This is a genomic window from Glutamicibacter halophytocola (assembly GCF_001302565.1).
Lineage (GTDB): Bacteria > Actinomycetota > Actinomycetes > Actinomycetales > Micrococcaceae > Glutamicibacter > Glutamicibacter halophytocola.
Genome location: NZ_CP012750.1, coordinates 1,717,728 through 1,831,544, shown reverse-complemented (window position 1 = coordinate 1,831,544; position 113,817 = coordinate 1,717,728). Strand labels below are relative to the sequence as shown.

General features: G+C 58.5%; 109 protein-coding genes, 5 tRNA genes and 1 other RNA gene (2 of these 115 running past the window's edge). 43 read left to right on the top strand and 72 right to left on the bottom strand.

The features are described from left to right. A protein-coding gene (locus tag AOZ07_RS08420; protein ID WP_060701587.1) for a site-2 protease family protein crosses the window boundary here: on the bottom strand, positions 1-875 show its 5' portion. The gene continues 253 nt to the left of window position 1, outside the view; only the first 875 of its 1,128 coding nucleotides appear in the window; the start codon lies at positions 873-875; the stop codon falls past the left edge of the window. Next, positions 872-1,585, bottom strand: coding sequence for an HAD family hydrolase (locus tag AOZ07_RS08415; protein WP_060701586.1), 714 nt, complete (start codon positions 1,583-1,585; stop codon positions 872-874). The genes AOZ07_RS08420 and AOZ07_RS08415 overlap by 4 nt, the downstream gene beginning before the upstream one ends. Before the next feature lie 82 nt (positions 1,586-1,667). Here AOZ07_RS08415 and AOZ07_RS08410 point away from each other — a divergent pair, with 82 nt between their 5' ends. After that, the gene (locus AOZ07_RS08410; protein WP_060701585.1) at positions 1,668-2,576 is read left to right on the top strand and encodes a proteasome assembly chaperone family protein; all 909 of its coding nucleotides are present in this window, start codon (positions 1,668-1,670) and stop codon (positions 2,574-2,576) included. Positions 2,577-2,624: 48 nt separating this feature from the next. Here AOZ07_RS08410 and mshC read toward each other — a convergent pair whose 3' ends face one another. The 3 genes from mshC to AOZ07_RS08395 form a co-directional block, all read right to left on the bottom strand. Next, positions 2,625-3,887, bottom strand: a complete 1,263-nt coding sequence (mshC, locus tag AOZ07_RS08405) for a cysteine--1-D-myo-inosityl 2-amino-2-deoxy-alpha-D-glucopyranoside ligase (protein ID WP_060701584.1) — start codon at positions 3,885-3,887, stop codon at positions 2,625-2,627. Positions 3,888-4,015: 128 nt separating this feature from the next. Beyond that, the gene (locus tag AOZ07_RS08400; RefSeq protein ID WP_060701583.1) at positions 4,016-4,840 is read right to left on the bottom strand and encodes an undecaprenyl-diphosphate phosphatase; all 825 of its coding nucleotides are present in this window, start codon (positions 4,838-4,840) and stop codon (positions 4,016-4,018) included. A 78-nt stretch (positions 4,841-4,918) separates the two neighbouring features. Beyond that, positions 4,919-5,128, bottom strand: coding sequence for a hypothetical protein (locus tag AOZ07_RS08395; protein ID WP_060701582.1), 210 nt, complete (start codon positions 5,126-5,128; stop codon positions 4,919-4,921). A 44-nt stretch (positions 5,129-5,172) separates the two neighbouring features. Here AOZ07_RS08395 and AOZ07_RS18170 point away from each other — a divergent pair, with 44 nt between their 5' ends. Then, positions 5,173-5,412, top strand: a complete 240-nt coding sequence (locus tag AOZ07_RS18170) for a DUF5703 family protein (RefSeq protein WP_075972456.1) — start codon at positions 5,173-5,175, stop codon at positions 5,410-5,412. 11 nt (positions 5,413-5,423) lie between these two features. Here the strand turns inward: AOZ07_RS18170 and AOZ07_RS08390 are convergent, their stop codons facing one another. From AOZ07_RS08390 to AOZ07_RS08370, 5 genes are all read right to left on the bottom strand, one after another. Beyond that, positions 5,424-6,563, bottom strand: a complete 1,140-nt coding sequence (locus tag AOZ07_RS08390; protein WP_060703383.1) for an acyl-CoA dehydrogenase family protein — start codon at positions 6,561-6,563, stop codon at positions 5,424-5,426. A 41-nt stretch (positions 6,564-6,604) separates the two neighbouring features. Continuing rightward, the gene (locus tag AOZ07_RS08385; protein ID WP_060703382.1) at positions 6,605-7,915 is read right to left on the bottom strand and encodes a M20/M25/M40 family metallo-hydrolase; all 1,311 of its coding nucleotides are present in this window, start codon (positions 7,913-7,915) and stop codon (positions 6,605-6,607) included. 88 nt (positions 7,916-8,003) lie between these two features. Continuing rightward, a complete protein-coding gene (locus AOZ07_RS08380) occupies positions 8,004-8,978 on the bottom strand; it encodes a TAXI family TRAP transporter solute-binding subunit (RefSeq protein ID WP_060701581.1) in 975 nt (324 codons plus the stop codon). Continuing rightward, positions 8,971-10,332: a sensor histidine kinase gene (locus AOZ07_RS08375; protein WP_194943844.1), complete on the bottom strand. Its 1,362-nt coding sequence runs from the start codon at positions 10,330-10,332 to the stop codon at positions 8,971-8,973. Before AOZ07_RS08375 ends, AOZ07_RS08380 begins: the two co-directional genes overlap by 8 nt. Positions 10,333-10,400: 68 nt before the next feature. Beyond that, the gene (locus AOZ07_RS08370) at positions 10,401-11,069 is read right to left on the bottom strand and encodes a response regulator transcription factor (RefSeq protein WP_060701579.1); all 669 of its coding nucleotides are present in this window, start codon (positions 11,067-11,069) and stop codon (positions 10,401-10,403) included. 240 nt (positions 11,070-11,309) lie between these two features. Between AOZ07_RS08370 and AOZ07_RS08365 the strand changes: the two genes are divergently transcribed. The 5 genes from AOZ07_RS08365 to AOZ07_RS08345 all read left to right on the top strand — a co-directional run bounded on the left by AOZ07_RS08365 (position 11,310) and on the right by AOZ07_RS08345 (position 15,971). Beyond that, positions 11,310-12,593 carry an Nramp family divalent metal transporter gene (locus AOZ07_RS08365; protein WP_060701578.1) on the top strand — a complete coding sequence of 428 codons (1,284 nt, stop codon included), beginning with the start codon at positions 11,310-11,312 and terminating at the stop codon, positions 12,591-12,593. A gap of 81 nt (positions 12,594-12,674) precedes the next feature. Then, complete coding sequence (locus AOZ07_RS08360) at positions 12,675-13,322, top strand: NADPH-dependent F420 reductase (RefSeq protein ID WP_060701577.1); 648 nt, start codon at positions 12,675-12,677, stop codon at positions 13,320-13,322. Between the two features lie 230 nt (positions 13,323-13,552). Further along, a tRNA-Leu gene (locus AOZ07_RS08355) sits at positions 13,553-13,636 on the top strand. 100 nt (positions 13,637-13,736) lie between these two features. Next, positions 13,737-14,714 carry an alpha/beta fold hydrolase gene (locus tag AOZ07_RS08350; RefSeq protein WP_060701576.1) on the top strand — a complete coding sequence of 326 codons (978 nt, stop codon included), beginning with the start codon at positions 13,737-13,739 and terminating at the stop codon, positions 14,712-14,714. Between the two features lie 102 nt (positions 14,715-14,816). Further along, complete coding sequence (locus AOZ07_RS08345) at positions 14,817-15,971, top strand: glycosyltransferase (RefSeq protein ID WP_194943843.1); 1,155 nt, start codon at positions 14,817-14,819, stop codon at positions 15,969-15,971. Positions 15,972-16,023: 52 nt separating this feature from the next. On the opposite strand, the gene AOZ07_RS08340 is transcribed toward AOZ07_RS08345, so the two are convergent. Genes AOZ07_RS08340 through AOZ07_RS08330 form a run of 3 tightly spaced genes read right to left on the bottom strand, consistent with a single transcriptional unit; the run spans position 16,024 to position 19,517 of the window. Further along, positions 16,024-16,884: a MaoC family dehydratase gene (locus AOZ07_RS08340; protein WP_060701574.1), complete on the bottom strand. Its 861-nt coding sequence runs from the start codon at positions 16,882-16,884 to the stop codon at positions 16,024-16,026. Next, positions 16,885-18,222 carry a 3-oxoacyl-ACP reductase gene (locus tag AOZ07_RS08335; RefSeq protein ID WP_060701573.1) on the bottom strand — a complete coding sequence of 446 codons (1,338 nt, stop codon included), beginning with the start codon at positions 18,220-18,222 and terminating at the stop codon, positions 16,885-16,887. Beyond that, entirely contained in the window at positions 18,222-19,517 is a 1,296-nt protein-coding gene (locus AOZ07_RS08330) for an acetyl-CoA C-acetyltransferase (RefSeq protein ID WP_075972592.1), read from the bottom strand. Before AOZ07_RS08330 ends, AOZ07_RS08335 begins: the two co-directional genes overlap by 1 nt. Positions 19,518-19,589: 72 nt before the next feature. Between AOZ07_RS08330 and AOZ07_RS08325 the strand changes: the two genes are divergently transcribed. Next, complete coding sequence (locus AOZ07_RS08325; RefSeq protein ID WP_060701571.1) at positions 19,590-20,249, top strand: TetR/AcrR family transcriptional regulator; 660 nt, start codon at positions 19,590-19,592, stop codon at positions 20,247-20,249. A 47-nt stretch (positions 20,250-20,296) separates the two neighbouring features. After that, positions 20,297-22,312: an acyl-CoA dehydrogenase family protein gene (locus tag AOZ07_RS08320; RefSeq protein WP_075972454.1), complete on the top strand. Its 2,016-nt coding sequence runs from the start codon at positions 20,297-20,299 to the stop codon at positions 22,310-22,312. Between the two features lie 66 nt (positions 22,313-22,378). Here AOZ07_RS08320 and AOZ07_RS08315 read toward each other — a convergent pair whose 3' ends face one another. From AOZ07_RS08315 to AOZ07_RS08305, 3 genes are all read right to left on the bottom strand, one after another. After that, the gene (locus AOZ07_RS08315; RefSeq protein ID WP_060701569.1) at positions 22,379-22,819 is read right to left on the bottom strand and encodes a VOC family protein; all 441 of its coding nucleotides are present in this window, start codon (positions 22,817-22,819) and stop codon (positions 22,379-22,381) included. A gap of 142 nt (positions 22,820-22,961) precedes the next feature. Then, the gene (locus AOZ07_RS08310) at positions 22,962-23,897 is read right to left on the bottom strand and encodes a dihydrodipicolinate synthase family protein (protein WP_060701568.1); all 936 of its coding nucleotides are present in this window, start codon (positions 23,895-23,897) and stop codon (positions 22,962-22,964) included. 49 nt (positions 23,898-23,946) lie between these two features. Beyond that, positions 23,947-24,912 carry a DMT family transporter gene (locus tag AOZ07_RS08305; RefSeq protein WP_060701567.1) on the bottom strand — a complete coding sequence of 322 codons (966 nt, stop codon included), beginning with the start codon at positions 24,910-24,912 and terminating at the stop codon, positions 23,947-23,949. Between AOZ07_RS08305 and AOZ07_RS08300 the strand changes: the two genes are divergently transcribed. Continuing rightward, positions 24,911-26,323, top strand: coding sequence for an aminotransferase-like domain-containing protein (locus AOZ07_RS08300; protein WP_060701566.1), 1,413 nt, complete (start codon positions 24,911-24,913; stop codon positions 26,321-26,323). The two genes, AOZ07_RS08305 and AOZ07_RS08300, sit on opposite strands and share 2 nt — an antisense overlap. On the opposite strand, the gene AOZ07_RS08295 is transcribed toward AOZ07_RS08300, so the two are convergent. After that, positions 26,320-26,883, bottom strand: coding sequence for a hypothetical protein (locus AOZ07_RS08295; protein ID WP_060701565.1), 564 nt, complete (start codon positions 26,881-26,883; stop codon positions 26,320-26,322). The two genes, AOZ07_RS08300 and AOZ07_RS08295, sit on opposite strands and share 4 nt — an antisense overlap. Before the next feature lie 310 nt (positions 26,884-27,193). On the opposite strand from AOZ07_RS08295, the gene pepN reads away from it, so the two are divergent. Beyond that, positions 27,194-29,839, top strand: a complete 2,646-nt coding sequence (pepN, locus tag AOZ07_RS08290) for an aminopeptidase N (RefSeq protein WP_084793187.1) — start codon at positions 27,194-27,196, stop codon at positions 29,837-29,839. Between the two features lie 78 nt (positions 29,840-29,917). On the opposite strand, the gene AOZ07_RS08285 is transcribed toward pepN, so the two are convergent. The 3 genes from AOZ07_RS08285 to AOZ07_RS08275 form a co-directional block, all read right to left on the bottom strand. Continuing rightward, positions 29,918-30,973, bottom strand: a complete 1,056-nt coding sequence (locus AOZ07_RS08285) for a lipoate--protein ligase family protein (protein WP_060701563.1) — start codon at positions 30,971-30,973, stop codon at positions 29,918-29,920. 134 nt (positions 30,974-31,107) lie between these two features. Next, the gene (locus tag AOZ07_RS08280) at positions 31,108-31,365 is read right to left on the bottom strand and encodes a type B 50S ribosomal protein L31 (RefSeq protein WP_047119068.1); all 258 of its coding nucleotides are present in this window, start codon (positions 31,363-31,365) and stop codon (positions 31,108-31,110) included. Between the two features lie 146 nt (positions 31,366-31,511). Continuing rightward, positions 31,512-31,943, bottom strand: a complete 432-nt coding sequence (locus AOZ07_RS08275) for a TrmH family RNA methyltransferase (RefSeq protein WP_084793186.1) — start codon at positions 31,941-31,943, stop codon at positions 31,512-31,514. A gap of 201 nt (positions 31,944-32,144) precedes the next feature. Between AOZ07_RS08275 and AOZ07_RS18165 the strand changes: the two genes are divergently transcribed. Together AOZ07_RS18165 and AOZ07_RS08265 are read left to right on the top strand one after the other, a co-directional pair. Then, positions 32,145-32,549 (top strand): recombinase family protein, encoded by a 405-nt coding sequence (locus tag AOZ07_RS18165; RefSeq protein ID WP_084793185.1) that lies wholly within the window; start codon positions 32,145-32,147, stop codon positions 32,547-32,549. 453 nt (positions 32,550-33,002) lie between these two features. Continuing rightward, the gene (locus tag AOZ07_RS08265; RefSeq protein WP_060701561.1) at positions 33,003-33,740 is read left to right on the top strand and encodes a hypothetical protein; all 738 of its coding nucleotides are present in this window, start codon (positions 33,003-33,005) and stop codon (positions 33,738-33,740) included. Positions 33,741-33,868: 128 nt separating this feature from the next. Here the strand turns inward: AOZ07_RS08265 and AOZ07_RS08260 are convergent, their stop codons facing one another. The 6 genes from AOZ07_RS08260 to AOZ07_RS08235 form a co-directional block, all read right to left on the bottom strand. Then, complete coding sequence (locus AOZ07_RS08260) at positions 33,869-35,557, bottom strand: restriction endonuclease (protein WP_084793184.1); 1,689 nt, start codon at positions 35,555-35,557, stop codon at positions 33,869-33,871. A 254-nt stretch (positions 35,558-35,811) separates the two neighbouring features. Then, positions 35,812-36,414 (bottom strand): hypothetical protein, encoded by a 603-nt coding sequence (locus tag AOZ07_RS08255; protein ID WP_060701559.1) that lies wholly within the window; start codon positions 36,412-36,414, stop codon positions 35,812-35,814. 114 nt (positions 36,415-36,528) lie between these two features. Next, entirely contained in the window at positions 36,529-37,119 is a 591-nt protein-coding gene (locus AOZ07_RS08250; protein WP_060701558.1) for a hypothetical protein, read from the bottom strand. Positions 37,120-37,133: 14 nt separating this feature from the next. Beyond that, the gene (locus tag AOZ07_RS08245) at positions 37,134-38,039 is read right to left on the bottom strand and encodes a TrmH family RNA methyltransferase (RefSeq protein WP_236995299.1); all 906 of its coding nucleotides are present in this window, start codon (positions 38,037-38,039) and stop codon (positions 37,134-37,136) included. 4 nt (positions 38,040-38,043) lie between these two features. Next, on the bottom strand, positions 38,044-38,841 hold the full coding sequence (locus AOZ07_RS08240) for a sulfite exporter TauE/SafE family protein (protein ID WP_060701557.1): 798 nt from the start codon (positions 38,839-38,841) through the stop codon (positions 38,044-38,046). A gap of 28 nt (positions 38,842-38,869) precedes the next feature. Further along, the gene (locus AOZ07_RS08235) at positions 38,870-39,655 is read right to left on the bottom strand and encodes an ABC transporter ATP-binding protein (RefSeq protein ID WP_060701556.1); all 786 of its coding nucleotides are present in this window, start codon (positions 39,653-39,655) and stop codon (positions 38,870-38,872) included. Positions 39,656-39,778: 123 nt separating this feature from the next. Here AOZ07_RS08235 and serB point away from each other — a divergent pair, with 123 nt between their 5' ends. Both serB and AOZ07_RS08225 read left to right on the top strand, forming a co-directional pair. Next, positions 39,779-40,699, top strand: coding sequence for a phosphoserine phosphatase SerB (serB, locus tag AOZ07_RS08230; protein ID WP_060701555.1), 921 nt, complete (start codon positions 39,779-39,781; stop codon positions 40,697-40,699). Positions 40,700-40,862: 163 nt separating this feature from the next. After that, on the top strand, positions 40,863-42,605 hold the full coding sequence (locus tag AOZ07_RS08225) for a VanW family protein (RefSeq protein ID WP_060701554.1): 1,743 nt from the start codon (positions 40,863-40,865) through the stop codon (positions 42,603-42,605). A 162-nt stretch (positions 42,606-42,767) separates the two neighbouring features. On the opposite strand, the gene AOZ07_RS08220 is transcribed toward AOZ07_RS08225, so the two are convergent. Together AOZ07_RS08220 and fabG are read right to left on the bottom strand one after the other, a co-directional pair. Next, on the bottom strand, positions 42,768-43,517 hold the full coding sequence (locus AOZ07_RS08220) for an SDR family oxidoreductase (RefSeq protein ID WP_060701553.1): 750 nt from the start codon (positions 43,515-43,517) through the stop codon (positions 42,768-42,770). Between the two features lie 70 nt (positions 43,518-43,587). After that, positions 43,588-44,310 (bottom strand): beta-ketoacyl-ACP reductase, encoded by a 723-nt coding sequence (gene fabG, locus AOZ07_RS08215; protein WP_060701552.1) that lies wholly within the window; start codon positions 44,308-44,310, stop codon positions 43,588-43,590. A gap of 175 nt (positions 44,311-44,485) precedes the next feature. Here fabG and AOZ07_RS08210 point away from each other — a divergent pair, with 175 nt between their 5' ends. The 3 genes from AOZ07_RS08210 to AOZ07_RS08200 are packed head-to-tail and all read left to right on the top strand — an operon-like array spanning position 44,486 to position 46,074. Further along, positions 44,486-44,923: a DUF3099 domain-containing protein gene (locus AOZ07_RS08210; protein WP_060701551.1), complete on the top strand. Its 438-nt coding sequence runs from the start codon at positions 44,486-44,488 to the stop codon at positions 44,921-44,923. Beyond that, positions 44,923-45,168 (top strand): hypothetical protein, encoded by a 246-nt coding sequence (locus AOZ07_RS08205; RefSeq protein WP_060701550.1) that lies wholly within the window; start codon positions 44,923-44,925, stop codon positions 45,166-45,168. The genes AOZ07_RS08210 and AOZ07_RS08205 overlap by 1 nt, the downstream gene beginning before the upstream one ends. Next, positions 45,169-46,074: an SURF1 family cytochrome oxidase biogenesis protein gene (locus AOZ07_RS08200; protein ID WP_060701549.1), complete on the top strand. Its 906-nt coding sequence runs from the start codon at positions 45,169-45,171 to the stop codon at positions 46,072-46,074. 20 nt (positions 46,075-46,094) lie between these two features. Here AOZ07_RS08200 and AOZ07_RS08195 read toward each other — a convergent pair whose 3' ends face one another. From AOZ07_RS08195 to mptB (AOZ07_RS08165), 7 genes are all read right to left on the bottom strand, one after another. Beyond that, positions 46,095-46,532, bottom strand: a complete 438-nt coding sequence (locus AOZ07_RS08195; protein WP_194943842.1) for a hypothetical protein — start codon at positions 46,530-46,532, stop codon at positions 46,095-46,097. A gap of 67 nt (positions 46,533-46,599) precedes the next feature. Continuing rightward, positions 46,600-48,201 (bottom strand): ABC-F family ATP-binding cassette domain-containing protein, encoded by a 1,602-nt coding sequence (locus AOZ07_RS08190; RefSeq protein WP_060701547.1) that lies wholly within the window; start codon positions 48,199-48,201, stop codon positions 46,600-46,602. A gap of 133 nt (positions 48,202-48,334) precedes the next feature. Continuing rightward, positions 48,335-49,432 carry a GTP pyrophosphokinase gene (locus tag AOZ07_RS08185; RefSeq protein WP_060701546.1) on the bottom strand — a complete coding sequence of 366 codons (1,098 nt, stop codon included), beginning with the start codon at positions 49,430-49,432 and terminating at the stop codon, positions 48,335-48,337. Between the two features lie 84 nt (positions 49,433-49,516). Next, complete coding sequence (locus tag AOZ07_RS08180) at positions 49,517-50,296, bottom strand: DUF2637 domain-containing protein (RefSeq protein ID WP_060701545.1); 780 nt, start codon at positions 50,294-50,296, stop codon at positions 49,517-49,519. A 116-nt stretch (positions 50,297-50,412) separates the two neighbouring features. Next, the gene (locus AOZ07_RS08175; protein ID WP_084793183.1) at positions 50,413-51,531 is read right to left on the bottom strand and encodes a VanZ family protein; all 1,119 of its coding nucleotides are present in this window, start codon (positions 51,529-51,531) and stop codon (positions 50,413-50,415) included. Between the two features lie 57 nt (positions 51,532-51,588). Beyond that, positions 51,589-53,103 (bottom strand): polyprenol phosphomannose-dependent alpha 1,6 mannosyltransferase MptB, encoded by a 1,515-nt coding sequence (gene mptB, locus AOZ07_RS08170; protein WP_060701543.1) that lies wholly within the window; start codon positions 53,101-53,103, stop codon positions 51,589-51,591. After that, positions 53,103-54,629: a polyprenol phosphomannose-dependent alpha 1,6 mannosyltransferase MptB gene (mptB, locus tag AOZ07_RS08165; protein WP_060701542.1), complete on the bottom strand. Its 1,527-nt coding sequence runs from the start codon at positions 54,627-54,629 to the stop codon at positions 53,103-53,105. Before mptB (AOZ07_RS08165) ends, mptB (AOZ07_RS08170) begins: the two co-directional genes overlap by 1 nt. A 212-nt stretch (positions 54,630-54,841) precedes the next feature. On the opposite strand from mptB (AOZ07_RS08165), the gene orn reads away from it, so the two are divergent. The 3 genes from orn to AOZ07_RS08150 all read left to right on the top strand — a co-directional run bounded on the left by orn (position 54,842) and on the right by AOZ07_RS08150 (position 56,166). Continuing rightward, a complete protein-coding gene (gene orn / locus AOZ07_RS08160; protein WP_075972452.1) occupies positions 54,842-55,450 on the top strand; it encodes an oligoribonuclease in 609 nt (202 codons plus the stop codon). A 162-nt stretch (positions 55,451-55,612) separates the two neighbouring features. Beyond that, positions 55,613-55,688, top strand: a tRNA-His gene (locus tag AOZ07_RS08155). Between the two features lie 402 nt (positions 55,689-56,090). After that, positions 56,091-56,166 (top strand) — tRNA-His (locus AOZ07_RS08150). A gap of 85 nt (positions 56,167-56,251) precedes the next feature. On the opposite strand, the gene AOZ07_RS18775 is transcribed toward AOZ07_RS08150, so the two are convergent. Then, positions 56,252-56,755, bottom strand: a complete 504-nt coding sequence (locus AOZ07_RS18775) for a DUF2306 domain-containing protein (protein ID WP_075972589.1) — start codon at positions 56,753-56,755, stop codon at positions 56,252-56,254. Positions 56,756-57,455: 700 nt separating this feature from the next. Between AOZ07_RS18775 and AOZ07_RS08140 the strand changes: the two genes are divergently transcribed. Both AOZ07_RS08140 and def read left to right on the top strand, forming a co-directional pair. After that, positions 57,456-58,604 carry an acyl-CoA dehydrogenase family protein gene (locus AOZ07_RS08140; RefSeq protein ID WP_060701539.1) on the top strand — a complete coding sequence of 383 codons (1,149 nt, stop codon included), beginning with the start codon at positions 57,456-57,458 and terminating at the stop codon, positions 58,602-58,604. A gap of 24 nt (positions 58,605-58,628) precedes the next feature. Further along, complete coding sequence (def, locus tag AOZ07_RS08135; protein ID WP_060701538.1) at positions 58,629-59,201, top strand: peptide deformylase; 573 nt, start codon at positions 58,629-58,631, stop codon at positions 59,199-59,201. Between the two features lie 12 nt (positions 59,202-59,213). Here the strand turns inward: def and AOZ07_RS08130 are convergent, their stop codons facing one another. The 3 genes from AOZ07_RS08130 to rnpB form a co-directional block, all read right to left on the bottom strand. Then, complete coding sequence (locus tag AOZ07_RS08130) at positions 59,214-60,260, bottom strand: winged helix DNA-binding domain-containing protein (protein WP_194943841.1); 1,047 nt, start codon at positions 60,258-60,260, stop codon at positions 59,214-59,216. Positions 60,261-60,427: 167 nt separating this feature from the next. Next, positions 60,428-61,885 (bottom strand): glyceraldehyde-3-phosphate dehydrogenase, encoded by a 1,458-nt coding sequence (locus AOZ07_RS08125; RefSeq protein ID WP_075972451.1) that lies wholly within the window; start codon positions 61,883-61,885, stop codon positions 60,428-60,430. A gap of 198 nt (positions 61,886-62,083) precedes the next feature. Next, positions 62,084-62,438, bottom strand: an RNA gene (gene rnpB, locus AOZ07_RS08120) — RNase P RNA component class A. A 102-nt stretch (positions 62,439-62,540) separates the two neighbouring features. Between rnpB and AOZ07_RS08115 the strand changes: the two genes are divergently transcribed. Continuing rightward, positions 62,541-63,374, top strand: coding sequence for a YaaA family protein (locus AOZ07_RS08115; protein WP_075972450.1), 834 nt, complete (start codon positions 62,541-62,543; stop codon positions 63,372-63,374). Positions 63,375-63,417: 43 nt separating this feature from the next. Here the strand turns inward: AOZ07_RS08115 and AOZ07_RS08110 are convergent, their stop codons facing one another. Both AOZ07_RS08110 and AOZ07_RS08105 read right to left on the bottom strand, forming a co-directional pair. Next, a complete protein-coding gene (locus AOZ07_RS08110; RefSeq protein ID WP_236995298.1) occupies positions 63,418-63,804 on the bottom strand; it encodes a VOC family protein in 387 nt (128 codons plus the stop codon). Positions 63,805-64,400: 596 nt separating this feature from the next. Further along, on the bottom strand, positions 64,401-65,261 hold the full coding sequence (locus tag AOZ07_RS08105) for a Nif3-like dinuclear metal center hexameric protein (protein WP_060703378.1): 861 nt from the start codon (positions 65,259-65,261) through the stop codon (positions 64,401-64,403). A gap of 225 nt (positions 65,262-65,486) precedes the next feature. On the opposite strand from AOZ07_RS08105, the gene msrA reads away from it, so the two are divergent. From msrA to epsC, 3 genes are all read left to right on the top strand, one after another. Beyond that, positions 65,487-66,014, top strand: coding sequence for a peptide-methionine (S)-S-oxide reductase MsrA (gene msrA / locus AOZ07_RS08100; protein WP_075972588.1), 528 nt, complete (start codon positions 65,487-65,489; stop codon positions 66,012-66,014). A 127-nt stretch (positions 66,015-66,141) separates the two neighbouring features. Beyond that, the gene (gene cysK, locus AOZ07_RS08095; protein WP_060701535.1) at positions 66,142-67,077 is read left to right on the top strand and encodes a cysteine synthase A; all 936 of its coding nucleotides are present in this window, start codon (positions 66,142-66,144) and stop codon (positions 67,075-67,077) included. Between the two features lie 143 nt (positions 67,078-67,220). Continuing rightward, positions 67,221-67,805, top strand: a complete 585-nt coding sequence (epsC, locus tag AOZ07_RS08090) for a serine O-acetyltransferase EpsC (protein WP_060701534.1) — start codon at positions 67,221-67,223, stop codon at positions 67,803-67,805. A gap of 75 nt (positions 67,806-67,880) precedes the next feature. On the opposite strand, the gene AOZ07_RS08085 is transcribed toward epsC, so the two are convergent. Then, on the bottom strand, positions 67,881-69,164 hold the full coding sequence (locus AOZ07_RS08085) for a dicarboxylate/amino acid:cation symporter (RefSeq protein WP_060701533.1): 1,284 nt from the start codon (positions 69,162-69,164) through the stop codon (positions 67,881-67,883). Between the two features lie 421 nt (positions 69,165-69,585). Between AOZ07_RS08085 and AOZ07_RS08080 the strand changes: the two genes are divergently transcribed. Both AOZ07_RS08080 and AOZ07_RS08075 read left to right on the top strand, forming a co-directional pair. Continuing rightward, complete coding sequence (locus AOZ07_RS08080) at positions 69,586-71,853, top strand: ATP-binding cassette domain-containing protein (RefSeq protein ID WP_060701532.1); 2,268 nt, start codon at positions 69,586-69,588, stop codon at positions 71,851-71,853. Continuing rightward, complete coding sequence (locus AOZ07_RS08075) at positions 71,850-72,365, top strand: GNAT family N-acetyltransferase (RefSeq protein ID WP_060701531.1); 516 nt, start codon at positions 71,850-71,852, stop codon at positions 72,363-72,365. Before AOZ07_RS08080 ends, AOZ07_RS08075 begins: the two co-directional genes overlap by 4 nt. A gap of 101 nt (positions 72,366-72,466) precedes the next feature. On the opposite strand, the gene AOZ07_RS08070 is transcribed toward AOZ07_RS08075, so the two are convergent. Next, positions 72,467-73,477 carry an NADP-dependent oxidoreductase gene (locus AOZ07_RS08070; protein ID WP_060701530.1) on the bottom strand — a complete coding sequence of 337 codons (1,011 nt, stop codon included), beginning with the start codon at positions 73,475-73,477 and terminating at the stop codon, positions 72,467-72,469. Positions 73,478-73,523: 46 nt separating this feature from the next. Next, a complete protein-coding gene (locus tag AOZ07_RS08065) occupies positions 73,524-73,910 on the bottom strand; it encodes a DUF1304 domain-containing protein (RefSeq protein ID WP_060703376.1) in 387 nt (128 codons plus the stop codon). A gap of 98 nt (positions 73,911-74,008) precedes the next feature. On the opposite strand from AOZ07_RS08065, the gene AOZ07_RS08060 reads away from it, so the two are divergent. After that, positions 74,009-74,593 (top strand): TetR/AcrR family transcriptional regulator, encoded by a 585-nt coding sequence (locus AOZ07_RS08060; protein WP_060701529.1) that lies wholly within the window; start codon positions 74,009-74,011, stop codon positions 74,591-74,593. Positions 74,594-74,693: 100 nt separating this feature from the next. Here AOZ07_RS08060 and AOZ07_RS08055 read toward each other — a convergent pair whose 3' ends face one another. The 4 genes from AOZ07_RS08055 to gndA all read right to left on the bottom strand — a co-directional run bounded on the left by AOZ07_RS08055 (position 74,694) and on the right by gndA (position 80,116). Further along, positions 74,694-76,313: a carbohydrate-binding domain-containing protein gene (locus tag AOZ07_RS08055; protein ID WP_060703375.1), complete on the bottom strand. Its 1,620-nt coding sequence runs from the start codon at positions 76,311-76,313 to the stop codon at positions 74,694-74,696. 67 nt (positions 76,314-76,380) lie between these two features. Continuing rightward, positions 76,381-77,478 carry a bifunctional glycosyltransferase family 2/GtrA family protein gene (locus tag AOZ07_RS08050; protein WP_060701528.1) on the bottom strand — a complete coding sequence of 366 codons (1,098 nt, stop codon included), beginning with the start codon at positions 77,476-77,478 and terminating at the stop codon, positions 76,381-76,383. Next, positions 77,475-78,479: a phosphodiester glycosidase family protein gene (locus tag AOZ07_RS08045; protein WP_084793179.1), complete on the bottom strand. Its 1,005-nt coding sequence runs from the start codon at positions 78,477-78,479 to the stop codon at positions 77,475-77,477. The genes AOZ07_RS08050 and AOZ07_RS08045 overlap by 4 nt, the downstream gene beginning before the upstream one ends. Positions 78,480-78,676: 197 nt before the next feature. Continuing rightward, a complete protein-coding gene (gndA, locus tag AOZ07_RS08040) occupies positions 78,677-80,116 on the bottom strand; it encodes an NADP-dependent phosphogluconate dehydrogenase (protein WP_060701527.1) in 1,440 nt (479 codons plus the stop codon). A gap of 206 nt (positions 80,117-80,322) precedes the next feature. Here gndA and AOZ07_RS08035 point away from each other — a divergent pair, with 206 nt between their 5' ends. After that, positions 80,323-81,057, top strand: a complete 735-nt coding sequence (locus AOZ07_RS08035; RefSeq protein ID WP_060701526.1) for a FadR/GntR family transcriptional regulator — start codon at positions 80,323-80,325, stop codon at positions 81,055-81,057. A gap of 99 nt (positions 81,058-81,156) precedes the next feature. Here AOZ07_RS08035 and AOZ07_RS08030 read toward each other — a convergent pair whose 3' ends face one another. Continuing rightward, entirely contained in the window at positions 81,157-82,572 is a 1,416-nt protein-coding gene (locus AOZ07_RS08030; protein WP_060701525.1) for a GntP family permease, read from the bottom strand. A 47-nt stretch (positions 82,573-82,619) separates the two neighbouring features. Next, positions 82,620-83,141 (bottom strand): gluconokinase, encoded by a 522-nt coding sequence (locus AOZ07_RS08025; RefSeq protein ID WP_060701524.1) that lies wholly within the window; start codon positions 83,139-83,141, stop codon positions 82,620-82,622. A 319-nt stretch (positions 83,142-83,460) separates the two neighbouring features. Between AOZ07_RS08025 and AOZ07_RS08020 the strand changes: the two genes are divergently transcribed. Beyond that, complete coding sequence (locus tag AOZ07_RS08020; RefSeq protein WP_060701523.1) at positions 83,461-83,721, top strand: GlsB/YeaQ/YmgE family stress response membrane protein; 261 nt, start codon at positions 83,461-83,463, stop codon at positions 83,719-83,721. Positions 83,722-83,889: 168 nt separating this feature from the next. Continuing rightward, positions 83,890-84,579 (top strand): PAQR family membrane homeostasis protein TrhA, encoded by a 690-nt coding sequence (gene trhA, locus AOZ07_RS08015; protein WP_194943840.1) that lies wholly within the window; start codon positions 83,890-83,892, stop codon positions 84,577-84,579. Positions 84,580-84,650: 71 nt separating this feature from the next. Here trhA and AOZ07_RS08010 read toward each other — a convergent pair whose 3' ends face one another. The 8 genes from AOZ07_RS08010 to AOZ07_RS07975 form a co-directional block, all read right to left on the bottom strand. After that, positions 84,651-85,925 carry an MFS transporter gene (locus AOZ07_RS08010; RefSeq protein ID WP_060701522.1) on the bottom strand — a complete coding sequence of 425 codons (1,275 nt, stop codon included), beginning with the start codon at positions 85,923-85,925 and terminating at the stop codon, positions 84,651-84,653. Continuing rightward, complete coding sequence (argE, locus tag AOZ07_RS08005; RefSeq protein ID WP_060701521.1) at positions 85,922-87,091, bottom strand: acetylornithine deacetylase; 1,170 nt, start codon at positions 87,089-87,091, stop codon at positions 85,922-85,924. The genes AOZ07_RS08010 and argE overlap by 4 nt, the downstream gene beginning before the upstream one ends. 180 nt (positions 87,092-87,271) lie before the next feature. After that, complete coding sequence (locus tag AOZ07_RS08000; RefSeq protein ID WP_060701520.1) at positions 87,272-87,466, bottom strand: CsbD family protein; 195 nt, start codon at positions 87,464-87,466, stop codon at positions 87,272-87,274. Between the two features lie 174 nt (positions 87,467-87,640). After that, entirely contained in the window at positions 87,641-88,249 is a 609-nt protein-coding gene (locus AOZ07_RS07995; protein ID WP_060703372.1) for a class I SAM-dependent methyltransferase, read from the bottom strand. A gap of 141 nt (positions 88,250-88,390) precedes the next feature. Continuing rightward, positions 88,391-88,738 (bottom strand): TfoX/Sxy family protein, encoded by a 348-nt coding sequence (locus AOZ07_RS07990; protein WP_084793178.1) that lies wholly within the window; start codon positions 88,736-88,738, stop codon positions 88,391-88,393. A 13-nt stretch (positions 88,739-88,751) separates the two neighbouring features. After that, entirely contained in the window at positions 88,752-89,111 is a 360-nt protein-coding gene (locus AOZ07_RS07985; protein WP_060701518.1) for a nuclear transport factor 2 family protein, read from the bottom strand. Then, entirely contained in the window at positions 89,108-89,542 is a 435-nt protein-coding gene (locus AOZ07_RS07980) for an ArsR/SmtB family transcription factor (RefSeq protein ID WP_075972449.1), read from the bottom strand. The genes AOZ07_RS07985 and AOZ07_RS07980 overlap by 4 nt, the downstream gene beginning before the upstream one ends. Positions 89,543-89,940: 398 nt before the next feature. Then, positions 89,941-90,016 (bottom strand) — tRNA-Val (locus AOZ07_RS07975). 234 nt (positions 90,017-90,250) lie between these two features. On the opposite strand from AOZ07_RS07975, the gene AOZ07_RS07970 reads away from it, so the two are divergent. Beyond that, positions 90,251-90,718, top strand: a complete 468-nt coding sequence (locus AOZ07_RS07970; protein ID WP_060701517.1) for a hypothetical protein — start codon at positions 90,251-90,253, stop codon at positions 90,716-90,718. Positions 90,719-90,812: 94 nt separating this feature from the next. On the opposite strand, the gene AOZ07_RS07965 is transcribed toward AOZ07_RS07970, so the two are convergent. From AOZ07_RS07965 to AOZ07_RS07955, 3 genes are all read right to left on the bottom strand, one after another. Further along, positions 90,813-90,888 (bottom strand) — tRNA-Val (locus AOZ07_RS07965). 116 nt (positions 90,889-91,004) lie between these two features. Further along, positions 91,005-91,454: a redoxin domain-containing protein gene (locus AOZ07_RS07960; protein ID WP_060701516.1), complete on the bottom strand. Its 450-nt coding sequence runs from the start codon at positions 91,452-91,454 to the stop codon at positions 91,005-91,007. Further along, positions 91,454-91,828 carry a DUF3052 domain-containing protein gene (locus tag AOZ07_RS07955; protein WP_098945548.1) on the bottom strand — a complete coding sequence of 125 codons (375 nt, stop codon included), beginning with the start codon at positions 91,826-91,828 and terminating at the stop codon, positions 91,454-91,456. The genes AOZ07_RS07960 and AOZ07_RS07955 overlap by 1 nt, the downstream gene beginning before the upstream one ends. 404 nt (positions 91,829-92,232) lie before the next feature. Here AOZ07_RS07955 and aceE point away from each other — a divergent pair, with 404 nt between their 5' ends. From aceE to AOZ07_RS07925, 6 genes are all read left to right on the top strand, one after another. Then, positions 92,233-94,977, top strand: a complete 2,745-nt coding sequence (gene aceE / locus AOZ07_RS07950) for a pyruvate dehydrogenase (acetyl-transferring), homodimeric type (RefSeq protein ID WP_060703371.1) — start codon at positions 92,233-92,235, stop codon at positions 94,975-94,977. A 131-nt stretch (positions 94,978-95,108) separates the two neighbouring features. Then, entirely contained in the window at positions 95,109-96,317 is a 1,209-nt protein-coding gene (locus tag AOZ07_RS07945; protein WP_060701514.1) for a PucR family transcriptional regulator, read from the top strand. Positions 96,318-96,493: 176 nt separating this feature from the next. Further along, the gene (locus AOZ07_RS07940; protein WP_060701513.1) at positions 96,494-97,417 is read left to right on the top strand and encodes an ACP S-malonyltransferase; all 924 of its coding nucleotides are present in this window, start codon (positions 96,494-96,496) and stop codon (positions 97,415-97,417) included. A gap of 213 nt (positions 97,418-97,630) precedes the next feature. Continuing rightward, positions 97,631-97,876 carry an acyl carrier protein gene (locus AOZ07_RS07935; RefSeq protein WP_060701512.1) on the top strand — a complete coding sequence of 82 codons (246 nt, stop codon included), beginning with the start codon at positions 97,631-97,633 and terminating at the stop codon, positions 97,874-97,876. Positions 97,877-97,983: 107 nt separating this feature from the next. Further along, complete coding sequence (locus AOZ07_RS07930; RefSeq protein ID WP_060701511.1) at positions 97,984-99,231, top strand: beta-ketoacyl-[acyl-carrier-protein] synthase family protein; 1,248 nt, start codon at positions 97,984-97,986, stop codon at positions 99,229-99,231. 191 nt (positions 99,232-99,422) lie between these two features. Beyond that, positions 99,423-99,998, top strand: coding sequence for a dihydrofolate reductase family protein (locus AOZ07_RS07925; RefSeq protein WP_060701510.1), 576 nt, complete (start codon positions 99,423-99,425; stop codon positions 99,996-99,998). A 2-nt stretch (positions 99,999-100,000) separates the two neighbouring features. Here AOZ07_RS07925 and AOZ07_RS07920 read toward each other — a convergent pair whose 3' ends face one another. The 6 genes from AOZ07_RS07920 to AOZ07_RS07895 all read right to left on the bottom strand — a co-directional run bounded on the left by AOZ07_RS07920 (position 100,001) and on the right by AOZ07_RS07895 (position 105,511). Beyond that, complete coding sequence (locus AOZ07_RS07920) at positions 100,001-100,381, bottom strand: VOC family protein (RefSeq protein ID WP_060701509.1); 381 nt, start codon at positions 100,379-100,381, stop codon at positions 100,001-100,003. 294 nt (positions 100,382-100,675) lie between these two features. Then, on the bottom strand, positions 100,676-101,179 hold the full coding sequence (locus tag AOZ07_RS07915; protein ID WP_060701508.1) for a DUF3145 domain-containing protein: 504 nt from the start codon (positions 101,177-101,179) through the stop codon (positions 100,676-100,678). A gap of 142 nt (positions 101,180-101,321) precedes the next feature. After that, a complete protein-coding gene (locus AOZ07_RS07910; protein ID WP_335334230.1) occupies positions 101,322-102,320 on the bottom strand; it encodes a tyrosine recombinase XerC in 999 nt (332 codons plus the stop codon). 25 nt (positions 102,321-102,345) lie between these two features. Beyond that, complete coding sequence (dprA, locus tag AOZ07_RS07905; protein ID WP_194943839.1) at positions 102,346-103,563, bottom strand: DNA-processing protein DprA; 1,218 nt, start codon at positions 103,561-103,563, stop codon at positions 102,346-102,348. Between the two features lie 35 nt (positions 103,564-103,598). After that, positions 103,599-105,152 (bottom strand): YifB family Mg chelatase-like AAA ATPase, encoded by a 1,554-nt coding sequence (locus tag AOZ07_RS07900; RefSeq protein ID WP_060701506.1) that lies wholly within the window; start codon positions 105,150-105,152, stop codon positions 103,599-103,601. Further along, positions 105,149-105,511: a YraN family protein gene (locus tag AOZ07_RS07895; protein WP_060701505.1), complete on the bottom strand. Its 363-nt coding sequence runs from the start codon at positions 105,509-105,511 to the stop codon at positions 105,149-105,151. Before AOZ07_RS07895 ends, AOZ07_RS07900 begins: the two co-directional genes overlap by 4 nt. A 596-nt stretch (positions 105,512-106,107) precedes the next feature. Here AOZ07_RS07895 and AOZ07_RS07890 point away from each other — a divergent pair. The 3 genes from AOZ07_RS07890 to AOZ07_RS07880 all read left to right on the top strand — a co-directional run bounded on the left by AOZ07_RS07890 (position 106,108) and on the right by AOZ07_RS07880 (position 109,274). Beyond that, the gene (locus tag AOZ07_RS07890) at positions 106,108-107,376 is read left to right on the top strand and encodes a quaternary amine ABC transporter ATP-binding protein (RefSeq protein WP_060703370.1); all 1,269 of its coding nucleotides are present in this window, start codon (positions 106,108-106,110) and stop codon (positions 107,374-107,376) included. Next, the gene (locus AOZ07_RS07885) at positions 107,376-108,272 is read left to right on the top strand and encodes an ABC transporter permease (protein ID WP_060701504.1); all 897 of its coding nucleotides are present in this window, start codon (positions 107,376-107,378) and stop codon (positions 108,270-108,272) included. Before AOZ07_RS07890 ends, AOZ07_RS07885 begins: the two co-directional genes overlap by 1 nt. A gap of 108 nt (positions 108,273-108,380) precedes the next feature. Beyond that, on the top strand, positions 108,381-109,274 hold the full coding sequence (locus AOZ07_RS07880) for a glycine betaine ABC transporter substrate-binding protein (RefSeq protein WP_060701503.1): 894 nt from the start codon (positions 108,381-108,383) through the stop codon (positions 109,272-109,274). A gap of 93 nt (positions 109,275-109,367) precedes the next feature. Here the strand turns inward: AOZ07_RS07880 and AOZ07_RS07875 are convergent, their stop codons facing one another. The 5 genes from AOZ07_RS07875 to AOZ07_RS18540 all read right to left on the bottom strand — a co-directional run. After that, entirely contained in the window at positions 109,368-109,688 is a 321-nt protein-coding gene (locus AOZ07_RS07875; RefSeq protein ID WP_060701502.1) for a DUF2469 domain-containing protein, read from the bottom strand. Beyond that, a complete protein-coding gene (locus tag AOZ07_RS07870) occupies positions 109,688-110,413 on the bottom strand; it encodes a ribonuclease HII (protein WP_060701501.1) in 726 nt (241 codons plus the stop codon). The genes AOZ07_RS07875 and AOZ07_RS07870 overlap by 1 nt, the downstream gene beginning before the upstream one ends. A gap of 13 nt (positions 110,414-110,426) precedes the next feature. Next, positions 110,427-111,131, bottom strand: coding sequence for a signal peptidase I (lepB, locus tag AOZ07_RS07865; protein WP_060701500.1), 705 nt, complete (start codon positions 111,129-111,131; stop codon positions 110,427-110,429). A gap of 185 nt (positions 111,132-111,316) precedes the next feature. After that, a complete protein-coding gene (locus tag AOZ07_RS07860) occupies positions 111,317-111,901 on the bottom strand; it encodes a hypothetical protein (RefSeq protein WP_194943838.1) in 585 nt (194 codons plus the stop codon). Positions 111,902-112,072: 171 nt separating this feature from the next. After that, positions 112,073-113,817: the 3' portion of an LPXTG cell wall anchor domain-containing protein gene (locus AOZ07_RS18540; protein ID WP_060701498.1), read on the bottom strand. The gene runs 541 nt beyond the window's last position; the window shows 1,745 of its 2,286 coding nt (coding positions 542-2,286); the start codon falls outside the window, past its right edge — the gene reads right to left on this strand; the stop codon is at positions 112,073-112,075.

The following is a 113,817-nucleotide window of genomic DNA, read 5'->3' as shown; positions in this document are numbered from 1 at the left end:
GGCATGCCCTTGCCATCGACAAGGATTATTTCCCCTCCGCGTTGGTTCTGCCGCACATAAACGTCGGCAACTGTCACTTGGGACAGCATGGCGGAAGCGGGCTTCATCAAATCCGAGGCAATCACGCTAGGGAGGTTGAGCATCATCTTCGAATGCGCAATCAGCCCGGTGGTTGCCTGCCACATGAACATCGCCACCATGAGGCCAACGACGGCGGTGATAATTTGAATTTCTTCGCCGCGCAGATATGGGTAGGCGACGAAGTAGAAGACTACGCCAATCGCAATGACGCGGCCTACCCAGCTCGATGCGATGGTGCCCTTGAACTGTGATCCGGTCGCTTTCCAAACGATCGATTCAATCAGCCGACCGCCATCTAATGGAAGCCCCGGCAAAGCGTTGAATGCCCCGAGCAGCAGGTTGGCGTAAATAAAGAAGTCCAGGAGCAACTTCGAGTAGATATCTGGTTCAAGGTTCTGGAGAATCAGCCAGCCCAGCCCGGCGAGAACAAAGTTGGAAACCGGCCCTGAGAGCGCAACCCACAGCGAAGCACCCGGTTTTGCCTTGAAGGAACCGAACTGCGTGTGTCCGCCCATCAGCGTCAGGACAATGTGCGCATCTGGCCATTTAAATGCCCGGGCCATCATGGCATGGGCCACTTCGTGAACCAATACCGCAACCGCAATCACCGCAGCGCAGGCAAAACCCATGAGATAGGCGTTGAGCGCCGGAATCCATTGGCTGCGTGAAAGCTGCATCCCCACTGAGACAGTGATGACCGCCGCGATGATGAACCACGAGCTTGAAAGGTAGACCGGAACTCCGCCAATGCGCCCTAGCTTTATTCCGGGGGCTTTTTCTGAAGTATCGCTCACGCGCTAACCTGCACCAACCATCGAGTCATTTCTTTCACGTCTACCCCGTCCAAGCTTTCTATTCGACGCCACTTCCCGTCACCGGGATCAGTGGCATTGGGCACCAGCACTGCATGCAATCCCGCGGACGATGCTGAGGCAATGCCCGGAACCGAATCTTCAAATCCAATGCACTTTTCAGCGATCAGTTCGTGGCCCACCTCGTCTTGCAGCAATTGCAATCCGGTCAGATAAGGTTCTGGATGCGGTTTGCCATGGCCCACTTCTTCGCCCGTGACCGATGCCTGGAAAGTTCCTTCTGGCAATTGATCCAGAAGCTCATTGACGATGCTGCGCTCAGACATCGTCACCAGGGCCTGCGGAATATTGGCCTCGTGGCAGGCAGCGAGCAGCTCGCGGGCTCCTGGCCTCCACGGGATTTCCTTTCGAATCCCGGCAACAACCTGGGCGCTGAGCAGGTCGATGATCTCACGTGCCGACAGCTTGACGCCGGCTTCCTGCAGGATCCGCGCTGAATTGGGAAGCGCGCTGCCGACGAGCGAAAGGGCCTGCTCCTCAGTCCAGGTTCCGCCATGTGCTGCGACCAGTTCTGACTCGGCAACGATCCAATAAGGCTCGGTGTCGATCAAGGTGCCGTCCATGTCCCACAGGACCGCTTGCGGCGTTCGGGGGTCGGATGCGGAATTAAAGTCAAAACTGGTGCTTGGCATGAGTCCATTCTAGATGGAAGAGTGGGGCTAAGCCGCTTCGGCAAGCCACGCCAACGGCCAGAATGCTGCATAGGAGTTTTCATTGAACAAGGATTTCCACACCCCAACGCTGAATACCTATATCGCCCAGGCCGAGCATGAGATTCGCCCCACTATCGTCGTGGCCGCGTTCGAAGGGTGGAATGACGCTGGCTCAGCGGCAACGGATGCAGTGCGCCTGCTGCTGGAGGAAAACGCCTATGAGCATATTGCCACCATCGGCGAAGACGACTTCTACGACTACCAGTTCTCCCGGCCGAAAACGCGTCGCACCGCCCAGGGACGAATGGTGGACTGGCCCCGCACCGAAATCTACAAGATGGAACTGCCGCTGGCGGCCGCGGATTTGCTGGTGATCCTCGGAGTAGAGCCAACCTTCAAATGGCAGAGCTTCTGCGCCCGGATCATCGAGGTGGCCCAGGCGCACAACGCGCACGCGGTACTGACCTTGGGAGCGCTATTGGCCGATGTGCCGCATACGCGTCCCGTGCCCACGTCATTATCGAGCGACGATGCCAGGCTCCAGGAACACTTCAATATCGAGGCTTCGAATTACGAGGGGCCTTCAGGCATCCCTTCGATCCTCGGCATCGAATTTGAACGCCGGGGCATCCCCACCATGTCGCTTTGGGCCCAGCTTTCGCACTACGTTGCCCAGTCGCCGAGCCCACGGGTCCAGCTGGCCTTCGTCGAGATGCTTGAAGAGCTGCTGCCCATCACCATCTCCGATCAGCAACTGCGCGATGACGCTTTGGCATGGAAGCATGGAGTCGACGAATTAGCGGCCGGCGACCCAGACGTAGCCAAGTATGTGCAGCAACTCGAAGAGGCAACGGATACCAGCGATTTGCCGGAGGCTAGCGGCGAATCCATTGCCCGCGAATTTGAACGCTACCTGCGCCGGCGGGGAAAATTCCGCCCGGACGGCTCAGGGACCGACTTCGAAATTTGACGTCGGCCCCTGATGGCTTCACCGGTTCACCGGGGTGGAAGGCAGAACTCAGAGCTTGAGGCCCAAGAGCGCGTCGAAGCCGTCACGCAGCAATTGCGTGCCGTCGCCGCTGCCTTCAGCTGGCTGCGCGGCCCACTGGTCGATGGCCGCCAAGGCGCCCGGAGCGTCAAGATCATTGGCCATATGCGAACGGATGCGGGCTAGCAGCGCGGTGGCCTCGGCAAGGCCAGTGCCTTCCAGGCGCTCTCGCCACAGGGCAATGCGCTGCTGTGCGGCATCGAGCAGGTCATCAGTCCAGAACCAGTTGGTGCGGTAATGCTGGGAAAGCAATACGGCACGAATGGCCACGGGCTCGACTCCAGCAGCGCGCAGCTTGGAAACCAGGACCAGGTTGCCCAGCGACTTGCTCATCTTTTCACCGTCTAGGCCCACCATGCCGGTGTGCACGTAGGCCTGGGCAAGCTCATGGTGGTCGCTGGCGGCCGCATGCGCAGCCGAGAATTCATGGTGCGGGAAGATCAAATCGGATCCGCCGCCTTGGACGGTAAAAGGCGCCGGCAAGGTCTTGCGGGCGATCACCGAACATTCAATGTGCCATCCCGGGCGACCGGTGCCCAGCTTGCCGCCCTCCCACGACGGTTCACCCTCGCGGGCTGCCCGCCACAACAAGGGATCCAAGGCGTCGCGCTTGCCTTCGCGCTGCGGATCGCCGCCGCGCTCCGCAAAAAAGCCCAGCATGGTATCCCGGTCGTAGTTTGACACTGCGCCCAGCTTCCACGCGTCGTTCTCGGCGGCATAGGTGTCGAAGTAGATATCGCCTTCAACCCCATCGGCGCCGGCTGGAACACGGTACGCCAAATCCGCTTCGAGAAGCTGCTCCACCACGGGAACGAGCCACTCGATGGATTCGACGGCACCGATATAGTGCTGAGGTGGAATCACGTTGAGCGCTTCCATATCGTCGCGGAACAGCTGTACCTGCTGCTCAGCGAGGTCCCGCCAATCCACGCCGGTGGCTTCTGCACGCTCAAGGAGCGGGTCATCGACGTCGGTGATATTTTGCGAGTACGCAACGGGGCGCCCGTTGTCCAGCCACGTGCGATGCACGAGGTCAAAGGTGACGTAGGTGGATGCATGTCCCATATGGGTTGCGTCGTACGGGGTAATCCCGCAGACATACATGCTGGCGGCGTCATTTGCCGCATCCGCAGGTGCGGTGGCCTGCAGGTTACCGGTGGCGGTATTGAAGAGTTCCAAAATTGGTGCTGAACCAGCCACCTGAGGTACCTCAGGGTTTTTCCACGCGTGCACTGATGAACATCCTTTCGCAGATGCGACGATTTTCTTCCTCTAAGTCCAAGTGAAGCAGGACGAGGTTTATTCCCGTTAACGCCGAGATGTCCGTGAAACGCTCCACGGACATCTCGATGAAGATCAAACTATGGGTTCATCAGGCCGAAGCCCAACGCCACGAAAAGCACGAGACCCAACAAAATGCGGTACCAAACGAAGAACCGATACGAGTGGGTGGAAACGAACTTCAGGAACCAGCCGACAATCAAGAATCCGACCACAAAGGCGATCGCGGTCGCCACGCCGGTCTGTGCCAGGGTGTACACCCCGGGCTCATCAAAGGACTTGGCCAATTTGTACAGGCCGGAGGCATAGACAGCGGGGATGGCGAGCAGGAAGGAGTAGCGCGCGGCGGCTTCACGGGTGTATCCCATGAGCAGGCCTGCGGTGATCGTACCGCCGGAACGCGAAACGCCAGGAATCAAAGCCATGGCCTGGGCCAGGCCATAAACGACGCCGTGCTTGACGGTGAGCTTGTCCAGGCTGCGCTGCTGCTTGCCGTAATGATCAGCCAGGGCGAGGAACAGGCCGAAGACCACCAGGGTGGTCGCCACGATCCACAGGGATCGGAAGTTCGAATCGATGTAGTCCTCTAGCAACAGGCCCAGGATAGCGATCGGAATCGAGCCGACAATAATCAGCCAACCCATTTTTGCGTCGGGATCCGAGTGCGGGATCTTGCCGGCAAGGGCTTTGCCCCAGGCTCCGATTATTCTCACGATGTCACGCCAGAAGAACACGATCACCGCGGTCTCTGTTCCGAGCTGGGTGATGGCCGTAAAGGCCGCTCCGGGGTCCTGGGCATTCGGCAAAAGTTCGCCGACAATACGCAGGTGGGCCGAGGACGAGATCGGGAGGAACTCGGTCAGGCCCTGGATCAATCCAAGGAAAGCTGCTTCAAACCAATTCACCCCTCGACATTACTTCACCGCCAGCAAGGAACGAGGCTCAAAAACACGATTGGGCCAAAAATCACCCCGTGGTCGTACTCACGCGTCATCTGCAGGTATGGTGAAAGGCAAAAGTTCCGAATACTGGTCGTACAGCGCGTCTTCGTAGTCTTCGAAGGCATCTGCCAGGGCTCCAAATGCGGCGTCCACCGATGCCTCGGCAGCACCGCGGCTTTGCGAAACAACGGCCAGGTGCTGTTCGAGCCGGGCAATCAAAGATTGCAGTGCAAAACTTGGATCAGTACTCATGGTCTTAAGCTACAACGCATAGGGTTCATTAGATAGGGGGCAGGATGCTTCAAGAAAGAATTAAACCGCCGCTGCATCACTCCGATGAACAGCGCTTCGAATATTTGGTGATCACCGCCTTCCCCAGCGAGCCCGTTCATCTTGCCCGCACCGCCCTGCGTGAACATGCTGACAACGGCAAATGGGAACTGATGCGTACCTGCAGATATGAAGGCGGCGTCTACAAATATTGGCTACGGCGACGCGTCATGAGAATCCGCAGCACCCTTCCGCTAACTGACTAGGCAAGCAGCCTCTAAGTATCCAATGGCCCAACAAGCCAGGATGCGACGGTGTTTGCTGCCGAGGCAGCGTTTGAGGGGTGGTACCAGCTGGCCTGCACGTCGCGATACAGCCTCTCGAATTCGGAGCCGCGGAAGTATCCGCTACCACCCAATAGCTGCCCGAGCACCTGGATATTCTCCCGGGCCGCATCCCCGGCCAGAGTACGCAGGGTGACTAGTTTCGGGAACCACGCTTCGCGGTGATCCACTGCGGCATCTATATCCGCGGCCACCGACCGCTGGAGAGCGTCCAGCGAAATGAGCCTCATCGCGGCCTCGGCTAGAAGCCCCCTGGCACGGATATCCTGGGAGTACTTGGTCCCGTCGTGATGCACCTTCTTATTGAGCGCCTCTTGGCCCAAGACCACGGCCCGATCCGCGATGCCCACATAGACGCTGGCAGTCAGGGTCAGGAAGGAAGCGAAAATCCCGAAAATCAGCAGATCCGCGTTTGGACCTGCTGGCAGCCGGCTGTGCACCCACTCGCGCGGGGCAACTGCATTAACGAGTTTGGTCGTGTGCGACTGGCTGGCCCGCATGCCCAGGGTGTTCCAGTCCCCCATCGACTCGAGGCCTTGGCCCTTGGCTACGAACCCGTGAACCAGTTCACCGGTAGTTTCGTCTTTCCCGAAAACGCCGAGTCGAGTGAATGCCGGCGACAGCGAGGTAAAAATCTTTACCCCGTTAAAAGTCACGGATCCATCTGGCGCCGTGCTGGCCGAAGTTTTTGAATCAAAAAGCACCGAATCATTGCCTGGCTCCGAAATTCCGAAGGCCATGACCTCGCCCTGGGAAATCCAGTCGCTGACCATTTGCAGACGATGATCGCCTCGCGCTTGCAACACGTTGGCGACCGAAGCCCAGACGTGATGCATATTCACCGCCAGCGCCGTGGCTGGGGCTGCCGTGGCCAGGCGCCGTTGGGCCAACGCCAGTTGTTCCAGGCTCCAGCCCAGCCCGCCTTGACCTACAGGGATCAGAGCTTTCAGATATCCCAACGACACCAGCGCATCAAAGTCCTCTGTCGCGAAGGAATTGTCCACATCATATTGCGCAGCACGTTCACGGAATTGCTCTAGAAGTCGATCTGAGAGCACTGACTCGATAGACACTTTTTGCTCCTGCATATTTGAGGCCTCGTTCCAGCCAGCCGCTAGTAGCTGCGCATGAGGTTTTCGAGGACTTTTACCCCGAATTTAATAGCATCCACCGGGACACGCTCGTCCACGCCGTGGAACATGCCGGTGAAGTCGAGCTCAGCCGGCAATTGCAGCGGCGCAAAACCATATCCGGTGATGCCAATGGTGGCCAGCCATTTGTTGTCGGTGCCGCCAGAGAGCATATAAGGCAAGACAATCGCGTCTGGATCCTCATCCAGCAGCGACTTGACCATGGTGTCGACCAGCGCTCCGGCAAAAGGCACTTCCAGCGAATCCTGCTCGTGGACCATGGAAAGCTCAACGCCTTCTCCGGCCAGTTCAGCTAGTTTCTCCAAGGTTGCTTCGTGCTCATCGGGCAGCGTGCGGCAATCGATGAGCGCCTCCGCCTGCCCCGGAATGACGTTGTGCTTGTAGCCGGCCTGCAAGGCCGAGGGGTTAGCGGTGTTCTGCAGGGTTGCTCCGACAAAACGCGAAACATTTCCCATGGCTTCAAGTAGCGGCTGCGGGTTCTGCTGGTCAAATTCCAACCCCGTCAACTCGGCAACCTGTTCCAGGAGGGACAGCGTGGTTTTGGTATAGGACAAAGGCCACTGGTATTCGCCGATGCGGTGTACGGCACCGGCCAGCGTGGTGACAGCGTTATCAGAGTTAATTTGGGATCCGTGCCCAGCCATTCCTTGCGCGGTGAGCTTCAGCCACGCGATCCCCTTCTCAGCGGTTTGCAGCATATAGGCCCGGCGCCCGTTGATGTCCACGGAGAATCCGCCGACTTCGCTGATCGCTTCTTCGGCGCCGGCAAAGACCTCGGGATGATTTTGCACCATCCAGCCAGAGCCGTAATCGCCGCCAGCTTCTTCGTCAGCGAAGAAAGCAATAATCAAGTCACGCCGTGGCGAGATCTTCTCACGGTGAAGATGCCGGATAGCAGCGATAATCATCGCATCCATATTCTTCATATCCACCGCGCCGCGGCCCCAGATCATGCCATCGATGACTTCGGCGCCGAACGGGTCAACGCTCCAGTCCTCTGCAATGGCTGGAACCACGTCAAGATGCCCATGCACGATAAGCGCCGGCAAGGATGGGTCTGAACCCGGAATTCGCAAGACCACATTGGCACGCCCGGGCGCTGACTCATAGATCTGCGCGTCCAGGCCAACCTCGTCAAACAGCTCGGCAACATAGCGTGCGGCTTCTAGTTCGCCCGCCCCCTTATTGCCGCCAAAATTCGTCGTATCAATTCGGATCAGCCCGCGGCAAATTTCAACGGCGTCTTTTTCCATGCGTTCAATGGCGGTGGTCATCAGGGAAATACCTTTCGCAGTGGTGGTCTTGAGTTCCACCCTAGTAGGCAACGGGCGATTCGTCGCTTGCTCTGGCGGCTTTTGGCAGCTAGCCGTGCAACTCGAGGAAGGCAGCGCGAGCGCCGGGATGCAGCGGCTGCCCGGCGGTGCTGATGAGCGTTTCAGGTGTCAAATGCTGGATTCCGGCGCTGGATTCGGGAACAAGCTGTTGTGCTTTGGTCGCGAGAAGCAGCACGATCTCCTTCGCAGTTCTATCCGGCAAATCAGCGCGGGCCATCAACAAATTGCTGACACCAATCGTGTCAACGCCAGATATTCCTGGATACGTGTTGCCTGGAATGACCACGCGATCATAAAGACCGGGGTAGGCATCGCGCAGTTGAGGCAGCACCTTGGAGATATCCAAGAGATTCAAGTCCAGTTTTTGGGCCAGCTCGGTCAGGGGCTTTACCGGCATCCCGCCAAATAGGAAGAGCGCATCAATGCGGCCCTGGCTGAGCGCGTGAAGTCCTGCCGTGTACCCAAGTTTCCGTTCCTCCGGCGGCTGGCTATGCTCCTTGAGTCCAGCAACCTGCAGTATCCGCTGTCCTGTAGCCCACGTTCCCGAACCGGCCGCGCCCGTGCCGATAATGCGGCCAGGGAAATCGGCGAGGGATCGGATGCCGCTGCCGGCTCGGACAATGCAATGAAAATAATTCTGGTAGACCCTCCCCAACGCCCGTATGCCACTGTGGTCCTTGTTTTCTGAACGAAATTCAGCGACTGTATCGGCAAGGGCTAAGGCCAAATGGGCGCCGCCTTGGACAAGCAGTTCAAGATTCTGCGCACTTGCCTGGGTTTTCAGGGCGCTTGACTGCTCGGCAATTCCTTCGTTGACCAAGGCCGAGGAAAGCAGTTGCGCAAACTCGAAGTACATTCCGCCTTCTTCACCTGAAGCAATGTCAAGACGCGATTCCGTGGCGCGGCTGCTGCATGCGCTCAGGACAGGCATCGACAAAACCACGGGGGCAGCCATCAGGAATTTTAGGATCGTGCGGCGCTCGGGTGGATTTTTCTCAGCCATCGCTCTTCTCCGTGAGTGATGGAGCGCGGGGCAAGCTGATAATGGCCGCGAGCCCGGCCTGTGGGTTAGCCGTCACGAGCAGCCGGCCTGAGTTGGCCCGTGCCAGCCGATCTACAATCGCTAATCCCAGTCCCGTGCCCGCAGTGCCTCGGACGCTTTCCGCTCGCCAAAAACGTTCTCCCGCACGTCCGATTTCAGTCTTGTTCATCCCTGGGCCTTGATCGCAGATCATGACTTCAACCATTGTCGGAGAACTTTTTACGGACAACGTGATTTGGGTGGCGGGAGCATATTTGATCGCGTTTTCCAAAAGCTCGGCAACCATTTGCTGCAGGTCGAAGAGATTGCACCAAACCGACACGTCTTGTGTTGATTCCGCCGCTCCGTCCAGAATCAATGTATTTCCTGCTGCCTGTGCGGTAGCCGACTGGCGTTCAAACTCTTCGGCGAGGACCTGGAGAACATTTATGGATTCTTTCCCAGCAGATGAATCAGCAACGCCTTCCTCCGAGTTTTGCTCGGTTAAACGGTGCTCTGCACTAGCCAAGCGCAAAACTCCGTCCAACAGCATTTCCACTCGTGCCAGCTCATTTTCAACAGAACGCAATCCTTCCGCACTCGACCGATCGGGAAGCCTCATTTTCAACAAATCCACCCGAAGCCTCAACGCGGCCACTGGATTGCGCAGTTGATGTGAGGTTTCTGCAATGAGCTCTTGTTGCTGTTGAAGACTTGTCGCCATGGTTTGGGCCATGGAGCTGACCGAGCGCGACAACGCGCGCAGTTCTGGCGGGCCCTGCTCAACGAGCGGGATGGGACGCTGCGTTTGAGTCAGCAACCGAACTGAGTCATCGAGGCGATGCAAGGGGCGCAAAACCCAGGTTGCCAACCGGTTAGCCAATAACAGGAAGACTGCACCGACTGTGAGGGTCGCGAGAATGACCATGCTCGATGCTTGAAGAACCTTCATGCGCGCTGGTTCCAGGTTCACTTTCATGGTGACCGAGCCCAGCACCTGGCCAGTATTCCCGAACGGACGCGCAATCAAGGCCCCGGAGTCAAGGAATGGGTTCACCGACGGAATGTCCGTGCGTTCGAGGTTTAGCGCGGCTGCACGCAGCGTATCGGCCACATCAGGGTCATGTGCACTGATGTTCCCGGAAACAAGCTGGTGTCCGTCGGCAACTATCAGCAGCCCTTCGTCATAGAGGCCGGAATACGTATCCATCTCGATTTGAAGCATTTCCAAGTCATCGTCGCTCGCGACATGCGACGCGAGCTGGACGAATCGATTCAGTGCCGAGAGCCGGTTTGAGAGAATCTCAGCCGCGGCATCACGGCTGACCCCCTGCATCAGAACCGTGCTGACGAGAACTACGATTGCCAGCAGCGAGGAGCCAAGCACCCCCAAGACCCGGACTCTCACGACGACGGAGCCTCAAGGCGATAGCCGACACCGCGAACGTTGACGATCATCCCAGAGCGGGCAAGCTTCGAGCGAAGCCCGGTCAGGTGCACGTCGAGCGAACGGGACACTGCAAGGAAAGCATCGCCCCATAGCTGATCGAGGATCTGTTCACGGGTCACCACGGATCCTGCATGCCGGGCAAGCAAAGTGAGCAGTTCGAATTCCTTGGCGGTCAGGGCAAGATCCCTGCCCGCCAGGACCGCTTCATGCTTATCCAGATTAATCACCAGGGATCCGGCGCTGATCTGGTTTCTGTCTGCCCCGGTGTTCACGTTGGACCGGCGTGCTACTGCATCAATCCTAGCCAGCAAGACGGTGAGCCCGATGGGCTTCACCAGATAGTCGTCAGCGCCTTGGCGCAGACCACGAACCACGCTGCGCTCATCATTCCTGGCGCTCAGGATGATCACTGGCACGTCGCTCACTTGCCTGAGCTTGCGAAGGACTTCCAACCCGTCCATGTCCGGCAGGCCAAGATCCAACAAGATCAACTCGGCGTCATGGTGGCGCAGCAAGGCATCGGATCCCCTGCCAGCCTGCGAGGCCTCGTGGCCAGCAGCGCTAACAGCATCAATAAGCGCATCGGCAACTGCCTGGTCGTCCTCGACGATCAAAAGCCGCACAACACCATCCTTGGTGATTGAATTTGGGCGCCCGGCCCGCGATAACTAGGCAATTCTAGCAATTTTCCAGACACCAAGCGTTGGCGCCGGCTCGTTGTCCTAAGAAAGTGTTAGTACTTTCAACTCAAATTGCAAGTAATCTGAATCACTACCAATATTGATTACGATCTCGCACGCTTGTGGCCCTCATCACCGACGATGAAGACCGCAGCGAACCGCACTGTGACAAAGGAATGACTCATGAGTGAAAGCACCCAGGCGCCCGATGCCGGCCTAGAGTCCGGCGGGCCACCGCGCTGGAAAATTATCGGCCCCGGATTGGTTGTCGCCGCTACAGGCGTTGGCGCCGCAGATATGGTGGCAACCCTCGTAGCCGGCAGCCAATATGGCTATGCCCTGCTCTGGGCAGTCATCTTGGGCGTCATCCTGAAAATCGTCCTCGTTGAAGGCGCCGGCCGCTATACCCTGGCCACAGGCCAGACGATCTTCGAAGGCTGGAAGTCCCTGGGCAAGTGGACCACTTGGTACTTTGGCCCCTACATCATCATCTGGGGCTTCGTCTACGGTGCGACGGCAATGAGTTCAGCGGCATTGCCCCTGGCAGCATTGATCCCTGGCGTGGACCTGAAGATCTGGGCCATCATCATGGGCCTTTTGGGCTTTGTCATGGTCTGGTTTGGCCGCTACCACTTCTTCGAAAAGGTCACTGCGGTGCTGGTGGGCATCATGTTCATCACCGTGGTGGGCCTGGCAGTGATCGCAGTGCCCAATGTCCCAGAAATGCTCAAGGGCCTGATCCCGATGATCCCCAAGGGCGGCGTGATCTACACCCTGGCCTTGGCGGGCGGCGTGGGCGGCACCATCACCCTGGCAGCCTACGGCTACTGGCTGCGCGAAAAGGGCTGGTACACCCCCAAGTGGATGCGGGTTATGCGCATCGATAATTCCATGGCCTACGTCATGACCGGCATCTTCGTGATCGCCATGCTGATCGTCGGCGCCGAGGTAGTCCGTGCCGCCGGCGTGTCCATCTCCGGTGGCGACAAGGGACTGCTGGAACTGGGCGATGTGCTCAAGGCGGAATACGGCGTGGTGGTCGGCAACGGCTTCCTGATCGGCTTCTGGGCAGCTTCCTTCTCCTCGATCATCGGCGTATGGAACGGTGTTTCGCTGATGTTCGCAGACTTCTGGGGCCACATGCGCAAGCGCCCAGCAAATCACCCGGACACCATGACCGGTGGCAAATACTTCAAGTTCTATGTCCTGTGGCTGACCTTCCCGCCAATGGTTCTGTTCTTGCTGGACAAGCCAATCGCGCTGATCCTGGCCTATGGAGTGCTTGGAGCGCTGTTCATGCCGTTCCTTGCAGTCACCTTGCTGGGCCTGCTCAACGGCAAGCGAATCCCGAAGCAGTGGGCCAACCGCTGGCACACCAACACTGCCCTGGCCATTACCGCAATCCTCTTCATCATTCTTGGCCTACAGCAGCTCTACAAGGCTCTCTCCCCCCTATGGGCCGGATAGAACTTGGCTAGTTGATTCGAGGCCGCCGGCATCTGTGCAGTTTGCGCAGATGGCGGCGGCCTCGGCGTTTAAGCTGGTTTCATGAGCATCGACAAAATCGGCATTCTCGGGGCAGGCCGCGCCGGAACCGCGTTGGCTAGAGCGGCAGCCTCCAGTGGCATTCACGTGAAGATTGCAGGCTCCAGGCCAGCGCGGCTCATGAAATATCATGTGGCGCAGTATGCGCCACAGGCCACCGCCGTGGACGCCACCGACATCGCCAAAGACGTACAGCTAGTAGCCCTCATGGTTCCGCAGGAAGACTTGGATGACATCGACAGCGAATCGCTTGCCGGTTCACTGCTGATCGACGCAACAAACCGTTGGAACGACGAACCGCTGCCGCACTGGCTGCTAAGTGCAATTGATCGAGGCCTTTCAAGTTCAGAGGCGCTCGCTGAACACTTCAGCCAATCCCGCGTGGCCAAGGCCTTGAACCACATCAGCCACTGGGATCTCGATGCGGATCGAGCCTCCAAATCCGCGGCCCGGCGCGCCTTGGGAATCGCGACTGACAGTCCCCAAGATGCCGCATTGGTCGCGTCATTGGTTCGCCAATTGGGTTTCACCCCGGTTCAGCTTCCCGATTTGGCCGCCGGCATAGCGCTGGAACCCACGGGGCAAATCTTCAATGAGGTACTTGGCGCAGAAGAATTCATCCGAAGGATTGGCAGCGAAAATCAACCATGAGTGCCGGCTAAACCTGTGCTTCACTAGGACAATCACACAAGTTTCATGTGACCCTTGCCACTGATCGAGGGATTTTTTCCCTTAAATCACTACTCAACCCTGAATTTACCGCGAAATTACGGGAGTTTTTCGGCATAGGGGCCGAGAACCGCCCGATTGGAATTCACTCGAAAGGGATGGTAAAGTTTTACTTCGTTGCCAGCGATAACAACGCGAACAACGAGTAACCTGCGCGGGTGGCGGAATAGGTAGACGCGCTAGCTTGAGGTGCTAGTCCTCGCAAGAGGGTAGGGGTTCAAGTCCCCTTTCGCGCACAGGTGAAATTCCCGGTTGACTTAGGTCAACCGGGAATTTCTTTTTATGCGCTCGACGCAGATGCCCTTCGCTTCGCTCTTCCTCGCATAAGGTTCAGCTATGGATTCCACAGGTCACCTCAATAGCCCCGGCGAGCATGGATTTCTTCCCGTCAGTGATGGGCATCGCCTGTTCTGGGAGGAATCAGGCCATCCCCAAGGCGTCCCGGCCTTGCATCTTCATGGCGGCCCCGGTGGGACCCTGGGGAATTCAGGTTACCGGCATCGCTGGGATCTGGCTCGCACCCGCCTTATCGGGTTCGAGCAACGCGGTTGCGGGCGCTCGACACCATCGGCTGCCGATCTCAATATCCCTGCAGATCAATTCACGACCCAGAAACTGATCGAGGATATCGAGGCCTTGAGAATCGATCGAGGAATCGACAAGTGGATTTTGAATGGAGTGTCCTGGGGGTCAACATTGGCGCTGGCGTACGCCCAAGCTCACCCAAGCAGGGTGCTCGGCCTCGTTCTCTTTGCCGTCACGACGACAAGTCGCGAAGAAGTCCAGTGGATAACTGAAACAGTCGGGGCCTTCTTTCCCGAAGCTTGGGACCGGTTGTCAAAATTTGCCCGGACGCACATCCCTGGTTATGAATCAGGTCGAATGTCTTTGGTCGAGGCCTACGCCCAGATGCATTCCTCCCCTGTTTCCGATCTTCGAGATGCCGCATCGATCGAATGGGCGCTTTGGGAAGATACCCATATTTCTCTCGGCAGCGAACGGGTCCTTCGCGATCCACGCTGGAAGGAGAAACAATTCCGCCACGCCATGACCCGCCTAACCACGCATTTCTGGTCTCACTCCGGATTCTGCCAGCCGCCGATTCTGGACCAGGTCGAGCTCATCAATCATCTTCCGGCAATATTCATCCATGGAAGGAACGACGTTTCCAGTCCTGCGGCAACTGCTTGGAAACTACATCGGTCATGGCCAGGTTCTGAGCTGCAGATCTGTGAAGGGGATGCACACGGCGGGGCATCAATGGTGGAGCACTGGACAGCAGCAAACTTGAAAATGCTGGACCTCGCTTCTTGATAGCATCAACTCTGGGCATTCAGCCACAGCAGCCCGTCTCCCCCGAATATTCCTGGAGCCATCAACATGCGCATTGCCATGCTTTCCCTGCACACTTCGCCCATGCAGCAACCGGGTTCAGGTGATGCCGGCGGCATGAATGTCTACATCCAGAACTTGTCCTTTGCGCTGGGCGCCCTGGGCCATGAAGTGCACATGATTACTCGCACCGCGGCTGAATCCCAATCGCTTCAGGTTGGCGAAGGCGTTTGGATGCACGAAGTTCAGGTGGCTGCAAATCAATCATTGTCCAAGGAACAGCTTCCAGAAATCATTGACCCCGCTGTCCTTGCAGTATCCGCACATCTTCAGGGGCTGAAGTTCGATATAATTCACGCCCATTATTGGCTCTCGGGAATGGCTGGACTCGAACTCGCAGAGCTTTGGTCCGTTCCGCTGCTCGTTTCGATGCACACCTCGGCATCGGCGAAAGAACATGAGTCGGGCATCCCCGAGCCGGGCAATCGTAAACAGGCCGAGAAACAATTGCTGTTTCAATGTGCCCGTATCATTGCCAACACGCCGGTTGAAGCCAAGCAGCTCGCGCGCTTCTACCAGGTCGAATCCACCAAATTGGACGTGGTGCTGCCCGGGGTCAATCACCGGATTTTCCACCCTGATCAGGACAAGCTGCGCCGCCCGCTGGGCGAAGATGACTTGCACCTGGTCTACGCGGGCCGCATGCAACCGCTCAAGGGCGCGCACTTATTACTTAATGCCATGGGCGCGGCACGCCGCAGCCATCCCGATTTGCGGATCACCGCATCGCTTTTTGGCGCATCTTCTGGGTCCGCGGACTACGATTTGAAATCAATTGCCAGCGAACAGAACCTGAGCGATGTTGTGCGATTCTATGATCCCTTGGAACCGTCCAAACTGGCTCTGGTTTTTGCCAATGCGGATATTGTCGCGGTTCCGTCGCTTTCCGAAACCTTTGGGCTGGTGGCCGCCGAAGCACAAGCTTGCGGGACACCGGTCTTGGCCAATGCCGTTGGCGGGCTCGCCTATGCGGTGGACGACGGAAAATCGGGTTGGCTTATGCCTGAAGCGGACCCTTCCCTGTGGGCCCAGAAACTTGTTGAGCTGGCCCAGAATCCTGATGCGGTGACAACAGCCGGTCATGGCGCCCTTGAACATTCTGGGCTATTCACCTGGGAGCGTGCCGCAGTGGCGACGCTGGCCAGTTACCGAATTGCCCAGTCTGAAGTTCAAATCTGATTAAACGCTCTGGTCTTCAATCGTTGCTGATTGAAGACCAGAAGCGTGCCGATTAGGAACCGGCGGCAGAGAGTTCCAACTCGAAATGCGGCTTGCCCTTGCGCGCGTGCCACGCGTTCACTCGGTAGCCATGAGCAGTTGGCTCAAAGGCCAAATCAACGGCGGCCGGTAGAACTACTGGGGTCTTGAACTCGATGTTCCATGAGTAGGACCCCCGGCCGGGTTCAATACCGGCCAGCGCTCGTGCTGCCATGTAGATACCGTGTGCAATGGCTCCGGGCATCCCCAGAACTTTGGCGCTCAACGCCGACAAATGGATCGGGTTGTAGTCACCGGCGACTTTCGCCCACCGCCGGCCAGTGCCAGCGTCAAGTTTCCAGTGGGCAGTACGAACCGGCATGTCAAAGGCAGTGCGCTCACTGCTCCTTGGCTTCTCGCCGGACAGTTTTACGCCTTTGGCAAGGAAGGTACTGCGCAGGAGCATTCGATCTTTGCCGTCGGCTACGATCCGGATTACCAGATCACACATTGCCCCTTTTGAGTGGGCACGCAGATTTTCGCTGTGCACCTCGACATCGAAGGCTTCACCCTCGCCCAGGGGCGCGGCGACATCGACGTGATTGCTCAAGTGAATCATGCCCAGAAGTGGCAATGGGAAGTCATCATGCAGCATCAGGGACATGGCCAATGGGAATGCCAAGGAATGTACATAAAGGCTGGGCAGCACGGCGTTCATCGGCGCTCCCACTGCCCTGCGGTACTCGTTGAGCTTCTCCGGGTCAGCGTGGGCGCCCTGGAAGACCAGTACTGTCTGCGGCAACACAGGATCCTTGGGTTTGCGTCCGAGAGTTTTTGCGGCTTTGGCAAAAACCGAGGCCATGGAAGGGATCTCGGAAACGATCTGCGCGCCCATTCAGGCACCAACCAGCGATTGTCCGCACACGCGGAGCACTTGCCCGTTAAGACCGGCGGCCGCGTCCGAGCCGAGGAAGCTGATAGCTTCGGCTACGTCTTCTGGCAAACCGCCCTGCATCAGTGACGGAAGGACCAAGCGCGCCACAGTGCGAGTGCCGACAGGAATCTTTGCCGTCATGTCGGTTTCAATGAACCCTGGAGCAACGGCCGCGATTGATCCGCCATTTTCGGCAAACAGCTTGGCGCTTGAGCGCACCATGCCGATCACGCCGCCCTTGGACGCAGCGTAGTTTGTCTGGCCGCGATTGCCTGCAATGCCAGAGGTGGAGGCCAGCGACACGACACGCAGGTTCGGCAGCTTTGCTGCCAGGAAGGCCTCGTTCATGCGCAATTGGGAGGCAATGTTCACGGCAATGACGGAATCCCAGCGGCCTGCGTCCATGTTGGCCAGCAACTTGTCGCGGGTGATCCCGGCGTTATGAACCACGATGTCCAGCGAGCCGTGGCGACCGATGGCATGATCCATGATCTGTTGGGCCGCATTTGGCGCGGTAACATCCAGCTGGAGAGTCGTCGCTCCGATGGTATTGGCCACCTTTGCCAATGAGTCGCCAGCTTGCGGCATGTCTACGACGACTACCTGCGCGCCGTCGCGGGCCAAGGTGCGGGCGATAGCTGCGCCAATGCCCCGAGCTGCACCCGTGACCACTGCGACCTTGCCCGCCAATGGCCGGCCGAAATCATCTGGCAGTGCGCCGTCGTCGTTGCGCACCGTCAGGAACTGGCCGTCGATATAGGCACTGCGACCGGAGAAAAAGAAACGCAGGGCTGCCAAGGCACTGGGGCTGACCGCGGAAGTCGACTCTTCGAGCACGATGCCATTGGTGGTGGAGCCACCGCGCATTTCGCGTCCAAGGGAACGGATCGCTCCGTCGATTCCCTGGCGTACTGCAGCCAGAGCCGGGTCGTCTTCTGCCGTGGCTGGACGCGATATGGAAACAACGCGCGCGCCAGGGAGCAGTTGGCGCAGGGCGCGACCAGCACTGAGCATGATTGGCGAGAGCGACTGCGGATGATCCAGCTCTTCAAGCAGCAGCAGGATGCCACCGAGTTTGGCCTCGCCTGCATCATGCCGGCGGACATCCAGCCCCCAAGAAACCAGGATGTCGCTGAGTTCCTGGGCTCGTGCCGATGCACCGAGCACAAGAACTGGCCCCGGCAGCAGCGGGCTATCTGGAGTGTAGCGGCGCAAGCGTGGTGGCCTGGGCAAGCCCAAGAGCTTCGCCAGCTTCTTTGTCGCCCCGGTGTTCACGAGTTCCATGTACTTGTCTGCCATTAGCTGCGTGCCTCCAAAATTGCCACGACACCCTGTCCACCTGCAGCACAGACAGAAATCAATGCGCGTCCTGAACCCTTTTCATGCAGCATCTTCGCGGTGCTGGCGATGATGCGTCCACCGGTGGCGGCGAATGGGTGGCCCGCGGCCAACGAGGATCCGTTGACGTTCAGCTTGCTCCGGTCGATGGCTCCCAGCGGTGCTTGCAGCCCCAGCTTCTCACGGCAGAATTCCTCATCTTCCCATGCTTTGAGGGTCGAGAGTACTGTCCCGGCAAAGGCCTCATGGATCTCGTAGAAGTCAAAATCCTGCAGGGCGAGATTATTGCGTTCGAGCATTCGGGCGGTCGCATAGGCCGGTGCCATCAGCAATCCTTCTCCACCGTGGACAAAGTCCACCGCGGCTGCCTCGAAATCAACAAAGTTGGCCAGCATCGGAAGGTCGTGGCTGCGAGCATATTCCTCGCTCCCCAAGAGCACCACCGAAGCGCCGTCGGTCAGCGGGGTCGAGTTGCCTGCGGTCATGGTTGCTTCGTCGCCAAGATTCTTGCCGAAGGCCGGCTTGAGCTTGCCCAGCTTTTCCAAGGTCGAATCGGCGCGCAAGTTATTGTCCTTGGACAGGCCGTTAAAGGGGGTTATGAGGTCATTGAAGAAGCCACGGTCATAAGCAGCGGCAAGATTTGCGTGGCTGGCCATGGCCAATTCATCTTGTGCTTCGCGGGTAATTTTCCAGGCCTGGGTGGTCAGCGCCTGATGATCGCCCATGGACAGTCCCGTGCGTGGCTCTCCGGTGCCTGGCGCCGAGGGCGCCAGGTGCGATGGGCGGATCTTTGCAAGCGCTGAGAGCTTGGCCTTCGTCGTACGTGCACGAGCCAATTCGAGCAAAATTCCACGCAGTGATTCAGAAACGGCAATCGGCGCATCCGAAGTCGTATCGACGCCACCGCCAATAGCCGACTCGAGCTGTCCAAGCTTGATCTTGTTGGCCAGCGAGCCGATGGCTTCCATTCCGGTGGCGCAGGCCATCTGCACATCGTAGGCGGGAGTTGCCGGATCCAGCGAAGAGCCGAGGACCGATTCACGAATGAGGTTGAAGTCCTTGGAGTGCTTGAGCACTGCGCCACCGCTGACCGCGCCCATGCGCTGGCCTTGCAAGCCGTAGCGGGCCACGAGCCCTTCGAGAGCGGCGGTGAACATGTCTTGGTTCGACGCATCGACGTAGGCGGTATTGGAACGAGCAAAGGGGATGCGGTTTCCACCGATTATCACGGCATTGCGCACTGACTGTTGGGCCATGTTCAAAAACTCCTCCATGGATTGTTGTGACTCCTATTACTGTAACCAAGAGTACATGATACTGTGAGTAACGTGAACAAGATCACGGAAGCAATAAACGGTGAAACTGACGGTCGAGCATCGCGCTGGCACGCGCATCGGACCGCCCGCCATGAAGAACTGCTCAAGCTGGCACGCAAGGCTGTGCACAAGCTCGGGCCGCAGGCATCGATGGAGGACATCGCCAGCCTCGCGAAAACATCCAAACCCGTTTATTACCGATACTTCGGCGACAAGGAAGGGCTGCGCCAAGCCCTGAGCGCCAACGTCATCAACGACTTCCGCGAACGGGTCATCGCCGCGGCGCTGGCGAAGGATCAGGAACTGAGTTCCATGCATGCCATGGTCACGGCCTATCTTGAACTGGCTGCCAACAGCCCGAACCTCTATTACTTTGTGACCAGTGCACCACGCTCGGCAGATGACATGTCCGCAGGTGCCCTGAACGATTTTTTCGATGAAGCCTCTGAAATGATCAGTGATCGCTTGCTGAAGCTCTACGACCAAAAAGCAACAGCCGCCGCCCTGGGCTATTGGCCGCGCGCTGCCCTAGGCATGGTCCGAGCCGCAGGAGAACAGTGGCTCCGCGAACCGGACTCGGACTCGAAGCCGAGCATCGAAACCATGGCCCGCGAACTGACCAACTGGCTGGCCTATGGCATTGCTTCGACTTCCGGCACAAAAAACCCATGAACAACAAAGCATCAAGCTCCGACTCACCAAAGAATGAAAGGAACGTTATGAGCGAGAACCGCATCAACGTCACCGACCTGGCAGAACAGCTACTTGGCCCCTATGCAGAAATTCGCAAGGCCTCGCGGGCTCGAGCCGCTCGCCCTGAACTCCAGCGAGATCCGCTGCTGGGCATGGACGAACATCGCGACCGCGTCTTGGGCCAGCTCAGCCTCCTAGTGGAAGAAGAAGCAGTTCAGCGCGCCTTCCCGGTAAAATTCGGTGGTTACGATGACCATGGAGGCTCCATCGCTTCCTTTGAGGAGCTCGTTGCCGCGGACCCATCCCTGCAGATCAAGGCCGGCGTCCAATGGGGCCTCTTCGCCGGTGCCATTCTTCACCTTGGCACCGAAGAGCACCATGCCAAGTGGTTGCCCGATGCCATGAGCCTGAAGACCCCGGGGGCTTTCGCCATGACCGAAATCGGCCACGGCTCAGATGTTGCCTCGGTGGCGACTACCGCGACCTACGACGAAGAGTCCGAAGAATTCGTCATCCACACCCCATTTAAGGCGGCGTGGAAGGACTACTTGGGCAACGCCGCATTGCACGGCAAGGCAGCCACGGTCTTTGCCCAGCTGATCACCAAGGGCGTCAATCACGGCGTTCATTGTTTCTACGTTCCAATCCGTGATGACGAGGGAAACTTCCTGCCAGGCATCGGCGGAGAGGACGACGGCCTCAAGGGCGGGCTGAACGGGATCGACAACGGCCGCCTGCACTTCACCAATGTCCGCGTGCCACGCACCAACCTGCTCAACCGCTACGGCAACGTTACTGCCGATGGCAGCTATAGCTCCCCCATTTCTTCTCCAGGCCGCCGCTTCTTCACCATGCTTGGCACACTCGTTCAAGGACGCGTCTCCCTTGACGGTGCCGCCACCAGTGCTTCGAAGATTGGCCTGCAGATCGCCGTGACCTACGGCAATCAGCGCCGCCAGTTCAATTCCACCTCGGATACCGAAGAGACCACGCTGCTGGACTACCAGCGCCACCAGCGCCGCCTGATCACCCGGCTGGCTCGAACCTACGCATCCTCCTTCGCCCACGACGGACTTCTGGACAAGTTCGATGCCGTCTTCTCCGGACGGGCCGACAGCGACGAAGACCGCCAGGATCTGGAAACCCTCGCTGCCGCCTTGAAACCATTGAGCACCTGGGACGCACTGGATACCCTCCAGGAGTGCCGCGAGGCCTGTGGCGGTTCCGGCTTCATCGCCAAGAACCGCTTCACCCAGCTCTACCAGGACCTCGACGTCTACGTAACCTTCGAAGGCGACAACAACGTTTTGCTGCAGCTAGTGGGCAAGCGCCTGCTCACCGATTACGCGGCGGAATTCCGCAAGCTGGATACCGGTGCCATGGCTCTCTATGCAGCCAAGCAGGTCGGAAGTACTGCCTTGCACCGTTCAGGCTTGCGCAGCGTTGGACAAGCCCTGGCTGATGTTTCCGATGAACGAAAGAGCGCCAATTTCTTCAAGGATCCAGACAACCAACGTGCGCTGCTCACCGATCGGATCAATGCCAAGGTTGCCGAAGTGGCCAATGCCCTGCGCGCAGCTGGCAAGAATCCAGTCAAGGCTGCACAGGCCTTCAACGAAAATCAAGAGCTGCTGATTTCTGCGGCGCGGGACCACGGTCAGCTGCTTCGCTGGGAAGCATTTACCGCGGCGCTGGAAAAGGTCGCAGACCCGGCAACATCCGAAGTGCTCACGTGGCTTCGCGATGTTTTCACGCTGAGCCTTATTGAAGAAGATCTTGGCTGGTTCCTGGCCAATGGGCACCTTTCGATGCAGCGTGCGCGGACACTGCCCGGTTACCTCAACCGCCTGCTCGCTCGATTGCGACCCCACGCCCAGGATCTCGTTGACGCTTTCGGCTATACCCAGGATCATCTGCGTGCCGATATCTCCAATGGCACCGAAGCAGAACGCCAGGACGAGGCCATGGAGTACTTCCGCAAGCTGCGTGCAAGCGACAACGCGCCAATCAGCGAAAAATCGTTGAAGAAGGCTTCGGCTTAAACCAGACAAGTAGGCGTCCGATTTCAATCATTTGAAATCGGACGCCTACTTTTAGACAACGGCGTTCTACAGGCGTTGGGCGAGAGCGATAATCAGTCCTTCAGGCCCTCGGACGTATGCCATGGCCCAGAGGCCTTCATATTCGCCGATTCCGCCGATTAGCCCGTAGCCTTGGTACTCCAATTTGGCCACTGTTGCCCGCAAGTCATCAATTTCAAAAGCCAATGATCGAAGCCCCAGTACGTTTGCCATCGCTTGCGGCTGCCCAGGACCATGGTCGGGTTTTTCAAAGCTGGATAACTCGATTCCCACGTCGCTCCCGGGCGCCTTCAGCATCACGATGCTGGTGCGCGAGTCAGGGACGCCACTGACGGTTTCCAGAAAATCGCCTTCGATGCCGTCCACCCGCCCATCGATTTTCAGGCCGAGCTCAACAAAAAAATTTGTGACTTCTTCAAGGTTCGCCACCGTAATGCCGATATGATCAAACCTCTTGATGCTGCCCATAGTTGCCGCCTTCTGGCTCTAAACTTCGCTTACCCCAGTTGCATTCATGCTACGAGCAGACCCGCTTTTACACCAGCGTCCCGACATCCCTTCATGAGTCGCGAAATCCGGTAAAACATCATGTCAGAGTAAACTTAGAGCATCAGGAATTATCTCCTGTGAACTGCTGCCCGGCCGTCTCGTCAAGCCCGAGTTCATTCAATACGCCGATCAATACCTGGCGCTGCTTCGAGCTCAGTCCATGAATTGGCAACGGCAGGCAGCCAGGTGCTGCCAATCCAAAGTGCTCAGCGATGGCTGCACTGATTCGCAGGCTTCCGCCGAATTCGGTGAATAAAGACCACAATGGTTCGAGGCGCCGGGAAATATCCAATGCCTCGTGGTGATCACCGGCTTGAACTGCACGGGTGATATCCAGCATCGGACGGGGAATCGTTCCGCCAACCGCCGTGTACCAGGCATCGCATCCGGCGACGAGTCCTGCAGCACCGAAGGCGTCCCCGGAAACACCGATGCCCACATGCTCAGGCAAAATGCTGCGAATCGCATCAACATGTTTCTTGGCCCTCCCTGCGTGGTCGGGAACCCCGGGGATCTTGATCGAGGCAATCCCAGGCAGGCTGGCAATCCGCGCATACAGATCGTTGCTGAAGGCAAAGTGCGTTGTGCCAGGATTGTCATAGACAATCACCGGCAGGCTGCTGTGTTCAGTGGCCGTCCGATAAAGGCCCAGAACTTCGGATTCTCCCAGCCTTTGATAGCCAACGGGTGCTAGCAGGACGCCATCGGCACCTGCTGCCGCCGCATCATCAATGTGCTCCAAGACGTGAGAAGTACGCATCGCGCCAACACCAATTACCACTGGCACACCTGCAGCATTCGCCACTGCCAATTGAGCGACCCTTGCTCGTTCGGCCCGATCCAAGTACATATAGGAACCGGTGGAGCCGAGCGCAGTAATCGAATCCACCCCAGCCGAAGATAGCCGTCGGACCAATCCAGAAAACGCGGATTCGTCCACTTTGTCGTCCGCCAAGGGAGTGAGCGGGAATGCGCTCAAGCCAGTAAAGGTCTTCACGGGCACCTCTTTCAGTTTCGGTTCATTTCATCGTGCCAGAGAACTTCGACTAGTTCATTGAATGCGTCCTGATGGTCCTTTCCATGGGAGGCGAAGTTGAGGTTCTGGAACGTATGGCAAACAAGGCGCATAAAATCACGGCGCATCCCCCTGCTACTGTGCTCCAGCCGATATGCTCACCCAAAAGCAATGCCGCCCACCCTAGTGTCAGTACGGGTTGGGCCAGCTGCACCTGGCTAACGCGGGACATCGGGCCGATAGCTAAGCCGCGGTACCAGGCCACAAAGCCCAAGAACATGCTAACTAGGCCCAAATAGGCGAAGGATCCCCAAGCAGCTATGCCCCCGGTTGGCACCTGATGATTAATGCTCACCACGCTCAGTGCCAGCATCAGCGGAAAGGCCAGGACTAATGCCCAGGATATGGTCTGCCAGGAGCCCAATTCCCGTGCCAGCAGGCCTCCTTCTGCATATCCAGCAGCACAGACAACCACTGCGGCAAAGAGCAGCAGATCCGCCACTTGAATGCCCGATAGTCCCCCACCGCTAATTACAGCAAAGAACACCGCTGCCAATGCACCAAGGGCAGCGGCGCACCAAAACGAAGCACGGGCTCGTTCCTTGGTGCGGATAACAGCCGCCACGGCCGTGGCCGCTGGAAGAATCGCAGTGACCACAGCGCCGTGGCTGGCTGGAACGGTAGCCATGGCGAATGAGGTGAGCAGCGGAAATCCTGCCACCACGCCGCACGACACCACGGACAGTCGAATCCATTGCCTGGTACTTGGACGTATTTGCTTGGTGGCCCCGAGGGCAACAGCGGCTACGAGTGCCGCAATAACCGCGCGCCCCGCGCCGATAAAAAGCGGATCCATGCCCTCGTTGGACACGGCGATGCGGGTGACTGGAACCGTCAATGAAAAGGCGCAAACGCCAAGCAGGCCCCAAAGCAGACCTGCCGGGGAGTTGAATAGCGGTTGATGCTTTAGATGAGTAGCGGTACTATCATGATTCATGATTAACAGTAGCAGTGAAAACTTGGTTTTGATACTGCGCAAATGGATCTCCCGAGCTCCCGCCGGAACCCAGCTGCCATCCACTCGACAGCTGGTTGCTGAACATTCGCTCAGTCCAGTTACGGTGCAAAAAGCCTTGCGGGCATTAATCGCCCAAGGATTGATCGAGTCCCGCCCGGGCATCGGAACTTTTGTTCGTGGAATGCCCACGGCGCGACCATACGACTACGGCTGGCAGACGGCGGCTCTGGGCACTCCCCGGCAAAAGCTTCCCGAGGTCCACCCCAGCCAACGCACTCTGCCCAACGACTTCATAGCCCTGCAGTCGGGGTACCCGGACCGGGAACTGTTGCCGGAAAGATTGGTGAAATCAGCCTTTGCACGGGCCGCGCGCAGCGAGTCGGTCCTGCAAAGAACCGAAGCTGCCGGGCTGCCAGAACTTCAATCATGGTTCGCCGCCGAACTGGCCGAACAGATGCTTCCCGGGCTCAGCGCCCCCAGCGCCAGGGACGTCATCATATTGCCCGGAAGCCAGAGCGGATTGGGGTCAATCTTCCGAGCTCTGGTTGGCGAGGGGCATCCAATGCTGATCGAGTCGCCAACTTATTGGGGTGCTATTCTCGCGGCTGCACAAGTGGGCGTTACGCTGATCCCCATCCCGGCGGGCCCGCAAGGTCCAGATACCCGAGAACTGGATCGCGCCTTCGAACGCACCGGCGCCCGGGCTTTTTATGCGCATCCGAACTTCGCCAACCCCACCGGAGCCCAGTGGAGTCCAGAAGTTTCGGAACGAGTTCTTGAAATCCTGAAAGCACGCGGTGCTTTCCTGGTCGAAGATGACTGGGCCAAGGATTTTGGAATCAGCAGCGATTCATCCCCATTGGCGGCCCGAGAAGATAACGGGCATGTCGTCTACTTGCGTTCGCTGACCAAGAGCGTGTCCCCGGCGGTGCGCGTCGCAGGACTGATCGCCCGCGGCCCGGCCAGGGACAGGATCCTGGCAGATCATCAAGCGCAATCAATGTATGTCAGCGGACCACTGCAAGCGGTGGCATTAGACGTGGTCAGCCAGCCAGCATGGCGAACACACCTTCGATCCCTGCGCCAGCAGTTGGCTGGCCGGCGCGACCTGCTCATCGAGTCGCTCGCCCGGCATGTTCCCGAAGCCCATTTGCAACTGGTTCCACCGGGCGGGTTGAACCTTTGGGTGCAACTGCCCGATGGGACCGACCTGCGCCGGCTGGAACGCGAATGCGAAGCCCGCAAACTCGCCATCGCTCCCGGTGCGAGCTGGTTCCCCGCCGAAGAGTCTGGCCAATATCTGCGGCTGAACTATTCTGGGCCGAATCCGGGTGCTTTTGACCAGGCGGGAAGGATCCTGGGCGAGGCCTTGCGCTCCGCTGACCGCTAGGCCAATCCGTCCACTTCCACCAAGCCGCGGCGAGTAGGCACGGGCGCGACGTGGGTTCCATTGCCGGCAACCAGCTGAATGCTCAACAGGCGCGGGGCATTGCCCTGTGCGGTCTGCAAGATCCACGGGCCAACCATGAGGTACGAGCGATCGTTTTCTGCTTCTGTGACGACCCCTGTGATCACGAAGTCCCCGTACGGTTCCTGGCTAAAGGAAGCAACCACCAGATCGCCATGGGAGAGCTGCGCAACTTCGATGTCCTGGGGCGAGAATTCCCCATCGAACTGCGCCGGGAATGCTCGTACATCTTTATCCGGTTGCCGTTGCATCACCTCGGAGCCGTCGCTGGCTTTGGCCTTCTTTTTAGCAGCGGCGGCGTTCAGCCCTCCCACCATCACGTCGTCCAGGACGGTGGTGTGCGCTGCTCCGGTAACCAGGAAGTTTCCAAAGCGCTCGGTTTTGTACAGGACCGAAATCACCTCGGTTTCCCCAATGGCGCCGAAGGCTGCCTTCATGCCGGCGACGTCGCGCTTGGAAGGGCCCTTGATAAAGGTGTCCATTGGCTTTCTCCGATGCTCAAGAGTGCGGGGTGTCGCTTTAACCCTAGGTCAGAATGCCCCGCCAAGGAAAAACGCCTTAGCGCCAATGCCCGCCAGCCCCTCAAGGGGCGACGGGAGGATCGGCGGATTCAGCCCACCTGCCTTCTGCGCTCGGTAGCATACCTGGCCAGCATGGAGAACAGCGGATGCGCGGCCATTCTGGCCTCCGCCGGCAAGAACCGCGCAGGCTCGCCGCGGGGAGCGCCAGGAGAACAGGAATTAAATGGCCACCCAAGGTCTCAAACATTTATTTCACAGCTAAGCTGGAATGGTGGACACTCTAGAACGCTATGCACCAAATGAAAACCTGAGACGCGATGAAGCGGCTTGGCGCGCTGAAAACATCATCTGGCACTTCGCGGAAGTGCAACTGGACCTGGGCAACGCGCCCGAGCCGTCGGCCGACAGCTATGCCTCGACGACGACGCTAAACTTTTCATCCTTGCGCCCGGACACCTTCATCGACTTCATCCACGAATCCGTGGAGGAAGTTCTGGTCAACGGCACCGCCATTGACCTGTCGACGGCCGTCCTGGACTCACGCATCTATCTCGATAACCTGCGCACGGACGTGCCAAACACCGTCAAAGTCACCGGTCGAGCGCTCTACTCGCGCTCCGGCGAAGGCCTGCACCGCTTCGTTGATCCGCAAGACGGCGAGACCTATCTTTATACGCAATTCGAGCCATCCGAGGCCCGCCGTGTTTTCGCCTGCTTTGAACAGCCGGACTTGAAAACCAGCTTCCGCTTCACCCTCACTGGCCCCGCAGGCTGGCACCTGGCCAGCAACCAGCCGATCGTGGACGAAGTCTTCCACGATGACGGCACCAAAACCGTCGCCTGCTCCCCCACCCCGCCAATCTCCAGCTACATCACCGCGGTCCTTGCCGGCCCGTACCATGTGGAGCGTGGCGAGCATGTCCAGGAACTGCCAGACGGTGAAGAGCTTGTTATTGAATTGGCGGCGACCTGTCGCGCCTCGCTGGCCGAGCACTTTGACGGCCGGGAGGTTTTGGAGCTGACCAGCCGCGGGCTGAGCTATTTCCACGAGCTTTTCGACTACCCCTATCCATGGGGCAAATACGATTCGGCCTTCGTTCCCGAATACAATCTCGGCGCCATGGAAAATCCGGGATTGGTGACCTTCACCGAACGCTACGTGTTTACCTCGCACGCCACCGAGGGCCAGTACGAGCAGCGCAGCAACACCATCATGCACGAAATGGCGCATATGTGGTTCGGCGACCTGGTCACCATGAAATGGTGGGACGACTTGTGGCTCAAGGAGTCCTTCGCCGACTACATCGGCACCCTGGCCAACGACGAGGCCACCGACTTCACCACCGCGTGGACGACCTTCGCAGCCCGGCGCAAGGCCTGGGCCTACGTCGCCGACCAGATGCCCACCACGCACCCCATTGTTGCCGATATCCCCGACCTGCTGGCGGCGGACCAGAACTTCGATGGCATCACCTACGCCAAGGGCGCTAGCGTGCTCAAGCAGCTCGCGGCCTTTGTGGGAGCAGACGCGTTCCGCGACGCGGCGCGCTCCTACTTCCGCAAGCACGCCTACTCGAATACCTCGCTGGAAGACTTCTTGCAGGCTTTGGAAACTGCCAGCGGCCGGGATATGCGCCAATGGGCCGATGCATGGTTGAAAACCAGCGGTGTCCCCAAGCTGAAGGTTGACCTCAAGACCGATAGCCAAGGCGTCATTACCCACGCTCAACTCAATCAGTTCGGCTCGGATCCGGTGACCGGCCAGCCGATAGTGCGTCCCCATGTCCTAAGCGTGGGCGCCTATGAACTTCGCGATGGGCAACTGGTGCGCACCGACACCGTGCCGGTAGAACTTGTGGGCCAATCCGTGGCACTTGATTTCCTGGTAGGCCGAAGCGTCCCTGATCTCATCCTGCCTAACGACGGTGATGAGACTTATGCCTTGATTGAATTTGATGAGGCCTCACGCGCTACCCTGCTGGAAAACCTGTCAGGTTTGGCTGATTCCTTGCCGCGCGCTACCTGCTGGGCTTCGCTGTGGGATGCCGTTCGTTCAGCGACCTTGGATGCGCAAAGTTATGTCGATGCGGTGCTGGCTCACGCCCACACCGTAACCGACGCTGGAGTTTTTGGAGTTCTCACGGATCAGCTGGTGAGCTCGATTTCCAAATACGCCGCACCGGAGCTGCGGGCAGAATTACGCACTCGCGCTGCTGGGATCCTCACGGGCTGGCTCAGCAAGTTCGAGCCGGGCAGTGATCAGCAAACCACGACTGCTCGAACCTTGACCCGTTTGGCACGAGCCGGTGTTGCCGGTGAAGTCATTGACGCGTTCCTCGGCGAGCAGCCTAACGCCTACCAGGTCACGGTCGATGAGCAGTTGCTTTGGAATTCCTACATTGCACTCGCCGCTGCTGGCAAACTCGACGCAACCGCTGAAGCCGCAATGCACGAAGCCGCCAAGCAGAACCCGACGAGCGTTGCGCTCAATGCGGTGAGAACTGCATTGGCTGCCCGCCCCGATCCCGAGGCGAAGATGAACGCCTTCGACACCGTCTTGATGGCTCGCGATGAAAAGGGCCAGTTGTCCAACGATGCACTTTCCGCAACGGCCTTGGGCTTTTCCATGGGTTCAGCGGCCCTGCTTGCGCCTTTCGAAGAGCGCTTCTGGGCCGCTATCCTCCCAGTCTTCGAATCCATGAGCATGGAGTTCTCGACGCGAGTAATCGAAGGACTCTACCCGGCTCATCAAGACTTGGATGGCTCGGTCGAACAGAACCAGGCCTTGTCGGCAGCAACTGCCTGGCTAGAGGAAAATGCGCAGGCACCGAGTGCATTGAAGCGCATCCTTCTGGAAGAACGCGCGGAACTGGAACGCTCGCTGAACGCGCAAGCTTTCAGCCGAACCAGCCGCTAGCTGCCGCTCAGAAACCAGCGGGCCTGCGCAATGCATCGAGCCCTGCGCAGGCCCGCTGGCCTATTCCCCTTGACGTGCCTAGGGAACGCGAGCGGTCCACTGCTCGGTGGCAAATTTGGTTTCAGCGAGCTCTTGAGCCGCCTGACGGGTAGCATCATCAAGTTGTGCTTGCTTGGCACCGGTACGCTGCGCGAAGGTGTCCATCATGACCTGAATGATTTCCATGCGCTCCAGATCGGTCTGCGACTTCAACGGATCCACCCGCTTCACCGCCGAGGTGATTCCCTTGTCTGAAATTTTCTCCCGGCCGATGCGCAAGACCTGAGTCATCTTCTGGGCGTCAATGTCATAGCTCATGGTGACGTGATGAAGCATGGCGCCATTGGCGAACCGCTTTTGCGCCGCGCCGCCAATTTTCCCTGCTTCTGTGGCAATGTCGTTCAATGGCTTGTAGTGCGCCTTGAGACCGATGTTCTGCAGCGCCTCCATGACCCAAGCATCCAAGAACGGGTAGGAATCGGCAAAACTCATGCCATCGACCAGCGATTCAGGCGCATACAGGGAATAGGTGATGCAGTTGCCTGCTTCCATGAACATGGCACCGCCGCCGGAAATGCGGCGAACCACTTGAATGCCGTACTTGTCGGCTTGTTCCATATCGACTTCGTTCTTGAGCGACTGGAAGGAACCGATGACAACCGCGCCTTCGTTCCAGTCCCAGAAGCGAATGGCCGGCTTGCGAACGCCCTTGGCGATCTGGCGGGTCAAAACCTCATCCAGCGCCACTTGTTCAGTGATGGGGATGATTTCCGGTCCGAGTATTTCCCACTCGTGGTCTTCCCACTTAGTTGCATGCCCGAGAGCGCGCCGCACCACGCGGGCGACAGCGTCCGCATCGAATCCGAACATCACTGCGTCTTCGCGCAGGTTGTTGGCTACGGCATCGCGGATGGTGCCATGGCTGGCGTCAGTAGGCAATCCCCGCACCGCCTCGTTGAGATCTTCCAGTGCCTCGTCCGGCTCCAGGAAGAAGTCTCCGTTGAGTGATACATCAGTGATTGTCCCGTTGCTTGTTTCAAGATCAACTACGACTAATTTGCCACCGACTACCTTGTATTCACCATGATGCATCATGTTCTCATTCTATCCCCGGGCACCTGCGCCTCGAACTCGTTCCACGGCTGCCGGTACAGTTCCGTTAAAGCAGCAGCGGCGCGCTTCCAGAGAAACTGGAAGCGCGCCGCGTAAAGCTTGCGAGGGGCGAAGTACTACTTCTTGCCGCCGAAGCCCTTGAAGCGGGCGTTGAAGCGCTCGACACGACCAGCGGTGTCCATGATGCGCTGCTTACCGGTGTAGAACGGGTGCGAAGCAGCCGAGATTTCAACGTCAATCACTGGGTAAGTGTTGCCGTCTTCCCACTCGATGGTCTTGTTCGAGGTTGCGGTCGAACGGGTCAGGATCTTTTCGCCGGATGCCAGGTCGTTGAAGACAACTGGGCCGTACTGTGGATGGATATCAGCCTTCATAGCTATACACCTTTTTGTTTATGGCCACTGGATTTTGCCAGCAGCTAATTGCTCGGAAATTCGCCATGCAGTACAACGTTCATTAATGAACCTGCAACACACAGACATTACATCCTATCGCACATTTACGGCCAAGGAGAACCGCCTCAGCGTGGGGCAGAACACAGATGCCAGAAGGCAATGGCACTGGCCGCGCCGACGTTGAGCGAATCCACTTCCCGATGCATCGGAATGATGACCGTATGGTCCACGGCAGCCAGCGCTTCTTGCGTTACTCCCCTGCCTTCATTGCCCAGGATCATTGCTATTTTCTGGCCTGGGGCAATCTGGATGTCGTTGAGCGCAATCGCGTCGTCAGTCAATTCCATGGCCAGCAGGTCATAGCCGTGCTTCTTGAGCTTGACCATGTCATCCGGCCAGTTTTCCAGGCGTACCCACGGAAGATCAAAAACGGTCCCCATGGAGACCCGTGCACTGCGGCGATACCAGGGATCAACGCACTTAGGCGTCAGCAATACTGCATCAATCCCGAGCCCCGAGGCCGACCGGATGATGGCACCCAAGTTGGCGACGGTCATAAACCCTTCCGCGAGAATTCCCACCCATTGAGTGAGACCATCATCTTCGGGTCATTATCACGAGCACTAGATGTTTCCACAAGTCACGCCGCATTATGGTTCCAAATCAGTGGCCACCGCGGCCTATATGGTGTTCAATAAACCCATGCCACACATCGCTCTTCCACCAGCACCTGGCTACCGCCAGGGGCGCGATTGAGAATGGCTCGTATCGGTCTCCTCCGCATTGGCGATGACCCCGACGATGTTCGATTACAGCGAGAAGCGCTGACTCCCATTTGCTCAGATATCGTCGAGGAACCGGCATCCTGCCGACGACTCGTGCAGAATCGCCCCGAACTCCTCACCGCACTGACCAAGGTCGGAACCGACGACATGCTCGTCGTCACCCGTGCCCGCACCCTCGCGCAGCACGCCGATGATGGCCTCGCCGTCCTCATCGACATCATTGACCGCGGAATCACCGTCAAGGTCCTCACCGGCATCGCCGCCGGAGAACACACATGGCGCTCCCCCGCTCTCGGCTCCATCCGTGAACTCACCCGAGTTCGCCACGAGATCCAGGTCCAGCGAATCAGGGCTGGTATCACGGCAGCGCGCGAGTGAGGAAAGAAGCACGGACGCCCGGTCTCCATCGACGAAGATACGAAGTGCTTGATCAGGTTGCGACATGCTGCCGGGGATGCGATGCGAGCGATCGCCCAGGAAGTCAGCGTGTCCGTCGGCAGCGTGCATGGGGTACTGCGCAAGAGCATAACCTGAGATGTACAAGCGGATCATGAAGCGCTGGAAAACGAGGCAGATGCTCACATTCTAGTACCGCGTTCAGCTTCACGAATTGCCGGCAGGAGCCACGACGAACTGTAAAATCTCAAGGTGCATGACGGGCGATTCACGAAAGACGACACGCTCCAAGTGCCCGTACACTTCAGCTGAAGGCAAGCCCTCCGGGCTGCTTTGAATCGAGGCGATCACCGACATCGTATTCTTCAACCCGGGGACGGTGGAGGCACTCAGCAGTATGATGCCATCGGTTATAAGGACTGAAAGGAATCAGGTATGGCGCTTGCGTTCAAAGATGAGCGAGAAATCGTGGATCACGCGAAACAGCTCGAGGACCCCGAAATCTGCTTCTTCCCAGCTGAGAGCGATCTCGCACACCGGGTGCTTAAGTCGCTGCGCGGCACCTCTCTCACGCACCGCGAGCGTCCCGATTTTGAGGATCTCCCAAACTCGCTCCTACTGGAGGCGATGCAGGTAGACGATCATCCACGGCCGGGTAGAAAAGATGCCACTCGTGCCCGCGAAGGATCGGTTCTGCGAGAGTTACGTGAGGCCGGATTCGCTGAGATATTCGCGAACGCCTCGCTCATAGCCAACGTAAACACGCAACTTCCCACCGATAAAGACCACAACTACCCGGCATACCTCACACAGTTTGCAAAGGTCATCGGTGATCACGCTAGGAAAGTCACCGACTACCGGGAGACGCGTCCCGGCTTTGATCTCGGGTTTCTGATTCTTGACGAGTCCAGCGCCTACATCGAAACACTCGGCGCGTTCGGATCGGATTATCAAGTCAGGCCGCATGTGTGGTTCGCAGATAGAGCCTTTGCCGAAATCATACAGGCAGCCGGAATTGATTGCGTCGCGTGGCTGACACCCTACAAGGTAATCCTCGGCGCGGACGGGACACACTACCCGCTGCCGCAACTGACAATCATCGACCTGGGTCTGATCGACGACCAGTCGCATGTTCCCTATGATGCGAAGCGCATGAAGTCCGCCGAGTTATAGGACTCGCTAAACAGCGGCGGCACTGAACCTGGATAAGTCGGGCTCGTCACTGTGCGTCATCTGTTAGGTCCGGTCGCCCAAGACCGATCGCCACGACACCACACGACGCTCCACGAGGGCAACTGACATTAGCTGGCTGACTCACGTTCAAGCCTGTACTTCACCGAGTGCTCTGGTGTCTCGAGCATTGTGTACGTGGATCCTTCAATGTCACGGTGCCCGAGAATGATCGGGTTGTCGAACCGGGCAATAACCTGTAGTGCCACTTTCTGCTGGCCGACTGTGAACTCCAAAGGTAATGATGCCTCAAAGGAACCCTCGGGTGTGTCTCCATCGAGACCGATAAAGATCACGTCTTCTTCTTTATATGTCACCGAGACTTCTAACCCTTGGAGCAACCTGTCCGCCAATTGCCACCCCTTGATTTCTTCTTCCTGAACGGCCTCGGTGTCGGGCACCTTTATCACGTCCCCTGTTTCGCTCTGCAACTTTGCAAGGAAGCCGAGAAGCTGCACCATCATCGTTAATCGTTTTTCAAACGCTTCAGGCCACTGGAGTGCAAGATTGGAATCGAAGACTCCCTTCTCAGGAGGAGCATAGCGTCGACTTAGCCGACCGATGTTCGGCGAATGACAATGTTGTAGAAAAGTCACAGCTGGCAAAACCTTGGATATCGGCATATCTGTCAAATTATTTAGGGTAATAATCCGACTCGAATTGTTGCCAGAAACGTTGTAACGATCCTCCATTTCGAACACCCCGTTCGTTTCCTTCAAGACGACTCTATATCCCTCTGCGCCGTGGCTTCGTTCGACTCGGTCCAGGTCTACGCTTCCGAGCACAGTCATGTCCGGCGCAAGAATCTCCAAACGAAGTTCGGGATCCCCTCCTAATTCGTTGTTGGTTGACCAAACAGAAACCGTAGCCTCCTCCAAGGCTCGACCTAGACCTCCTGGAGCATCAATCGTCCCGCTGAAGGATCCCTGCGGACTTTGGAACGGAGAACCGTAGGCGATGAAGTCTTCAAAGGATTTGTGAGCCGGGCTACCGGTTGCAATAGTCAGCCTGCCTTCAACTTGAATTGGTCGCTCAGCCGACGACGCCGCACAACGTGCAATTACATCAACCACCGCCCAATTGCCAGTGACGCTGTCTTGGCTCGCCATATGCAGAACAAGCCCCGGGCGAGAGGATACTGGTGGCATACCCCCACTTCCGAATCGATGTTCATAACGGTAGTGAGGGTCATCTTCAAGTGTCTGCAACGCAGTCTCTACCGTTTCGTGAACGGCCGGGACACTTAAACCGTTTGCTGCTTTAGTTGCACTGAAGGCAGTTGCAACCACCTTGTACGCTTCCTCCATTCGAGAGCGACCACCATGAAGGTAGTAGTCAATGACTTCCGGGTACTTGGCAGCAAGCGATTCAACGCGTGTGAGCCCATTCCATATCGCTCTAACGCCGTGTCCTTCTCCAATGCCATGCAGCCATTTGTCAGCTTCTGGGGAGGGGTCCCAAGGCAGAACTAAGTGCCATTCCTTCACGTTCAGATCGGACCAACGCGGGTCCTTCATGAGAGTGGCGAGGGAATTTTCTACGGCATCCTTTTCATTCTTACCCAGTGGCTCCGTATACCTCTTCACTTGGTAAACGACATCGGAGCCTCCAGGCCCTGCACCTCGGTCAAGAATATCAACTCCGCCGTCACCCCTTGACGGCGTAATGCGTGTGGAATGCGGGTGCTCACGATTTACGAACATCGCGACGACGGCTTCCACATCAGCTCCGTCAAGTCTCGTCCATTCAACTCTTGTCATATAACAATATTGCCTAATGGAGCCGCACAGTCAGCTAATTTCCAGAAAATAATACGGTACCTAGTAATATGCCGCGACGTTTGGCACATCAACACGACAGTCTCTCAGAATACAACCGAGGATCTCCGACGTTATTGGCTACTTCTTGCCGTCAAATCTGGCCATCGGGGCACCATAGCGACGATGATGCAAAACCCCGGACAGCGGTAAGTTGAATCAGCACATGCGCGAGAATCTATTTGCCGCCACGAACGTCAACCGAGATTCTTCTGACTATCGGAACCGACACCGACAGGTTGCCAATCGATCTCTCTCCGCAGGGCCTCCCCCAGAACCTCCGCCATTGAGTTGTAGCCATGCCCGAACTTTAGCAGTTTCTCATTCGCATGGTTCTCCAGAGCTTCGCCGCTGAGACCCTGCAGATCCGTGGGCAGCATTGACAGACGCTTCGAGAGATCCATGAATCTCTTGACAGCTGACCGAACTTGTGGGTCGAGAACTCTCTCGGCATACCGACTCGCAGAAACTTCGGCTTGAAGCATTTCCTCGCTGAGCCCCTCAGGAAGTTGCGTGTATTTCTCGTCCCGAGCCTGCATGTGATCGAAATGCATGGTCTTGCCGGTCAGTCGTGCGACTCTCTGCAGAGCGTCTTGCAGCTCCATGAGCGTCTCGCGTTGAAGTGCGCGCCTTTCATTCTCAAGTTTGGCTACTGAGTCCCGTCGACGCATTGCCATCTCGCCTTTGAGCGTCCGTTCGTCCCGTCGACGCTCATTGATTCCAGCCAAAACGTACCCTCCGAGCGATGCAAGCAGGGTCGCAAAAGCTAGAATGATCTGACTTACCAGTGCGCTATCCATACCGCCCCGACCTTTCATCCACAGAATGTTGCCCCGTCGAATAGAACACTGTCGCACTCAACTCCGCTACGTAGAAAAGGACTCCTATTTCCACGCCCTTCTGACCTTTCATCCTCATTCTCTGCATTCGCAGATTCTGTTTTCAATGCGGGTATCCTGCCCCGGACGACCGATCCAGATCAGATGCCGCTCCGCTACGAAATTCCCCTGACGACGCCAACCACGCATGATGCCCAAACGTGTGCGCCCCTCCACAAGCTGAAGTCCTTGGCTGTTCGGACTCAGCACTGATCGATCCAAGACCAATGGCCAACGCTTCCACGTACCATGCACGTCCCACATCTGTGCCACGCCCATGTGCACGCCGTGGCTACGAACAGAGATCCAATGCTCCGGATTCTGTGCGATTTCCTCAAGCAGGTCACCGTCAGATGGCCCCGTGGGCATTTCCAGCAGAAGTTCCACCGACAGGGCTTCAACGTGCCAATCAATCTGAGTAAGGTCGACGTGGCCATAGTCTGTTTTGAATGACTGGTTGCCTGCGTGGTCATAGAGCCATTGCTCGACAACGTCTGTCGGCCACTGAAGTCGAACGACATCGTGTAGGCGCAGAAACTCCGAAAGTCCGCCACCTTGTTCGCGGCACCTAGTTGCTTCCTGTTCGAAATCAGCGAGGAACAGCGATTCTGAACTCGACGAACTCACTTGAGCATCATTCCTCATCTCGCCGCATACAACGCCACCGCAGCAGAAGTCGCCACGTTCAGCGAGTCAACGCCGCCCATCATCGGAATCGTGACACAGCGATCGACCATTGCTTCAGTTTCGGCGCTCAATCCGCGACCTTCGTTGCCGAATACCAACGCAAGTTTTTGATGATCCTCGGCAACCAGTTCGTCCAGCGTGATCGAACCTTCCGCGAGGGTCATGCCAGCGACGATGTATCCAGCATCTTGGAGCTGTTCAATACCTTCAGGCCAATTCTCTACTCTGGCCCAAGGAACTTGGAAGACCGTGCCCATGGATACGCGAACAGCCCGCCGGTACAGCGGATCTACACACTGCGGCGTAATCAAAACTGCATCGACTCCGATGGCCGCTGCACTACGGAACGCCGCACCAAGATTAGTATGATCTTGAATGTTCTCAAACACGGCGATGCGCGAGCGATTCGACTGAGACTCGACAGATATTTTGGAGCACCCGACATTGGTATGGTCGGCGATATCTTCGAGAATGGCGATCCGGGAACCGGTTTCTAGCACCTTGTCCAGGTCCAGAGGTTCTGGGCGGTTCATGGCCGCCATGGCGCCTCGGTGCAGGTGGAAACCAACAAGGTCTTCCAGCTGGCGGTCATCACCAATAAAAATGGGAGCTGTTGGGAAGCGGTTGAATTCATCGGTGAGCTGTCCCAGATGCTTTTCAGCAAGAAGGAAGCTGCGAGGCACATGCCCTGCATTGATCGCGCGCTGGACAACCTTGGTGCTTTCCGCGATATAGAGACCATTCTCCACGTCGGTGCGCATCCGTAGATGCGCCTCGGAAAGCCTCAGATATTCGTCAAGGCGCGAGTCCTGGAGATCTTCAACGTGCAGGATCCGCTCTGGATTAAGAATTTCGGCCACCGGGCTAAACCAACTTCAATAGCATGTTGACCAGTGCAATAACACCGAGGACGACGATAATTCCGCGGAGCCACCCTGGAGAGAGTTTTCGGCCAATTTTCGCTCCGATGAATCCGCCAATCAGGGATCCCACGGCAATCAAAAGGACGATCAACCAGTTGATGCGTTCCGGAGCAATGATGAGGTACATCACTGCGGCCATAAGATTCACGATCAGCGACAAGATGACCTTGATGGCGTTGGACTGCTGCAGCGAAGCCTGCAGGAAGACACCGAATACCGCCATGAGCAAGACGCCCTGTGCCGCGGTGAAATATCCTCCGTAGATGCCGATAACAAATACCAGCACATACAGGATCGTCGGCACCTTGGTTCGGTCCGCCTCATCCGGATCCGTGCCGCCCCGAGCCGCCTGGCGGGTTTTGGCCCACTTGGCCAACCTGGGCTGGAAGATCACCAGGATCAAGGCACAGACCAAGAGGACCGGTGCGACCACGCCGAATACTGATTCGGGCAAGTTCAGCAGCAGCAACGAGCCGATCAGGCCGCCGATGAGGGATACCGGAACCAGCTTGAGCAGCGTCCTCTTCACGCTTGCCGCTTCTTTGCGATAGCCCCAGGCACCAGAGAATCCGCCAGCGACCAGGCCCATCGCATTAGAAACTACCGCGTTGACCGGCGCAGTCCCCAGAGCGACAAGAATCGGAAACGTAACCAGGGAACCGGACCCGACCACAGTGTTAATCGTTCCAGCCCACAGGCCGCCAATAAAGATGAGGGCTTCACGCCAAAACTCAACCACGCAGAAGCTTCCCCTCTAGAGTGTTCAATTACGCGCCAGCAAATGCTGAATAGCGCCCACCTTCACGGCGAAGCTTCAATTTAATTCCGTAGGTCTTTTCCAGATTCTCTTCGGTGAGTGTGGAATCAATGTCGCCAGCGGCGACCACCTGTGCATCGCGCATCATCAAGATGTGGGTAAAGCCGGCAGGAACTTCTTCGAGGTGGTGCGTCACCAAGACAAGCGCAGGAGCGTCCTCATCGGCAGCCAGCTCCGCCATTTGGGCGACGAGTTCTTCTCGTCCGGCAAGATCCAGGCCCGCAGCTGGCTCATCCAGGATCAGGAGCTCAGGATCCGTCATCAGCGCACGCGCAATCAGCACCCGCTTGCGCTCGCCTTCAGAAAGATTGCCGAACGGCTGGTTCATGAACGTGGACATGCCCCATTCATGGAGCAAACGGAAGGCACGGCGTTCATCAAGTTTTTCGTACTTCTCGCGCCAGCGTCCAGTCATGCCGTACGCTGCGGTCAGAACTACGTTTAATGCCTTTTCGTTGGCTGGAATAGAGTTGGCAACCAACGCCGAGCTCAAGCCAATCAAGGGACGAAGATCAAACACTGATACTCGCCCCAAGCGTTCGCCAAGAATATCGGCGGTGCCACGGGTGGGGTGCAACCGAGTGGCTGCGATATTCATCAAGGTTGATTTGCCGGCACCGTTCGGGCCGATAACAATCCACCGCTGTCCTTCTTTGACTTCCCAGGACACGTCCTTGAGCAGTTCTTTTCGCCCGCGTACCACGCTGACATCTTTGAAAGTTAGCACTTCGCTCATGGTATTCAAGACTAGACTTTTCGTTGCTGTTTCACTAATTGAATCACCCGCAATCCCCCGATTATTCGCCGTTCACCTCTGTCATGTTTGGTCGTAATTGCTGAATCATTGAAAAATGGAGGCATGGCTTCTTCACTGGTTTTTGTCTCCCGCCCGTCCTTCCCGCGCCAACAGTTCCTGGCTTTGCTGGACCGGGCGGCAGCAGAACAGCTGATTCCACAAGGGCTGGAGCTCTCGATCAAAACCAGCGAAGAACGACTGGTAGCCAAAGTGCACTACACTGAAGGATCACCTGATCGGCTTCAACAGCTCGCTACTGAATTCATTGACCGGCACGTCACGGCCGGAACGCTGGCCTATGCCGATATGTGCCTGGCCGTAGTGCCAGAAGAGCTCGCTTCGGCCCCGCAACTGCTGCTGCTCATGGATGTGGACTCCACGCTGATCAAGCAGGAAGTCATCGAGTTGCTGGCAGCCCATGCCGGACGGGAAAAAGAGGTCGCTGAAGTTACCGAAGCTGCCATGCGCGGTGAACTGGATTTTGCCCAATCACTGATCCAGCGTGTAGCAACCCTCAAGGACCTTCCGGACTCGGTCCTGGCAGAAGTCGGACAGCGCATCATCTTCTCCGACGGCGCGCCTTCATTGGTTCGCCGCTTCCATGCCGCGGGCCACAAGGTTGCTGTCGTTTCCGGTGGATTCCAGCAAATCCTTGACCCGCTGGCCTCAACGCTCAACCTGGACCATGCCCTGGCCAACACGCTTGGCATCACCGATGGAGTGCTTGACGGCACGGTTCACGGGGAAATTGTTGATCGCCAGATGAAGGAGACGAAGCTTCGCGCTTGGTCCGAAGAGCACCAGATCCCATTGAATGCGACGATCGCTGCCGGTGACGGTGCCAATGACCTGGACATGGTGTCAGCAGCGGGCCTGGGGATCGCCTTCAACGCCAAGCCAGCACTGCGTGACAAGGCAGATGTTCGCCTGGATTTCGGCCGTCTCGACGTGATCGCTGATCTCGTGCTGGATGACTTGAACTAAAAGTTTCCAACAACTCGATAACAATTGAGGTGAATGGGGCCTCTCTGCGCGTCTATCGGTTGTTCCAGCGGTTAGTATTTTCACTAGACGCCCCAATGGCCTGTGGTAGATGCCTCGACCAAGCGGCTAAATCCTAACGCTTTTCGAAAGAACACTAAAACCAGTGCAGACCCCCCCTCAGGACAGTACCCCCACTACGCCTACGAATCCCTCGCACAATAAGAAAAAGCCCAAGAGCAAGGCCAAGCCTTGGATCATTGGCGGTTCTTGTGCGGTAGCCGTAGTCGCGGCGTACTTCGGCGCAGCTGCTTTTGTCAGCTCGCAAGTTCCAGCCAACGCCACCATTGCCGGCGTCAATATCGGCTCGATGAACAGCGACGAGGCGCGTGCGGAAATCGAGCGTGTGGTCTCGCCCTTGGCGCAGGAGCCCATCGAAGTCAAGATTAATGGCAAGGACTACACTGTTGACCCTGCCAAAGCAGGGCTGAGCCTCAACGTCGACGGCACGGTCAAGGACTTGACTTCCTATGTCGTCAATCCGGTGAAGCTCTACGAGCGCCTGGCTGGTGACTATGAAGTCATCCCGGAATTGAATGTTGACCAGCAGAAGCTGTCCGAACAGATTGAGGCTTTGGCGAAAAAGGCCAACGCTGAGGTCACCGAAGGCAAAATCGAATTTGCCGATGGTGCGGCAAAGCTTTCCAAGCCTGTCGACGGGGTGGTCTTGGACAACGAAGCTGCCATCGAAAAATTCAGTGAAGACTGGTCGATTGCCGGTCCCCCGATTGAGCTGCCCGCAGAAGTAGTCAAGCCGCAGATTTCATCGGATACGTTGCAGAAGTTCTACGACGATCAAGTGAAGTCTTTGCTCAAGGGCGACGTGGAACTTGTTTCCGGGGACAAGAAGGCCAACCTCTCCCCAGCATCGATTGCGGCAGCTGCGTCCTACGCGCCGAAGGATGGGGCTCCAGCCCTCACCCTCGACGACAAAAAGCTGTATAAAGCTGCCACCAGCAATTCAGATCTCTCCAGCACCGCGAAAGACGCAAAGATCGTCCTGAAGGGCGGAAAGCCTTCCATCCAGGCGTCAACCAAGGGCATCTCGCTGGAAACGGAAGGCCTAGGCGCCAAGGTGCTTGCCGCCAGCGCGACCGAGAACCGCACTGCCGAAGTCAAGATGACTGAAAAGGAAGCGGATTTCACCACTGCCGAGGCAAAGAAGCTGGGCATCAAGGAACCAATCGTCGATTTCTCGACCCCCTATCCTGCGTCGGACACCGTGCGCACCAAGAACCTCAAGGCTGGCGCGGCACGCGTCACCGGCGTCGTGGTGAAGCCCGGAGAACGGTTCTCGCTGCTTGATACCCTGGGCCCGATTACCGTGGCCAACGGATACTTCAGCTCCGGCGTTGTTGAGAACGGCTTCAGCGCCGAAGCAGTCGGCGGAGGGCTCTCGCAGATTTCCACGATGATGTACAACGTCGGGTTCCTGGCCGGCTACGACGACATTACCCATAAGCCGCACTCCCGCTGGTTCGACCGCTATCCAGCCGGTCGCGAAGCCACCCTGTGGGAAGGTCAGATCGATATGATCTGGGAGAACAACACCCCATACGGCGTGCTGGTGCAGGCATGGGTATCAGACGATGCCGTACACACTCGACTGTGGTCGACCAAGTACTGGGATGTGTCGCAGAAGAGCTCTGGAAAGTACAACCAGACGGACCCCGAGACCAAATACAATACTGCCGAGAAGTGCGTGCCCGAGTCCGGTGGCAAGAAGGGCTTCACCATCGATATCACTCGCTACCGCGAAACCTTCGACGGTTCAAAGAAGCTCCCCGCCGAGACCAAGAGCTGGACCTACAGCCCTTGGCACAAGATCGTGTGCGGCGAAAAGCCATAGCAGTTCAGATTAGCCAATGCCGGGCATCTTCCATGGAAGGTGCCCGGCATTGAACTTTAATCACCACGCAAAAACTGCTGGTGCCAAAAACAGCTGGTGCCCAGCTCCCTGAACGGGAGGAAGGCACCAGCTGTTTGGTGTTGCTGACGAATCAGGCCTGGACTACTTGCCGGACTGCTTCAGGAAGTCTCCTGCGCCACCGACCAGCTCGGTGTAGCCGGTCTCGACGTCGGCAAATACCATCTTGGCTACTTCGGCGCCGAATTCCTCAACGGAGTAGAGCTTGCCAGCGGCCTCGCGGCGGGCATCAATGGCACCTGGCTCCATGCGGTTCAACAACGTAGCGGTAATGGTTCCCTCGATCATGTCGCCGGAGACGACAACAAAGCTGATGTTCTTTTCGGCCAGCTGGGGGATCATTTCGCGCAGTGCATCTTCACCGGCACGCTTGGACTTCGCCACCGCGTCATAGGCGTCCATGGTGGAAACTTCGTTGATGAAGTGTGCCTGGTGGCTGGTCACGAAGACCACGCGTCCGCCATCAGACATTTTTGGCAATGCTGCTTCCAGCATGGCCACCTGGGCGTCCCGATTCAGGCGCAGGGCGTAGTTCTCACCCATCGAGGTTTCCATGCCGCCGGAAGCATTCAGAACAACTACGTCCAGGGATCCGAAGTTCTCCACGGCTGCATCAACCAAGGCCGCCGGACCTTCCGGGGTGGTCAAATCGGCGCCAACGGCTACTGCCTTGCCGCCCTTTTCCTCGATAGCGGCAACGATCTTGTTAGCACGCGGTGCCTTGGCACGGTAATTCACCACAACACCGATGCCCTGTTCAGCCAGCAGCTGCGCGGTAACCGCGCCAATGCCACGGGAGGAACCGGTAACTACGGCACCTTTAAATTCGCTCATCTTGAATGTTCTCCTTGGATCTTAGGGAAAATTGAATCTCGTGCAGCATTCCTTGCTGCAGGAAAGCTCGTTAGTGGCCCATTCCCAGGCCGCCATCGACAGGAATCACGGCGCCCGAAATGTAGGCTGCCTCATCGCTGGCGATCCAGCGAACCACGTTGGCAACCTCTTCAGGCTCGGCGAAGCGGTTGGCCGGGATATTAGACAGGTAGTCCTTCTGGGTTTCTTCAGGCAGCACGGCGGTCATCTCCGTGTTGATGAAGCCTGGCGCCACCACGTTGGCCGTAATGCCACGCGAGCCAAGCTCGCGGGTCAGCGAACGGGCGATGCCCACCAGGCCGGCCTTGGATGCGGCATAGTTGATCTGCCCCGGGGAGCCGTAGAGGCCAACCACCGAAGAGATCAGGACAACGCGGCCCCGCTTCAGTCGCATCATGCCCTTGGTGGCTCGCTTGATGACGCGGAAGGCGCCGGTGAGGTTGGTATCGATCACCGAGGTGAAGTCGTCTTCGCTCATGCGCAGCAGCAAGGTGTCCTTGGTGACACCTGCGTTAGCGACCAGTACTTCAACCGGGCCGTGGGCCGCTTCGACCTCTTTGAAAGCCTCATCGATGGAGGCGCTGTCGGTGACGTCTGCCTTAACGCCCAGCAGGCCGGCGGGAACCTCGCCGCTGCGGTAGGTGATGGCTACCTTGTCGCCGTTGGCCTCGAAGGCACGGGCAATGGCAAGGCCGATGCCGCGGTTGCCGCCGGTAACGAGGACGCTGCGGCCAGTGGTTGGTTCCGTAGTCAATGTATTTCTCCATTCATGCGTTGGCGCGAGCACGACAAATCGTGTGACTGAGGCCTCGACAAACGCACTTTGCCTAGTTAAGTAGCTTCTCCGTGATCAATCCTATTAGTTACTGCCCAGTTTTACCGCTTCGACAGCGCGTAGAAATTACACTCTCGGTGCCACAAGTGAGACAATGGAAGCAGTTTCTGTACAGCAAAGCGAAGTCTTCTACATGTCATCTCAACCCACGAATCACGATTCGCGTGAACCTGAAGTTCACCGCATCACTGAAGCCCGGGAATCGCATACTTCCGAGCGCGATAGCCGTGTGCGCAAATACACGATTTCGATGACTGTCCGAATGATCTGCTTCATTCTCGCGTTCTTCTTTGACGGTTGGCTTCGCTGGGTATTTATCGCTGGCGCCGTCATCCTGCCGTATATCGCTGTGGTCGTTGCCAACGGCGGCGCGGATTTGACCAAGCGCGAGCCGCCAGCCGAGTTTTACACGGACCCTGAACCCGGGCAGCTGCCAGCTCCACCGGCATCCGCAGAACCGTCGGAAATGGAAGCTGAAGTCATTGACGGCACCTTTGCTGATCAGCCAAGCAACCCACCCAAGGAGGACTAGTGGATTTATTAGGTTCACTGGGACAGCCACAAGCCAGCACCGAGGTCCAGTGCTCGCGCAAGGGCTGCCGCAACCGTGCCGAGCACCAGCTGCTTTGGAACAACCCAAAAATCCACACCCCCGAACGCCGCAAAATCTGGCTGGCTTGCCCTGAGCATCTGGACTGGCTGGAGACGTACCTGAAAGAGCGCCTGCTCTACCGGCAAACCCTGCCATTGCCAGGAACTACTGGAGGCACCGAGTAAATGTACCGGTTTCTAGCAAGCACCCGCTGGGTGGGCTGGTTGATTTTGGTAGCCATTTTCGCCACAGCCTGCGTAAGCCTGGGCAACTGGCAGGCCAACCGCAGGGAGCAGGTCCTCACGGGCATTGAACGGGTTAACCGCAATTATTTCGCCGACCCGGTCTCAGGCAGGCAGGCTCTCGAGAAATTCAACCAGCTTCCCGAAGAGAAAACCTGGATGACGGCCAAGCTCACCGGAAGCTACCTGCCCGGCGATACCCTGATCGTGAGGAATCGCATCAAGGCTGGACGCCCGGGCTACGAAGTGCTGGTGCCCTTCAAGACCACGCAGGGCGAAGTTGTCATCATTGACCGCGGCTACCTGCCTATTGGCGATGAGCAGAGCGGCCACCCCGACTCCATCCCGGCACCGCCTTCGGGAGAAGTGACGGTGCTCGCTCGGCTGAAGCCTGGTGAAGTGCGCTTGGACCGAGGCGCCCCAGAAGGGCAGATCGCATCAATCCAGCTAGAGGATTATGCGCAGCAGGTCGACTATGGCATCGCCCAGGGCGCGTACGGCATCATGTACCAGGAAGATCCTGCCCCGTCCGTCACGCCTCAGCCGCTGGATGCGCCGGATATGGACGAGGGTCCCCACCTCTCCTACGAATTCCAGTGGTACGCGTTCGGAGTGCTCGCTTTTGTCGGTTTCTGGTATGCCGCCAGGCAGCAGAAGAAGTTGAACGCAGAGGACGCAGCGGAGCTGGCTGAAGCACGTGCGTTGGGCTTTGACGAACCGGTGCACAAGGTGCGCAAGGTGCGGGCCAAAGCGGAAAAGAAGTTCCGGCGCGACGGTTCCTTGACCGATGAAGCCATCGAAGATGCAATGCTTGATGAGGCGCCAGAAGCACCCAGCGATCTTCGCTAATCGGCTCTATGAGTCCGGGCTCATGGCGCCCAGCGAATGCCCTCCTGGCCGCAACCCCCAGTTTCATCCTGGGGAGCATCCGCCGCAGCGCAGGAAGCATCAATCAGCGTGCGCTGCCCTACCGGCTCTTCGAGCTCCAGCGTGTAGGGAACTGTTTCATTGGACTGGCAGGTTTGAGGTTCGCCATTCAGCGGTTCCACCACCATGCCGATGGTGATATTTTCTTCGCTGTAGTCAATTTGGGCACCGGTAATCCCACCAGTCACCCCTGAACCGCAGGCAATGCGCATCACCCCGAGATCAAGGCTTGTGCTCTTGGAGGTCACCGCCGAGGAATCCATCAGGCTCCATTGCGCGTTCACCGCATCGGATGTTTTCTGCACGCATCCAGAGGCTGCAAGCGTGGCCAGCAAAAGGCCTGCGGCGAGAACATCCATTCGGCTTCCAGATAAACTCATGGCTTGGCACAACCCCTTCTAGCGGTGTCATGCCAAGCCTATGAGTTTTCTTGTTGGGCTGCTAGGCCTAGGTCAGCGACACGAGCTCAAGGTAGTCTTCGTTGAACAAGTCCTCGTCGCCATCGGGCAGGATCACGACGCGCTCTGGCTTCAAGGACATCACAGCGCCTTCATCGTGGCTGACCATTACCACGGCGCCTGGGAAGGTCGACAAAGCGCCAAGCACTTCCGCGCGCGAGGCTGGGTCCAGGTTGTTGGTAGGCTCATCGAGCAGCAGCACGTTGGCGCTGGATGCCACGATAGTTGCCAGTGCCAGGCGGGTCTTCTCGCCACCGGAGAGCACCCCGGCGGGCTTGGAGACGTCATCGCCAACAAACAGGAACGAACCGAGGATCGAGCGCACATCGGCGTCGTTGAGGTGATCCGGGGCATTGCGGCGCATATTTTCCAGCACCGTGGCCTCGGGATCCAGGGTGTCGTGCTCCTGGGCGAAGTAGCCGATCTTCAAGCCATGGCCGGGAACGATCTTTCCGGTATCGGGCTCGGCCACGCCCGCGAGCATGCGCAGCAAGGTGGTCTTGCCGGCACCGTTCAGGCCCAGGATGACGACCTTGGAACCACGGTCGATAGCCAGCGACACGTCGTTGAAGATCTCCAGCGAGCCATAGGCCTTGGACAATCCTTCGGCCATCAACGGGGTCTTGCCGCAGGGAGCCGGATCCGGGAAGCGCAGGGCCGCGACCTTGTCCGAAGCGCGCTCTTCCTGCAGGCCCGAGAGCATGCGGTCAACACGCTTGAGCATGGACTGTGCCGCCGAGGCACCCGAGGCACGAGCCTTCATGCGGGTTGCCTGGGTCAGCAGCACGGAGGCCTTCTTTTCGATGTTGGCACGCTCGCGCTTGCGGGCACGCTCATCGGTTTCACGCTGGATCTTGTAGCGCTTCCAGTTCATGTTGTAGACATCAACAACACCGCGGTTGGCATCAAGGTTCAGGACCTTGTTGACGGTTTCTTCCATCAAGCCGGTGTCGTGGCTGATCATCAGCACACCGCCCGGGTAGTTCTTGATGAAGTCACGCAGCCAGTTGATCGAGTCGACGTCCAAGTGGTTGGTCGGCTCGTCGAGCAGCAGGGTTTCAGCGTCCGAGTAGAGAATCCGGGCCAATTCCACACGGCGGCGCTGGCCACCGGAAAGGGTGCGCAGCGGCTGATCCAGAATGCGGTCCGGCAAGTCCAGGTTGGCGCAAATGGCCGCGGCTTCAGACTCCGCGGCGTAGCCGCCGGCAGCAATGAATTCTGCTTCCAGCCGGTCATAGCGGCGCATGGCCTTGGCCGAAACGGCAGGGTCGTCGCTGGCCATTTCATCGCGGTTCTGGGCCAGCTTGCCCAGGACAACGTCCAAGCCGCGGGCGCCGAGAATGCGGTCTCGGGCCAGCTGCTCCATATCCGGGGTTTTCGGATCCTGGGGCAGGTAGCCGATGGAGCCCTTGTGGGTCACATCTCCGCTGGTTGGCTGGGTCTCGCCGGCGAGGACCTTGGTCATCGTCGTCTTGCCGGCACCGTTGCGTCCCACCAGTCCGATCTTGTCGCCCTTGTCGATGCGGAAGTTCACTTCGTCCATCAGCAAGCGGGCGCCGACGCGTAGCTCAAGGTTGGCTACGGAAATCATATGGTGTGGACCTTTCACGCGGTGGCACAAATCTATGCCCATTAATTGGGCAACTTAACTAGTCTACCGGCCAAAGGCCCAGGCACTGGCGGAAAGTGCATAAACTAACAGTCCAGCGCGCATTTTTGATCGGCTACTGCCCTGGTTGGGAGCGGTAGTCCTTCATTTGAATCAACCGGCGGCGCAGCGAACCTTCTCGGCGAAGGTCCCCTCCGCTGGTCTTGTCGATGTGCTCCTTGCCAAAACGCCACAGCAGGACGTCGTCCAGCAGGCGGTCTGGGCCCGGCGAATAGCGGTGGTCCAATGCCGCGCGAACGTCGGTGACCACGTTGGCGTCCAGCAACTGCGCCAATTGCCAGGTCTGGTTGATTTCGTGCGCATCGAGCAGTTCGGAGGCCCAAGACCAATCGTCGTCGCGTTTGCGGTCAACGTGCGGCAACAGGGTCTGCCAGATTTCACCAATCTTTTCGCCTGACAACGGCTCGGCTCCGGCACCCTGCTGGTCGTGGTAGCCGTTGAGCCGGTGGTACAGCTCATTGATATCGGTGAAGTAGTCTTCAACCGTTTCAAGCATGGCCGCGGTGGCGGTGAAGTGCCGGTCAATCTGCGGGTTCCAGGCGGCTTCGCCGGGATGCTTGAAGCGGATGTCGTGTTCCATCTCGCTCCAAGCGTGCTGGAGCACCGTGCGGATCTGGACTTCAAAGACGAAGTTTCCGCTGGCAACCACCGGCTTTCCCAGGGCTTCCTGGAATTTCCGCACGGTTGGTTCGCTGCGGGTTTTGAGAAGCAGGTGCCTTGAAGAGTACCCGTAGGTCCCCGACTCGACTGAACCGATATCCTTCTCGCGATCGCTGCGGCAGTCGAAGGAGTCCCGGTGGGATTTGATCAGGCTTGCAACCTGCTGGATTTCATGAGGCAGCATCACGATGATGCGGATGCCGACCATGTCGTGGATTTCGCGCAGCGGGTTGGGGAATTCGAGCACCGGAGCGCTCTCGCTCGTTTCCTGCAACCGGCGCGAAGCCTTTGCACGGAAGGACTGCGCAGATTTGACCCGTCCGGTGATGAACAAGGGCTGGACTTCGCTTTGCGCAAAGAGCCTGCGGATCTTCGCTTTCATGGCAGACATGACGGTATTCAGCTCGCCGGTGACAGACTTGTACTGTTCAACGGAGTTCTCGATGTGCTCGGAGAACTCATCGTCCCTTGGCTCACGCTGGGGTTCCGTCATAACTGCCTCCTCGTTACTGAATTGCTTGTTGCTTTGCAGTCCTCATGCTCCGTGTTGCGCCGGCCGGGTTGATCCTGGAAGAAACTACGGACGGCTCAGGCGCTTGGCCATGTCGTCAAACAGCGGAGCCTTGTCGTCAGTGGCCTTCTTCTGCTCGGCCACCGGCTCGGCAGCAGTCTTGGCCTTCTGGCCATTCTGCTTGATCGGGGTGACCTTGGCATCCGCGCGTGCGCTGGCGATACCTTCGGCGCGAGCACGGGCCAAGGCATCCTGATGTTCCTGCTCGATCTCGGCCATGCGCTCGTCTTCAGCGGTTTTGGCGTCGTTCAACGCGGCGCTATAGCCATCGTCGTAGGCCACGCCATACTTCTGGGCATTTTCCTGCTCTTCGTCGTACTCAAGTTCGGCACGGAGCTTGGCGGCTTCAGACTTCTTCTGGTACATGTGCACGGTCAAGTGGGTAATGGCCAAAAGAACAATTGGCGGCATCGCGGCGACGAGGGCCGAAACCAGGGCGGGCACGCCGTTCTCGATCGAGTCAACGGTCAAGATGGCGTGCGTGGAGTTCGCAGCGGTGGAAACAATGGCGCCGAAGAACAACAGCGACCAAGGGTAGATCATGGCCTTGCGGTTGAATCCGTTCAAGGCGACGATGGCCACCGTGGCGGCGACGATCATGCCGTCGATGATGATTGGCCAGATCCAGGCCAGCCGCGGGCTGATGCCCGAGCGCTCGGCCAAGTCGGTAAGTGCGGCGAAAGAGAGCACGAATGCGCCGATGGCGATCAGGACCGTCGCGCCGACGGCCGTGCCTAGGACTGCCTTGTGCGGTTCGTTCGGGACCTCAAGCTTATTTTCTTCCATGCTGCTGGGCAGACCTAACTTCTCAGTATTCGGATGTGTCGTCGAAGGCGAGTGTGATGACCCCAGCGCATAGGTCCAAAGCCACCAGATTCTATTTTAGCCCCTAATGATTAGTGCTAATGCTCTCTGATTGACATGGCCCGGCGATCAATAAAACCGGTTCTGGTAGCCTTCCCGGCCAGCCCGCGGTGATGGGAATCAGCGAGGAAGAAGACCACGCTCACCGCGATATAGGCGGTGACCAGCATGTTCAAAATCGGGTATGGGCTGACATCCGTGAGGCTCGTGGAAATTTGGAACAGGAAAGTGATTCCGCCAAATCCAAGGATGCTGCGGATCAGCGCCCGAGGCGCCGAGGCGGGGACAGAGCCGGGGCCAGCAACCATCAACCACGCGCAGCGCTGTCCCAGCGAGGCCCGGCCTGGGCTCATGCTGGGAAGCAGAAAGACGAAGAACACGACCACCAGCGGAATCCAGAAATTCATCAAGCGTTCATTGGTGGCTGGCCCGCCCAGTCTTTCGACCAGCGACAGGGCACCGGTGATCGCAAAGACGGCCCCAGTGGTGATGGCCGCGTCAAAGACGTTGGCCAATGCCCGCCGGGCACGGGTAACCCTGCGAGGAGCCGCGTAGCGTGCATCGCCTTCCTTGGGACCGGTGAGGAAACTGAAGATGGGCAGGTACGCAAGGATGGCACCAAGAAGCGCCCCCGCGGTATTCATGATCAGGTCGTCGACATCGGCTACCCGGTAGGCGCAGTTGTACAGGCCCCAAATTCCGGTGTACTGGGTAAGCTCGATCGCCAGCGAAGCGGCAAAGCCCAGCACCATGCCGGTGAAGACGTTCCCGCGCAACCAGCGCACGGCCAGGATGCCCAGCGGCATGAACAAGATGATATTGAACAAAATTTGCCACAGCACGAAGCTCGTAGCGAATCCGCGAAGCCCCAATTCAGCGATCGCTGCCCTGAATTCATACAGGAAATGTCCGGGATCCGTTTGGGTGATCCCCATCCCGCTGTAGCAAGCCGCTTGGCGGGTCGCGGGCAACGGCAGCATGGTGTAACTAAACAAGCCGAACCCGTAGATTGCCGCCATAGCTGTGGTGATGGTGCGGCGCCAAGACACCCGGCCGTGGCGCCGGTATTGCACGGCCAGCAGGAAGACTCCCGCAGCACCGAGAAACAGGGCGGCACCGAGAACTGCTATGGCCGCAGGCCAAATCATCGTTTGCATAGTTCTATCTAAGCCGACGGTTCGAGGAAGAACCTGTGCTGGGCCATGTGATCTTGGCTATGGCATTTTGCCTTGATGCGAAGATCCGGCTGGCCCGGCCGGGCCTGCAAGAATGCGCCGGGTTTTGGCATCAAAGCGGAACAGGCCGGCAAACAGCAGGACCGCCAATGCTCCGGCGAAGGAGCGCATCATCCACGCCGAGTGCCATTGCTCGATGGAAAGCTGGTCGACAAATACCGCCACCAGAATGAGGCTGGAGACGTAGATCATCAATTTTTCCGAAGACCAGGACACTCGATGTGAAATCACGAATAATGCCATCAGCCACAAGATGTACCACGGCTGAATTATTGGCGCGAGAAGAACCACGGCCGACAGCGACCAGGCGGCCAATCGCACCGGATTCGAGATGTCTTTGGACAACGCCAGCCGCGCAACAATGATCAGCGCCAGCGCCTGGAACGCCGCCACCACCAAGCCATTGACGAATCCGATGTCTCCCCCGAGAATTCCCGCCAGGTTACTCACGCTCCACCCGATCAACCCCACCGGAGCATATGGAAACGCAGCGCTTCCAGCGCTGAACATCGCAGGCAGCCAGCCAAACCACAGGTTGGTCAGTGCTCCAACGATGCTCAGCCAAATCAGAGTGAGTACAAGTACTTTGGCCCACATGGACCAGCGGGCACGCTTCGATGGGTTCTTGCCGAGAATAATCAAGCCAAGGAACGGCAGAACAAGCAATACGATCGGCTTGACCGAAATGGCAATCGACAACGCCAATGTCGAGGCTACGGGCCGGCGATCGTAGGCGTAGGCCATGGCGCAGAAAACTCCGGCAATCATCAGCGCGTCATTGTGAACGCCACCAATCATGGTCAGCAGGAACAGCGGGTTGCCCACGATGGCCCAGTTGGCCCAGGTCGGGTTCTGGCCCATTTTATTGGCAAGTTTTGCCGTGAAGTGAAAGCAGCCAATCACGCCGAGCATTGCGACAACGCGCAACAGCCCCACGCCGATTTCTGGAATGCCATTGGAGGCGAAAAAGATGATGCGGGCCAGCACCAGGAAGAACGGGCCATATGGCGAAGGCGATTGCGCCCAGAGGCCGTCGGAGCCTCCATCAAACCAGCCCGGCAGGGCCGAGATGCCCTCGGCATACGGTGATTTGTCTGCGTGCAGCATCCTCCCTTGGGCAAGATAGGAATACACATCGCGGCTGAGAATCGGAAAGCTGAACATCAACGGAGCTGCCCACATGCCCAACAGCCGTCCCAGTTCCTTGTGGGTGACACCCATGGCACCTTGCACGCGTGGCCTGGTGACAATCCACGTTCGGGTCAACCACACCATGCCCAACGCCATCAAGATAATGCACGTGATGACGCCGCTGGCATCGGTCCGGAATTCGATGAAGAACCCGCTGCGGGCCAGCGGGGAAAGCTGGTTGCGCGGGAACCAACCAATCCCCCAGGAAGCCACGGTGATCATCGCCGAGGCGGCAAATCCCTGCCATCCCAGTGAGCGCAGGCTCTCCCCCAAGAGCATCCGGTTAATTGCCAACACCGCCACTAGGCCTTCTTCGGCTTCTTCAACCAGTTGGTGGAGCTCAGAAGGTCAGGGCAGATGGTCTTGGTTTTTGGATCGAAGAAGACCAGGTAGACGGCGCAAGCAATCGAAATGCCCCACGAAATCATCTGGACACGCGGCACCAGGGAATCTTGGAGGAACTGCCAAACGAAGATCTGGTCGGCTGCCTGATAGGCCAGGAAGAAGATCGTGGTCAGGTGGAGCCATAGCATTTGCCAGTCATCGCGCAGGCCCGTGGCGGCGAAGAACGGCAGGAGCCACAGCAAGTACCAGGGCTGGATCACCGGCGAGAGGACAACGATCGCGGAGAACGCGATGGCCATGCGCTGCACCAGATGGGAATATTTGCCTCGGAACATCAGCACGATCGCCATCAGTACGCCGATAAGCCGTCCCGCGGTCTTGATGACCGATAGCACGCCGTCCGATTCCCATCCGAAGGATTGGAAGATGCTTGAAATGGCGACGGTCATCAGGCCCAGCGGGGCAAAGATCGAGAAGCCGGCCCCGGTGTAGTTGAGCATGACATCCAGCCAGCCGAACCAGTATCCGTTGAGCCACCCGACAGCGGTCATGAGGGCCAGGAAGATCATGCCCGAGTAGAACCAATACAGGATGCGGCGGGGCCACGTGGCATTCGGCCCGGCCCAGAGCAGGCCGATGAACGGCAGCAGGACCAGGGTGATGGGCTTGACGCCAATGGAAGCAGCCAGGACAACAATCGCCCAGAATCCATGCCGCTTGCACGCAAGATAAACCGCCCACACGGACAGGCCGGTCATCAGCGCGTCGTTGTGGGCGCTGGCAACAAAATTCACCAGGAACAGCGGATTCGCAACGGTCATCCACGCAGCTTTTGCTCCCGGAACAGAATGCAGTTCGGCCAGCTTCGGCACAAAGTGCAGGCAGAGCAATACCCCGATGAACGCGATCGCCCTGAAGGCGAGAATCGCGGCATCGGTCGAACCGCCAACAATGTTGACCACCAGGTATTCGATGGACAAGTACAAGGGCCCGTAGGGGGTGCCATCCTGGGCCCACATGGTGTCGGTGCCCAGCTGGAACCAGTTGTTCAGGCTGGAAATCCCATCGACGTAAGGATCCTGCCCTGCGTCGACCAAACGCCCTTGTCCGATATAGGCGAAGACGTCGCGGCTCATGATCGGCAGCGCGACAAACATCGGTATGCTCCATAGCCAGACCGCCCGGCGAATGATCTTAAGGGAACCTTCACCCCAGTCGCGCAGTTTTTGGCCAAGCCGCCACCACGAGCGGAAAAGCAGCCAGCACCCAATGGCCAGCAGGATGACGCAAGTGATGACACCGGCGGCTTCGGTGCGCAGCATGATGAAAAATGGATCGCGGTTAAGCGGTGATACGCTGGCGAGCCACCCGGTTCCGAATGAGCCAAAAAGTAGCAGCGATGCGCCAATGACGCCGCTGAGCAGCGTCCTGTTAATGCCAGCCTCGGGCTGGGAGCGCACTGCTTCTACGTTGCTGGCTGACACATTGACACCTCGTGCTGTAGCGGACAAAAAATCTGGTAAAACTTGGCCAACCACGCATCGGGATTCGCCATGCGAACAGGTGATTCAACGGCCGGGAATCTCAGACGATTTTAGCATCGCACCGCCTCTCAAAGCGGGCAGGACACTGTTTCCAAGCGCGCAATCACGCCGTGCGCTGCCCCACAGCCTGCCAGCGCGTGTAGATTGGTCATGTGGCTAGTAATTCAGAAAAAATTGTATGGATCGACTGCGAGATGACCGGCCTGGATCTGGTCAACGACGCATTGATCGAGGTAGCAGTGCTGATCACCGATTCAGAGCTGGTGGTCGTTGATGAAGGAATCCAGGTAGTCATCAAGCCCGAACCCGCGGCGTTGGCCCAGATGGACGACTTTGTGCGCAACATGCATACAGTCAGCGGCCTGCTCCCCGAGCTTGAGCAGGGCATCACCATGGACGAAGCCCAGCGCATCGTCCTCGACTACATCAAGCAGCATGTGCCCGAGGCCAAGAAGGCCTTGCTCGGCGGCAACTCGGTGGGCACCGATAAGAACTTCCTGGCACGGGACATGCCAGAGGTCATCGAGCACCTGCACTACCGAATCATCGACGTCTCCACACTGAAAGAGCTCAGCCGACGCTGGTACCCGGCTGCCCACTTCGAAGCCCCGGTGAAAACCGGCAACCACAGGGCGCTGGGCGACATCCAGGATTCCATTGACGAACTTCGCTACTACCGCGAATCCATCATGGTTCCAACACCTGGCCCCACCGTGGAAGAAGCACGGTTGATCGCTTCCAGGATTGCCCCGAACAGCTAGCAGCAGCCGCGATTGGGCTCCTGGGGTGCAGGTGACGCACTGCACAGCACCTTCAGGAGCTTCCAATTGGCATACAGCCGAGAATTATGTGTATAGTATTTCTCGTTGCCAGATACTGATCCAGGACTCAAAAGCGTTCTGACTAGTATCGAAGCAAACATGGTGGGTATAGCTCAGTCGGTAGAGCGTCTGGTTGTGGTCCAGAAGGTCGCGGGTTCAAACCCCGTTACTCACCCCAGGTCAGAAGGCTTGATTCGAAACTCCGGTTTCGAGTCAGGCCTTCTTTGCTTTCCCCGAGCCTTCGCCAACAGATTCCGTCCGAGAATAGACCTAGGCGACACACGCGCAGTTACCGCGTCGGAGGCACCTTGCGGGAAGCGGATCAACAAAATCCAGACGATGCAGTCGGGTCCAAACGCTTTCATTCAAAAAACTTTGCATCGATGTCGGATAACCAAAAATTCGATGCGCCCTGGGGAAATCCCCATTGGACAATTCATTAATTGAGCCGCTGGTCACATGCACCCCGATCCGCCATTCCTGATTGGTATTCAGCACACAATTGCGTGTATAGTATTTCTCGTTGCCAGATACACGACTTTTAGCCCTAAGGCTTCTGACTAGTATCGAAGTAAACATGGTGGGTATAGCTCAGTCGGTAGAGCGTCTGGTTGTGGTCCAGAAGGTCGCGGGTTCAAACCCCGTTACTCACCCCAGATCAAAAGGCTCGATTCAGAACTCCGGTTTTGAATCGAGCCTTTTGCTTGCCCTGGCTATCGCACCGCACCCAAAAATCGCAGGTCAAACCCGCCCTGTCGTCGTGCCCCCGCCCGAGGTTCGGCCCCGCTCCCCCTTCCGAAGCATCAGCAAGACGTAAAGCACCCACATGGTTGCAAGGGCAACGACAATTCCGATTGCGCCCCAGAGCAACGACGGCTCATCGACATAAAGAGTCGGAATCATCCGACCGGGTGCGAAAACAGCAAAAGCGCCGGCGACCATGGCACCGATCCACGAACCAATCATGTTTCCGACATGCCCAGGAATATTGCCCCGCCGAATATTCACCACTCCGAGAGTTGTTGTTCCAAAAGTAAAAATTGCCAGCGCATGGAAAATCGTGAATCCCCCGCTAATGGTATAGATGAACATCCCGCTCACACAGACAAAATACATGGATATAACCCACGTGCGGCCGATCACCCGGTGGCGGATGTCCTTGCTCCTACGAAGAATATTGACCGGAGCCAGCAGAATGACGAGACTGGCTGAAATCGCATGAACAGCAATAATGATGTTCTCCATGGCCTTAATGTAATTCCGATCGGTTCGACGCGCACCCTTGGCAGCACAATCCCATGGCCCGCTGAATGCACAGCCCCGTCGCTTCGCCAGCAACAGGTACAGCTGGCGCACTGTCATGGCAACCTTCGGCGAGCGCCGGGCCGTCCCAACAGCGCATGTTGGTCGCATTGCGTCATTGGCATAAATGAAGTCGCGAAAACCGTTGTGGTTATCTGCCCGTCTCACTCTGGTTGCACCGAGGTCTACACCCAGTACCAGTGGCCAGATGTCCGCTGTCATTACCCGTGAGCGCTTAGCCGCGCTGGACATGAAAGAAATTGTCCAGGCCCTTAGCTCCCCCGGCGTTCTACCTTTAGGCCACGCCGTGATTCAAGCCCGCCACCTGGGCAGGTTGGCATCACTCCGCTGTTCGGCGAGCGCAGGCTTGCATCGATTTCACAGCTGGCTCGTTGGCTCTTTCCTGCGGGTTAAGTCATATTTCAGAAACCTGCAGACAGCATTCGAAACTGTGTTCGAATGCGTGGTGCTTTTGGGTCTAACCCCGTATTTTTCGAGACATCTGGCGTTATTTGGCGACTTGCGCACGTGGGTTAGCGATTCTATTAGCCATGAATTCGTGCAAACAACCATAATGGAACTTGTACTTTGGCAAGTCTCTGAGTTGATTGCCTGCGTCCTATCCACTGAAAGGTACTCCCCTGTGAAACGCGCGCTTTTTGAAGAGGACCACGAGCAGTTCCGTGAGCTGGCTACGGAGTTCAACACCCGTGAAGTCTCTGGCAAATACGCCCAGTGGGAGAAGGACCACCAGATTCCTCGCGAGGTATGGCAATCAGCCGGCGAGAATGGCTTGCTGGGCTTGGCAGTTCCCGAGGAATTCGGCGGCATGGGCATTGATGACTACCGCTTCCGCGTGGTCATGGACGAGGAGTTTGTGCGTGCTGGCCACCTGGCCGTCGCGTTGGCCTTCCACTTGCACGACGATCTCGTGCTTCCATACCTGCTGGCCTACGGCTCTGCGGAGCTCAAGGCCAAGTGGCTGCCTCGCATGGTTGATGGCTCCACGATTACTTCCTGCGCCTTCACGGAGCCAGGGGCTGGGTCCGATCTGCGCGCGGTGCGCACCAAGGCGGTGCCAGATGGCGAAGATTGGCTGCTGAGCGGCCAGAAGACTTTCATCGGCAACGGAGCCTTCGGCGATGCCGCCCTGGTCCTTGCCCGCACCGACGGCCAGAGCAGTCGCGCGTCCGAGGATTCCTTCTCCCTGTTCATGGTGGAGCGCTCTGAGGGCTACACCAATGGCAATCCATTCGACAAGATGGGTCTGCGCGCTTCGGATACTGCCGAGTTGTTCTTTGATGAGGTCCGGGTATCTGATGCTGACCGCATTGGCGAGATCGGCCAGGGGCTTCGCTACGTCAAGGAGCAGTTGCCACAGGCTCGCCTGGCTATCGCCGTGGCAGCAGCCGCCATCTGCACTGCGTCCTTCGAGCAGGCCCTGGAGCATGCGAAGAACCGCTCGACCTTTGGACAGGCGTTGACCCAGTACCAGAACACCAGGTTCGAATTGGCTAATCTGAAAACTGAGTCCCATGTCACTCAGGCTTTTGTTGATCAAGCAGTACTGGCGTTCAACGACGGCGAATTGGACGCGCATGAAGCCGCCGAAGTAAAGCTTTGGGCTAGTGAGAGCGCAAAAAAGCTATCCGATAAGGCCCTGCAGATCCATGGTGGCTACGGCTACATCATGGAGTACCCCATTGCCCAGTCATTCACCGCGGCCCGCCTGCTGACCATTTTTGGTGGCACAAGCGAGATCATGCGTGAAACTATTGGACGAGCACTTTAAGCACTTTTGAAAGGACCTGATCACGTGCCTATCCGGCAGATCACAGTTTACGGAGAACCTGTTCTACATCGTCGCGCGGTGGAAGTCACCGAATTCGACGACGAACTTCGCCAGCTCGTTGCAGATATGCATGTGACCATGGACGAAGCACACGGCGTGGGACTGGCCGCTCCGCAGATTGGCATCGGTCTACGCCTTTTCACCTACGTCTATGCCGACCAGGACTCCGCTCCTGAACGCGGCGTGATCATCAACCCCAAGCTGACCCTCTCCAAGGTTTCACAGGCGCCAGCTGACGTTGATGACGAGTCCGAAGGCTGCCTGTCCGTACCCGGGCTGAACTACCCGCTCAAGCGTGCCGAATACGCCAAGGTGGAGGGCTTTGATGAATTTGGCCAGCCGATCGCTTTTGAAGCCCACGACTGGTTCGCCCGCATCATGCAGCACGAATACGACCACCTTGATGGCTTTCTGTATGTAGACAAGCTGCAGCCGCGCTGGGATAAGCGTTGGAAGAAAGCCAAAAAGGCACTGGGCTGGGGCGTACCAGGGAACACCTGGCTGCCCGGGACCGATGAGGATCCTTTCGGCCATTAGCCTTCCTGCTGCCTATGCAGTAGTCCTGAAGTCGATATACCGCTGATGTAGCGCCGCACCGAGAGCATCGGTCGGCGCTATATTTGCATTCCATAGGCCACGGGCCCTGCCTTGTTCAAGCCAGAAGGCGTTGAACATTCCATTCTTCCCTGGCGTGATCTGCTTCTGCATCGATTCATCGGCCACCAGGCCGCGATCGGCCCAGGAGAGATAGTACTCGTCAAAGGGTCCGAGCAAGCGAGTGGGAAGTTGCGGGGCGCCTGATGATTCGCAGGCTTGATGGGCTGCTGAGCCCTGGACCACGAAAAAGTCCTCGCCGCGCTCGTTCTTTCCCACGCTGACCAGTTCCCGACCCAGTTCCGCGGCCGCCGCGCGAATGGTTGTCAGCGTTTGCCCGGCATACCAGGCGGCATCACGCAAGGTCGCAGGAGCATGGGAACCCAGGTAGCGCAACAGCAATTCCTGCATCGGGCTATCGGGAACATGATGCTTGCTGATCCATTGCTCTGCGAGCACGAAGTCCTGGGCTGCCAGCTTGGCGCCTTCGGGAATCGGGCCGAGGCAAATCAAGCCGTGCAGCACCAATGCGAGCAGCAAGTGCGTGCCACGCTGATTGCGCGTGCCGATTCCTTGTTGCTCCAGCTGCTCAAAAATCGCGGTCCTGCTGGCCGCTCCGGCTTCCGCCAGATAGGAGTGGATGATCCGGGCTGCCTGTTCAATGGCCGCAGGATCAATCTGCAATTCTCGATGCCTGGCAGCAGCTGAACGCAAGGTGCGTTCCTTGGCCAGTTGCACCAGCCATTGCGCGTCTTGGGGCAGGCAGCAATGCAGGGTTCCACGCATGGTCCATGAGCGCACGAGCAGGCCGTCATTAAAAAGCTGGTCGACCTGTGCCCTGCTTGGCATCGGATCAACGCGCTGGGCCAGTGCATAGCGGCCAGCAATAAAGTCTTGCGACTGGGCAGCCATCAGGTGCCCGGCGGCTTCCAGGGTGGATCTGGCAGGCGCGGATAACATTTGGCTGGCCATCCGGGCCGATAAGAGCCTTTCGCGTTCCATCTGCCTGCCTTCCGCCATGGTCCCTGGTACAGAGCGTAACAGCCAGGAGCTCTTCGCAGTGCCGGCGGGATCTTGCCGCAAGGAAGCCATAGCTGGTTAAAAGGCTTCGGGACCATGCACCTGCGCACTGTGCGCGGGCATGGTCCCGAAGTTTTGGCGATACGGCCTTAGGCGGTGACTGCTTCAGCCTTCAGGGCTGGAACTGCTACCGGATGGGTGCCGGCGATCGTTTCGATCACGCGCACCACCTGGCAGGAGTAGCCGAACTCGTTGTCGTACCAAACGTAGACAACAGCGTTCTTGCCCGAGACGATGGTAGCCAGGCCGTCGACGATGCCGGCACGGCGCGAGCCGACGAAGTCGGTGGAAACCACCTCGGGAGAGTCGATGTAGTCGATCTGCTTGTGCAGGTTCGAGGTCAGCGAAGTCTCGCGAAGGTAGGCGTTCAGCTCTTCCTTGGTGGTTTCGCTCTCCAGGTTCAGGTTCAAGATCGCCATGGAGACATCCGGGGTTGGTACGCGGATGGCGTTGCCGGTCAGCTTGCCTTCGAACTCTGGCAGGGCCTTGGCCACGGCCTTGGCAGCACCGGTTTCGGTGATCACCATGTTCAGCGCGGCGGCGCGGCCGCGGCGTTCGCCCTTGTGGAAGTTGTCGATCAGGTTCTGGTCGTTGGTGAACGAGTGAACGGTCTCGACGTGTCCATGGCTCACGCCGAACTTGTCGTTCAGCGCCTTGAGCACTGGGGTGATCGCGTTGGTGGTGCACGAGGCAGCGGTAACGATCTTGTCCTCGGCGGTGATCCAGGAATCGTTGATGCCGTGAACGATGTTCTTCAAGTCGCCCTTGCCCGGTGCGGTCAGCAGAACGCGGGCAACGCCCTTGGCCTGCAGGTGCTGGGACAGGCCGGCCTCATCGCGCCAGCGGCCGGTGTTGTCGACGACGATGGCGTTGTCGATGCCGTGCGCGGTGTAGTCGACGGTGGTCGGGTCATTCGAGTAGATGACCTTGATCAAGGTGCCGTTGGCGAGGATGGTGTTGTTCTCCTCGTCGACGGTGATCGATCCTTCGAAGCGGCCGTGGACCGAGTCGCGGCGCAGCAGCGAAGCGCGCTTGACGATGTCATCGTCCGAGCCCTTGCGGACCACGATGGCGCGAAGGCGCAGGCCGTAGCCGCCGCGTTCGATGAGGATGCGGGCGAGCAGGCGGCCAATGCGGCCAAAGCCGTAGAGGACGACGTCCTTTGGTTCTGCATCAGTAGCACCCGACTGGCCAACTTTGTCGCCAAGTTCGTTGCTCAGGAATGCGTTCAGGTCAACAGAGCCGGATTCCTTGAACTTCTTGTTTAAACGGCCAAGGTCAACGGATACCGATCCAACATTCAGCGTCTCGATCTCGTCGAGGATTGCTTTGGTTGCCTTCAGGCTTAGCTCTTCGCCATCAATGCGGCGTACTACGCGGTGCGCCTTGATGATGTCGATGGCGGACTGGTTGATCAGCTTGCGGCCATATACGGAGGGCACCACATTGTTCTTGCGGTACAGGCGTCCGATCAGTGGAATCATGGCCTCGGCGAGCTCTTCGCGCCCGCTCCATTCTTGCTGGGCAACGACAGACTGCTGGGTCACAGAAAATCCTTCCAATTCAGCCGACTCGCAGATCCATAAAGTCGGTTGGCACCGTGGGAAGCACCATTGCTTTTGCGGTGGTACGAGGTCTACAGGATCATCCTCGCAAGTACTAAGTACGCCTTCCATTCTAAACGGCGAAGAAAAATTCAGGGCACGAGTCACTGTGAAACTTCTCACCAGAAAGGCTGGAGGGAATGAATGGGATGGCCGATACGCCGGGTTTTGTCGCGCCGAAGCGGGACGGTCATCTATCTACGACTGCCGTTGCCGGCAGCCTCTAGCGGTCCACCCGACTGCATGGGGCGAACAGCCCTCATAACGCAGTCTGTCTGACCTTGCTCCGAGTGGGGTTTACCGAGCCATTCCGGTCACCCGGAACGCTGGTGGTCTCTTACACCACCGTTTCACCCTTACCAGGAAGCCTGGCGGTCTATTTTCTGTGGCACTAGCCTGCGGGTTGCCCCGAGTGGGCGTTACCCACCACCCTGTTCTGTGGAGCCCGGACGTTCCTCGGGGCAATAACTTGCCACGCGACCGTCTGGCCATCCCATTCGTTAACCATTCTAGCCCCGGCAGTTCGCCCCAGCTAACAGCAGCTGCGAGCCCTTCGACACAGGCGAAGCCAAATGCCGCCTGGCCAAAGGGTCAGGTCGTGCCCTTATTCATCAACCGGGAATCCTCGCTGTCCTCGGATAAGCTGGAAGGCGTGCTTATTTTGTTGCCACCTTCAGAAGGTAAAACCGCTCATGCTGAAGGTTCCCCGTTCGACCTTGCCGACCTCTCGTTTCCTGAACTGAGCGATGATCGCCATCAAGTGCTCGGAGCCTTGGCAGAGGTTTCAGGCCGGGCGGATGCCATGGACGTCTTGGGTGTTGGCGCTTCCTTGGCGAACGAAGTCGCCCGCAATATCAATTTGCACATAGAACCTGCCGCCAAGGCCCACGACATCTATTCCGGCGTGCTCTTCGAAGCGCTGGGCTATTCGACGCTCAGCCCTGAAGCGCAACGGCGCGCTGATCAGAGCATCGTCGTGATTTCCGCGCTATGGGGTGCGGTGCGCTTTGCCGACCGCATTCCCCCATATCGGCTGTCCATGTCCGTGAAATTGGAGCCCCTGGGCAAGCTCGCCAGCTGGTGGAAAAAGCGGCTCGCCGCGATTCTGGATGAAGCCGCTGCAGACCAGCTGGTCATTGATGCCCGCTCCAGCACTTATGCCGCAGCCTACAAGCCAAGTAACGGCAACAGCATTGCCATTAATGTTTTCCAGTTGCGCAACGGCGTGCCGAAAGTCGTTTCCCATTTTGCCAAGCACACCCGCGGCGAAGTTGCCCGGTTCCTGGTTCAGCAAGAGACCGAGCCGGCGACTGCTGATGAGCTGGTCCAGCTGATTAGATCCAGGTGGGAGGCGTCCCTCGTTGAGGACAAGAAGGGACGAGCGCTGAACATCTTGCTGCCCGAGGACCACCAGTTCACCACCGCCAAATAGCCCAGCAGACTCTGGCCGCTTCCGGGAGATTCCGCTAGGCCTTCTAGTTTTCCCCTGGGGCCGGTGCTGCGACTAGTTCCACTTCGAAGCCGGCTTGATCCTCTAAATAGGCCGCGTAGTGATCGGGGCCGCCGGCATGCGGATGCTTATCCGCAAACATCATGGTGAATCCATGGGTCAGGGCATCAGCTGCAACAGTTTCAACGAGCTGTGCGCTCGGCAGGCTAAAAGCCAAGTGGTTCAACCCCGGCAAGCGCCGATCATGAAGTTCATGCCGGACATCCGGCCCGGATTCCAAAACGATGTAATGGCTGCCGTGCTGATAGCTTATGCCGTTGTCCCATTGGGATTGGATGCGATAGCCAAGTCGCGTCAGCAGCCAGCCCAGCGATGCCGTACTAGTTGCTAAATCGTCGACCCAGATTTCCAAATGATGCAGCATGTCCCTGCCCAACCAAGTAGTCCGTCTAGTGGCTAATGATGCCACGGCATTAGTGCTGCGACCGGTACAACCAATCGATCGCTATCGCCGGGCAGTCAACCAGGGGTTGATCCGCCGATGCCTTGGCGTCTGGCACGCAATGCCGGTCAGTCAAACCAGGCTAATCGTTCTCATGCTTTGCACGATGCGAGTATTCGAAGTCTTCCGCCTGTGATTCACTGTCAAAAATGGTACTTACCGCTCCGCATTCCGGGCAGAAGCCCTGAAATCCTCCCATAGCAGCACGCCCAAAATCGGATCCTGCCTCGTTCAATTTTCCCCCATAGAAAGTCAATCGTAGGCTTCCAGCTAATCACAAGGTTTCGACAGTTTACGCATCAATATTCAAATCGTTGCAGAAAGGTTATAGAAGCTATGACTTTCAAGTAATGAACTGGGATCCCTTAACCGCGAACTCGTCGAGCGCAAAGAAACCCTCCCGGAAGTGAATCCAGGAGGGTATCCAAAAGCATTGCTCGCGGCGATCTCAAGCCGTTGCTCATGAGGAGCAGCCAGAGAATCAAGTTGTCCGCTTTTATGCCCAGCTATGGAGTCAGGACAAAGTCCCATGGATCGCTATTGACCTGCGAAATTTCAATCTCGACGGCATGCCCCAGATCATTGAGCACGTTCCCCAGAGCGCGGGCTCCCGCCGAGAGCCACACCCACTCGGAGGCAAAGTGCGATACATCGATGAGGTACGGGAACCCGCCATTGGCTGCTTCGCGTGCTTCGCTCGCCGGGTGGTGGCGCAAATCTGCAGTGACGTATACGTCGGCCTGGTGTGAACGCACTGCATCAAAGAGCGAATCGCCGGCGCCGCCGCAGAGCGCGACTTTTCGAATAATCCCGGTACGGTCTCCGGCGACTCGCACACCCCCGGCCACAGCCGGCAGCACCGTGTAAACACGTTCCGCGAAATCCTCGAGCTTCATCGGCTTCTCCAAGAAGCCGACACGGCCCAGGCCTTCTTCAGGCAGGCCGTCCTTCGAATCGACCAGCGGCACGCAATCCTTAAGCCCAAAGGCATCGGCCAGCGCGTCGTTTACTCCCCCAATGGCGCTATCGGCATTTGTGTGCGCCGTCAGCAATGCGGTCCCAGTTTCGATGAGCCGATGTATAGCTTCACCCTTGAAGCTCGTGCCTGCCACCTGGGTCACACCACGCAGGAGCAGCGGGTGGTGAGTAATCAGCAGATCGGCCCCACGCTCGATCGCATCTTCAATCACTTCCAGCGTTGGGTCCACTGCCATGACGACCTTCGAGACCCGCTGGCCGGTACGACCGGTTACCAGTCCTACGGCGTCCCAGTCCTCGGCCAGGGAATGTGGCCAAAGCTCTTCCACTGCTTCAAGGACATTACCCAAAGTAGTTGGCGCCAAGGGAGCGGATTCCTCGGACTGCATCACTTCTTCATCGGTAACGGGCTTAAGCGCAGCAGCGTCCGGGTTTTGATTCTTCTTCCCCGGTTCTTGCGAGTTATTTGCCTTGCTCTGCATATCAACAACCCTACGCGTTGCCAACAGGGTTGGAACAGAATGCAACGCCGCATCGTTATGAACTATGTGAGTATTCTCAGCCTTCAATCACCCCATCATTTCAGTCCGTCACTGCAGCTCGAAGACACCAAACTGACGACCTTCGTCCTGGCCGGCGGTTGCTTCTGGTGCCTGGATGCGGTTTACCAGCGCACGCGTGGCGTCCATGCCGTCATCTCCGGATACATCGGCGGGCACACCAGCAATCCGGACTATCGACAGGTCTGCTCCGGAACCACCGGCCACGCCGAGGGCGTTGCCGTCATCTTTGATCCACAGATCGTGCCCGCTGAAGTCATCTTGGACATGTTCTTCACCGTTCACGACCCAACTACGCTCAATCGCCAGGGCTACGACGTGGGCACCCAATATCGTTCGGCGATGTTCCCACTCGATGATCAGCAGCGCGAGCAATTCATTGCGGCGAAGGACAAGTTTGCGTCCTTTTACACTAATCCGATCGTCACTACCATAGAAGAGTCCAAAGATTTCTACCCGGCAGAGCAAATACACCAGGATTATTACTCTGCGAACCAAGATGTCGGATATTGCCGCGTGATTATTGACCCGAAACTCGCAAAGGTCAGGAAATATTACGCTCAATGGCTAAATGAAGCCTAGCTTGACGAATCGACTACTAGGGTTGGATATGAACCTCCAAGGTGTCCGCGCTATTGAGCCGGCATCTGCAAGTAACTCGCCGCCAGCAATCGCGGCCGCAATGAGTCACGTAAGGACTGCATAGAAGATGGGCAAAATCTACAACAACGTCACCGAAGTTATCGGCCGCACCCCGCTGGTGAAGCTGAACCGACTTGATGAGGGCCTGGCCGGCAACATCGCCGTGAAGCTGGAATTCTACAACCCAGCCAATTCCGTCAAGGACCGCATCGGTGTAGCCATCGTTGACGCCGCCGAGAAGTCCGGTGCACTGAAGCCAGGCGGAACCATCGTTGAAGGCACTTCCGGCAACACCGGTATCGCCCTTGCCATGGTCGGCGCCGCCCGTGGCTACAAGGTCATCCTGACCATGCCAGAGACCATGTCCACCGAGCGCCGGGTCATGCTGCGTGCCTTCGGCGCAGAGATCGTGCTCACCCCGGGTGCCGACGGCATGCGCGGTGCAGTGGAGAAGGCCAAGGAAATCGTTGCAACTTCTGACAACGCCGTTTGGGCACAGCAGTTCGCCAACACCGCCAACCCGCAGATCCACTCGGACACCACCGGCCCAGAAATCTGGGACGATACCGAAGGCAAGATCGACGTCCTCGTCGCAGGCATCGGTACCGGTGGCACCATCACCGGTGCCGGACGCTTCCTGAAGGAAAAGAACCCGGATTTGAAGATTGTTGCTGTGGAGCCCAAGGATTCCCCTATCCTCAACGGCGGCAAGCCAGGCCCGCACAAGATCCAGGGCCTGGGCGCGAACTTCATCCCAGAGGTCCTGGACACCGAACTGTACGACGAAGTTCTTGATGCCAGCATCGAGGACTCGGTTGCCACCGCCCGCGCGCTGGGCGTCAAGGAAGGCATCCTCGGCGGCATCTCCGCTGGTGCGGCCGTATGGGGCGCACTGCAGATTGCTGCTCGCGAAGAATACGCAGGCAAGCAAATTGTTGCCATCATTCCCGACTTCGGTGAGCGCTACATTTCCACCCTGCTGTTTGATGACATCCGCGGCTAAATAAGTTTCGGCAAACTAGAATAAATCGGCGCGAGCCACCGTTGGGTCTAATGAGAGACCTAAATCGGTGCGGCTCGTGCCGATTTGCTGTGTGACGTCTTCGGATTCCAGCGCAGCGAACCGCAACCCCTAAGGTAGTTTCCATGAGTTTTTTCTCCCGGCTGCGTGAAGACCTGGCCACAGCTCGACAGCATGATCCTGCGGCGCGCAGTGATACCGAAAACTTTTTCGTGTATTCAGGGTTGCACGCCATCTGGATGCATCGGCTGGCCCACAAGATGTGGCAAAACCCGTCCCTGAGGTGGCCGGCGCGCTTGCTGTCCCAGGCGACCCGTGCGCTCACCGGAATCGAGATCCACCCAGGTGCCACCATTGGCCGCCGCTTCTTCATCGACCACGGCATGGGCATCGTCATCGGCGAGACCGCTGAAATTGGCGAGGATGTCATGATTTACCACGGCGTCACCCTCGGCGGCCGATCCCTGGCCAAGGTCAAGCGCCACCCGACCATTGGCGACCGCGTTGTCATCGGCGCTGGCGCCAAGGTGCTCGGCCCCATCGTGATTGGAGCCGATTCTGCAATCGGCGCCAATGCCGTAGTGGTCAAGGATGCGCCAGAAGGCTCGATCGTCACCGGAATCCCTGCGCGGAACCGCCCGCGCACTCCCGAGGAGCGCAAGCCCGCGGTTGACCCGGCAGAGTACATCGATCCAGCGATGTGGATCTAGCCCCACAGCAGGCAAACAAGTAATGGCCGATGTTCGCACCTAATGGTGCGAACATCGGCCATTGCTTTGCCAGCGCTACTCGCCTAGCTGATGAGCTTTGTTCTGGCTGCCATCAGCCAGTTCAACGATTTCATCTTCGTCGCTTTGCGGCTGTGCCCCGAGCTTGCCCTTGGTCAGTTTCTGCATGATCATCGCTACGGCGCCATCACCGGTCACGTTGGTTGCGGTGCCGAAGCTATCGAGGGCAATGTAGGCGGCGAACATCAGGCCGACTTCCACTTCGCCGAAGCCGAGCATCTGTCCCAGCAGGCCCGCGGCGGCGGCAATCGCGCCGCCAGGAACGCCAGGGGCGGCAATCATCATGACGCCGAGCATCAAGATGAACGGGAAGTAGGCTCCGAAGTTGACGTCGCCGCCGGTGAGCAGGAGAACCGCGATGGAGAAGCAGGTAATCTTCACCATCGAACCCGAAAGGTGGATGGTGGCGCACAGTGGAATGACGAACCCGGCTACGGCATCGGATACGCCGTTCTTTTTCGCCGAGGCCAGCGTGACCGGAATGGTCGCTGCCGACGACGAGGTGCCCAGCGCGGTGAAGTAGGCATCGCGCATGCCCCACAAAGCTGCCAAAGGATTGCGCTTGTTCATTGCGCCGGCAATCGAGTACTGGATCAGCAGCACTACGAGGGTCAGGGCCAGGGAGACCACTGCGACGAGCAAGAACTTCGAGACGACGGTGATCGCGCTGCCGCTGGCTGAAAGGTCCAGGAAGATGCCGAAAATGAACAATGGCAGAGCTGGAACAACGATGCGGCGAATCACCATTTCGATGATGGTGCGGAATTCAACCACGCCACGGAAGAGCACCTTCGAGCGGAAGGCGGTCATGCCCAGGCCAAGGATGAAAGCCAAGACCAGTGCGGTCATGACATCCAAGGCAGGTGGCAAGACGATTTCGGTCGCCGAGTCCCCCGCGCTCTTGGCAACGGAGACGAAGGGCTCGAAACCTGAGCCCGATCCCTCGCCGATGGCTTCGAGCCCGCCGCCGGACAGCGACTGGGTAAATACCCAACGGCTCACGAAATAGGCAAGGAGTCCGGCGCACAGCGTGGATCCATAGGCGATCGCCGCAGTGATGCCAAGCCACTTCCCTGCCCCTTTGCCGAGTTCAGCAATGGCCGGCGCAACGAGGCCGAAAATGATCAGCGGAACCACGAAGCCCAGGAAACCCGAGAAAATCGAATTGTAGGTCAGGAACAAGCTTCCCAGCCATACCGGCATTACCGGGCCCAGCAGGATGCCCAGGACGATGGCGACAAGCACCCAGCCAAGCAAGGGAATAGATTTCAGCAGCTTCATGAAGGTCCTTTTGATGGTTCGGGATCATGCGTCAGGTCGAGATGCCACTAATGTGTCGTAGCACACGCCTCGATAATGATAATGCGGCGAAGAGCAACCCGGAAATCTTGTGAATCACTAGGGAATTCCAAGGGTACCGCCTATTTTCGAAGATTCGCCACAAGATCTATGCAATTCATTCGCAATGTTCGAACTTCTTCGTCATTGCGTGTGCGCCGCAGAACAAATGAAGCAAAGGATCCACCCGGTTGCCGGTACAGAATTAAGGAAAAATCCAAAATCTGCGCAAGGCTTCGATCCTCGCACCCTGACGGCGAGCGCAAACACCGGGAGTCCAAGTAGCTTCCCGAGCGGCAGCGGCCATCAGGGCTCCGGTGAAGCCGGGTATCCGCCGGGCTTGCCAGTTAGTAAAGTTGGCGTTATGAACCTGCATCCTGCCGACGCCCATGACATGATCCGAGTCCGTCAAGCGAGGGAAAATAACCTCAAAGGCATCGACGTTGATATTCCCAAGCGCCGGATTACCGCATTTACCGGTGTTTCGGGATCCGGAAAGTCTTCGCTGGTCTTCGGGACGATTGCCGCCGAGTCGCAGCGGCTGATCAACGAAACGTACACTTCCTTCATCCAGAACTTCATGCCGTCGATGCCGCGCCCCGATGTCGAGGTCCTGGAAAACTTGTCGGCGGCCATTGTGGTGGACCAGGAGCGAATGGGTTCTAATTCTCGCTCCACGGTAGGTACCGCGACCGATGCCTATTCGCTCTTGCGCGTGTTGTTCTCGCGCTACTCGTCACCGAGCGCCGGCGGAGCGGGAGCCTATTCGTTCAACCTTGGCCAAGGCGCCTGCCCGGTGTGCGAGGGGTTCGGCACGGAAGCCAGCATTGATCTGGATGAGCTCCTTGATTGGGATAAGACCCTGAATGAAGGGGCTATCAAGGCTCCGAACTTCACCCCGGGCGCTTGGCTGTGGCAAACCCTGACCGCGGGCACGCAAGTCGATCTTGATGTGAAGCTCAAGGACCTGTCCAAGCAGATGCTCGATCGGTTGCTCTATGCCGAGGACGGCAAGGTCAAGCTAAACGGGGCGAACATGAGCTATTCCGGGCTGATCACGCGCATCAAGTCCAACTACATTCTTTCCGGCCGTGAAATCAAGCAGGCTCATATCCGAGAGTGGATCGATCGCATTTCCACAACCGCACCGTGCGCTGCCTGCAATGGCTCCCGGCTGGGCGAAAAGGCCCGTGCTTCAAAAATCAACGGCTTGGGCATTGCCGACATGGCGGCCATGCAGGTTTCGGAGTTAGCCGGTGAACTGGCGAGGATCCAGATTGCCGATGCTGCTCCGCTCCTCACGAATCTGGGCGCGGTCCTGAGCTCGATGGTCGATCTTGGGCTGGGCTATCTTTCACTGGATCGGCCTGCAGGCACGTTATCCGGCGGCGAAGCCCAACGCGTCAAGATGATCCGGCACCTTGGCAGTGCGCTGTCGGATGTGACCTATGTCTTTGACGAACCTACCGTGGGATTGCACCCCCATGACATCCAGCGAATGAACGTCCTCTTGGCCAACTTGCGGAACAAGGGAAATACGGTCCTCGTCGTTGAACACAAGCCTGAGGTCATCAGGATTGCCGACCATGTCGTGGACTTGGGTCCAGGTGCGGGTACGCATGGTGGCACCTTGTGCTATAGCGGTGACGTGCCCGGCCTACTGGCCAGTGAATCACTGACCGGCCAGCACTTCTCCACGCGGGTTCCGCTCAACTCCCTACCCCGTACCTCGACTGGCGCCATGGAAATCCGGGGCGCTTCGACACATAACCTCAAGAATGTGGATGTTGACGTCCCCACCGGTGTGCTGTGCGCCGTGACCGGAGTCGCCGGCTCAGGCAAGTCCACGTTGATCCACTCCACAATTTCCAAGCGTGAAGACGTAGCGGTCGTGGATCAGAGCGCCATTCGTGGTTCGCGGCGTTCGAACCCGGCAACCTATACCGGGATCATGGATCCTATTCGCGCGGCTTTTGCCAAAGCCAACTCGGTCAAGCCGGCATTATTCAGCGCAAATTCCGAAGGGGCCTGCCCGGGTTGCAAGGGTGTCGGCTTCACCTATACCGACCTGGTGTCCATGGCTGGAGTGGCCCTGCCCTGCGAGGTGTGCGAAGGCACCCGTTTTACCGCTGAGGTCTTGAACTACACTCTGGATGGCCTCAACATCAGCGAGGTTCTGGATCTGAGCATGGAGCAGGCGCTGGAACAGCTGAAGATCCCCAAGGCCAAGCCGATGCTGACCAGGCTGAACCAAGTTGGACTTGGCTATCTCAAGCTTGGACAGCGGTTGAATACGCTCTCTGGTGGAGAGCGCCAACGGATCAAGCTGGCAATCAACCTGGGCAAGGGATCTGGCACCTATGTGCTCGATGAACCAACCACCGGTCTTCATATGGCCGATGTCCAGAATTTGCTGGGCTTGCTCGATGAAATGGTCGACGAAGGCAACACAGTCATCGTCATCGAGCATCACCTCGCCGTTGTTGCCCATGCCGACTGGGTCATCGACCTGGGCCCTGGCGCGGGCCACGAAGGCGGGCAGATCGTTTTTGAAGGCACCGCCGAAGCACTGGCCGCATCCGGCACGCTCACCGGAATCCACTTGAAGCAGTATGCGGATGGCTCCAAATGAGCTACACGCTGAGGAAACCGGCGCTCGAGGATGCCATGGAGCTTGCTGCCCTGCATGTTGCGTGCTGGAAACAGGCCTATAGCGGATTGTTGCCGGAAGGCTTTTTCGATGCCGCCCATCTTCAACAACGAATCGGCATGTGGCGAAGGATTCTCGGCGATCCGAATCCCGGCTTCCATCTTGCCCTGGCCTGCAACGAGGACGGTGAGCTGATTGGCTTTTCCTTTGCTGCAGCGTGCTCGCAAGACGCTGTCGCCGTTCCCGAAGGTATCGAGCGTCAACTCTACAATCTGTATCTGCTCAATGATCATCACGGGTCCGGCGCGGGCCAACAATTGATCGATGCCGCACTCGGCGATCAGCCCGCCATGCTGTGGGTGGCGGAGCAAAACCCCAGGGCCATCGCTTTCTACAAGCGCAATGGTTTCGAGTTTGATGGCCAGGCGGTTCAGGATCCGACGGCCCCGCTGATCACCGACGTGCGCATGGTGCGCCTTCCCGAACTGGCCTGAACCAGAAGCCACGGCTGCCAGGACATGGGTTAACGAGGCGCGGGGCCAACCAGATGCTTCTGGCTGGCCCCGCGTTTCGCTGATATTTGGCGCTCGATCTGCTAGATGCGTACCAGCATCTTGCCGGTGTTGGCGCCGCCCATCATGTCCAGGAAAGCCTGAACGGTGTTTTCAATGCCGTCGACAATGGTTTCGTCGTATGCGATCTTGCCTTCAGCGAACCACTGACCCATCAGCGCGGAGAATTCTTCGCCGTAGTTCAAGTAGCTCGACAAGGTGAAGCCCTGCAGCTTCAGGCCGCGAGTGATCAGGTTGGCCATGTTCTCTGGGCCTGGGGTTGGTTCGGTGGTGTTGTAGCTGGCGATGGCACCGCACAGGGCCGCGCGGCCGCCATCGTTGAAGGCTGCCAGTGCTGCTTCGAGGTGGTCGCCGCCCACGTTGTCGAAGAAAACGTCAATTCCTTCAGGAGCGGCTGCCGCCAGCTGCCCACGAACGTCGCCGTCCTTGTAGTTGAAGGCCGCGTCGTAGCCGTACTTGCTGGTCAGCAGCTCGACCTTTTCAGCGCTGCCCGCGGAACCGATGACGCGCTTGGCTCCCATGAGCTTTGCGATCTGGCCGGCTGCGGTGCCCACAGCACCGGCTGCACCGGAGATGAATACGGTTTCGCCTTCAACAAGTCCTGCGATGGCTTTCAGGCCAACGTAGGCGGTCAAACCGGTCATGCCCAGAATATGCAGGCGCAGCGAGCTGGGCACGCCTGGCAGGTCTGGGATTTCCTTGAAGCTGGCTGCTGGAGCTTGGACCAGATCCGACCAGCCGAGCTGGTGGAGAACCAGGGTGCCCACTGGAAGGGAGCTGTCTTCCGAAGCGATGACCCGTCCTACCGCGCCGCCGGAGATCTGTTCGCCGATCTGGAATGGCTTCACGTAGGAGCGGGTGTCGTTCATGCGTCCACGCATGTATGGATCAACGGAAATGAATTCATTGCGCACCCGGACTTCTCCGGCATTCAGCACTGCGAGTTCGACATGCTCGACGGTGAAGTTTTCATTGGTTGGCCATCCGGTAGGGCGGCTTGCGAGATGGATCTGGGTGCTGGTGGTTTCGCTCATGGTGATGAGTACCTTTCCGTAATCGAATTTTTTCGGGTTTGAAAACTTAGAGTGCCAGGCCGGCGACTAGTGCGATGACAGCGAGCAGCGGGAATACGCCTTGCTTGATTGCTGCCGAAGCCTTTGACGGGCTGGAGATGATCAAAACCAAGGCTGCAAGCAGCATTGAGCCGGTTCCCGTGAAGACCAGAGTGGAGCCGATAGCCGGCTGCCCTGCGATGTGGAAGATGATGCCGGCGAATGTGGCGATCGCGAGGAACAGGTTGTAGAAGCCCTGGTTGAACGCCATCTCCTTGGTCGCCTCGGCCTCGGCCTCGGTGGAACCAAATGTGGCGCGAACCTTGGCGGTGGTCCACCACAAGGATTCCATGAAGAAAATGTACACATGGATCAATGCGGCCACGGCGGCCAACACGAGTGCGGTGATAATCATGAGGCGGAGCTCCTGGAAGTCTGAGAGGAACAAGCATTCTGTAACGTCCATTTCAATATATACTGTAATGGTCGTTTCCGAAAGTAGAGAGGTGTGTGATGGCAAGAACACTAGCGTTCGACAGTTCCGCCGTCGTCAAGAATGCGCGATCGGTGTTTTGGGCCAAGGGATTCGAAGCAGCTTCCATCCCGGAACTCGAAGCAGCCACAGGCCTGAGCCGCTCGAGCATCTACAACACCTTTGGCTCAAAACGAGGCCTCTTTGACGCTGCGGTCCAAAGCTATCTGGACGAAATCGTCCGTCCGCGCCTGCAGCCGCTGACCGCCGACCATGTCGAGTCCAATGCACTCATCGAATACCTGGACGGGCTCAGTTCCATTTTCAGCCAACCAGATGCGCTGCCAACAAGCAATGGATGCTTGCTGATTAATACGGCCAATTCCCCGCTGTCAACCGACTCGCACGTATCCAAGGTCATCCAGGCTTATCGCGAGGAATTGGAAGCCGCATTTAACCGTGGCATTCATGCGAGCCGGAGCGGTCTCGATCCAATCGTCCAACAGCGCCTCGCCTCAACGGTCACAGGCCTCGTCATTGCAGCCTTTGCGCTTGTTCGCATTGCCCCGGCACAGGCCCGCACATTGCTGCAAGACGCCAAGACCCTCGTCGTCTGCGAACGATAGACCCGGCGCTTTGCCATTAACGGCACTGAACCCCGCTGCCCCAGCTCATGATTGGGGCAACGGGGTTCAGTTTCCATGCCAACCCTGCAAGTTATGGTTTTTACTGGCCGCCAGGACCGCCACCCTGGCCGCCCATGCCGCCGCCCATTCCGGACTCGAATTCTCCAGCGGTCGCAGTTGCCACCTTCGTCGCATCCGTGATGCTACCGGCCCCCAGACCCGCATCGACATCGGCCGTTCCTCCGGAGTAGATGCTGTAGGTGTCCCCGTCTACGATCTCAGAGCTGGAATACACCACGTTGGCTGTTGCCTTTGAAGTCACAAAACTGGCAACCACGCTGCCACTGGAATCAACAATGTGAATGGCGACGCCTGCATCGACGGTCGTTCCCAAGGAAGCCTGGACACCGGACTGCTTTGAGGTCTCGCCTAGGCCTTCTGCCATGCCATCGCTACCCGCGGCAAACAGCACACCGCCGTCGACCGAGATATCGCCATTCGAGTCCAGTGCCCCGTTGCCGCCATTGGTTGGGCCGTTGACAACAGTAGTGCCGCCGGTGATTGAGATGTCCCCATTGGAATCCAACCCGTCGCCTTCGGCAGAGATGGTGACCTTGCCGCCAGAAATATTCAGGTGGGCATCCTGTGAGGCATCCATTGCCCCGCCACCACCCTGAGCAGCATTCTCGGAGCTGCCGGCAGTTGCGTTGACGCCGTCGTCACTGGCAGTCACGTTCACCGTTGCGCCGCTCAGGTTGATAGTTGGCGCTTCCAGCCCCTCATTTGAATTGGCGACCGTGGCAGCTCCCCCGCTGAGCGTCAAAAGCTGCTCGGCCTTGATGCCGTCGTCACCGGCCGAAACGTTCAGCTGGCCGCCATACTGATGGAGCCAGCCCCGGTCAGCATCTGTGTCATTTGTTGATTTGATGCCATCCCCAGTGGCGGTAATCTCGACGTGTCCGCCAAGCAGCGCAACGTAGTCCTTGCCCTTGATTCCATCATCTGCCGATGTAACCGTCAGTTGGCCCGAAGCGATTACCAGCCCGTCTTTGCTCACAATGCCATCTTGGTAATTTCCCTTGACATCCAAGGAGCCCTCACCGGCAATGGTCAGGTCCGCCATCGAGTAGATCGCTGCGTTCGCAGCATCCTCGGCGGTATCTGCATAGGTACTGGCATCCGATACGGAGTTGCTCGTGCCATCTTCAAGGTAGAGGAGGGTCTCATTGGACTCATCAACCTGGATTGCCGAACCGGTCGAGCTGCTGATCGAGGCATTGTCCAGAATAATTCGGACCACGTCTTCCTTGCCTGCCGCAACCACCACCTTGCCGTCGCTGAGCGAACCAGATAGCCGGTAGGTGCCCGCAGCGCTAATGGTGACGGTATCCCCGTCCACGGAGACACCGTCTGAGCCGGTCCCCGAGGCCTTCGTGCTTCCATCGGCGAGGTCTACTGTTGTTTCCGTATCGGCATCCCACTGCAGATCGTCCTCGTCAAAGTGGGTGTCTTCCGAAACGTCCGTTGCCGAAACCGAAGAATCACCACTCGCCGAGCTAGTGCTTTCGGCGACTGTGGCTGCGCTACTGGCACTGCTGGTTGCATTGATGACATCTGAGACCGTGGTTCCACTGCCGCTACTCGCACAGCCGGTCATTGCCAGTGCAAGCGATAAAGCGGCTACTGAACTTAGCGCCTTGGCTTTAAATAAGCGTTTCATGAGCATTCTTTCTTAATTCAAAAAAGGATTGGCAGTAATTTATTACTGTTCGATGGAGGGTATATGACTATCTTTCAATACCTGTCTGTGGCGATTCTGTATTCACCAAATGCCCCGCTTGTGAATTTTGAATTGGCACCTCCCGCTGACGTCGCTGTCGAAACAAAAACCGCTTTTGGATTGAGAAGCTCGCCAGGAACAAGACAATCTCCGTGACAATCTTTGCGAACAGCAGAGGGATTCCAGCAGTTGAGAGCAGTGTCAGCAACTCATAATTCAATGCCAGCAGCACCAGTGCCAGCAGCGCGTACCGAGCCACAGTTGACCGCATCGGCAACGAACGGCCTTCGGCGAACACCAATTGTCGATTGATCCAATAGTTCACCGCTGCGCTTCCGAGTCGCGCCAGGACCACTGCCGGCAACAAGTTATTGAATATCGCCGTGAACACCATAAGCAGAAGAGTGTCCACCACGAACCCTGCCAGCGAAGATGCAGAGAACTTCAGCAGTGGCGCATAAATCCGTATCGAATCCCTGATGGGCCTGAAGTGTGAACTCTCATTGTCGTTGAGGTAGATGGTCTGTATCTTGACCGATTCAAGAGCGATATTCTTCCTGCGCGCTTCAAGGAGCATGTTCAATTCGTATTCATAGCGCTCGCCGTCCACGCTTCCCAGCCATTCAAGTACTTCTGCTGGGAATCCACGCAGTCCAGTTTGGGTGTCGTTGAGCCACGTACCGGTGGATAGCGCGAAGAACAATGTGGTGACCTTGTTCCCCAATCGGCTGCGCAGGGGTATTTTCCCGGAGAATTCACGTTCGCCAAGAACGATGCCCTTTTTGCTGCCCACCTGCCTTGCCACAGCGTAAATATCCTCGGCAGCATGCTGGCCGTCGCAGTCAGCCGTCACAACATCATGCCCAGGGAAGTTTTCGGCGATGAAGCTGAAACCGGTCTTTAGCGCGGCCCCTTTTCCCATGTTGACCGGATGCTGGATGAGGACCGCTCCTTGGCGCTGGGCGTAGGTGAAAATTTCCACCGATTCTGCTCCGCTGCCATCGTCAACAAGGACCAGGATCGTTTCGTTGCTCTGCAGTTCTAGCGACTCAATGAGCTGGTTGAGCTTTTCGTCGGGTTCATATGCTGGGATCAGGAGAATCATTGCATCTCCCCCTGCCCCGCGATAAAGAGAATGTCAGAGGTGCCTCGCTCTTGATTACGGCCCAGAGGATTGTTAACCAGCTGCCCGTTGAAGAACATGGTCGAAGATCCGCCGCCGTCAATGTTGTAAGCAGTTTCGCACCCCAGATCCAGCATGATTTGGGCCAGTTCCGGCATCGTCACCCCGAGGCTATAGCCTTCCGAGCGACCATCGACAACGACGAAAACGAAATGCTTCTCATCAATGATGCCAACGGCGGTTCGTGGTTGTTGACCTTGGATCGAGTGGTTGCCGAAGTTGGTATCAACCTCAACCTGGTCAATGCCGTCAACTTGTTTCGAGTTCTTGACGACGGCAGGGCCGAAAGACAGAGTTTGCCAGACGCCCTCGGAGACCAGCGTGTCTGCGTTAGTAGTGGTTTCGTCGTAAACCTTGGCGCTGCCATCCTTGTAGAATGCCAGTCCTTCACGGGCGCCTTTATCCCTGTAGGCTACGCCGTTGCGAATGACAATGCCCGTGTCCCGGAATCCGTAGTAGTCGCCGTTGATGGCAAATACTGCTGAGTTGTTCTCTGCGATGGCACTGGTGGTCTCAGTGATGTTCTCGCCAAAGCTGTCCTTGGCAAAGGCAGAAGCCAGCACGGTTCCTTGTTGAAGCTTGAGGTCGGCTGCAAAGTAGGTCACTTGATTACTGCCACTGCCCGTGACGGTTTTGGTGATATTGATCTTGGCAAGATTCGAGGTGTAGCTGGTATCAGTGACACTTGCCGCAGTCTCGGAAGCGGTCGTCGCAGATGTTGCGGCGGCACTGGTGACACCGGTTTGCTCAACATGCTCGATAACAAATCGATCCAGCGCCCATCCTGCACCGCCACCTGCTGAGGCGAGTACCGCCAGCGACCCGATGAGTACCGTTCGGCGTGATGGCTTTTTACTCTTGGCCGCTTTTTCGTGGGCTAATTGCTCAGTTCGCGTATTTTGTGATTGAGGAGAATTCGTCATGGAAAAATTTATATAGACGCTACCTGTCAGCAGTTATCGATATACATAGGTGTTTTCCATGAACGGGAATTCAAGCAAGATTTTGTTGGATGTTTCCGGGGGAAATTTTGCCTTTGTGACGCTGATCCTATTAAGAAAAACCGGCCCCCTTTCTAAGTAATTCCTTAGAAAGAAGGCCGGTTTAGGCTGTGAAAACTCTAGTGAGTATCCTCTGCAGCAATCTCGGAACGGTCACCGCTCCACAGAGTGTGGAAGGTGCCTTCCTTGTCAGTGCGGCGGTAGGTGTGCGCACCGAAGAAGTCACGCAGACCCTGGGTCAATGCTGCTGGCAGGCGGTCGCGACGCAGGCCATCGTAGTAAGCCAGCGACGAGGAGAAGACTGGTGCCGGAATGCCGAGCTGAACTGCCACGGAGACAACACGGCGCCATGCAGGAACTGCCTTGGCGATTGCCTCGGCAAAGGCTGGAGCGAACAGCAGGTTGACTGGCTTTTCGTCCGCCGAGTAAGCAGCAGTGATGTCCTTGAGCAGGGCCGCGCGGATGATGCAGCCTTCACGCCACAAGCCAGCGATCTCGTCCAGCTTCAGCTCCCAGTTGTATTCACCGGCAGCCGAGGTGAGCATGTCGAGGCCCTGTGCGTAGGAAACCAGCTTCGATGCGAACAGTGCCTGGCGCACGTCTTCGACGAAGTTCTCTGGCAGGGTGACCTCGGTGGTGTCCGCGGCGAGCACCTTCTGGCCCACAGCGCGGATGTCACGCTGGGAGGACAGCGAGCGAGCGAATACCGATTCGGCGATGGCCGAAACCGGCGAGCCCATGTCCAGGCCGGACTGCACGGTCCAGCGTCCGGTGCCCTTCTGGCCCGCGGAGTCCTGGATTACGTCGATCAGCGGCTTGCCGGTGGCAGCGTCGGTGTGGCCCAGAACCTCAGCGGTGATTTCAATCAGGAAGCTGGAAAGCTCCCCCTTGTTCCACTCGCTGAAGATTTCGGCCTGTGCGGCTGGCTCGATGCCTGCAGCGCTGCGCAGCAGGTCGTAGGCCTCGCCGATAACCTGCATGTCGGCGTATTCAATGCCGTTGTGGACCATCTTCACGAAGTGGCCCGCACCATCGGTGGAAATCCATGCGCAGCAAGGAGCACCGTCGTCGGCCTTGGCGGAAATCTTTTCCAGCATCGGGCCCAGCGCCTTGTAGGACTCGGCCGAGCCGCCTGGCATGATCGATGGGCCCAGCAGTGCGCCCTCTTCGCCACCGGAAACGCCAACGCCAACGAAGTGGAGGCCCTTTTCGTTCAGGGCTGCTTCGCGGCGACGGGTGTCGGTGTAGTGCGAGTTGCCTGCGTCAATGACGATGTCACCTTCATCAAGCAGCGGAACCAGCTGGTCGATGACGGAATCCACCGGACCGCCAGCCTTGACCATAATCAGGACGCGGCGCGGGGTTTCAAGATTCGCGACCAGCTCTTCGAGGCTTTCGGTGCGGATGAAGTCGCCTTCATCGCCATGCGCCTCAAGCAGTGCGTCGGTCTTTCCGACCGAGCGGTTGTGCAGGGCGACAGTGTATCCGTTGCGGGCGAAGTTGCGGGCGAGGTTTGCGCCCATCACGGCCAGACCTGTGACACCAATCTGTGCAGGCATAAAAATAAGTCTCCATCAATTACGGGGAGGTGTGCCGTTAACAGAGACCATAAACCATGGCCCCTGAATCACGACCACGTGACCTTCCCATCCTACTAGGCACAGCACCCTGTTTCCCAGAGGACTACCAAAGTTAAAACATATTTATTCTGGGTATTCGGTCGGCGCAACCCTATTTGTCCCTAGCCGTTAGCTAAACTATCCCTATGGCAACTAGTCTGCACGCTCATGTGGTTGAGCATCTCGGCTCCCGCATCGTCAGCGGACAAATCCCCCGCGGCTCGATTATTCTTGCTGCGGATCTTGAGCAGAAGCTCCAGGTCTCCCGTTCGGTGATTCGCGAAGCGGTTCGCGTGCTCGCGCAGTGCGGCCTGGTGACCAGCACCAAGCGCGTGGGCATTCGAGTTCTGGGGGCGGAAAGCTGGAACCCCTACGACGATCACGTCATTCGCTGGCGCCTGGCCGGCGATCAAAAAGGGACGCAGCTGCGCTCCCTGACCGAGCTTCGCATTTCCGTCGAGCCCATGGCCGCTGAACTGGCCGCCGAGGTCGCACCGGAAGCCATGCGCAAGGAGCTGATGATGATCTCCGCTCAAATGAATCACTATGGACGCCAAGGCGACCTTCGCCGATTCCTGGAACTGGACATTCGCTTCCATGCCCTGGTGCTTGCCGCTTCAGGCAACGAGATGTTCGCGAATCTCTCCACGCCCATTGGCGCGATCCTGCGCGGTCGAACCGAACTTGGCCTGATGCCGGAGCGCCCGCACGAAGAGGCGCTGCTCTGGCACCAATCGGTAGCCGATGCCATCTCCAACTCCGATTCGGCCGGTGCCCGCAAGAACATGGAAAGCATCATGCGCCGCACCCACAACGAGATTTGCAGCCTCTGGGAAGGCCAGCCGCGCCTGTTTGTCGACCCAGCCAAGGATGCACGCTAGATCAGCGCACTGATTCACGCTTTCAGGACAACGGAAAAATCCGCCGGACCAACGAATATTCGTTGGTCCGGCGGATTTTTTCGCTACAGAGGCAGCTTGCTAGGCAAGCGCAGTCGCAATGCCGTAGAGCACCATCACGAAGGCGAAGCCGACAACCGAAACCAAAGCCTGCCCTACGGTCCACACCCGCAAAGTCGTCGATACGTCCATCTGCAGGAAGCGGGACACCAGCCAGAAGCCGGAGTCGTTCACATGGCCAGCGAACACCGAACCGGCGGCCAACGCCAGAACCATGGTGGCCACCTGGAAAGCAGTCAAGGAGCTATCAGCCAAAATTGCCGGCTGAACGATGGCAGCCGCGGTGGTCAATGCCACGGTGGCCGAGCCCTGTGCCAAACGCACGATGGCTGCGATCAGGAAGCCCGCGATGATCAGTGGCATGCCCACCGACTGCAGCGAATCCGCGATAGCATTGCCGATGCCGCTGGCACGAAGCACTCCACCGAACATGCCGCCGGCTCCGGTGATCAAGATGATCGAGCATACCGGGCCGAGAGCCGAGTCAACGACGGTCTCAACCAAGGTCTTGTCCTTGCCCTTGCGGAAGCCGAGCAGGAACATTCCGAGCAACACAGTAATCAGCAGCGCCACCGGGGTCTCGCCAAACAGGCGAAGCCAGGTAACCCATGATGCTTCTGCATCAACGATGCCGGCGCTGCCGAGCATGTTCAGCCCGGTGTTCATGAAGATCAAGATCAGGGGCAGAAGCAGCAGGCTGAAGACAGTTCCTACCGATGGAGAGGACTTGAAGTCATCCTTGCCAGTGCCGTTGCCCAGTGCTGCATCCAGGATGTTTGGTACCGGGATGTCGAACTTCTTGCCAACGAACTTGCCGAACAGGTGGCCGGAGAAGAACCACGTCGGGATGGCGACAATCAGGCCAAGAACGAGGACCAGGCCAACATTCGCTTCAAGCAGCCCCGAAGCCGCCACTGGGCCTGGATGTGGTGGAACGAAGATGTGCATCACCGAGAAGGCAGTTGCCGCTGGAATTGCGTAGTACAGCACAGATCCACCCAGGCGGCGCGCCACGGTGAAGATGATTGGAAGCATGACCACGAGGCCAGCGTCGAAGAAGATGGGGAAACCGAAGAGCAGCGATGCCACGGACAGCGCCAGTGGAGCTCGCTTTTCGCCGAACTTGGAGATCAGCCAGTTGGTCATTACCTCGGCGCCACCGCTGGTTTCCAGCATTCGGCCGAGCATCGCACCAAGACCCACAAGCAAGGCGACGCTCGCAAGCGTTGAGCCGAAACCGCTGGTCAAAGTGGTGATCACCGATGCCGCAGGAATGCCTGCGGCAATTGCTGTCAGCAAGCTGGTGAGAACCAGAGCCACAAAAGCGTGGATCCGGAAGCGGATAATTAGGACCAGCAGCACGGCGACCGCCGCTACCGCGAGTCCGAGGAGACCGGGCGTACCCAGCGTCCAGTTCATTTCGAGCTCAGTTGTCATTGTCGTCCTTGATCAATGGTTATTCATGCCAGTTGCTGGCAGGTGGCTTATGCGAGGTGCGCTACTCCGAGGTCAATTACAAGTTGACGCACGATGTCCTCAGGGGAATTGGAAATGTCAGCGGTGAGAACCGCTTCATCGGCGGTGGGCAGCTCCAGGGTTGCCAATTGGCTATCCAGCAGCGAGGAAGGCATGTACTCGTGGGAGCGTGCGTTCATTCGATCGCGAATAACAGTGGGCACACCTGCCAAGTGCACAAAAATGGTTGTCGGTTCCAAGGAGCGAATCAGATCGCGGTAGCTGCGCTTCAGGGCGGAGCACGCAATAACCAACGGTTCTCCCTGGTTGGTTCCTTCAGCAAGCTTCTGGCCAATGACACGCAACCATGGTTCGCGATCCTGATCGTCCAATGCTTCGCCTGCGGCCATTTTCTGCTTATTGGATTCGGGGTGCAGGCTATCGCCGTCGACGAATTGACGATTCAGCTCATCTGCCAGCATCTGGCCGATAGTCGTCTTGCCGCTGCCCGAAACACCCATAACGATGATGGCTGGGACCAGTTCACTCATGTATTCACTCCGTCGTGCGCAAACCTAATATCAGACTTAAGGATTGTTTGATTGGATAAAATCTGATTTAACAAGCGTATGAGCGACAGTGATCCGTGTCAACCATTTCGCAAGACCCGAACCTTGACTTCTTGAAAACCACAGATCAAGCATCAGTTACAAGCGGAAACATCGCGAACCTTCAAGTTAACCTTGAATCTATGTTGAGAAAAGCCCGAGAATCAACAGCCCCTCTATAGAACCCCAGCTCAAAGCAATGTAATGTCTGGATTAAGTGGTCAAACCCGATCACTAGAGATTCTGACCATTGGAGCGAATCATGGGATTCATTGGATGGATAGTTTTGGGCCTGATTGCTGGCGCTATCGCAAAAGCAATCCTGCCAGGCAAGCAAGGTGGCGGATGGATCGCAACCTTGTTGCTAGGGGTCGTCGGCGCATTGCTCGGCGGCTGGATTGGCAGCCTCATCTTTGACAAGGGAATGAGCGGGTTCTTCTCACTTTGGAGCTGGATCCTAGCCATCGGCGGCGCATTGATTGTCTTGGTCGTTTGGGGATTCATCACCAAGAAGCGCGCCTAGTCGGCCATTTTTATACTTGTCCCTTTCGCCATTGAAGAAACCCGCCCAGTGAACTGGGCGGGTTTCTTCTTGTTTGGCATCCTGCGTCAGGCACAGTGGGAACCTAGCATTCTGCCGTAGACTTCGAAGACTGGGGATCACTCCCCGAGCACTACGTTAAGGACTCCCGTGGCCATTGATCCCATGATCCCCACCGCAGAAATTCGAGCTCCGAAAAAATTCTTGTCCGTCGGCACCGAACGAACGCGCTGGCGCGGATTGATTCATGCATGGTCGACTCCGGGAATCATCATCATGAATCTGGTGCTCATCGTCCTGGCCGATGGGCGCCTTGCCGAATGGACCAGCACAATCTTCGCGATATGCTCCATCCTGCTCTTTGGCACCTCCGCGCTCTACCACCGCGGAAATTGGACCGACAAGGTCATGGGTCTTTTCCGCCGAGCGGATCACGCCAACATTTTCCTGCTCATCGCCGGCACCTACACACCGGTTGCTGCGCTGACACTCCCGGGCAAACAGGCAATAATCGTCCTATCCATCATCTGGGCTGGAGCAATAGCCGGGATTGCCATCAAAACTATCTGGCCCACGGCACCGCGCTGGGTCGGCGTGGGTCTCTACATTCTGCTCGGGTGGGGCGCGCTCATGCAGCTGCCAGCATTTTGGGCGGCAAATCCGGCAACCATGATCCTGATCCTTGCCGGCGGGCTCGCATATACGGTTGGAGCTGTTTTTTATGCAACCAAACGCCCCAACCCCTTGCCGACAGTCTTCGGATTCCACGAACTATTCCATGCCTGCACAATCATCGCGTTCCTCTGCCATTGGACTGCCGTACTGCTCGTCGCGCTTTAGACCAGCACATTGCATAGACACGTGGCCGCCATCTCACAAGAGCTGGCGGCCAGGTGCGCGTTCAGGGGACGCTAGGGCTGAGCGTAGCGCCGACGGACGAAGAACAAGCCGACCAGCGAAATCACGGTGATGGCCATGTAGTAGATACTTGGCGCATCCAGCGAACCTGTCACGTCGAGCAACCAGGTCAGCACCAGCGGAGCAATGCCCCCGAGCAAGGTCACGCCCACGTTGTAGGCAACTGACAATCCGGAACCACGGATAGCCGCTGGGAACAGTCCCGAGAGCAGCGCAGGAAGCGGTCCGAAGTAGAAGGACATGATGACGCCAAGCAGCGCAATCACCACCACCATGACCCCGACTGTGGGCGTGGAGGTCATCAGCTTGAACAAAGGATAGGCAAGCACAAAAGCGGCTGCTGCCGCATAGGTCATCACCTTTGCAGGCCCAACGCGGTCTGCCAGATGCCCGACAAGCGGCACCCCGCACAGCGTGATGACGCCAGCTGCGATGCCACCCAAGAAAGCCGCGTCGCCCGGAATGCCCAGGTTATTCACGGCGAAAGTTGGCATGAACAGGATCAAATAGACCGAGATCGTGGCGACACCAATGACCGCAGATCCGGCCAGCAGCCGCCCGTAGTGCACTTTGAAGAGGGTACCCAGCGGGAACTTTTCTTTCACCACGGACGTGAACTCCTCGGTCTCCTCCAGCCGGGCTCTGATGTACAGCCCCACCGGACCAATCAGCAGGCCCACGAAAAATGGCACACGCCAGCCCCACGCTTCCAGTTCCTGTGGACTCAGGCCAGTAGTGAGGAAGTATCCGAACCCGGAGGCGAGCATCATCGAAGCGCCTTGGCTGGCCACCTGCCACGAAGAGTAGTAGGCCTTTTTATGCGGAGCCGTTTCGATCAGGAATGCGGTCGAGGTTCCGAATTCGCCACCGGCAGAGAATCCCTGAATCAGGCGGGAAAGCAGGATGATCAACGCTCCTGCTACGCCGACCGACGCGTAGGGAGGAGCCACGGCCATGATCAAGGTACCCACCATCATTAGCCCGAGTGTGAGGGTAAGCGCCTTCTTCCGTCCCTTGCGATCAGCATAGTTTCCCAGCACCATCCCGCCCAGCGGACGGATTACGTAGGAAATCGCAAAGGTTGCGAAGGTGAGGATCAGTGCGAAGGTCGGATCCGACTCGGGATAGAAAACCTTGGCAATGGTGGTGGCAAAGGTGGCATAAACAATGATGTCGAACCATTCCAGGGCCGCGCCAATGGAGCTGGAAATGACCGCCTTGCGGGCCATCGCGATCTGTCGCGCGGTGGCCTGACTTGCCGCGCTCATCGGCTCAGCTGTGCAATCAGCGAGTCAATGAAGTTCTCGCACTCGGCGATCTGGTCGAGCAAGATGTATTCATCCGGTGCGTGTGCCTGGGCGATGTCTCCAGGGCCGCACACGACGGTCGGAATGCCCGCGGCAGAGAACAAGCCCGCTTCGGTACCATAGGTTACCTTCTCATCAGTGGCGATCGCCCCGCAGGCTGCCGCTAGCGCGACAATTTCCTCGCCCGGCTCGGTATCCAGGCCGGGAGCACCAGCCTGCTGCTCGAAGCTGACCGAGCACGACGGATTCTTGACGCGCATCTGGGCTTCGAGCTTGGCTGCCTCATCGCGGAAGCGGGCCGTGAGCTGCTCGCGATCCACCACAGCCAATGAACGGTACTCGAAGAACACCACCGCTTGCGAAGGAATGGTGTTCACTGCGATGCCGGCATCAAACTTATTTACGTTCATGGTGGTGGACGGCTCGATGAACGCTGCATCCTGCGGCCCGCTGGTACGCAGCTCCTGGGACACTTCCTCGACAAAGCCGGCAAAGCGCAGCGCATAGGAAATCGCGTTCACGCCCTCGGAGGGCAGCGACGAGTGCGCGGCGACTCCGTTGAACTGCACGCGGAACACATTCATCGACTTGTGTCCGCGAATCGCCCGCATGCTCGACGGCTCCCCGACAAAGCATCCGCGGGGCGCCAATCCATCGTCCACGATCTTGTCCACCAAACTCACCGCACCGACACAACCGACCTCCTCGTCGTAGGACAGCGCCAGGTGGATTGGCTCGGAAAGCTGGGCGCTGGTCAGCTGATCGAGCTTGGCCAGGATCACGCCCAGATAGCCCTTCATATCGCAGGTTCCACGGCCGTACAGCTTGTCGCCTCGTACCTGGGCATCAAATGGCTCGCTGCTCCAGTCCTGCCCGTCGACCGGGACCACGTCGGTGTGCCCCGAGAGCACAATGCCGCCAGTGCGGCCGCCATCGCTCGCAGGAATGGTCGCCAGCAGGTTGGCTTTGGTGCGCTCTTCATTGTGAATCAGCGTGGACTCCACACCGTGCGCTCGAAGTTTTCCGGCGACACTTTCGATCAGCGGCAAATTGGTGTCGCGGCTCGTGGTGTCCACCGCGATCAGCTCGCGGATTTCTTTCATGCTTGCTTCGGTGGGTGCAGCCATTACAACTCCTGGGTACTCGGCTTCGTTACACAGTTTTCATGCTGTCACACCTAGTCACTGGCGCATAGTAGATGTCCAACAAAGGCTTCGGGCTCCTTGCCGCCCACCCGTGCGGCTCGCGGATCGCCGCCGAAGACGCCAATGGCACCCGCTCTCGCGGGTGCCATCAGTTCACTGCTTCTACCTGCCCAGGTTATCGCGGGCATCCTTGGCGGCGTCCTTGACGGCTTCACCAGCCTGCTTGGCCTCCGCTGCCGCTTGGTCCGTAATACCCTCGGCTTGCAGCTCCTCGTTGCCGGCGGCATCGCCCGCGGCTTCCTTGGCCTTGCCCGCAGCTTCCTGGGACTTGTTCTTGAACTTGTCTAGCAAACCCATCAGATGTACTCCTCACGCGGTTGGTCCAACGTCGTACAATCTCGACACTACCGGTTGAGTACTCGAGCCAGCTGGCCAGCGCCTGCGCATTGGCTGGAACTTATTCGCCGAACCGGCGCCGGCCTCGGCCGGCGGATAGGCCATGCGCTCGCCGATCCGTTGGGTCCCGCGCCCCTAGGCCCGGCCCAGGACTGCCACCAGGAAGTCCTCGCCTGGTTCGCGCAGTGTCCAGGTCGAGTAGCGCTGCTGAACCGCCAGCCCTGCGCGTACCGCATCGGCGGTGAAATCCTCGAATGTGTAGCCGCGCCCGGCACCGAATCCGATGACCAGGCGGCCATCGGCAGCCAGATGCTCCCGCATTTTCTGCAGGGCCGGCAGGCGTTCAGCCTCGGACAAGAACGTCACGACATTGCCGGCCGAGACGATCAGGTCGAATTCACGAAGATGCCCCGCACCATCGTCCACGGTGAATGAGGCGAGATTCCCGACCTGCCACTGCGCCAGCGGATAGTCTTCGCGGGCGACGTCGATCAAGTGCGCGTCGAGGTCGATCCCGACCACCTGGTGCCCCTGCTCGCAGAGCCATCCGCCGATGCGTCCGGTGCCGCAGCCGGCATCCAGGATCCTGCTGCCGCGTTCGGCCATCGCATCGATGGTGCGCGCTTCACCGAAGATGTCCTTGCCTTCGGCGGCCAGATTCCGCCAGCGCTGCGCGAAGTTCTGGGAATGGTCGGGGTTGGCCCGCAGATTGGCGAGCCAGAGGTTTTCGTCAGGTGCACTCATGCTTCCATTTTCCCACGGCACACCCGTAAACCTGCCGTTGGCTGGCGCCTCGCTTCGGCCTTCTTCCAGGATTTCGCCCTGTTGCGGATGGTCCGCCGCAGATGTTGAGCCAGGGCTCTGCCCAAACACGCCGCCTTCCACTTATTGGTCTGCACCGGTGGCCTTGCGGTTGTATTCCATGGCGGCACGAACCCAAATAGCGAGCTGGTCATCAGTGACGATGGCTTCAGCGGCAACCTGGATCCAGCCCTGGCCCATGCTGCGGCCGCGCCCCATTTCTGCTTGGGCGGCCCCTGGCCAGCCCAGCACCTCCTCATGCTGCCCGCCGTCGACTCGCACGAGCAGTCCCCCGTCTTTGTGGACGCTGACGAGCATTTTCTCGTTGACCATCAGGGACCTGCCGCCGAACATCGAAACCTCCCGCACCGCGGGCTCGGCTGCAAGCATCGACCTCAGGCGCGCAACGACCTGGGATTGCTGGGGAGTCATGGCATTCACTTGTTCAAGCCTGCCCGGTCGGCCGGTAGGACATACGGTCAAAAATCAGCACGCTGTGCACGATCAAGCCGTCTTCGACGGTGAAATACTCCGCGGCCGGGGTCGTGGCAGTGACGGCGGTCTGCGGGTAGTAGAACAGCGCCAGCCGATCGCCCTCGGACAATTCCGCGATCTCACCGATGCCGGTCAGCATTGGCGCGAAGCCGCCGATGAAGTCCCGGTAGGCGTTGATGCCTTTCAGATCAATTCCGGGGGCACGGCAGAAGATGTCCTTGGAAACGCAGCTCATGGCCGTATCGATGTCTCCGGTGGTCCATGCTTGGTGATATTTCTTCACGATCCCGTGCGCGGTGCCCCGATTCATCGGATTCTCCCGTTCTTCCTGCTGCGCAAGCTGCTTGTGTGGTTTCTATTTTGGCAAGGGGTGTCAAGGACTGCACCTAATTCGCCGCCTGTCCCTGCCATGGCTTTCCACTTTCCGGATTCGGTCAACGGCTTGAGGTCAGCGAACTGCTCCGGCCAAACACCGTCCAAATACGAACGAAGCACCGCAAACCCCTCGGTGTTCACTGCAAAAACCTGCTGAGGGCCTTCTGGGGTATTGATGAAGAGTCCTGTTTTACGTAGCGCCCCTAACTGACGAGAAGTCGTTTGCTGTGAAAGTTCTACGGGCTCGGCAGTGGAGAGCATGGGTTGCTCGGCTAGATAGATGATCTTCGGGGACTCCCTGCGATTCGCATCGGTTAGCGTGCGCAACGACAGTCCAAGGTCGATGGCTGATGCTGAACCTTCCATGGCGCCTCCTGCAGCAAGTGGGCCCAGCGTAACAAAAATGCGGGCATCTGCTCGTGAAAGTCAGCGTATTTGGAGAAGGGGAAAACGATCACTCGCCGAAAGGAGAGCCGAGATCTGCCGTTGCAAAGAAATTCCGCGTTTGTCGGGCCATTGTGCAATCATCGCCAGCTGCAACCCTGACGCGCTTGAAGTTGCGTTCTCTCTGGCGGTTCGGAAGACGTGGAAACGCAAACAGCAGGTGTCGCATGTTTAGATGATGTCTGGCCCGAGCCGCTTGCCAAGTACAGGCAACACTTTTGCCCGTTAGCTGGCACTCGCCGATGCCGATTCTGCGAACCTTGGGTACAGAAAAACCGCTTCAAGCACTCCGATCAGGAGTTTTGAAGCGGTTATCTTTTTGGTGGGCCCTACCGGGATCGAACCGATGACATTCACGGTGTAAACGTGACGCTCTACCAGCTGAGCTAAAGGCCCTCCTGCAGTTTCAAACGAGGAATTTTCGTTCCTTTGTCCGTCCTCTGCAACAAGTAATAATTTAGTACACCCGGGACTGACTTGGCAAATTGAACAAGGTGATTCCACAAAAGAGTGCCGAGCGTCACTATCGCAGCATGTGAATATTCGCCGTGCTGCGATCAAGGCTGGAGATGAAGGACGCAACGCTTCAGCGATCGCTAAACGGTCCGCCCCATGAGCCAAACTGGGCCCATGAAGAAATCACTCGCATTTATATCACTGGCGCTATGCATTGCGCTATCCGCTTGCGGTGCGCAGACACGCCCCCAGACTCCCCCGGAATCAGTAGCATCACCCACTGCCGCACAGAGCCACGCTACCGAAGCTGCAGATTTGACTGGAAATTGGAAGCAGACGAATTCGCTGGATCCCGACGCGTACCAGGCCGCGACGATCGACGAGGATTCCATCACCATTAATTGGGTGACGAATAGTGGGGACACCACGTCACTCTATTGGGTCGGAACTTTTAAAGCATCGGGGACATCAACAGATTCCCACTCATGGACCTCGAAACGCGATCGCAAAGCCACGGATAGCGCAATCTTGGCCTCGGGTGACGACACCAAGAAATTCACATTCAAGGATGGCGAGATTTCCTACGAAGCGGGAATCATGGGCACGACAACAACAGTACGGCTGCACAAACAGTCGAATTGAGCGCTGGGCGTTCGCTATCGAGCTTGCACCAAGTCAGATAAACCGGGCATGCACGAAAAAATCCTCGATCCGGATGGATCGAGGACTTTTTGCTTGGTGGGCCCTACCGGGATCGAACCGATGACATTCACGGTGTAAACGTGACGCTCTACCAGCTGAGCTAAAGGCCCTAACCATGTTCGCTTTGGAAGCCAACGAGGAATAACTTTACCGAGATATTTCCCAACGCGCAAATCGAGGCGGAGGCTTTCCGCGTGAACTGGAGCACAGTGCCTGCTCCCCGGTACTACAAGCCTTCGATAGCATCCATATAGTCTTGAATCGCTCGAGCTTCTGCCATCGCGCTGCGGAAAATCTTCTGCACCCGGCCGTCAACGACGAGCAGGGAAACGCGCGTAGCGACACCTTGAAGCTCATCAAACGCACCGGCTTGCCGTGCAACCTCCCCATGGGGCCAGAAGTCGGCAAGAAGCTCGAATTCAAGATCTAGCGATTCCGCATAGCTGCGCAGGGCGAATTTATGGTCGACCGATACGCCCACGATGCGCACCCCGCGTTCGGCAAAGTACTCATGCTCTTTATTAAGCGCCGCCAACTCCGAACCGCAAACCCTGGAAAACGCCCAGGGGAAAAAGACAACCAGCACCCGGCCTTGGGAAAGCCCGGTGCTGGTTATCGACTCACCGTATTGATTTTGCAGCGAGAAATCGAACAGGCGCGAACCTGCTTGAATCATTAGTTCTTCTTACGTGGGGCCAGGCGGACTGCAGACCAGTCCTCCGAAACACCTTCACTTGTAGTCACGTGCAGGCCGGCACTCGGTGCCTCCTGCTGGATTAGTGCTGGGGATACGTGACCTTCGCGGCCCTGCTTCGGGGTCAGCAGCCAAACAATGCCGCTTTCCTCCAGGCAGTTCAACGCGTCCATCAACGAATCAACAAGGTCTCCATCGCCATCGCGCCACCAGAAGATAACTGCGTCGACAACGTCATGATCCTCTTCGGTGAGCAGCTCTGAACCAATCAGATCCTCGATCGAGTCACGCAGATCGTAATCCACGTCATCGTCGTAACCCAGTTCCTGAATAAGGTCTTCATTTTGGAACCCCATTTTTTTGGCGGGCTCCAGATTTGCCGATACGGCGTCGCTCACTTCATTCCTCCTGCTGGTGCAAAGCGTTACTACCAACGAAACACGGTTTTCCTGTTCCATTCAAGCGCTGCAGCAATAACACGCCGAACAAATATAACCCACGATACAGTGGTCCACATCATATCGACATGAGCGTTAGCCTAATAGCTCCTATACCGTGTTGCCCAAGTCACTTGAAAAGTCTTATTTAAGCACTATTTGGCTCAGAATTGTGCTCCCAAGCCCGCAAAAAGGACATTAGAGTTGCATATGAACCGACAGTGCACATCACTCCAGTGTTACTGCACCCGTTGTCCCAAAACCGTCGCATCGCAGTGGAAAACTGCAACGCAGCGGAGCCGCAATTCAATCAAGGAGCTTCCGTGGCTGTAGAGGAACACATCTCCCAGATCCGTAGCGGGTTGACTTACCAGCTTTCAGATCGGGATCCTGAGGAGACTCAGGAATGGATGGACTCGTTTGATTCTCTCGTAGAATCCCAGGGCACCGAGCGTGCTCAGTTCATTATCCGCTCGCTATTGCAGCGTGCAGGTGCAAAGTCCGTGGGTGTCCCCCATGTGACCACCACCGACTACGTGAACACTATTCCTGTGGACCAGGAACCAGACTTCCCAGGCGATGAAGCCATCGAACGCCGCTACCGCGCCTTCATGCGCTGGAACGCAGCCATCATGGTGCACCGCGCCCAGAACCCGGCCATCGGCGTTGGCGGCCACATCTCCACCTACGCTGGTGCAGCCACCCTCTACGAAGTGGGCTTCAACCACTTCTTCCGTGGCAAGAACCACCCAGGCGGCGGCGACCAGGTCTTCTTCCAGGGCCACGCCTCGCCGGGCATGTACGCCCGCGCCTTCCTCGAAGGCCGCTTGTCCGAAGAGGACATGGACGGCTTCCGCCAGGAGCACTCCAAGGAAGGCCACGCGCTTCCTTCCTACCCGCACCCGCGTTCGCTTCCCGACTTCTGGGAATTCCCGACCGTGTCGATGGGCATCGGCCCAGCTAACGCCATCTACCAGGCACAGCTGAACCGCTACCTGCAAAACCGCGGCATCAAGGACACCTCCGACCAGCAGGTCTGGGCCTTCCTTGGCGACGGCGAAATGGACGAGCCGGAGTCGCGCGGCTTCCTGCAGCTGGCTGCCAACGAAAAGCTGGACAACCTGAACTTCGTCATCAACTGCAACCTGCAGCGCCTGGACGGCCCGGTTCGCGGTAACGGCAAGATCATGCAGGAACTGGAAGCCTTCTTCCGCGGTGCTGGCTGGAACGTCATCAAGGTCACCTGGGGCCGCGAGTGGGATGCCCTGCTCGAAGCCGACAAGACCAATGCCCTGGTCGACATCATGAACCAGACCCCGGATGGCGACTACCAGACCTACAAGGCGGAGTCCGGCGCCTTCGTGCGCGAGCACTTCTTCGGCCAGCGTCCGGAAACCAAGGAATTGGTTGCCGACATGACCGACGACGAGATCTGGAACCTCAAGCGCGGTGGCCACGACTACCACAAGGTCTACGCCGCCTACAAGGCTGCCGTCGAGTTCAAGGGCAAGCCAACTGTCATCCTGGCCAAGACCGTCAAGGGCTACGGCCTGGGTTCGCACTTCGAGGCTCGCAACGCGACCCACCAGATGAAGAAGCTGACCATGGAAGACCTCAAGGGCTTCCGCGATCACCTGCGCATCCCGATCACCGACGAGCAGCTCGAAGCCGATCTGTACTCGCCACCGTACTTCCGCCCATCCGAGGATTCGCCGGAGTTCAAGTACATGATGGAACGCCGCGCGGCCCTGGGCGGCTCGGTGCCGACCCGCCGCAAGGAAACCTCGGTCAAGCTCCCGCTGCCAGGCGACAAGGCATACGCCATCGCCAAGCGCGGCTCGGGCAAGCAGCAGGCAGCCACCACCATGGCCTTCGTCCGCCTGCTCAAGGACCTGATGCGCGACAAGGAATTCGGCCACCGCATCGTGCCGATCGTTCCTGATGAGTCCCGCACCTTCGGCATGGACTCGTTCTTCCCGACCGCGAAGATCTACAACCCAGGTGGCCAGAACTACCTGTCCGTGGACCGCGACCTGGTCCTGGCCTACAAGGAATCCCCTCAGGGCCAGTTGATCCACCCGGGCATCAACGAGGCCGGCGCCGTCGCAGCATTCACCGCTGCCGGCACCAGCTACTCGACCCACGACGAACCGCTGATCCCGATCTACGTGTTCTACTCGATGTTCGGCTTCCAGCGCACCGGCGACCAGTTCTGGGCCGCCGGCGACCAGATGACCCGTGGCTTCATCATCGGCGCTACCGCCGGCCGCACCACCCTGACCGGTGAAGGCCTGCAGCACGCCGACGGCCACTCGCCAATCCTGGCTTCGACCAACCCGGCCGTGATCACCTACGATCCTGCCTACGGTTACGAAATCGGCCACATCATGCGCTCCGGCCTGGACCGCATGTACGGCGGAACCCACCAGGATCCAAACGTCATGTACTACCTGACCGTGTACAACGAGCCGATCAGCCAGCCAGCTGAGCCGGAAAACGTCGACGTCGAGGGCATCATCAAGGGCATCCACCTGCTCAAGGAAGCCACCACCGACGGCCCGCGCGCACAGCTGCTGGCCTCCGGCGTGGCCGTGCCATGGGCACTGGAAGCACAGGAAATCCTCGCCGAAGAGTGGGGCGTTTCCGCCGATGTCTGGTCGGTGACTTCGTGGAACGAACTGGCCCGCGACGGCCAGAACGCCGACGCCGAGGTGCTCATCGATCCTTCCAAGGCTCGCCGCACCCCGTACGTGACCAGCAAGCTGGAGTCCACCCCGGGCCCGGTCATCGCGACCACCGACTACATGCGCGCCGTGCCCGAGCAGATCCGCCCCTACGTGCCAGGTGAATTCCACACCCTGGGCGCGGACGGCTTCGGCTTCTCGGACACCCGTGCAGCGGCCCGCCGCTTCTTCAAGATCGATGCCCACTCGCTGGTGGTCCAGACCTTGCAGTCGCTGGTTGAGCGCGGCGAGATCCCTGCGGACACCGCAGTGAAAGCCCACGCCAAGTACGATCTGAACAACCCGAACGCCGGCAAGTCCGGCAACGCTGGCGGCGACGCCTAAGCACCCACGGGTCGGCACTTGTGCCAGATCGGCTCCTGCCCCGCAACGGATTTTCCGCTGCGGGGCAGGAGCTTTTTAATCACCCTTCTTGGCATGGGCATGGCGGAGGAAAAATCACTAAGCTTGAAAGCATGAGTCCCGAACTCGAAGCCGCCACGCCGAAAAACCGATCCAGCCAGCCACAGCCGCCGAGCCCGCAAACGCTCAAGCGGCTCCAAAGCCATATCGGGGTCCTGTCCACCACCGCCCTGAAGTATCTTGACCAGCAGCTGCCCTGGTACCGCTCGCTGGATCCGAACGAGCGCGCGGCCCTGGGCCTGATCGCCCAAAAGGGCATCTCCACTTTTGTCACCTGGTACGAGGATCCGTCCTCCACCCCATCATGGGTGGTCACCGACGTCTTTGGCGCAGCTCCCACCGAGTTGACCCGTTCGATCTCGCTGCAAAAGGCCTTGGGGCTGCTGCGCACCATCGTGGAGGTCGTCGAATCCCAGGTTCCGGATATCGCCACGGAGTCCGAACAGGCCGCCCTGCGCGAGGCGGTGCTGCGCTACTCACGCGAGGTGGCCTTTGCCGCCGCCGACGTGTACGCGCGTGCTGCCGAAACCCGTGGAGCTTGGGACTCCCGGCTGGAAGCCCACGTGGTGGATGCGGTGCTCCACGGCGAGCCCCATGACTCGCTGGCTTCGCGGATTGCCGCCATCGGCTGGAAGTCGCAAAAGGACATCCGCATCTTGGTGGGCACCACCCCGGCAGCCAATTCGGCCACCTTCGTCACGACCTTGCGCCGGGTCGCCACCCGCTATTCGCGCGATTCGCTGGTGGGGGTGCTCGGCGACCGCTCGGTGCTTATGCTCTCGGATACCAAATTCGACGACGTCGACCTCACCCGCTTCACCCGGTTCTTCGGCCCGGGCCCGGTGGTGTACTCGCCGCTGGCCGCCACCGTCAAGGACATGCACCATGCCGCGGTGGCCGCGGTCGCCGGCTACAGCGCGGCACGCGCCTGGCCGCAGGCGCCCAATCCGGTCAGCACCGATGATCTGTGGCCCGAACGCGCCTGCAATGGCGATCAGCTGGCACGCACGGCGCTGATCGAACAGGTGTATCAGCCGCTGCAGCAAGCCTCGAACGGGCTGCTTGAAACCCTCTCCAGCTATCTGGCGCTGGGGCATTCGCTGGAAGGCACCGCGCGCGAGCTCTTTGTCCATGCCAATACCGTGCGTTATCGGCTCAAGCGGGTCAGCGAGGTCAGCGGCTGGGACCCGCTGGTGCCGCGTGACGCTTTTGTGCTCCAGTCCGCATTGCTCTACGGCCGGCTCCACGAGTTCAACTTGTAGGCTTCACCCAAAGAATGGGCATGGCGCACAACACCATTTTGCTCGCTCATAGCGCATTACATGGGAATTCCGGTTGGGCATGGGATACTGTTTTGTAGAGTTCCTACAAATAGCCACCTTGAGCTTGGTACCGAAATGAAGCGCGAAAAGCTCCTAGAATTTGGAAAGCTGTAAGAGTGTTAGCAATCGTTTGCCCCGGACAGGGCTCCCAGACCCCAGGTTTCCTCGCCGAATGGCTCGAAGTTGAGGGTGTTGCCGATCATCTGGCAGCCCTGAGCGCCATTACCGAGCGCGACCTCACCGCCCACGGAACCGTCTCCGACGAAGAGACCATCAAGGACACCGCCGTCGCGCAGCCGCTGATTGTCGCCGCAGGCCTGGTGACCGCCCGTGCGCTGTTCGGCGATCACTTGCCAGCAGGCAGCATCGTTGCCGGCCACTCGGTCGGCGAAATCACCGCTTCGGCACTGGCTGGCGCCTTGGCTGAATCCGATGCAATGAACTTCGTCAAGGTCCGCGCCAATGCCATGGCCGAAGCGGCCGCAGCCACCCCGACCGGCATGGCCGCCGTGCTCGGTGGCGATCCTGAAGAGGTCCTCTCGGCCTTGGACGGCTTCGGGCTCACCCCGGCCAACGCCAATGGCGGCGGGCAGATCGTTGCCGCGGGAACCACCGAACAGCTGGCCGAACTGGTCGAGAATCCACCGGCCAAGGCCCGTGTGATCCCCTTGAAGGTTGCCGGCGCGTTCCACACCTCGCATATGCAGCCAGCGGTGGGCACCTTGAAGGAATTGGCCGATACCCTCACGCCCGCTGACCCGAGCGTGCGCCTGCTCTCGAACTTCGATGGCCAGCCGGTCGCTGACGGCCAGGCCAACCTCGACTCCCTGGTAGCCCAGGTCTCCCGCCCGGTGCGCTGGGATCTGTGCATGGAGACCCTGGCCGAAGCCGGCGTCACCGGAGTCTTGGAACTGGCACCAGCTGGCACCCTGGTGGGCTTGGCCCGCCGCGGGCTGAAGGGCGTGAAGACCCTCGCGGTCAAGTCGCCTGCCGACCTTGAAGCTGCCCAGGCCTTCATCGCCGAGCACACTGCCAGCTAACCGGCTGAACTCAAAGATTTGCGCGCCGAACCAGTCATGATGCCACCGGCGGGCTCATCTCTGGCCTAAGCTTTAAACCGACGAAACTGCGGTGCGTGATTCATGCACCATCGTTTCAGCACATCGGCTCGCGACGGGAACCTGTCCGCAGGGATCTGTTTCAGCCACAAAGAACACCGGAGTCCTCCGGCAACTGAAGAAAAGGAGCCATCCATGGCTAGCAACGAAGAAATCCTGGCGGGCCTCGCCGAAATCGTCAACTCCGAGACCGGCCTGGACGAAGCAGACGTGCAGCTGGACAAGTCCTTCACCGAGGACCTGGACATCGACTCGATCTCGATGATGACCATCGTCGTAGAGGCAGAAGAGAAGTTCGACGTAAAGATTCCGGACGAGGAAGTCAAGAACCTGAAGACCGTAGGCGACGCTGTCAGCTTCATCGCTTCGGTTCAGGCCTAAGCTTTCGGCGTTAATCGCCACACCGTTGCGCGGGCAAGCCGTGCGCATCGGCCGGTACGTCAAGCCGGCCCCCTAAATTTCTTAATCGCACAGTAGAGAGTTTGATGATGGCGCGCAAAGTAGTGATCACCGGTCTCGGAGCCACCACCCCAATCGGCGGGGACGTCCCCACCCTCTGGGCCAACGCTTTGAAGGGCGTCTCCGGCGCCGCAACCCTGGATGATGCCTGGGTGAAGGAATACGACCTTCCGGTCACCTTCGCTGCGCGCGCTTCCGTTCAGCCAACCGAGGTTCTCACCCGCCCGGAAACCAAGCGCATGGATCCTTCCACGCAGTTCGCTGTCGTTGCCTCGCGCGAAGCATGGGCCGACTCAGGCCTGAGCAAGGAAGACATCGACCAGAACAAGCTTGCCGTGGCCTTCGCTACCGGCATCGGCGGTGTCTGGACCCTGCTGAACGCCTGGGACACCCTGCGCGAAAAGGGCCCCCGCCGCGTTTTGCCAATGACTGTCCCGATGCTGATGCCCAACGGCCCAGCAGCTGCGGTGTCCCTGGACCTGGGTGCCGCCGGTGGCGCCCACACCCCGGTCTCCGCTTGCGCTTCGGGCACCGAGGCCATGCACGTTGGCCTGGAACTGATCCGCTCGGGCAAGGCCGATGTCGTGATGGTTGGTGGCGCTGAAGCAGCCATCCACCCCATGCCAATGGCTGCTTTCTCCTCGATGCATGCGCTCTCGCGCCGCAATGACGATCCTGCCAAGGCCTCCCGCCCGTACGACATCGATCGTGATGGCTTCGTGATGGGTGAAGGCGCTGGCGCCTTGGTGCTGGAAGCCGAAGAGCACGCATTGGCTCGTGGCGCCCGCATCTACGCCGAGCTGGCCGGATCGTCGGTCACCTCTGATGCACACCACATCACCGCTCCGGATCCAGATGGCTCGGGTGCTACCCGCGCGCTGAAGGCCGCCATGTTCGACGGCCGCATCCAGCCAGAGGACGTTGTACACGTCAACGCGCACGCAACCTCCACCCCGGTGGGCGACGCTCCGGAATACACCGCCTTGAAGAACGCCCTGGGCGATCAGCTGGACAATGTCTGGGTCTCGGCGACCAAGTCGCAGATGGGCCACCTGCTTGGCGCCTCCGGTGCCGTTGAATCGGTCCTGTGCGCGCTGGCTGTCTACCACCGCACCACCCCTGTGACGATCAACTTGGATAACCAGGATCCAGCGATCCCGCTGAAGGTAGTCACCGGCCAGCCGGAAGCACTTCCAGCCGAGGGCACCATCGTGGCACTGAACAACTCATTCGGTTTCGGTGGCCACAACGCAGTTGTCGCTATCCGCAGCGTCTAGCAATATCCCGGTTGCGTGCAACCGAATAGCCGATGGGCTGGTCCAAGGGATTCCTTGGACCAGCCCATCCTGCTTTAATTCTCTGGCTTCTTCGGCAAATCGTTGTCTGATAGCACCTGTGCTTGTTACGCTCAAGATCCGCCCACCTGGCGTGGGAATTTGTTACTTCGATCAGCTCAGGAGCCATCCTCGTGCGCACACTCATCGCAACCGCATTTGTCTCGCTCGACGGAGTCGTTGAAGCTCCGGGCGGCGAACCCGAATACCGCAATTCCGGCTGGACCATGAATAGTGTCGAGTTCGATCCAGCCGCATACGAGCTGAAAGGCACCGAACAGGCTGAAGCTTCAGCCATGTTGCTGGGCAGGATCAGCTACCAGGCCTTCTCCCCCATCTGGCCATCGATGACCGAGGAATTTCCGCACTATAACGCCATGCCGAAATACGTGCTTTCCACAACGCTGGCCGAGAAGGACCTCGTAGACAACTGGGGCGAGACAACCATCCTGCGTTCGATCTCCGACGTCGCACGCCTCCGCGCGGGCGAGGGTGGACCCATCAGCATCCATGGTTCGGCAACCTTGGTTCGTTCCCTCCAAGAGCACCAGCTTATTGACCGGTACAACCTCCTGGTTTTCCCGGTCCTGCTCGGTGCAGGCAAGCGCTTGTTCAGCCAGGAAAGCATGGACGCGCAAACGCTCAAGCTCGTGGATTCACAAACATATTCGAATGGTATCCAGAAGAATGTTTTCGACGTCGTCCGGTGACCTCATCGCGGGATGTATTCCTTCGTGATCAGTTCCAGATAATGTCCCGATGGGTCTAGCAAATAGACTCCCCTGCCACCGTGCTCATGATTGATTGCTCCGGGGTGCTGGCGTTGCGGGTCGGCCCAATGCTCGTGCTCCGCTGCGCAAATTTTTTGGTAAGCGCGGTCAAAATGCGCTTCGTTGAGCAGGAACGCATAGTGCTGAGGCGGAAAATCAATCGGTGGCGTCGCAAACTGCAGCAACACCCCACCGTCAAGGCTGATGTTGCAGAATGGCCCCCAACTGGGGGCGGGCTTCGCTTCGAGCAAGTCAGTGTAAAACTCTGCCATGCGCTGTGGATCCGTTGAAGCGATAATTGTGTGGTTGAATTGCGCGGTCATCTGTCCCTTTCAAAATATGTCCGAAAATTCTGTAGCTTGAATCTTCCGGTGAAAGGGTGGTCCGCGGATCAGGGAACGACCAGATAGCCGTTCCGGGAGTGGCTGCCTAGAGCCTGACTGGTCTTCATCGCCAATGAGTCTAGCATCCTGGGCGCGCGCCTGACTATGTCTTCAGGGTAAAACCAAGAAGTGGGATCCCAATATGGAATCCCACTTCTTGTGGTAACAACCCCGCACCACCGGGGTCTAACTGAGTGCAGTTGTAAACTCACCCAGAGACATTAAAACCAGTTGCTAAACTACCTGGTTGAGCCATCGTACAGGTGCTTCATCTCCTGAGTGTCTAAAAGGCTCGAGCTCCTCGTCCCAGGCTTCGCCCAGTGCGATGGACATTTCTTGATAGAAAATTGACGGGTTTCCATCGCCCTTTTCATAGGCCCAGCGGATTCTTTCCTCGCCGACCATGATGTTGCCAGCAACATCAACGGTCGCGTGGAAGATCCCCAAGTCTGGAGTTACGGACCAACGGCTGCCGTCGGCGCCGGGGCTTGGATCCTCTGTGATTTCGAAACGCAGATGCTGCCATCCATGCATTTCACTGGTGAGCAGTGCGCCAGTTCCCTGCGGGCCAACCCACTCAATTTCGGCGCGACAAAATCCGGGTGCGACGTGCTGTTCGGTCCAGTCCATCTTGACTGGAGTTCCGAGCACGGACCCAATTGCCCATTCCAGGTGCGGGCATAGTGCAGCAGGGGCGGAATGTACAAATATCACGCCTCTGGTCATCGGTGCAGACATGCCATCCTCCGTTGCGGTGTTGATCGTCTTCCCCTACGTCAACATCGAACTGGTGCTATCGCCGCCGATAGTTCTATTTTGCCCGATGAACAGCACTTTTCGCCACCCAGGCGGGCTAAATTCACAGATTGGACGAAAATCATCAGGCCCGAGGGTGTGCTTGGCGGTAACTTTGCCGCAATCGATCCACAGAAACATGCGTATAGAGCTGGGTAGTGGCAAGCGATGCGTGCCCGAGGAACTCTTGCACCGCACGCAGGTCAGCGCCTCCATCGAGCAAATGGGTGGCGACTGTATGGCGTAAGGCGTGTGGCCCGCTGGCGGAGGTGTCGCCAAGTGAGCGCAGGGCGCTGGCAATGACTTCACGCGCCTGTCGAACATTCAGCCTGGAACCGCGAACTCCGACCAGCAAGGCGTCCCCCGCCTGCTCTGCGGCCACGACACGTCGGTAGGAGCGTATCCATTCAATAATCACCCGCTCGGCAGGTTTGCCGAAGGGCACCATCCGCTCCTTGTTGCCTTTGCCAAGGACTCTCAACGTCCTTCGCTCAAAATCGATATCCGCGATATCCAAGGCAACCAGCTCACTGATGCGCAGTCCCGAAGCGTAGAGCAATTCTGCAATGACCCTGTCTCGACACTGGATCGCCCTGGCTTTGGGATCCTGGTCAGTTCCATCGCCTTTCTGCCTGGCTGCCTCGTTTTCTTCTGTAGGACCAGCATGTTCCGACAGGAGCCTGTCGATCTGGCTGGGCTGAAGTATGTGCGGCAGCCGCCGCTCTTTTTTCGGTGCTGCCAATCGCAAGGCCGGATCATTCTCAACCAGGTGGTTCTTCAATGCCCAAGCGAAGAAGTTTTTCACCGCGGAGATGCGGCGGGCCAATGTTGTCCGAGAAACTGCGGACTCATGCAGGTATGCGAGCCAGTCTCGAAGCATTTCGACAGAAATCTGCTTCAGTGCCGGATCACCGGCGTGTTCGTTGAGGAACTGTCCGAGATTTCGGAGATCTACGTCGTAGGCGCGCAGGGTATTTTCGCTGCGGCCGCGTTCGCGCTGCAGGTACTCCAAATAGTCGGCCACGGGTTCGGAGAATTTTGCCGACGGGCCGGTGGAGCGCTTCGAGGCAGGATCGTGCTTCATCACCACCGAGCTTACCCGAAGGCAGCTAGTTGCCCTGGTAGACCAGTTTCCACGATAGGCCATCGGTGCTGGCCAGCCCGAGTGCCTCCAGGCGGGCTACCGCCTGCAGCGTTTGAATCATCGGCACACCACTGCGCGCTGAAATTTCATCAACCAGCAGCGACCTGGAAAACGACATGACGTCGTAGACCATGCCTTCATCGCGGCCCAGCTGATCTGTTGGTCTCTGGGGCACCTGATCCACGCGTGAAGCCTGGGTGCTGCGGTCGGCGCCGACGAGCGCGAGGGCATCTTGCGGTGAAGCAAGCAGCGCGGCGCTTCCCTCGGCGATCAGCCGGTGGCAGCCGGCGGAATTCGGAGCGAACACGCTTCCGGGGACGGCTGCGACATCGCGGCCTAGCTCAACCGCATGGCTGGCTGTATTCAGTGCTCCAGAGCGGTGTCGTGCCTCCGCGACGATAACCAGCCTGCTCAAGGCGGCAATGATCCGGTTGCGGTTCAAGAATCGAAAACGAGCTGATGTGGTCCCCGGCGGGACTTCCGACAGCAGGACGCCCCGCGCGACAATTTGGTTGAGCAAGTTGCTATTGCCTGATGGATAGAGCCGATCGATACCGCCGGCCATCACGGTAATGGTCGGCGGGTTCGGGTAGGCCCAGTCTTCAACTGTCAGCGCTGCCCGGTGGGCGCTGGCATCGATGCCGTAGGCTCCCCCGGAGACGATGGTGTACCCATGCGTGGCAAGGGTCCTGCCAAGGTCGAAGGTCACCTGGTCGCCATAGTCACTGGCATCTCGAGAGCCGACGATCGCTACATTCTTCGCTACCTGCGCTCCGGCAAGGAGCTGGGGATCGCTGGCCCGCCACCATAGGCACAGGGGCCGTCCCAGATTGAGGTCGTCAAGCTGAGTTGGCCACATTGGGTCCGTTGGGATCAGCAGTCCTCCATTATGCCGGGCCGCGGTATCCAGTGCGGCCACGGGGTTGCTCAGCGGCAGCCTCTTGCGCCAACGGGTCAGTGCGGCTTTCAGGTCCTGCGCCATATTCGAGGTGGTCTTCACCCCGAGGATGTCGTCGACCTGGGACTTGAGCCCCCATGGCACGAAGTCTGCTCTTCGAATCAGTGCAATCAGTTCCTGGGGGCTCATGAGTTCCAGCAGGGCAGTCGCGGTGTAGTCGTTTGGCTCAATCAGCTGGTTCAAGTGCGCATATGTCAGCCGTTCCTGATTCGTGCGATCGTCCACTGGAACAGGATGTGAATTGATGGACATTCGATGGCCTAACTATTCTCAAGACTTTGGCGCAGATGCGCTGCAACGGCCAAGTCGTCTTCGGTGGGAGCTGCGTGCTGTTGTTGGTCGGCGACTGTCCAGGCCACCCGCAGCAGACGGTGGATTCCTCGGGCCGAAAGCCCGCGGCGAGCAGCAAGTTGTTCCAAAGCGGCCTTGGTTTTTGCCGGGTATCTCAGCTCATGGCGCAGTATTTGCGTTGGAATTTGGGCGTTGCAGCTAATGGCGAAGGGGCGAAGCCGCTCCTGGCTGCGCTCCCTTGTTGTGCGGACTCGTTCTCGAACTATGGCGCTGGATTCATTCTGCGTGGTACTCAACAGCTGCGATTGGTGTACCGGATTCACTCGAACTTGCAGGTCAACGCGATCCAGAATGGGTCCAGAGAGCCTGGCGAAGTAGCGCCGGCGGGCCATGGGCGTGCACGTGCAGCCGGTTCCCGTCCCGAAGTTCCTCCCGCAAGGGCAGGGATTGGATGCGAGGACGAGTTGGAATCGGGCGGGCAATCGATGATGGCCACGGGCCCGGGCCAGGTTGATATAGCCTTCCTCGATGGGTTGGCGAAGCGCGTCAAGAACGCCGGTATTAAACTGGGCGGCTTCGTCCAAAAACAGGATCCCGTGATGGGCCCGCGTTATCGCTCCGGGAATCAGCTGCGCAGTTCCACCGCCAATCAGCGCGGACAGCGAAGACGTGTGGTGTGGTGCGACGAAGGGCGGGGTTCGCTGCAGCTGGTTGACCTCGTTCATTGCACCGCTGGTAATGGAATGCACTGCCGTGGCTTCCAGGGCTTGGCTGTCATCCAGCGGGGGAATGATCGTGGGCAGGCATTTGGCCAGCATGGTTTTCCCGGCGCCCGCCGGACCAACCATGATCAGGTGGTGTCCCCCGGCAGCCGCGAGTTCCAGCGCCAGGCGCGCTTCCTGCTGGCCGTTGACCAGCTGCAGGTCTGCCTCGTCATGGCTGGCGCTGGCCAAAATGGACTGGGCCCGGGCTGCGGCAGGGGCCGGGTGGTGCAAACGCATAGTGATCAGTTCCTTCCGCGCGCCACAGAATTCCAGCACCTGCCCCAGGTGGCGGGCGGACTTCACCTCGATTCCCTCAACCAGCCGTGCCTCATTGCCATTGGCTTCAGCCACAATGACACGATCTAATCCATGTTCCTTGGCCAGTTGCACTGCGGGCAGGACACCGGAAACTGCACGCAACGTGCCATCCAGGCCAAGCTCGGCCAGGTACAGCGTGGAGGGGCTGGTGGGCAACTGGTGATCGGCAGCTAGCGCGGCGACAAGAATTGCCAAATCAAAGCCGGAACCGTATTTGGGAAGGGTCGCCGGGGACAGATTAACCGTCAGTTTGCGGTTGGCCAGCGGAATGCCGGTGTTCCGCGCCGCCGCCTTGATACGTTCCCGTGCCTCATTCAGCGAGGCATCGGGCAGGCCCAGAATGGTGAAGCCGGGGATGCCGTTTCCGAGATCGGCTTCTACTTCTACCAGCGAGGCGCTGACCCCATGCAGCGCAACCGCGCTGGTGCGCGCGGTGCTCATGAGCGCACGTCTTGGTGCAACTGGCATTCGAACCCGCCAGCGGTGGGATAGACCTCAACGACGTCCACGCGCAACTGGGGCATGAACATCCGGTGCGCCTGCGCCCAGAAGATCAGCAGCTTCTGCAGCCGATGGTACTTGGCGGCATTGATCGCATCGAAGCCGGTGCCAAAACGCTGGGAGCTGCGGGTCTTGACTTCGATGGCGACCACCTGGCCGTTGCCGGCCCGCGCCACCAAGTCAAGTTCCCCTGCCTGGCAACGCCAATTGCAATCGAGCACTTCATAGCTGTTTTCACTAAGAAAGCGGGCCGCGGCCAGCTCGCCGGCCGCTCCGAGGCGTTGACTTGCGGTACGCATGTGGCTCTCCTTGTTATGCAATCTGTTCGATACTTCAATCCTCTGAGCGATGATCGAGAGCAGCCGGGATCCAATCGCCGTCTGTGGATAACTGCAATTAGCAATATCGGGAAAAATTCCTGAAATCTCCTCGTTAAAACCTCAAGAAATGCTGCTCAAAAGTTGTTGGATCCGGCAAGCAAATGCGTGGTGCCAGACAGTTATTTCTGGGTGGATTCCCGTAGACGGGATTTCGCCCAGCGGCCAATGGGCGAGGTTATTGCCTTGGTGGGCGTTGCACTCGAATTATGGGTGAATTGCAAAGATCTAATAACGTTTGCATAACATCTGGTTTGTAGCGTAATTCCGGGGCAGAATAGGTCGCGGAAGGGGGTTCAGACCTCGAAATACAAAGAGTTGGCCCCGCCCAGAGGCGCATTTTTGCTAGGGTGGGCAATCGGTGGCGACGCGTCCGACACGATCACCGATAACACTCGAACCAGGACCTGCGCGGTCCGGAATGCTTTTCCTCGGACGGCGCGAATTGCAGATGGAACAATTCCTGCATGCTGGTCCATTACCAGCCAATGCCTTCGGGCAGATGGGCAGTGGAGACAATGACCACCAATATCGCATTGAAGGTTGAAGGGCTGTACAAGGTCTTCGGTCGCAAGCCGAAAGACGCGGTCAAGCAACTTGAATCCGGGACACCGCGTGAGAAGCTGCCCTCGGGCAATACAGCGGCAGTCATCGACGCGTCCTTTGAAGTCAAGACCGGGGAGATTTTCGTTGTCATGGGCCTGTCAGGTTCCGGAAAATCCACCCTGATCCGGACGCTCAACGGCCTGTGGGAAGCCAGTGCCGGCACCGTGAGCCTCGGCGAAGACGTAATCACCGGGATGCAGCCGGCCAAGCTGCGCGCAGTGCGCCGCAAGCGCGTTTCGATGGTGTTCCAGCATTTCGCCTTGCTTCCGCACCGCAGCGTGCTCGAAAACGTCGCCTACCCGCTGGAGCAGCAGGGCCTGGGACGCGCCGAACGACTGGCCACCGCCGCCAAAACACTGAAGCTGGTGGGATTGGACGGCTGGGGCGAGAAGATGCCAAGCGAGCTCTCCGGCGGCATGCAGCAGCGTGTAGGCATCGCCCGCGCGCTATCGGCCGACACCGAGATCTTGCTCATGGACGAAGCTTTCTCCGCGCTGGACCCGCTGATCCGCCGCGAAATGCAAGAACAACTCGTGGAGCTCCAAGCCACCTTGGGCAAGACGATCGTGTTCATCACGCACGACCTGAATGAGGCCATGTTCCTCGGCGACCGCATCGCGGTGATGCGCGATGGGCGCATCGTGCAGATCGGCACTCCTGAGGAGATCCTCACCGATCCAGCCAACGACTACGTCGAGCAGTTCGTGCAGGACGTAGACCGCGCCCGCGTGCTCACCGCCGCCTCGGTCATGGTTCCTGGCCGCTCGGTGATCCAGGAAAACGCCGGCCCGCGCGCCGCCCTGCGGCAGATGCGCGACGCCGTTGCCTCGGCGGCCATCGTTACGGGCCGGGATCGCAAGGTTCTCGGCATGATCACCGACCGCGATGCGCTCAAGCTGGTGCGCCGCGGCGAAAGCTCGCTGAACTCGAAGATCTCCGCGCTGTCCACGGTGGATGCAGATACGGCGCTGATCGACTTGTTCGTCCCGTCCGTGGAATCTCCCCTGCCCGTCACCGTCACCGATGCCGAGAACCGCCTGCTAGGAGTCATCCCGCGGGTGACCCTGCTGGCGGCACTTGCTTCTACCACCCCGCAGACCGAGGAAATCAGCGTGCTCGACAGCCCGCTGCCCAGCGACATCGTTGACGCGGTGCTGCAGATTGAACCGGAGAAGAACTAATGGACAACTTCCGCATCCCGATCGGCGACGTCTCCGAAGATGCCATCGACTGGATCATTGCCAATCTCGACGGCTTCTTCTCGGTGCTGCGCACGATCTTCATTGAAATGTACGACGGGCTCTACCTGGTGCTCTCTACCCCGAGTTTCGCTGTGGTAACCATCTTGATCGGCCTGATCGCGCTGCTGGCCCGCGGCTGGCAATTCATGCTCGGCGCAGTGATGGGCCTATTGGTCATCGTTGGCGTGGACCAGTGGGAAAATGCGATGAGCACCCTGGCGCTGGTCATCGTCGCCGCCTTCTGGGCCTTGCTGATCGCGCTTCCGCTGGGCATCTGGGCCGCGAAATCCGACGGCTTCTCGCAGGTTGTCCGCCCGGTGCTGGACTTCTTGCAGACCATGCCGGCCTTCGTCTACCTGATCCCTGCGCTGATGCTCTTCCGCGTCGGCGTGGCACCGGGCATCGTGGCCACTATCATCTTCGCGCTGGCCCCTGGCGTACGCTTCACCGAGCTGGGCATCCGCTCGGTGGATAGCGAAGTAGTTGAGGCCGGGCAGGCTTTCGGCTCCTCACCGGGACGTATCCTGCGGCAAATCCAGCTTCCGCTGGCACTGCCCACCATAATGGCCGGCGTTAACCAGGTCATCATGCTTTCGCTGTCCATGGTCGTGATCGCCGGCATGGTCGGCGCCGGCGGCCTGGGTGGCGATGTGATCAGCTCGCTCTCCCGCCTGGACACCGCGCTGGGCGTGGAAGCCGGGCTGGCCGTGGTCATCCTGGCGATGATCCTGGATCGGTTGACCAACGCCTTCGGACGGCAATCTGGATTGTTCGCGCTGTTCGCCAAGAAGCGCAAGGCCGCTCGCACCGCACGGGAGCAGCAGCTGGCCGCCTGAGGGCAACGCGCAACGAGCATGGGCGGGAGCTCGACTTCCGCCACCGGCTTCGGATCCCCGGGGTCGGACGGCGACTGGAAAGACCAGCGCCGTGGAAAGGGATAGATCATGAATCGCACCATTATGAAGTTTGGCGCACTGGCCGCCACTGCGGCATTGGGACTTACCGCGTGCTCCAGCGGCGATGCCGGAAGCGAAGGCGACGCACAAGCGTCGAAGGAAGTAACCATCGCGGTCTTCAACGGCTGGGATGAGGGCATTGCCACCAGTGAACTGTGGAAGGCCGTACTGGAGGACAAAGGCTACGACGTCAACCTGGAATACTCCGACGTCGCCCCGCTGTTCTCCGGACTGGCCTCGGGCGATTACGACCTGACCACCGACGTGTGGCTGCCGGTCACCCACAAGGACTACCTGGACAAGTTCGGGAGCGATATCGAGGACCTGGGCGCCTGGAATGACGAATCCAAGCTGACCGTTGCGGTCAACAAGGACGCCCCGATCGATTCCCTGGAAGATCTGGCCGCCAACGCCGACAAGTTCAACAACAAAATCGTGGGCATCGAGGCAGGCGCTGGCCTAACTCGCACCATGGAGGAGTCGGTGATCCCTGATTACGGCTTGGAGGACATGGACTTCGTCACCAGCTCCACTTCGGCCATGCTCACCGAGCTGAAGACCGCCACCGATGCCGGCGAGAACATCGTGGTGACCTTGTGGGAACCACACTGGGCCTACTCCTCGTTCCCGGTGAAGAACCTGGAAGACCCAAAGGGAGCTTTGGGCAGCACCGAGAGCATCCACAACTACTCCCGTGCCGGCTTCGCCGAGGATTTCCCTGAGGTTGCCGATTGGATGGGCGGCTTCAAGTTGAGCCTGGACGAGCTATACACCCTTGAGAAGCTCTTGTTCGTAGACAACGACACCGATGACTACGAGCCGCTGGTGCGCCAGTGGATGGAAGAGCACGCCGACATCGTCGAGCGCATGACCGCTTCCTAGGAAGTCTGGGCTGCAGCCCTTAAATGCGAAGGCCGGCGCCGGGCCCCTCATGTGGACTGGCGCCGGCCTTCGCTTAGTTAGACGCTGATTCGTTCAGGAGTCCAGCCCCTCCTTGGGGATCTGCAGCTCGTCGCGATTCAGTTCCTCGACGTTGACGTCCTTGAACGTCAGCACCTTCACGGACTTCACAAAACGCCCTTGCCGGTAGATGTCCCACACCCACGCGTCGGTGAGACTCAGCTCGAAGTAGACTTCGCCGGCGTTGCTCAGTGTTTTGACGTCTACCTGGTTGGCCAGGTAGAACCGCCGTTCGGTCTCGACCACGTAATTGAAAAGCCCCACCACGGTTTTGTACTCGCGGTACAGCTGCAGTTCCATGTCGGACTCGTAGTTTTCCAGATCGTCGCCAGCCATCACTTTGCTTTCTTTGTTGTCGCTTCACCATGGGCCGAGTCGGCCTGCGAAGTCAAGTTCCAGCTTTTGCGGTGGTAATCGCAGGGGCCCTGTGCACTGATTGCCGCACGATGCGCGGCAGTTGCGTAGCCCTTGTTGATTTCCCAGCCGAAGTCGGGGTGGGACACGGCCAGATCGGTCATGATGCCATCGCGTTCCACCTTGGCCAGGATAGAGGCCCCAGCAATCGCTTGGCAGGTCATATCGCCCTTGATGATGGTGGCCAGCGGCAGGTGCAGGCCCACCGGTTCGCGCTCGTCGGCGAGCACATCAAAAAGGTCCGGTTCCGGGGCGGTCAGCCAGTCGTAGCTTCCGTCCAGCAGGATGGCTTGGGGTGCGACGGCGCATTGTTCCACGGCGCGGGTTCCGGCCAGGCGCAAGGCGGCGGTGACGCCCAGGGCATCGATCTCCTGGGCGGAGGCATGGCCGACGCCGTGGCCCACGGCCCAGTCACGCACCTTGGGCACCAGCTCTTCGCGCGTTTCCGGGCGCAAGAGCTTCGAGTCGCGCAGTTCCGGGAATTCGCGCACGCTCTCGATGTCGATCACGGTAATGCCCACGGTAATTGGCCCGGCCAAAGCGCCGCGGCCTACCTCGTCGACCGCGCCAATAAAGCGCACGCCGTGGCGCGCCGCCAGCGCGCGTTCGTGGTCGAGGGTGGTGGGCTGGTTCTTGGTGGCTGTCATGATCGCTGGCAGGCTAGTTGCTGGCCGGGGCCGGGACGTTGGCGAAGACTTCATCGTGGGAGTCGATGGTGCCCCAGCGCGAGGTTGGCCACGAAATGATGGAGGCCCGGCCCTGTACGGAGTCCATGTCCACAAATCCGCCTTCGATATCGGTGTGGAAGCGCGAGTCGGCGCTGGCTGCACGATGATCGCCCATGACCCAGATCTTGCCTTCTGGCACGGTGACCGAGAATTCCATATCCGATGGCTGGTTCCCGGTGTAGATGTAGGGTTCGTCGATCGCTTCGCCATTGATCATGAGCTTGCCGACGGCCGCATCGTATTCGACAGTGTCTCCTGGCATGCCGATGATGCGCTTGACCAGGTACTGCTCGTCGGCGGCAGGAAGGATTCCCACGAAGGAGAGCACGTTTTCAAACGCCGTGGGCGACTGCGCCAATGGCGGCAGCCAGCCCAGGTCGTCACGGAAAACCACCACATCGCCGCGGTTCAGTTCAAAGGGGCCGGGGACCATCAGGTTCGCGAAGATGCGGTCGTTGACTTCCAAGGTGTGCTCCATGGAGCCCGAAGGAATGTAATAAGCGCGGAAGAAGAAGGTCTTGATCACGAAGGAGAGCGCCAAGGCTATAACCACGATGATGGCGATTTCACGGATGAAGCGCCATATCTTGTATAGCGGTCCCTTGTCCTGGGGATTTTCAGCTGGTGCGGCGCTCACAGTTCGATTAGTACCTTCCAATATCGCGTAACACACCCCATCTTACGTGCCAGCCGGTGGCGAATCGTTCATTATCGGCTTCGCCTGAACGGTGTGGGACGCAACAACGGCCAGCCCTTTGCGGGCTGGCCGTTGCGAAATAGTGTTCTGCTCCCGCGCGGTCGGGTCATTGGAGAGGAAACCAGCTACGAGTTGGCGGGCGAGCCTATACCGCCGCTGGACTTGAAATCCACGGGGATATCGCCGACTGGCTGATCAGCTTCGATCAGCTTGGTGATCGCTTCGATCTGGCTCTTGTCCACCGAGAGCGTAATGCCGCCGGTTTCAGGATTCAACGAATAGGCGTGGATCGAATTGCGGATCGGGTTCTCCTGCTTGCCCTGCCACGTCATGATCTTTTCGATGGCCTGGCGCAGTTCCTGGCTGCTGTGCTTCACGATATGCCCGACGGCACCGGCTTCTTCGATCGCAGCAAGCTGGCCTTCATCAGTTGTCGACACGTGCAGCTTGCCGTTCTTGATCCAGCCCTGGACATAGTTTTCGCCGAGGTCTGCGGAAAGCTTGTCGTTGATCTTCAGCAGCGCGTTTTGGTCCACGGAATTCTCGCTTTGGTTCTCGGAGGGCGCGGTGGGAGCAGAGGTCGCGGAGCCCGATGACTCTTTGGTTCCTGGGTCCGTTCCTTGCCCGCAACCGGTCAGCAGCAAACTCGCCATGAGGGCCGTAGAGGCCAGCGCCAATGGAGTGCGGGATGTTCTGGAGTTGAAATTCATAATTGCACCTCGGTTTTTGCGTACCCATAGCCTTCTTGACTTCGAGGCTATAGGCCTTTTCGTAAAACAGTCAGTGAGCCACATGTGCACTAACTAAAAAGTGTCCCGCTACCTGTGGTGAAGTAGCGGGACACTTTCAGAGGTTCCTAGAACCTATGGGTAATTCGTTCCTTAGCCGTGGCGGCGGTTGCCGCGGCGGAACAGGAGGAAGGTTGCACCGACCAGAGCCAAGGCGCCACCTGCAGCGATCAAAGGAGCGCTGCTCGAACCGGTGTCGGCCAGTGGATCGTCCTTCTTAGGAGTTTCCTTTGGCGTTGCCGACTTGGTTGGCTCGTTGGACTCGTCGTTCTGTGGAGCTTCCGAAGACTCTTCGGTCTCGGACTCGGAAGGCTCCTCAGAAGCGGTCTCAGTAGCAGTCTCGGTAGGCGATGCCGACTCCGAAGGCTCCTCAGTAGCACTCTCAGTTGGCGATGCCGACTCCGAAGGCTCCTCAGTAGCAGTCTCAGTTGGCGATGCCGACTCCGAAGGCTCCTCAGTAGCAGTCTCGGTAGGCGTTGCCGACTCCGAAGGCTCCTCAGTAGCAGTCTCGGTAGGCGATGCCGACTCCGAAGGCTCCTCAGTAGCAGTCTCGGTAGGCGTTGCCGACTCCGAAGGCTCCTCGGTAGGAGTTGGAGTCGGGGTTGGCGTAGGAGTCGGGGTCGGAGTTGGAACGGCTACAACAATGACGTTGCCGTTCGTGGTTGCCGACTTGTCGAAGCCCTTGTGCGCCTGCAAGGTGAACTCGTATGCGCCAGTCTGTTCTGGTGCAGAGAACGTGAAGTCTCCGTTGGAGTCAACCGTCACGGTGTCCACGACGTCGCCGTTGACGATTACGTCAACCTGGGTGCCTTCTGACGCGTCCTTGACGTTGCCGGAGATGTCGCTTCCAGCTTCCACCTCTGAACCGTTTTCAGTGGTGATGGCAGGAGCATTGATGAAGAGCTTGACTTGGTAGTCCTTGACTCCATCAATACGAGTCAGCGCGTCCTTCAGACCGGTGTACATGGCGATGTCATCTGCGGTATCTTCTGCGCCGTCTTCGCCAGGACCGTTGGCGGAGTTAATGCCGATGGCCTTGTTGCCGATCAATACGGCACCGCCCGAGTCACCCTGGTCCAGGACGTCCTGGCCCGGGTTATCTGCAGTGTATCCCCATACGTCGCGCAAGGTGCCGTCCATGCCCTGGACGAAGAAGATGCCCTCGCCGGTGATGGTCGAGCAGCTCCACCCGGTGGTTGCACCCGAAGAGCAGGCTTCAGCGCCAACAGCGCCGGCAGCTACATCGGTAACCTTGATAACCTGGTCGCGCTCGTCGCCACCTGCTGGCCACTGCGAAACTGCTGCGTGAAGGTTCAGCGCAGGGTTGATCGATTCAACCACCGAAATGTCGGTGCCAGGGTTCTCGGTATCTACGTCTTCCCAGGTCGCGTCTACCGGGTAGCCCGAGTTGCCAGGGCCGCCGAACTGGGCGAAACCAAATGTGCCCAGTGCGTCGGTGTAGCCGAGGAAATCGTTCGGCGCGTTAGCTTCCAGAACATAGGTGTCGGTCATGGAACCGTCTTCGGTGCAGTGACCGGCGCTCAGGATGGCGTTCTTGCCGCTGGCATCCCAGGCGTTGAAGCCGATCGAGCAGCGTGAAGCGGGAGCTTGGCCGTTCTGGCCGATCGCGTAGCCCATGCCGCCATAGATGTCTTCATTGGCTCCGGGCTTGGCAGCACCGTTGCCGTCCTTTTCCGATGGGGCAAAGACGACGTCCGAGGCTGCCACATGCTCTGCGAACTGCTCCAAGGACAATTCGCCTTCAGCGACTACCTTCTTGGTGATCTCGCGCTTCTGTCCCTCGATCGAGCCAGGGCCCGAGGCGATGATCTTGACGA

What these genes read in the sequence shown, in the direction of transcription:
- AOZ07_RS08415 (WP_060701586.1), bottom strand. Translation starts at nt 1,585, where the DNA reads ATGCCAAGCACCAGTTTTGACTTTAATTCCGCATCCGACCCCCGAACG.
- AOZ07_RS08395 (WP_060701582.1), bottom strand. Translation starts at nt 5,128, where the DNA reads ATGAGTACTGATCCAAGTTTTGCACTGCAATCTTTGATTGCCCGGCTC.
- AOZ07_RS18170 (WP_075972456.1), top strand. Translation starts at nt 5,173, where the DNA reads ATGCTTCAAGAAAGAATTAAACCGCCGCTGCATCACTCCGATGAACAG.
- AOZ07_RS08385 (WP_060703382.1), bottom strand. Translation starts at nt 7,915, where the DNA reads ATGACCACCGCCATTGAACGCATGGAAAAAGACGCCGTTGAAATTTGC.
- AOZ07_RS08380 (WP_060701581.1), bottom strand. Translation starts at nt 8,978, where the DNA reads ATGGCTGAGAAAAATCCACCCGAGCGCCGCACGATCCTAAAATTCCTG.
- AOZ07_RS08375 (WP_194943844.1), bottom strand. Translation starts at nt 10,332, where the DNA reads ATGCAGGGGGTCAGCCGTGATGCCGCGGCTGAGATTCTCTCAAACCGG.
- AOZ07_RS08365 (WP_060701578.1), top strand. Translation starts at nt 11,310, where the DNA reads ATGAGTGAAAGCACCCAGGCGCCCGATGCCGGCCTAGAGTCCGGCGGG.
- AOZ07_RS08360 (WP_060701577.1), top strand. Translation starts at nt 12,675, where the DNA reads ATGAGCATCGACAAAATCGGCATTCTCGGGGCAGGCCGCGCCGGAACC.
- AOZ07_RS08350 (WP_060701576.1), top strand. Translation starts at nt 13,737, where the DNA reads ATGGATTCCACAGGTCACCTCAATAGCCCCGGCGAGCATGGATTTCTT.
- AOZ07_RS08345 (WP_194943843.1), top strand. Translation starts at nt 14,817, where the DNA reads ATGCAGCAACCGGGTTCAGGTGATGCCGGCGGCATGAATGTCTACATC.
- AOZ07_RS08340 (WP_060701574.1), bottom strand. Translation starts at nt 16,884, where the DNA reads ATGGGCGCGCAGATCGTTTCCGAGATCCCTTCCATGGCCTCGGTTTTT.
- AOZ07_RS08335 (WP_060701573.1), bottom strand. Translation starts at nt 18,222, where the DNA reads ATGGCAGACAAGTACATGGAACTCGTGAACACCGGGGCGACAAAGAAG.
- AOZ07_RS08330 (WP_075972592.1), bottom strand. Translation starts at nt 19,517, where the DNA reads ATGGCCCAACAGTCAGTGCGCAATGCCGTGATAATCGGTGGAAACCGC.
- AOZ07_RS08320 (WP_075972454.1), top strand. Translation starts at nt 20,297, where the DNA reads ATGAGCGAGAACCGCATCAACGTCACCGACCTGGCAGAACAGCTACTT.
- AOZ07_RS08315 (WP_060701569.1), bottom strand. Translation starts at nt 22,819, where the DNA reads ATGGGCAGCATCAAGAGGTTTGATCATATCGGCATTACGGTGGCGAAC.
- AOZ07_RS08300 (WP_060701566.1), top strand. Translation starts at nt 24,911, where the DNA reads ATGATTAACAGTAGCAGTGAAAACTTGGTTTTGATACTGCGCAAATGG.
- AOZ07_RS08305 (WP_060701567.1), bottom strand. Translation starts at nt 24,912, where the DNA reads ATGAATCATGATAGTACCGCTACTCATCTAAAGCATCAACCGCTATTC.
- AOZ07_RS08295 (WP_060701565.1), bottom strand. Translation starts at nt 26,883, where the DNA reads ATGGACACCTTTATCAAGGGCCCTTCCAAGCGCGACGTCGCCGGCATG.
- AOZ07_RS08285 (WP_060701563.1), bottom strand. Translation starts at nt 30,973, where the DNA reads ATGATGCATCATGGTGAATACAAGGTAGTCGGTGGCAAATTAGTCGTA.
- AOZ07_RS08280 (WP_047119068.1), bottom strand. Translation starts at nt 31,365, where the DNA reads ATGAAGGCTGATATCCATCCACAGTACGGCCCAGTTGTCTTCAACGAC.
- AOZ07_RS08275 (WP_084793186.1), bottom strand. Translation starts at nt 31,943, where the DNA reads ATGACCGTCGCCAACTTGGGTGCCATCATCCGGTCGGCCTCGGGGCTC.
- AOZ07_RS18165 (WP_084793185.1), top strand. Translation starts at nt 32,145, where the DNA reads ATGGCTCGTATCGGTCTCCTCCGCATTGGCGATGACCCCGACGATGTT.
- AOZ07_RS08265 (WP_060701561.1), top strand. Translation starts at nt 33,003, where the DNA reads ATGGCGCTTGCGTTCAAAGATGAGCGAGAAATCGTGGATCACGCGAAA.
- AOZ07_RS08260 (WP_084793184.1), bottom strand. Translation starts at nt 35,557, where the DNA reads ATGACAAGAGTTGAATGGACGAGACTTGACGGAGCTGATGTGGAAGCC.
- AOZ07_RS08255 (WP_060701559.1), bottom strand. Translation starts at nt 36,414, where the DNA reads ATGGATAGCGCACTGGTAAGTCAGATCATTCTAGCTTTTGCGACCCTG.
- AOZ07_RS08235 (WP_060701556.1), bottom strand. Translation starts at nt 39,655, where the DNA reads ATGAGCGAAGTGCTAACTTTCAAAGATGTCAGCGTGGTACGCGGGCGA.
- serB (WP_060701555.1), top strand. Translation starts at nt 39,779, where the DNA reads ATGGCTTCTTCACTGGTTTTTGTCTCCCGCCCGTCCTTCCCGCGCCAA.
- AOZ07_RS08220 (WP_060701553.1), bottom strand. Translation starts at nt 43,517, where the DNA reads ATGAGCGAATTTAAAGGTGCCGTAGTTACCGGTTCCTCCCGTGGCATT.
- AOZ07_RS08210 (WP_060701551.1), top strand. Translation starts at nt 44,486, where the DNA reads ATGGAAGCAGTTTCTGTACAGCAAAGCGAAGTCTTCTACATGTCATCT.
- AOZ07_RS08200 (WP_060701549.1), top strand. Translation starts at nt 45,169, where the DNA reads ATGTACCGGTTTCTAGCAAGCACCCGCTGGGTGGGCTGGTTGATTTTG.
- AOZ07_RS08195 (WP_194943842.1), bottom strand. Translation starts at nt 46,532, where the DNA reads ATGAGTTTATCTGGAAGCCGAATGGATGTTCTCGCCGCAGGCCTTTTG.
- AOZ07_RS08190 (WP_060701547.1), bottom strand. Translation starts at nt 48,201, where the DNA reads ATGATTTCCGTAGCCAACCTTGAGCTACGCGTCGGCGCCCGCTTGCTG.
- AOZ07_RS08185 (WP_060701546.1), bottom strand. Translation starts at nt 49,432, where the DNA reads ATGACGGAACCCCAGCGTGAGCCAAGGGACGATGAGTTCTCCGAGCAC.
- AOZ07_RS08180 (WP_060701545.1), bottom strand. Translation starts at nt 50,296, where the DNA reads ATGGAAGAAAATAAGCTTGAGGTCCCGAACGAACCGCACAAGGCAGTC.
- AOZ07_RS08175 (WP_084793183.1), bottom strand. Translation starts at nt 51,531, where the DNA reads ATGCAAACGATGATTTGGCCTGCGGCCATAGCAGTTCTCGGTGCCGCC.
- AOZ07_RS18775 (WP_075972589.1), bottom strand. Translation starts at nt 56,755, where the DNA reads ATGGAGAACATCATTATTGCTGTTCATGCGATTTCAGCCAGTCTCGTC.
- AOZ07_RS08130 (WP_194943841.1), bottom strand. Translation starts at nt 60,260, where the DNA reads ATGGAACGCGAAAGGCTCTTATCGGCCCGGATGGCCAGCCAAATGTTA.
- AOZ07_RS08105 (WP_060703378.1), bottom strand. Translation starts at nt 65,261, where the DNA reads ATGCAGTCCGAGGAATCCGCTCCCTTGGCGCCAACTACTTTGGGTAAT.
- cysK (WP_060701535.1), top strand. Translation starts at nt 66,142, where the DNA reads ATGGGCAAAATCTACAACAACGTCACCGAAGTTATCGGCCGCACCCCG.
- epsC (WP_060701534.1), top strand. Translation starts at nt 67,221, where the DNA reads ATGAGTTTTTTCTCCCGGCTGCGTGAAGACCTGGCCACAGCTCGACAG.
- AOZ07_RS08085 (WP_060701533.1), bottom strand. Translation starts at nt 69,164, where the DNA reads ATGAAGCTGCTGAAATCTATTCCCTTGCTTGGCTGGGTGCTTGTCGCC.
- AOZ07_RS08080 (WP_060701532.1), top strand. Translation starts at nt 69,586, where the DNA reads ATGAACCTGCATCCTGCCGACGCCCATGACATGATCCGAGTCCGTCAA.
- AOZ07_RS08075 (WP_060701531.1), top strand. Translation starts at nt 71,850, where the DNA reads ATGAGCTACACGCTGAGGAAACCGGCGCTCGAGGATGCCATGGAGCTT.
- AOZ07_RS08070 (WP_060701530.1), bottom strand. Translation starts at nt 73,477, where the DNA reads ATGAGCGAAACCACCAGCACCCAGATCCATCTCGCAAGCCGCCCTACC.
- AOZ07_RS08065 (WP_060703376.1), bottom strand. Translation starts at nt 73,910, where the DNA reads ATGATTATCACCGCACTCGTGTTGGCCGCCGTGGCCGCATTGATCCAT.
- AOZ07_RS08060 (WP_060701529.1), top strand. Translation starts at nt 74,009, where the DNA reads ATGGCAAGAACACTAGCGTTCGACAGTTCCGCCGTCGTCAAGAATGCG.
- AOZ07_RS08055 (WP_060703375.1), bottom strand. Translation starts at nt 76,313, where the DNA reads ATGAAACGCTTATTTAAAGCCAAGGCGCTAAGTTCAGTAGCCGCTTTA.
- AOZ07_RS08050 (WP_060701528.1), bottom strand. Translation starts at nt 77,478, where the DNA reads ATGATTCTCCTGATCCCAGCATATGAACCCGACGAAAAGCTCAACCAG.
- AOZ07_RS08045 (WP_084793179.1), bottom strand. Translation starts at nt 78,479, where the DNA reads ATGACGAATTCTCCTCAATCACAAAATACGCGAACTGAGCAATTAGCC.
- gndA (WP_060701527.1), bottom strand. Translation starts at nt 80,116, where the DNA reads ATGCCTGCACAGATTGGTGTCACAGGTCTGGCCGTGATGGGCGCAAAC.
- AOZ07_RS08035 (WP_060701526.1), top strand. Translation starts at nt 80,323, where the DNA reads ATGGCAACTAGTCTGCACGCTCATGTGGTTGAGCATCTCGGCTCCCGC.
- AOZ07_RS08030 (WP_060701525.1), bottom strand. Translation starts at nt 82,572, where the DNA reads ATGACAACTGAGCTCGAAATGAACTGGACGCTGGGTACGCCCGGTCTC.
- AOZ07_RS08025 (WP_060701524.1), bottom strand. Translation starts at nt 83,141, where the DNA reads ATGAGTGAACTGGTCCCAGCCATCATCGTTATGGGTGTTTCGGGCAGC.
- AOZ07_RS08020 (WP_060701523.1), top strand. Translation starts at nt 83,461, where the DNA reads ATGGGATTCATTGGATGGATAGTTTTGGGCCTGATTGCTGGCGCTATC.
- AOZ07_RS08010 (WP_060701522.1), bottom strand. Translation starts at nt 85,925, where the DNA reads ATGAGCGCGGCAAGTCAGGCCACCGCGCGACAGATCGCGATGGCCCGC.
- argE (WP_060701521.1), bottom strand. Translation starts at nt 87,091, where the DNA reads ATGGCTGCACCCACCGAAGCAAGCATGAAAGAAATCCGCGAGCTGATC.
- AOZ07_RS08000 (WP_060701520.1), bottom strand. Translation starts at nt 87,466, where the DNA reads ATGGGTTTGCTAGACAAGTTCAAGAACAAGTCCCAGGAAGCTGCGGGC.
- AOZ07_RS07995 (WP_060703372.1), bottom strand. Translation starts at nt 88,249, where the DNA reads ATGAGTGCACCTGACGAAAACCTCTGGCTCGCCAATCTGCGGGCCAAC.
- AOZ07_RS07990 (WP_084793178.1), bottom strand. Translation starts at nt 88,738, where the DNA reads ATGACTCCCCAGCAATCCCAGGTCGTTGCGCGCCTGAGGTCGATGCTT.
- AOZ07_RS07985 (WP_060701518.1), bottom strand. Translation starts at nt 89,111, where the DNA reads ATGAATCGGGGCACCGCGCACGGGATCGTGAAGAAATATCACCAAGCA.
- AOZ07_RS07980 (WP_075972449.1), bottom strand. Translation starts at nt 89,542, where the DNA reads ATGGAAGGTTCAGCATCAGCCATCGACCTTGGACTGTCGTTGCGCACG.
- AOZ07_RS07970 (WP_060701517.1), top strand. Translation starts at nt 90,251, where the DNA reads ATGAAGAAATCACTCGCATTTATATCACTGGCGCTATGCATTGCGCTA.
- AOZ07_RS07960 (WP_060701516.1), bottom strand. Translation starts at nt 91,454, where the DNA reads ATGATTCAAGCAGGTTCGCGCCTGTTCGATTTCTCGCTGCAAAATCAA.
- AOZ07_RS07955 (WP_098945548.1), bottom strand. Translation starts at nt 91,828, where the DNA reads ATGGGGTTCCAAAATGAAGACCTTATTCAGGAACTGGGTTACGACGAT.
- AOZ07_RS07945 (WP_060701514.1), top strand. Translation starts at nt 95,109, where the DNA reads ATGAGTCCCGAACTCGAAGCCGCCACGCCGAAAAACCGATCCAGCCAG.
- AOZ07_RS07935 (WP_060701512.1), top strand. Translation starts at nt 97,631, where the DNA reads ATGGCTAGCAACGAAGAAATCCTGGCGGGCCTCGCCGAAATCGTCAAC.
- AOZ07_RS07930 (WP_060701511.1), top strand. Translation starts at nt 97,984, where the DNA reads ATGGCGCGCAAAGTAGTGATCACCGGTCTCGGAGCCACCACCCCAATC.
- AOZ07_RS07920 (WP_060701509.1), bottom strand. Translation starts at nt 100,381, where the DNA reads ATGACCGCGCAATTCAACCACACAATTATCGCTTCAACGGATCCACAG.
- AOZ07_RS07915 (WP_060701508.1), bottom strand. Translation starts at nt 101,179, where the DNA reads ATGTCTGCACCGATGACCAGAGGCGTGATATTTGTACATTCCGCCCCT.
- AOZ07_RS07910 (WP_335334230.1), bottom strand. Translation starts at nt 102,320, where the DNA reads ATGAAGCACGATCCTGCCTCGAAGCGCTCCACCGGCCCGTCGGCAAAA.
- AOZ07_RS07900 (WP_060701506.1), bottom strand. Translation starts at nt 105,152, where the DNA reads ATGAGCACCGCGCGCACCAGCGCGGTTGCGCTGCATGGGGTCAGCGCC.
- AOZ07_RS07895 (WP_060701505.1), bottom strand. Translation starts at nt 105,511, where the DNA reads ATGCGTACCGCAAGTCAACGCCTCGGAGCGGCCGGCGAGCTGGCCGCG.
- AOZ07_RS07890 (WP_060703370.1), top strand. Translation starts at nt 106,108, where the DNA reads ATGACCACCAATATCGCATTGAAGGTTGAAGGGCTGTACAAGGTCTTC.
- AOZ07_RS07885 (WP_060701504.1), top strand. Translation starts at nt 107,376, where the DNA reads ATGGACAACTTCCGCATCCCGATCGGCGACGTCTCCGAAGATGCCATC.
- AOZ07_RS07880 (WP_060701503.1), top strand. Translation starts at nt 108,381, where the DNA reads ATGAATCGCACCATTATGAAGTTTGGCGCACTGGCCGCCACTGCGGCA.
- AOZ07_RS07875 (WP_060701502.1), bottom strand. Translation starts at nt 109,688, where the DNA reads ATGGCTGGCGACGATCTGGAAAACTACGAGTCCGACATGGAACTGCAG.
- AOZ07_RS07870 (WP_060701501.1), bottom strand. Translation starts at nt 110,413, where the DNA reads ATGACAGCCACCAAGAACCAGCCCACCACCCTCGACCACGAACGCGCG.
- AOZ07_RS07860 (WP_194943838.1), bottom strand. Translation starts at nt 111,901, where the DNA reads ATGAATTTCAACTCCAGAACATCCCGCACTCCATTGGCGCTGGCCTCT.